At 26.9% G+C, this 91,107-nt stretch carries 81 protein-coding genes, 1 pseudogene and 1 other annotated feature; of the genes and pseudogenes, 67 read left to right on the top strand and 15 right to left on the bottom strand.

All coding sequences use genetic code 11. The features are described from left to right. Positions 1-100 precede the first annotated feature (100 nt). The 7 genes from I2A75_RS18000 to I2A75_RS12870 all read left to right on the top strand — a co-directional run bounded on the left by I2A75_RS18000 (position 101) and on the right by I2A75_RS12870 (position 9,221). Entirely contained in the window at positions 101-280 is a 180-nt protein-coding gene (locus I2A75_RS18000) for an HAD hydrolase family protein (RefSeq protein ID WP_243242166.1), read from the top strand. A gap of 572 nt (positions 281-852) precedes the next feature. After that, the gene (locus I2A75_RS12895; RefSeq protein ID WP_195265119.1) at positions 853-1,926 is read left to right on the top strand and encodes a sugar diacid recognition domain-containing protein; all 1,074 of its coding nucleotides are present in this window, start codon (positions 853-855) and stop codon (positions 1,924-1,926) included. 96 nt (positions 1,927-2,022) lie between these two features. Beyond that, the gene (locus tag I2A75_RS12890; RefSeq protein WP_195265117.1) at positions 2,023-3,279 is read left to right on the top strand and encodes a GntP family permease; all 1,257 of its coding nucleotides are present in this window, start codon (positions 2,023-2,025) and stop codon (positions 3,277-3,279) included. A gap of 25 nt (positions 3,280-3,304) precedes the next feature. Beyond that, on the top strand, positions 3,305-4,435 hold the full coding sequence (locus I2A75_RS12885) for a glycerate kinase (RefSeq protein ID WP_195265115.1): 1,131 nt from the start codon (positions 3,305-3,307) through the stop codon (positions 4,433-4,435). A gap of 477 nt (positions 4,436-4,912) precedes the next feature. Then, the gene (locus I2A75_RS12880) at positions 4,913-6,640 is read left to right on the top strand and encodes an ABC transporter ATP-binding protein (RefSeq protein WP_195265113.1); all 1,728 of its coding nucleotides are present in this window, start codon (positions 4,913-4,915) and stop codon (positions 6,638-6,640) included. Continuing rightward, positions 6,640-8,424, top strand: a complete 1,785-nt coding sequence (locus I2A75_RS12875; protein WP_195265111.1) for an ABC transporter ATP-binding protein — start codon at positions 6,640-6,642, stop codon at positions 8,422-8,424. The genes I2A75_RS12880 and I2A75_RS12875 overlap by 1 nt, the downstream gene beginning before the upstream one ends. Positions 8,425-8,504: 80 nt before the next feature. Then, entirely contained in the window at positions 8,505-9,221 is a 717-nt protein-coding gene (locus tag I2A75_RS12870; RefSeq protein ID WP_195265109.1) for a hypothetical protein, read from the top strand. A 135-nt stretch (positions 9,222-9,356) separates the two neighbouring features. Here I2A75_RS12870 and I2A75_RS12865 read toward each other — a convergent pair whose 3' ends face one another. Further along, positions 9,357-11,381 (bottom strand): methyl-accepting chemotaxis protein, encoded by a 2,025-nt coding sequence (locus I2A75_RS12865; RefSeq protein WP_195265107.1) that lies wholly within the window; start codon positions 11,379-11,381, stop codon positions 9,357-9,359. A 230-nt stretch (positions 11,382-11,611) separates the two neighbouring features. Here I2A75_RS12865 and I2A75_RS12860 point away from each other — a divergent pair, with 230 nt between their 5' ends. From I2A75_RS12860 to hisC, 3 genes are all read left to right on the top strand, one after another. Beyond that, complete coding sequence (locus I2A75_RS12860; protein WP_195265105.1) at positions 11,612-12,667, top strand: PTS sugar transporter subunit IIC; 1,056 nt, start codon at positions 11,612-11,614, stop codon at positions 12,665-12,667. A gap of 79 nt (positions 12,668-12,746) precedes the next feature. Beyond that, positions 12,747-13,733, top strand: a complete 987-nt coding sequence (locus I2A75_RS12855) for a D-isomer specific 2-hydroxyacid dehydrogenase family protein (protein WP_195265103.1) — start codon at positions 12,747-12,749, stop codon at positions 13,731-13,733. A 9-nt stretch (positions 13,734-13,742) separates the two neighbouring features. Beyond that, positions 13,743-14,747 (top strand): histidinol-phosphate transaminase, encoded by a 1,005-nt coding sequence (gene hisC, locus I2A75_RS12850; RefSeq protein WP_195265101.1) that lies wholly within the window; start codon positions 13,743-13,745, stop codon positions 14,745-14,747. A 58-nt stretch (positions 14,748-14,805) separates the two neighbouring features. Here the strand turns inward: hisC and I2A75_RS12845 are convergent, their stop codons facing one another. After that, the gene (locus tag I2A75_RS12845) at positions 14,806-15,039 is read right to left on the bottom strand and encodes a hypothetical protein (protein WP_195265099.1); all 234 of its coding nucleotides are present in this window, start codon (positions 15,037-15,039) and stop codon (positions 14,806-14,808) included. A 510-nt stretch (positions 15,040-15,549) separates the two neighbouring features. On the opposite strand from I2A75_RS12845, the gene I2A75_RS12840 reads away from it, so the two are divergent. Together I2A75_RS12840 and I2A75_RS12835 are read left to right on the top strand one after the other, a co-directional pair. Then, positions 15,550-16,065, top strand: a complete 516-nt coding sequence (locus I2A75_RS12840; RefSeq protein WP_195265097.1) for an RNA polymerase sigma factor — start codon at positions 15,550-15,552, stop codon at positions 16,063-16,065. Further along, positions 16,049-17,032: an anti sigma factor C-terminal domain-containing protein gene (locus tag I2A75_RS12835; protein WP_195265096.1), complete on the top strand. Its 984-nt coding sequence runs from the start codon at positions 16,049-16,051 to the stop codon at positions 17,030-17,032. The genes I2A75_RS12840 and I2A75_RS12835 overlap by 17 nt, the downstream gene beginning before the upstream one ends. Before the next feature lie 173 nt (positions 17,033-17,205). Here the strand turns inward: I2A75_RS12835 and I2A75_RS12830 are convergent, their stop codons facing one another. After that, a complete protein-coding gene (locus tag I2A75_RS12830) occupies positions 17,206-17,526 on the bottom strand; it encodes a hypothetical protein (protein WP_195265094.1) in 321 nt (106 codons plus the stop codon). Positions 17,527-17,818: 292 nt separating this feature from the next. Here I2A75_RS12830 and cplR point away from each other — a divergent pair, with 292 nt between their 5' ends. Together cplR and I2A75_RS12820 are read left to right on the top strand one after the other, a co-directional pair. Beyond that, the gene (gene cplR, locus I2A75_RS12825) at positions 17,819-19,465 is read left to right on the top strand and encodes an ABC-F type ribosomal protection protein CplR (RefSeq protein WP_195265092.1); all 1,647 of its coding nucleotides are present in this window, start codon (positions 17,819-17,821) and stop codon (positions 19,463-19,465) included. 77 nt (positions 19,466-19,542) lie between these two features. Continuing rightward, complete coding sequence (locus I2A75_RS12820; protein ID WP_195265090.1) at positions 19,543-20,103, top strand: carbonic anhydrase; 561 nt, start codon at positions 19,543-19,545, stop codon at positions 20,101-20,103. A gap of 153 nt (positions 20,104-20,256) precedes the next feature. Here I2A75_RS12820 and I2A75_RS12815 read toward each other — a convergent pair whose 3' ends face one another. After that, positions 20,257-21,213 carry an alpha/beta hydrolase gene (locus tag I2A75_RS12815; RefSeq protein ID WP_195265088.1) on the bottom strand — a complete coding sequence of 319 codons (957 nt, stop codon included), beginning with the start codon at positions 21,211-21,213 and terminating at the stop codon, positions 20,257-20,259. 314 nt (positions 21,214-21,527) lie between these two features. On the opposite strand from I2A75_RS12815, the gene I2A75_RS12810 reads away from it, so the two are divergent. Further along, a complete protein-coding gene (locus I2A75_RS12810; protein WP_195265086.1) occupies positions 21,528-22,196 on the top strand; it encodes a GntR family transcriptional regulator in 669 nt (222 codons plus the stop codon). A 90-nt stretch (positions 22,197-22,286) separates the two neighbouring features. Here the strand turns inward: I2A75_RS12810 and I2A75_RS12805 are convergent, their stop codons facing one another. After that, positions 22,287-24,179 carry a fructose-specific PTS transporter subunit EIIC gene (locus I2A75_RS12805; RefSeq protein WP_195265083.1) on the bottom strand — a complete coding sequence of 631 codons (1,893 nt, stop codon included), beginning with the start codon at positions 24,177-24,179 and terminating at the stop codon, positions 22,287-22,289. 190 nt (positions 24,180-24,369) lie between these two features. Between I2A75_RS12805 and I2A75_RS12800 the strand changes: the two genes are divergently transcribed. The 15 genes from I2A75_RS12800 to I2A75_RS12730 all read left to right on the top strand — a co-directional run bounded on the left by I2A75_RS12800 (position 24,370) and on the right by I2A75_RS12730 (position 42,984). Further along, the gene (locus tag I2A75_RS12800; RefSeq protein ID WP_195265081.1) at positions 24,370-25,050 is read left to right on the top strand and encodes a GntR family transcriptional regulator; all 681 of its coding nucleotides are present in this window, start codon (positions 24,370-24,372) and stop codon (positions 25,048-25,050) included. A gap of 146 nt (positions 25,051-25,196) precedes the next feature. Next, positions 25,197-27,485 carry a pyruvate formate lyase family protein gene (locus I2A75_RS12795; protein ID WP_195265079.1) on the top strand — a complete coding sequence of 763 codons (2,289 nt, stop codon included), beginning with the start codon at positions 25,197-25,199 and terminating at the stop codon, positions 27,483-27,485. After that, positions 27,478-28,389 (top strand): glycyl-radical enzyme activating protein, encoded by a 912-nt coding sequence (locus I2A75_RS12790; RefSeq protein ID WP_195265077.1) that lies wholly within the window; start codon positions 27,478-27,480, stop codon positions 28,387-28,389. Before I2A75_RS12795 ends, I2A75_RS12790 begins: the two co-directional genes overlap by 8 nt. A gap of 139 nt (positions 28,390-28,528) precedes the next feature. Next, positions 28,529-29,173: an HAD-IA family hydrolase gene (locus tag I2A75_RS12785; RefSeq protein WP_207733823.1), complete on the top strand. Its 645-nt coding sequence runs from the start codon at positions 28,529-28,531 to the stop codon at positions 29,171-29,173. Next, positions 29,173-30,195 (top strand): ROK family protein, encoded by a 1,023-nt coding sequence (locus I2A75_RS12780; protein WP_195265075.1) that lies wholly within the window; start codon positions 29,173-29,175, stop codon positions 30,193-30,195. The genes I2A75_RS12785 and I2A75_RS12780 overlap by 1 nt, the downstream gene beginning before the upstream one ends. Positions 30,196-30,369: 174 nt before the next feature. Then, positions 30,370-31,041: a response regulator transcription factor gene (locus I2A75_RS12775; protein ID WP_195265073.1), complete on the top strand. Its 672-nt coding sequence runs from the start codon at positions 30,370-30,372 to the stop codon at positions 31,039-31,041. 8 nt (positions 31,042-31,049) lie between these two features. Continuing rightward, positions 31,050-32,066 (top strand): ATP-binding protein, encoded by a 1,017-nt coding sequence (locus I2A75_RS12770; RefSeq protein ID WP_243242164.1) that lies wholly within the window; start codon positions 31,050-31,052, stop codon positions 32,064-32,066. Between the two features lie 96 nt (positions 32,067-32,162). Next, positions 32,163-32,915, top strand: a complete 753-nt coding sequence (locus I2A75_RS12765) for an ABC transporter ATP-binding protein (RefSeq protein WP_195265069.1) — start codon at positions 32,163-32,165, stop codon at positions 32,913-32,915. Further along, positions 32,915-34,813 (top strand): ABC transporter permease, encoded by a 1,899-nt coding sequence (locus tag I2A75_RS12760; RefSeq protein ID WP_195265067.1) that lies wholly within the window; start codon positions 32,915-32,917, stop codon positions 34,811-34,813. Before I2A75_RS12765 ends, I2A75_RS12760 begins: the two co-directional genes overlap by 1 nt. A 144-nt stretch (positions 34,814-34,957) precedes the next feature. Then, positions 34,958-36,610 carry a hydroxylamine reductase gene (gene hcp, locus I2A75_RS12755; RefSeq protein WP_195265065.1) on the top strand — a complete coding sequence of 551 codons (1,653 nt, stop codon included), beginning with the start codon at positions 34,958-34,960 and terminating at the stop codon, positions 36,608-36,610. 262 nt (positions 36,611-36,872) lie between these two features. Continuing rightward, positions 36,873-37,574 (top strand): iron-sulfur cluster repair di-iron protein, encoded by a 702-nt coding sequence (gene ric / locus I2A75_RS12750; RefSeq protein ID WP_195265063.1) that lies wholly within the window; start codon positions 36,873-36,875, stop codon positions 37,572-37,574. Between the two features lie 31 nt (positions 37,575-37,605). Further along, entirely contained in the window at positions 37,606-38,412 is an 807-nt protein-coding gene (locus tag I2A75_RS12745) for a DUF438 domain-containing protein (RefSeq protein ID WP_195265061.1), read from the top strand. 166 nt (positions 38,413-38,578) lie between these two features. Next, positions 38,579-39,292 carry a Crp/Fnr family transcriptional regulator gene (locus tag I2A75_RS12740; RefSeq protein WP_195265059.1) on the top strand — a complete coding sequence of 238 codons (714 nt, stop codon included), beginning with the start codon at positions 38,579-38,581 and terminating at the stop codon, positions 39,290-39,292. 291 nt (positions 39,293-39,583) lie between these two features. Next, positions 39,584-40,396 (top strand): nitroreductase family protein, encoded by an 813-nt coding sequence (locus I2A75_RS12735; protein WP_195265057.1) that lies wholly within the window; start codon positions 39,584-39,586, stop codon positions 40,394-40,396. Positions 40,397-40,722: 326 nt separating this feature from the next. Continuing rightward, positions 40,723-42,984, top strand: coding sequence for a glycogen/starch/alpha-glucan phosphorylase (locus tag I2A75_RS12730; RefSeq protein ID WP_195265055.1), 2,262 nt, complete (start codon positions 40,723-40,725; stop codon positions 42,982-42,984). A gap of 411 nt (positions 42,985-43,395) precedes the next feature. Here the strand turns inward: I2A75_RS12730 and I2A75_RS12725 are convergent, their stop codons facing one another. After that, on the bottom strand, positions 43,396-44,508 hold the full coding sequence (locus I2A75_RS12725; RefSeq protein ID WP_195265053.1) for a DEAD/DEAH box helicase: 1,113 nt from the start codon (positions 44,506-44,508) through the stop codon (positions 43,396-43,398). A gap of 439 nt (positions 44,509-44,947) precedes the next feature. On the opposite strand from I2A75_RS12725, the gene I2A75_RS12720 reads away from it, so the two are divergent. From I2A75_RS12720 to I2A75_RS12695, 6 genes are all read left to right on the top strand, one after another. Beyond that, positions 44,948-45,631 carry a VTT domain-containing protein gene (locus tag I2A75_RS12720; RefSeq protein ID WP_195265051.1) on the top strand — a complete coding sequence of 228 codons (684 nt, stop codon included), beginning with the start codon at positions 44,948-44,950 and terminating at the stop codon, positions 45,629-45,631. A 517-nt stretch (positions 45,632-46,148) separates the two neighbouring features. Continuing rightward, positions 46,149-46,853, top strand: coding sequence for a response regulator transcription factor (locus I2A75_RS12715; RefSeq protein ID WP_195265049.1), 705 nt, complete (start codon positions 46,149-46,151; stop codon positions 46,851-46,853). Beyond that, positions 46,828-49,002, top strand: a complete 2,175-nt coding sequence (locus I2A75_RS12710) for a sensor histidine kinase (RefSeq protein WP_195265047.1) — start codon at positions 46,828-46,830, stop codon at positions 49,000-49,002. The genes I2A75_RS12715 and I2A75_RS12710 overlap by 26 nt, the downstream gene beginning before the upstream one ends. 136 nt (positions 49,003-49,138) lie before the next feature. After that, a complete protein-coding gene (locus tag I2A75_RS12705; RefSeq protein ID WP_195265045.1) occupies positions 49,139-50,068 on the top strand; it encodes an ABC transporter substrate-binding protein in 930 nt (309 codons plus the stop codon). A gap of 1 nt (position 50,069) precedes the next feature. Continuing rightward, a complete protein-coding gene (locus tag I2A75_RS12700; RefSeq protein ID WP_195265043.1) occupies positions 50,070-50,768 on the top strand; it encodes an ABC transporter ATP-binding protein in 699 nt (232 codons plus the stop codon). After that, on the top strand, positions 50,761-51,507 hold the full coding sequence (locus I2A75_RS12695; protein WP_195265041.1) for an ABC transporter permease: 747 nt from the start codon (positions 50,761-50,763) through the stop codon (positions 51,505-51,507). The genes I2A75_RS12700 and I2A75_RS12695 overlap by 8 nt, the downstream gene beginning before the upstream one ends. Positions 51,508-51,653: 146 nt before the next feature. On the opposite strand, the gene I2A75_RS12690 is transcribed toward I2A75_RS12695, so the two are convergent. Beyond that, positions 51,654-52,553 (bottom strand): copper oxidase, encoded by a 900-nt coding sequence (locus tag I2A75_RS12690; protein ID WP_195265039.1) that lies wholly within the window; start codon positions 52,551-52,553, stop codon positions 51,654-51,656. Positions 52,554-52,833: 280 nt separating this feature from the next. On the opposite strand from I2A75_RS12690, the gene I2A75_RS12685 reads away from it, so the two are divergent. The 3 genes from I2A75_RS12685 to I2A75_RS12675 are packed head-to-tail and all read left to right on the top strand — an operon-like array spanning position 52,834 to position 54,971. Next, positions 52,834-53,514 carry a response regulator transcription factor gene (locus I2A75_RS12685; RefSeq protein WP_195265037.1) on the top strand — a complete coding sequence of 227 codons (681 nt, stop codon included), beginning with the start codon at positions 52,834-52,836 and terminating at the stop codon, positions 53,512-53,514. Then, entirely contained in the window at positions 53,507-54,733 is a 1,227-nt protein-coding gene (locus tag I2A75_RS12680) for an ATP-binding protein (RefSeq protein ID WP_195265035.1), read from the top strand. Before I2A75_RS12685 ends, I2A75_RS12680 begins: the two co-directional genes overlap by 8 nt. Positions 54,734-54,746: 13 nt before the next feature. Then, positions 54,747-54,971 carry a hypothetical protein gene (locus I2A75_RS12675; RefSeq protein ID WP_195265033.1) on the top strand — a complete coding sequence of 75 codons (225 nt, stop codon included), beginning with the start codon at positions 54,747-54,749 and terminating at the stop codon, positions 54,969-54,971. A 123-nt stretch (positions 54,972-55,094) separates the two neighbouring features. On the opposite strand, the gene I2A75_RS12670 is transcribed toward I2A75_RS12675, so the two are convergent. Continuing rightward, on the bottom strand, positions 55,095-55,508 hold the full coding sequence (locus I2A75_RS12670) for an EamA family transporter (protein ID WP_195265125.1): 414 nt from the start codon (positions 55,506-55,508) through the stop codon (positions 55,095-55,097). A gap of 116 nt (positions 55,509-55,624) precedes the next feature. On the opposite strand from I2A75_RS12670, the gene I2A75_RS12665 reads away from it, so the two are divergent. Together I2A75_RS12665 and I2A75_RS12660 are read left to right on the top strand one after the other, a co-directional pair. After that, the gene (locus tag I2A75_RS12665; RefSeq protein ID WP_195265031.1) at positions 55,625-56,077 is read left to right on the top strand and encodes a metallophosphoesterase family protein; all 453 of its coding nucleotides are present in this window, start codon (positions 55,625-55,627) and stop codon (positions 56,075-56,077) included. 177 nt (positions 56,078-56,254) lie between these two features. Further along, positions 56,255-57,019, top strand: a complete 765-nt coding sequence (locus I2A75_RS12660; RefSeq protein WP_195265029.1) for a hypothetical protein — start codon at positions 56,255-56,257, stop codon at positions 57,017-57,019. A 90-nt stretch (positions 57,020-57,109) separates the two neighbouring features. On the opposite strand, the gene I2A75_RS18110 is transcribed toward I2A75_RS12660, so the two are convergent. Continuing rightward, on the bottom strand, positions 57,110-57,241 hold the full coding sequence (locus tag I2A75_RS18110) for a hypothetical protein (RefSeq protein ID WP_257443303.1): 132 nt from the start codon (positions 57,239-57,241) through the stop codon (positions 57,110-57,112). Positions 57,242-57,561: 320 nt separating this feature from the next. Between I2A75_RS18110 and I2A75_RS12655 the strand changes: the two genes are divergently transcribed. The 7 genes from I2A75_RS12655 (at position 57,562) to I2A75_RS12625 (ending at position 65,766) form a co-directional block, all read left to right on the top strand. Further along, positions 57,562-58,242, top strand: coding sequence for a response regulator transcription factor (locus I2A75_RS12655; RefSeq protein WP_195265027.1), 681 nt, complete (start codon positions 57,562-57,564; stop codon positions 58,240-58,242). Then, the gene (locus I2A75_RS12650) at positions 58,233-59,249 is read left to right on the top strand and encodes a sensor histidine kinase (RefSeq protein ID WP_195265025.1); all 1,017 of its coding nucleotides are present in this window, start codon (positions 58,233-58,235) and stop codon (positions 59,247-59,249) included. Before I2A75_RS12655 ends, I2A75_RS12650 begins: the two co-directional genes overlap by 10 nt. A gap of 114 nt (positions 59,250-59,363) precedes the next feature. Beyond that, positions 59,364-60,134, top strand: coding sequence for an ABC transporter ATP-binding protein (locus I2A75_RS12645; RefSeq protein ID WP_195265023.1), 771 nt, complete (start codon positions 59,364-59,366; stop codon positions 60,132-60,134). Continuing rightward, positions 60,124-62,115: an ABC transporter permease gene (locus tag I2A75_RS12640; RefSeq protein WP_195265022.1), complete on the top strand. Its 1,992-nt coding sequence runs from the start codon at positions 60,124-60,126 to the stop codon at positions 62,113-62,115. The genes I2A75_RS12645 and I2A75_RS12640 overlap by 11 nt, the downstream gene beginning before the upstream one ends. A 131-nt stretch (positions 62,116-62,246) precedes the next feature. Then, positions 62,247-63,245: an LLM class flavin-dependent oxidoreductase gene (locus I2A75_RS12635; protein ID WP_195265020.1), complete on the top strand. Its 999-nt coding sequence runs from the start codon at positions 62,247-62,249 to the stop codon at positions 63,243-63,245. 191 nt (positions 63,246-63,436) lie between these two features. Next, the gene (gene surE, locus I2A75_RS12630) at positions 63,437-64,201 is read left to right on the top strand and encodes a 5'/3'-nucleotidase SurE (RefSeq protein ID WP_195265018.1); all 765 of its coding nucleotides are present in this window, start codon (positions 63,437-63,439) and stop codon (positions 64,199-64,201) included. Between the two features lie 47 nt (positions 64,202-64,248). After that, positions 64,249-65,766 carry a ClC family H(+)/Cl(-) exchange transporter gene (locus tag I2A75_RS12625; protein ID WP_195265123.1) on the top strand — a complete coding sequence of 506 codons (1,518 nt, stop codon included), beginning with the start codon at positions 64,249-64,251 and terminating at the stop codon, positions 65,764-65,766. A gap of 176 nt (positions 65,767-65,942) precedes the next feature. On the opposite strand, the gene I2A75_RS12620 is transcribed toward I2A75_RS12625, so the two are convergent. Beyond that, positions 65,943-66,764, bottom strand: coding sequence for an N-acetylmuramoyl-L-alanine amidase (locus I2A75_RS12620; RefSeq protein ID WP_195265006.1), 822 nt, complete (start codon positions 66,762-66,764; stop codon positions 65,943-65,945). 234 nt (positions 66,765-66,998) lie between these two features. Between I2A75_RS12620 and I2A75_RS12615 the strand changes: the two genes are divergently transcribed. From I2A75_RS12615 to I2A75_RS12585, 7 genes are all read left to right on the top strand, one after another. Next, the gene (locus I2A75_RS12615) at positions 66,999-67,559 is read left to right on the top strand and encodes a helix-turn-helix domain-containing protein (protein ID WP_195265004.1); all 561 of its coding nucleotides are present in this window, start codon (positions 66,999-67,001) and stop codon (positions 67,557-67,559) included. Positions 67,560-67,578: 19 nt separating this feature from the next. Further along, positions 67,579-68,373: a rhomboid family intramembrane serine protease gene (locus I2A75_RS12610; protein ID WP_195265001.1), complete on the top strand. Its 795-nt coding sequence runs from the start codon at positions 67,579-67,581 to the stop codon at positions 68,371-68,373. Between the two features lie 223 nt (positions 68,374-68,596). Then, positions 68,597-69,370, top strand: coding sequence for a DUF4116 domain-containing protein (locus I2A75_RS12605; RefSeq protein WP_195264989.1), 774 nt, complete (start codon positions 68,597-68,599; stop codon positions 69,368-69,370). Positions 69,371-69,389: 19 nt separating this feature from the next. Then, on the top strand, positions 69,390-70,475 hold the full coding sequence (locus I2A75_RS12600) for an AAA family ATPase (RefSeq protein ID WP_195264987.1): 1,086 nt from the start codon (positions 69,390-69,392) through the stop codon (positions 70,473-70,475). A gap of 13 nt (positions 70,476-70,488) precedes the next feature. Further along, complete coding sequence (locus tag I2A75_RS12595) at positions 70,489-71,832, top strand: VWA-like domain-containing protein (protein ID WP_195264985.1); 1,344 nt, start codon at positions 70,489-70,491, stop codon at positions 71,830-71,832. A 146-nt stretch (positions 71,833-71,978) separates the two neighbouring features. Then, positions 71,979-72,635 carry a hypothetical protein gene (locus I2A75_RS12590; RefSeq protein WP_195264983.1) on the top strand — a complete coding sequence of 219 codons (657 nt, stop codon included), beginning with the start codon at positions 71,979-71,981 and terminating at the stop codon, positions 72,633-72,635. 342 nt (positions 72,636-72,977) lie between these two features. After that, complete coding sequence (locus tag I2A75_RS12585; protein ID WP_195264981.1) at positions 72,978-73,847, top strand: methionyl aminopeptidase; 870 nt, start codon at positions 72,978-72,980, stop codon at positions 73,845-73,847. Positions 73,848-73,918: 71 nt separating this feature from the next. On the opposite strand, the gene I2A75_RS12580 is transcribed toward I2A75_RS12585, so the two are convergent. Further along, positions 73,919-74,248 carry a HesB-like protein gene (locus I2A75_RS12580; RefSeq protein WP_195264979.1) on the bottom strand — a complete coding sequence of 110 codons (330 nt, stop codon included), beginning with the start codon at positions 74,246-74,248 and terminating at the stop codon, positions 73,919-73,921. A 381-nt stretch (positions 74,249-74,629) separates the two neighbouring features. Here I2A75_RS12580 and I2A75_RS12575 point away from each other — a divergent pair, with 381 nt between their 5' ends. After that, the gene (locus tag I2A75_RS12575; protein WP_195264977.1) at positions 74,630-75,370 is read left to right on the top strand and encodes a hypothetical protein; all 741 of its coding nucleotides are present in this window, start codon (positions 74,630-74,632) and stop codon (positions 75,368-75,370) included. A 111-nt stretch (positions 75,371-75,481) separates the two neighbouring features. Continuing rightward, positions 75,482-76,051 carry a VTT domain-containing protein gene (locus I2A75_RS12570; RefSeq protein WP_195264974.1) on the top strand — a complete coding sequence of 190 codons (570 nt, stop codon included), beginning with the start codon at positions 75,482-75,484 and terminating at the stop codon, positions 76,049-76,051. A gap of 49 nt (positions 76,052-76,100) precedes the next feature. On the opposite strand, the gene leuS is transcribed toward I2A75_RS12570, so the two are convergent. Next, positions 76,101-78,551 (bottom strand): leucine--tRNA ligase, encoded by a 2,451-nt coding sequence (gene leuS / locus I2A75_RS12565; RefSeq protein ID WP_195264972.1) that lies wholly within the window; start codon positions 78,549-78,551, stop codon positions 76,101-76,103. A 51-nt stretch (positions 78,552-78,602) separates the two neighbouring features. Next, positions 78,603-78,805, bottom strand: a binding site (T-box leader). A gap of 160 nt (positions 78,806-78,965) precedes the next feature. Between leuS and I2A75_RS12560 the strand changes: the two genes are divergently transcribed. The 4 genes from I2A75_RS12560 (at position 78,966) to I2A75_RS12545 (ending at position 81,574) form a co-directional block, all read left to right on the top strand. Then, the gene (locus tag I2A75_RS12560) at positions 78,966-79,334 is read left to right on the top strand and encodes a CoA-binding protein (protein ID WP_195264970.1); all 369 of its coding nucleotides are present in this window, start codon (positions 78,966-78,968) and stop codon (positions 79,332-79,334) included. 25 nt (positions 79,335-79,359) lie between these two features. Further along, the gene (locus I2A75_RS12555) at positions 79,360-79,722 is read left to right on the top strand and encodes a YccF domain-containing protein (protein WP_195264968.1); all 363 of its coding nucleotides are present in this window, start codon (positions 79,360-79,362) and stop codon (positions 79,720-79,722) included. 197 nt (positions 79,723-79,919) lie between these two features. After that, positions 79,920-81,278, top strand: a complete 1,359-nt coding sequence (locus I2A75_RS12550; RefSeq protein WP_195264966.1) for an MATE family efflux transporter — start codon at positions 79,920-79,922, stop codon at positions 81,276-81,278. 80 nt (positions 81,279-81,358) lie between these two features. Next, a complete protein-coding gene (locus I2A75_RS12545; RefSeq protein ID WP_195264964.1) occupies positions 81,359-81,574 on the top strand; it encodes a hypothetical protein in 216 nt (71 codons plus the stop codon). A gap of 66 nt (positions 81,575-81,640) precedes the next feature. Here I2A75_RS12545 and I2A75_RS12540 read toward each other — a convergent pair whose 3' ends face one another. Genes I2A75_RS12540 through I2A75_RS12530 form a run of 3 tightly spaced genes read right to left on the bottom strand, consistent with a single transcriptional unit; the run spans position 81,641 to position 83,689 of the window. Next, complete coding sequence (locus tag I2A75_RS12540) at positions 81,641-82,135, bottom strand: hypothetical protein (protein WP_195264962.1); 495 nt, start codon at positions 82,133-82,135, stop codon at positions 81,641-81,643. 32 nt (positions 82,136-82,167) lie between these two features. Beyond that, positions 82,168-82,791, bottom strand: coding sequence for a J domain-containing protein (locus I2A75_RS12535; RefSeq protein ID WP_195264960.1), 624 nt, complete (start codon positions 82,789-82,791; stop codon positions 82,168-82,170). 1 nt (position 82,792) lies between these two features. Further along, positions 82,793-83,689: a DUF5685 family protein gene (locus I2A75_RS12530; RefSeq protein WP_195264958.1), complete on the bottom strand. Its 897-nt coding sequence runs from the start codon at positions 83,687-83,689 to the stop codon at positions 82,793-82,795. Between the two features lie 176 nt (positions 83,690-83,865). Between I2A75_RS12530 and I2A75_RS12525 the strand changes: the two genes are divergently transcribed. The 6 genes and pseudogenes from I2A75_RS12525 to I2A75_RS12500 form a co-directional block, all read left to right on the top strand. Next, positions 83,866-84,756 carry a polysaccharide deacetylase family protein gene (locus tag I2A75_RS12525; RefSeq protein ID WP_195264955.1) on the top strand — a complete coding sequence of 297 codons (891 nt, stop codon included), beginning with the start codon at positions 83,866-83,868 and terminating at the stop codon, positions 84,754-84,756. 691 nt (positions 84,757-85,447) lie between these two features. Continuing rightward, on the top strand, positions 85,448-86,524 hold the full coding sequence (locus I2A75_RS12520; protein WP_195264953.1) for a BMP family ABC transporter substrate-binding protein: 1,077 nt from the start codon (positions 85,448-85,450) through the stop codon (positions 86,522-86,524). A 121-nt stretch (positions 86,525-86,645) separates the two neighbouring features. After that, positions 86,646-87,323: a DUF554 domain-containing protein gene (locus I2A75_RS12515; protein ID WP_195265121.1), complete on the top strand. Its 678-nt coding sequence runs from the start codon at positions 86,646-86,648 to the stop codon at positions 87,321-87,323. Between the two features lie 456 nt (positions 87,324-87,779). Further along, on the top strand, positions 87,780-88,868 hold the full coding sequence (locus I2A75_RS12510; protein WP_195264951.1) for a BMP family ABC transporter substrate-binding protein: 1,089 nt from the start codon (positions 87,780-87,782) through the stop codon (positions 88,866-88,868). 180 nt (positions 88,869-89,048) lie between these two features. Further along, positions 89,049-90,569, top strand: a complete 1,521-nt coding sequence (locus tag I2A75_RS12505) for an ABC transporter ATP-binding protein (RefSeq protein WP_195264949.1) — start codon at positions 89,049-89,051, stop codon at positions 90,567-90,569. Beyond that, positions 90,569-91,107 (top strand): annotated as a pseudogene (locus I2A75_RS12500) (ABC transporter permease); the annotation flags it as partial. The gene I2A75_RS12505 and the pseudogene I2A75_RS12500, both read left to right, overlap by 1 nt.

Genomic DNA, 91,107 nt, shown 5'->3' with positions numbered 1-91,107 from the left:
TTTATACAAAAAACTTGCGAAACCTTGATATATAAAGATTTTAAAAGAGAAGTAGTGTAAAAAAACTTTACACTAACGAAAAAATAAGGGGGAGATAGGAATGAAGAAAAGTGATTATAAGTTGGTATGCATAGACTTAGATGGAACTCTATTAACAGATGACAAGAAAATTACAGATGAAAATATAGAAGCAATAAAGAAAGCTATTAATAGTGGAGTAAATATATGTATAGCTACAGGGAGAATTTGTAGATCATATAAAAGATGCTTTAGGGGTTAGCGCTAAGGTAATAGCTTCAAATGGAGGAGTAATTTTAACAGAGGATGGAAATTTAAAATTAAATACATTAAGCTGTGATAAAATTTTAAAATTGAAGGAATTATTAAAGACTATGATGTAGATACATATTTAAATACTGAAAATGAAATAATTTCGGGAAAACACATTCCAAATGAATATAGTTATGAAAAAATAAATGAAGGTTTAGGAAATAAGCATAAAGTAAATATAATTGAAAACTATCCATTTGAAAATCTAGCTATAGATAATAAATATAAAATAGCTAAGGCAATTTGTATAAATAAGAATAATTTAAAAATTATTTTTCTATTTTTAATTATTTTATTATGATATATAAATATTGCCGATATATCTATAAAAAAATAAGTATTTATATGATTATAAGGTAATTTATATATTGTTATACCTATTTGAGTATATATATGTGTGTATTGAGTAATATCATCATTTTATATATAATTTATTATTGTATATAAGATGATGATATTACTCTTATTTAAGAAAAAACTAGTATAATTGAGTACTTGCTATATTTATAGAGGTGAAAGAATATGATAAGTAAAAATTTAGCACAAAAAATTGTTGATAAAATGATGGATATTATTCCTTATAATGTGAATATTATGGATAAAAACGGAGTTATAATAGGGAGTGGAGATGAGTCAAGAATAGGACAACTTCATTTAGGAGCTATAGAGTCTTTGAAGTTAAAGAAGGCTACAGAAGTCAATAAAGAAAACAATGGGGTTAAACCAGGAGTAAATATTCCAATAACTTTGAATAATAGAATAATTGGTGTTATAGGAATTACAGGTAATCCAAGAACAGTAAGGCCTTTTGGAGAAATAGTAAGAGTCACATCCGAACTTCTTATAAATCAAGAATACAGTATTCAAAAATATATAGTAAAAAATAAAATAAAAGAAGAATACTTATATGAATGGCTGTATAGAAAGGAAGTTTATGATAAAGAATTTATTGAAAGAGGAATAGAAGTAGAAATAGATATTCAATTAAATAGAACAATTGTATTAATAGAATATAGAAGGAGTAATAATGACATTCTAAGGAAAACTATAGATTCTTTTATTAAAAAAAATGAGTTTATAATACATATAAATTCAAATAGATTAGTATTAATATTAAAATCTAAAATAGATAGTATGGAAAAACGTATAGAAGAGTTAATTGGTGATAATAAAGAGGAAATAGTAAGAGTTATATATAATAAGGCAGAAGAAGTATTAGCTAAATCATTTTATAAACTTTTGAATGCTTTAAATATAGCAAATAAATTAAATTTAGAAGCAACAATTATTTCATTAAAAGATATAAATTTCTTATCGGAAGTTGATAAGATGACTAAGAATAAAGATAATAAGGAAATAATTGAAAAATTAATAAAACATGGAGGTGACCTTTTAGAAACCTTTATTGTTTTTGTTGAGTCTAATTACGAAAAACAAATTACATATAAAAATTTACATATACATAGGAATACTTTAGCATATAGAATAGCTAAAATAGAGGAATTAACTGAATTATGCTTTAATAATGCAATAGATTGTTATAGGCTTACCAGTGCTTATATTTATTATAAAGTTATTTATTCAAGTGCACAATAAAAAAGCTTGTAAGTTTGTGTCTCTGAACAATGTAATCATTTACTATTAGGGGTATTATATGAATATATTCATGAGAAGTAGGAAGGGGAGATATTAATGGATATAACTGTTACAGCCTTAGGGGCAATAGTTGCTTTAATTATAGCAATTACATTAATAATAAAAAAGGTTCATCCAGCTTACAGTTTAATAATTGGAGCAATAATAGGAGGGTTAGTTGGAGGTGCATCTCTTGTTGAAACAGTAACATTGATGATTAATGGTGCTAAGGGGATGATGCCAGCAATTTTAAGAATCTTAACAGCTGGTATTTTGGCTGGTGTATTAATTAAATCTGGAGCAGCAGCTAAAATAGCCGAAACAATAGTAGAAAAAATAGGGGAATCAAAAGCTTTAATAGCTTTAGCTATTGCAACAATGGTATTAACTATGGTTGGAGTTTTTATAGATGTAGCTGTAATAACAGTATCACCTATAGCACTTGCCATAGCAAGAAAGATTGGATTAAGCAAAACATCGATTTTATTAGCAATGATTGGGGGAGGTAAGGCAGGTAATATTATGTCACCTAATCCTAATTCAATAGCAGCGGCTGATAATTTAGGAGTTTCTCTTACAAACGTTATGATGGCGGGAATAATTCCTGCAATCTTTGGATTAATTGTTACTTGTATAATTGCACAAAAAATCAAGAATAAAGGCTCAAGAGTAGAATTAGAGAATAGCTCTGAGAAATTTGAAAATAGTCCAAGCTTCTTTAAAGCATTGGTTGGACCATTAGTAACTATTATTCTACTAATGTTAAGACCAATTGCTAAGATAGAAATTGATCCATTAATAGCTCTTCCAGTAGGGGGATTAGTAGGAGCTATAGCAATGGGAAAAATTAAAAACATTAATGAATATGCAACCTTTGGTTTAGGAAAAATGAGTGGAGTAGCAATATTATTAATAGGTACAGGAACTTTAGCAGGAATTATATCTAATTCAGGATTAAAAGATGTAATTATAGAAGGAATAAATATATTAGGTTTACCTAGCTTTGCATTAGCACCAGTTTCAGGGATACTAATGTCTGCTGCAACAGCATCAACAACATCAGGAACAGCAGTAGCAACTTCAGTTTTTGGAAGCACTATATTAGAATTAGGGGTACCAGCACTAGGAACAGCTGCTATGATTCATGCAGGAGCAACAGTATTAGACCATTTACCACATGGAAGCTTCTTTCATGCAACAGGTGGCAGCGTTAATATGAGTATGGGAGAAAGACTAAAACTTATACCATATGAATCAATGATCGGATTAACAATGACTTTAGTTTCTACAATAATATTTGGTATAATATTATAATTATAGTTGGATGGAGATGAATTACATGAAGTTTATATTAGCACCAGATTCATTTAAAGAAAGTATGACATCAAAAGAGGCTTGTAATGCTATGGAAAGAGGGATAAAAAAGGTAATTAAAGACGCGATATGTATAAAGGTTCCTATGGCAGATGGTGGAGAAGGAACTGTAGAAGCCTTAGTTGAGGCAACTGGAGGAAAAATTGTAAATACAGTAGTCACAGATCCTCTTGGAGATAAAAAGATAAATGCTATGTATGGAATATTAGGAAACGGTGAAAAAGCAATTATTGAAATGGCAAGTGCAAGTGGAATTCACCTTGTTGAAAGAGAAAAGAGAAATCCTTTAATTACAACTACATATGGTACAGGTGAGTTAGTATTAGATGCCATAAATAGAGGTGTAAAGCATATAATAATTGGAATCGGAGGGAGCGCTACTAATGATGGTGGGGCTGGAATGATTCAAGCATTAGGTGGCCATTTATTAGATAAAGAAGGTAATGAGTTAAATTTTGGTGGTAGTGAATTAATTAAATTAAATGCTATAGATTTAACTAATTTTGACAGTAGATTAAAAAACGTTACATTTGAGGTTGCCTGCGATGTAAACAATCCTCTTATAGGAGAAAATGGTGCTTCAAGAATATTTGGGCCACAAAAAGGTGCAACAGAAGAAATGATTATACAACTAGATATGGCATTAAATAATTATGCAGAAGTAATTAAAAGGGAACTTGGAATTGATGTAGCTAATGTTGAAGGTGCTGGAGCAGCTGGAGGACTTGGAGCAGCTTTACTTGCCTTTTTTAATGGAGAACTTAAAAGAGGGGTAGATTTAATTATAAAACATACTGACTTAGAAAATAAAATCAAAGGAGCAGATATTGTATTTACTGGAGAAGGTGCAATAGATAGTCAAACTATATTTGGGAAAACACCTATGGGAGTAGCTTCTGTAGCTAAAAAAAATGGAGTAAAAACAATTGCCTTTGCAGGTAAGGTTGGAGATGGTGTAGAAAATCTTTATAATGTAGGAATAAACTCAATATTTGGAATCATGAGAGGTGTATGTTCTTTAGAGGAAGCTCTTAAGAATGGAGAAATTAATCTTGAGAAAACAGTTGAGAATTTAGTTAGAACATTAACCTTATAATGCTAAAAGTTAAAAAAGGTCTACATCAAAATAAATTTTCATATTAGCCGATAAAAAGGGAAGTTCTAATTCAAATTTCTCTTTTTTCGCATACACAAATAATAGATAAAAATTTCTATTTAAGTTTAAAAAGTTTTCAATTAAGTGAAATCAATGGTTTAAAAGGGGCTCGCGTTTCGTGAGGCCCTTTATAAAAATAAAAGATTAAACTTTTTAAGGAAATAAAGCCTATTTGAAATTGAATAAATTTTATATTAAATAGATTTCTGAGGTTTTACCTTTTTTATTTAAGATAAATATAATGAAGGGGAAAGTAAGGTGTATTGGAAAACTTTGTGGATTTTTCCTTTAAGCTATGCTACAATGTAATGAAAATTGCATATGTGGTTTAAAGAGATGAAATAATAGTAATAGTCTAATTATTTCATTTTTATTTATATTGAAAAGAATTGAAAGAAGAGGAGTGATTACGCAGCAATGAAATTATTATTAAAGTATTTAAAAAATTATAAGGCGCTTCTTATACTAAATATTATATCAGTCTTTGGTTTTGCTTTAGTTGAATTAGGAATACCTACTATCATGGCAAAAGTTATAGATAAAGGAATAGTAAATAGCGATATTAATTATGTAAAAAGAATGGGGATAATTATTTCAATTATTTCAGTTATTGGAGTTCTTGGAACAATACTTTTAGGATTTTGTTCATCAAGAATTTCTACAGGGATAACAAGAGATATGAGAAATGATATTTTTAAAAAGTCACAAGAATTTTCACATACGGAGTATGATAAGTTTGGGGTATCATCAATGATAACAAGAACTACAAATGATGCATTTGTCCTTTTACAATTCACCAATACACTTTTAAGAACAGCATTATTAACACCTGTAATGTTTACAGTGAGTTTAATAATGATACTTAGAACAAGTCCTTCATTATCTGTAGTTCTAGCTATAACAATTCCATTCATAATACTAGGAGTTGTAATTATAGCAAAGGTATCTGAGCCACTATCAGAAACTCAACAAAAGAGACTAGATAAGCTAAATAGAATATCAAGAGAAAACTTAACAGGAATAAGAGTTATAAGAGCCTTTGGTAACGATAATTATGAAGGTAAGAGATTTGATGAAACGAATGAGTTATATGCACAAGTTTCTAAAAAGCTTCATAAGCTTATGGCTATATCTCAGCCAATGTTCTTCTTCCTTTTAAATTTAGCAATCATAGCAATATTTTGGATATCAAGTAAAATGATAAATGTAGGAACTCTTCAAGTAGGACAATTAGTAGCATTTATTGAGTATTTATTTCATGCTATGTTTTCAATTATGTTATTCTCAATGGTGTTTATAATGTATCCAAAAGCCCAAGTTTCAGCTCATAGAATTAAAGAAATATTAGATGAAGAACCTATAATAAAGAGTCCAGAAAATGGAGTTAAAGATACAGAAATTAAAGGGTTAGTAGAATTTGATAATGTATCATTTATATATCCAAATGGAGAAGAAGCAGTGCTTAAGGATATTTCTTTTACTGCTAAAAAGGGTGAAACAATTGCTTTTATAGGAAGTACAGGTAGTGGGAAAAGTACATTAATAAACCTTATTCCAAGATTTTATGATGTTACAAAAGGTAGCATCAAAATAGATGGAGTAGATGTAAGAGACTATGACTTAAATGCATTACGTAAAAAGATTGGATTTATACCTCAAAAGACGCTTTTATTTACAGGTAGCATATCAAGCAATATTAAATTTGGCAAGAAAAATGCAGATACAGGAGAAGTAGAATACTCTGCAAAAGTTGCTCAAGCTTATGACTTCATTTCGCGTAAACCTAAAAAATTTGATGAGGTAATAAGTGAAGGTGGATCAAATGTATCAGGAGGACAAAAGCAAAGGCTTTCAATAGCTAGGGCGATAGTTAGGAAGCCAGAAATATATATATTTGATGATAGTTTTTCAGCTTTGGACTTTAAGACAGATGCTATTTTAAGAAAGAGACTCAAATCAGAAACTAAGGATTCGGTAGTGTTAATAGTGGCACAAAGAATAGGTTCAATAATGGATGCTGATAAAATAGTGGTCTTAAATGAAGGAGAAGTAGTGGGGATTGGAACTCATAAAGAATTACTTAAGAATTGTGAGATTTATCATGAAATAGCATCATCACAACTTACAGAGGAGGAACTTGCATAATGAATAAATTTAAAGCAGTAGTAAAGAAAATTACTCCTTTTGTAAATAAATATAAATGGTCATTTCTTGGAGCAATACTATTTATAGTATCAGCAGCAATATTTACAGCATTAGCTCCAAGAACAGAAGGTTTAATTATTACACAATTAACTAAAGATTTTGAAGCTATTATAAAAGGAATTCAAGGAGCTTCAGTGAATTTTGATTATATTATTAAAATTTTAATTTTATTATTCTTTGTTTATATAGGTAGCGCAGGATCTACATTTATAGCAAGCTTCTTATTAACTAATGCAATTCAAAATACAATGAAAGATATAAGAAATGCAGTACAAAAAAAGATAAGTAAGCTTCCTATAAGATATTTTGATAGTAATAGCTATGGAGATGTATTAAGCCGTATTACAAATGATGTAGATACTATTTCTAATGCTTTACAACAAAGTTTTGTTCAAGTAGTTAATGCATTCTTATCATTAAGCTTAGCACTTATAATGATGTATTCAATAAATGTAAAACTAGCACTTTTAGCAACTCTTATAATTCCCTTAAGCATTTTAATTACAAAAGTAATAGTAAGTAAATCTCAAAATTTATTTAACAAGCAACAAGCAGCATTAGGTAAGCTTAATGGGAAAGTACAGGAGCTTTATACAGGTTTTAATGAAATTAAGTTATATGGAAAGCAAGATGATGCTATAAAAGAGTTTATGGAAGCAAATGAAGAGCTTAGAGCAACAGGATTTAAAGCACAATTTATATCAAGTATAATGTCGCCTTTAGTTGGACTTGTGAGCTATTTAGGAATTGCAGCAGTTGGAGTTGTTGGAGCTATAACAGCAATAGCAGGCAGAATAACAGTAGGTAACCTTCAAGCATTTATACGTTATATATGGCAAATAAATCAACCCTTATCGCAAGTAACTCAATTATCATCAGCAATACAATCAGCAGTAGCAGCAGCTCATAGAGTATTTGAATTTTTAGATGAAGAAGAAGAAATAAAGGATATAGAAAAACCTATAGAACTTGAAAATCCAAAAGGAAATGTAACTTTTGAACATGTAAGATTTGGATATAGTGATGATAAGATTTTAATAGAAGATTTAAGTGCAGAAGTTAAAAGTGGCCAAATGGTAGCAATAGTTGGTCCAACAGGTGCTGGAAAAACTACATTAATTAATCTTTTAATGAGATTTTATGAAATTAAAGGTGGATCAATAAAAATAGATGGTGTAGATATAAGAGATATGAAACGCGAAGATTTACGCTCAATATTTGGAATGGTACTTCAAGATACTTGGCTATTTAATGGTACTATATATGATAACATTGAATATGGAAGATTTGGGGCGACAAAAGAAGAGATAGTAGAAGCAGCTAAAATAGCTAATGTTCATCATTTTATAAAAACTCTTCCTGATGGATATAACATGTTTTTAAATGAAGAGGCATCTAATATTTCACAAGGGGAAAAGCAACTTTTAACAATAGCTAGAGCAATCCTTAAAGATCCAGCTATATTAATTTTAGATGAAGCAACAAGTTCTGTAGATACAAGGCTAGAATTATTACTTCAAAAAGCTATGAGAAATATAATGAAGGGAAGAACTAGCTTTGTAATTGCTCACAGACTATCTACAATAAAAAGTGCTGATTTAATATTAGTAATAAATGAAGGGAATATAATTGAACAAGGAACACATGATGAATTAATGAAAAAAGGTGGCTTCTACGAAAATTTATATAACAGTCAATTCGCAGATAAAGAAGCATCTAATTAATAGATATAAATTATTAGTATCCTATAAAGAATAAGTGCATATTTTATATTATAAATAATTATGCCTTTAGGAGTGGGATATTGAAATCTAAAAATACTTACAATAGTAAAAAGAATAAAGATCATTGTTCCTCTTCAAAAGAGATAAGGAGTTATGAAAAAAATAATTCTTCTAAGTCGCAAAATAATGATGAAGTAGGAAATAGAAAAAATAACATAAATAGAAATAAACAATATAGTACTAATGAGAATAATATTAAAGATAAATTAGATAATGGAAAAATATACTTTGAACATATAGATGAAAGAGCAGAAGAAATAAAAAATGATAATGAAGCAGAAATAAATAATGATAATGAAGCAGAAATAAATAATGATAATGAAGCAGAAAATAATAATTCTCAGAATAATGCAAGTGTTCCTAATAGAGATGAGTTATTTTCTCAATTGAAGACATTAAATTTATCTATAGATACATTATATATTATAATATTAGCTACATTTTTAAATCTTTATTATTTATATAGTCTAAAAGCACAAGTTTCAGATCAATTATTTAATACAAATGAATCAGATCAATTTATTGATACTAAGAATTTTCCTAAAATAACTAATGCAATGTTTTTGTATTCTACAGGAATATTTTTAGATATTAACTATAAAGGTTTAGAAGAGGCAAAGATTGCAAGTAGACAAAGTAATGATAAAAGAGGCATAATTAAAGCTTGGAAATCATTTTTATCTAGTTTACTAGTTTTCCTTGCAACTGCTATAAGTAGAGATAATTTAGAGTTGTAATATAAAAAAGAGCCGTAATATTGAAGTTCACCTTAGATATATTTATTTAATATCTAAGGTGTAAATCATATTTACGACTCTTATTGTTTATATATAAATTATAAATTTATTGATTAACATAAAGAAAAGTTTTTGTTAATCTATTTTAAATTTACTAAGTTTATCTAATATTGATTTAGTTAATGCACTTAAATGTTCAGCAGAATCAGCAACTTTTTCACTTGAAGTAGATAATTCACTTGATGAAGCATATATTTCTTCTGTAGCAGCACTTAGTTCTTCAGAAATAGCAGAAGAATTAGTTATATTTTCTATTATATTTTGCTTTCGTTTAGATATGCTTTCAGAATTTTTATCTAAGGAATTTATTTCTTTAGATACTTCAAGGACCAAAGAAATAATCTCATCAAAGCTAAACATAACTTTTGAGGTTTCATTTATTTGGTTTATAAATAATGAACTAATAGAGTCATTTTCTTTTACAATAACAGAGGTTTGAGTAAGTACATTTTGTACTATTGAAGTAATTTCTCTTGATGAAGTTTTACTTTCTTCTGCTAGTTTTCGTATTTCATCAGCAACAACAGCAAATCCTTTTCCTGCCTCTCCAGCTCTAGAAGCTTCAATAGCAGCATTTAAAGCAAGTAGATTAGTTTGTTCAGAAAGAGAGTTTATTACATCAGTTATAGATGTTATATTATTTATATTTTCTTTCATACTTAAAATAGTATCACTAAATGTTTTAAAATTATTTTCTAAAGATTTCATAGTTAATACCAATTCACCTATATCTTCATTAGATGAAGTAGATTTATTATTAATATTTGCTACCATAGTATTAATATTAGAAATAGATGTAATTATAGAAGTTAAATTAGTATCAAATGTATCCATATCAGCCGTAATACTAGAAAGTTGGTTAGCTTGACTATATGTACCTTGAGAGCTTTCCTTTGTAGCAGCAATAATATTTTTACATGAAGTTAAATAATCCTCGGACATAGTATTTAGATTTAGGGATTCTTCCTCTAAGGTATTTGATGAATCTTTTATGGAAGAAATCATATCTTTTAATGAATCTTGAGATTTATCTATTGAATGAAGTATTTCTCCTATTTCATCTGATTTCTTTAATTCCTTATTAGGTAGTACTTGTGAAAAGTTACCTTTTGCAAAATTTGAAACTATATTAGAAACTAACTTTAATCTTATACTAAGTTTATTAGAAAATCTGTAAGCTAGTATCATTGAAATAATTAAAGATATAATACCAACAGTAATTACTATTTTAAGAATTGTATCAACTACCATAAATAGATCAGAACTATCAACCATAAGACCTACTGACCAATTAAGTCCTGGAATATTTTGATACGAAATTACTCTTCTAGTTCCATTAAAACCATATTCATCAAAGCCATTTTCTCCAGATTTCATTTTTTCAACACTTTTAGCAAGCTCAGCTAATGAAGTATTTGTTTTAGCTATTTCAATAATGTTTTCTTCTTCTTGAACTCTTTTATATTCATAATGAGCTATAGTTGTACCATTATTATCTATTAGACATGTTTTTCCTGTGTTCCTAAATGTTATTGTACTTATCTTATCTGATACTTCTTTAGCATCTCTAGCAAAAGCTAATACCCCTACTATTTGACCATTATTTTTTATTGGAGCAGAATAAACCATTAAAGTTTTTCCAGTAGTTTTATCAGTTAATGGGCTACTAACTGTTGGAGTACCAGACATAGCTGTTTTAAAATAATCTCTATCTGAAATATTAACAGTTTGTCCACCACTATTTAAGCCATTTCCAGATTTATCTGCAATTAATATTCTATCAAGACTATACTGTGAAATGTATCCATTAAGAGATACTAAATTTTTTTGAATATCTGAATATGAAGACATTGATACAGTGGAAGCTAGTGTTTCAGATAACATAATATATTTATTTACATATTCATTTAATTCGCTAGCACTTCTTTTTGTTAATTCTGACATCATATTTAGAGAGTCATCTTTTATTTGTTTATTTACTGCTACTGTTGTTATAGCGGTTAGAACCAAAAGTGAAGATATCAATAATATTGAAAAGAGTAATATTATTTGTGTTTTTATTGATTTGTTCTTTTTTAATGATTTGTTTAAATTTTTCATTTTTACCCTCCTATTTATTCTTATTTATATATCGAAATATGGAATGGAAAACTTTATAAAAAAAACATCTAAAATACAAATTTCTCTTAAAAGTTTACATTTAATTCTATATTATGGAAATAAAAGTGAAAAATATAAAATATAGCTAAAATTTGACAAAGAAAACAATATAATGTATATTTAAAATGAATTTTTTAAATACATAATAAAATCAGAAGGAGAGTAAAATTATGAGTAACGAAAAGATGACAGCTAAGCAGTTTATGGACAAGCTGTTAGCAGGGTTAAGCGTTGGTATAGTAGTGGCTCTTATACCAAATGCTTTATTAGGTGAATTATTAAAGGTAATAATTCCTCATTTTGCCCCAGCACAAACAATTTTTGATATAACTTTACTTGCAATGAGACTTTCACCAGTGGTAATAGGTGTTTGTATTGCAATGCAATTTAAGTTAACTCCAATTCAAATTACAGCAGTTGGAATGGCAGCAGTAGTTGGATCTGGCGTAGCAAGTGTTGGAGAAAATGGTGCATTTATATTTGCAGGAACAGGGGATGTAATTAACGTTGCAATTACTGCAGCTATAGCAGTTGGAATTGTAATGCTTTTAGGTAATAAGCTAAAGGCGTATACAATATTGCTAGTGCCAGCAATAGTAGTAATTGTTGCAGGAGGAATTGGTATTTTTATATTACCGTATGTTAAAGGAATAACATTATTAATTGGTGATATAATCAATAAATTTACAACGTTACAACCGATATTAATGGGAATATTAATATCTTTATGTTTCGCATTCTTAATAATATCACCTTTTTCAACAGTTGCAGTTGCAACAGCAATTGCTCTTGGGGGAATAGGATCAGGAGCAGCAAATTTAGGAGTTGTAGCAACTGGTTTTGGACTAGCTATTTGTGGATGGAAAGTAAATTCTTTTGGAACTTCAATAGCACATTTCTTAGGATCTCCTAAGATGCAAATGGTGAATTTCGTAAAGAAGCCTATAATGATGGTGCCAATTTTTTGTAATGCAGCTATATTAGGAGCATTAGCTGGAATATTTAATATTCAAGGAACTCCTATGAGTGCTGGATTTGGTATTTCTGGATTAATAGGACCAATTAATGCTTTAAATTTAATGGGTGGATATACAACAATGAATGTAATAATTGTTACTATAATATTTGTGGTTGCTCCAATAGCATTAGGAATATTATTTAATTACATATTTACTAAAACTGTAAAAATAGTTTCAGAAGAAGATTATAAATTAACATTTGAATAGAAATGGATATATGTAGGAGGAGACTCCTACTATATTTATCTAATAAATTTACAAAAAGATAAATAAAAGGAGTAGAGTTATGAAAGTATTAGCGTATTGTGTAAGACCAGATGAAATGAGTAGTTTTGAAAAGTTTTCAAGCAAGTATAACCATGAGGTTACAATTGTAAAGGAATCTTTTGGACCTTCAAATGCAAATTTAGCTGAAGGATATGATGCTATAAGCATATTGGGAAATTGTAATGCAAATAAAGAGGCAATAGAAATAATTTCAAAATTAGGTGTTAAATATTTAGCAACACGTTCAGCTGGATATAACAATATTGATTTAGAAGCTGCAAAAGAATTTGGAGTAAATGTTGCAAATGTACCAGCATATTCACCAAACTCAGTAGGAGAATTTGCAGTAGGGGTTACTTTATGTTTAGCAAGAAACTTTAAGAAAGCATTTAAAAGAGTAGAAGCTCAAGATTTTTCATTAGATGGATTAATTGGATTTGAATTAAGAAATAAAACAATAGGTTTTATTGGAACAGGAAGAATTGGACAAATTGCTATTAAAGCATTTTCAGGATTTGGCAGTAAGATGATAGGATATGATTTATATCCTAATGAAAATGCAGCAAAATATATTGAATATAAAACATTAGATGAAGTATTTGAACAAGCTGATATAATATCACTTCATTGTCCATTAACAGCTGATAATTATCACTTAATAAATGATGAGTCAATTGCTAAAATGAAGGATGGTGTAATTTTAATAAATACATCTAGAGGTCAATTAATGGATGCTAAAGCACTAATTGAAGGTGTAAAGAGTGGTAAAATTGGTGGTGTTGCAACAGATGTTTATGAATATGAGTATGGAATTTTCCATAGCAACCATCAAAATAATGTAATTAGTGATGAAACATTATTAACTTTAAAATCATTCCCAAATGTTATAGTAACTCCTCACTATGGATTCTATACAGATGAAGCTGTAGCTAATATGGTTGAATATACATTAGAAAATCTATATGATTTTGAAACAAAAAATGATTGTAAAAACAAATTAGCATAGGTGATAAAATTGAACTATGACATAATTAAACTGGATTCAAATGAAAATCAAATAAAACATTCATTTGATATAGTAGATTGCATAAAAAAAATAGATCCTAAATTATATCCAGATGTAACAAATTCTGTAGTGAGAGAAGAAATTGCTAAATATTTTGGAATAACAAAAGAAGAAGTATTCTGTTCGCATGGTTCAGACTATTTAATTAAAGTTTTGACTTTTGGGTTAGTAAGGGGAAATCATGAAGTAATAATGCCAGAGGTAGCATTCCCTACATATGAAGTTGCTGCTAAAATAAAAGAGTGTAAATATATTAAAGTTCCATTAAACAACTATGGTATTGATTTAAATGCTACTTTAGAAAAAATAAATGAAAATACAAGATTGATTTGGATATCAAATCCTCATAATCCAACAGGAACATTTTTAAATGATGAAGATATAATATCATTTTTACAAAAGGTTCCTTCATATGTTAAAGTAGTTTTAGATGAAGCATATATAGAGTTTGTAGAAAAAAGTCCATTAGATTCTGTAAATATATACAAAGAATTTTCTAATGTAATAATATTAAGAACTTTCTCAAAAGCTTATGGGTTAGCAGGAGTGAGAGTGGGATATGGAGTTGCTAGGAAAAACATAATTGATGAATTTAAATTTGTTATTGGTCCCTTTGATTTAAATTCATATGCTCAAGGTTTAGCTGTTAGAGTCATAAAAGAGAAAGAGTACATAGAAAAAGTAAGAATTAGAAATAAGGAAGCACTTAATATGTACGAATCTACTCTTGAAGAACTTAACATAGAATATATAAAATCATATGCCTCTTTTATTATGTTCAAATTAGGAGATAAAGCAACTAAGCTAGTAGATTTCCTAAAAGAGAAAGGGATAATAGTAAAGGATGGTAGATTAATTGGAATGGATGGGTTCGTAAGAATTTCCATGGGGACAAAAGAACAAAATAGGATAGTTATAGAGAATATAAAAAAATTTTTAATTCTTAATGCTTAAAATTTAGATTAAAGATAAAAGGAAAGCTATAAAACAAATAGCTTTCCTTTTTTTATAATTAATATGGAAACCCTTGATTTTCATTATATGGAGACAAATCACCATCTTTTTGTAAAATAATATCTAGTGTTAATTGAGTAGAAGGATCTTCACTTGGTAATGATAAAATTTGAGATAATGAATATCCATCTTTTGAATACTTATTAATTAAGTCAATGTAGGAATCAATTTCTTTTCCCTCATAGTAAAGTTTATAGTTTATCATATTCGCCTTTAATATTTTATATTTCATATAGCCCCAGCCCCTTTTTATAAATTTATAATAATTATACATTAGATTAAATGTTATTTATATAAACATTTAAAATTATGGTAATTTAATAAAATATTAGCTGGAAAAATAAAAATGTATAAATATTATTTTTTTATATATCTTTTTCTTTCTTACATTAATTTACTACTATAGGTAGTTAGTCAAAAATTTAAACTTCTTAATTTATCAATTCAACGCCTCCTAGTTTATAGAACACTTCAAATTTTCTTTAATTATAAATCAACAATATCTTTAACTCATGTGAAAAAATATTAACTATATAACATGAGAAAGTTTTAAAGGGAATAGAGGATATAATGCTTTATTTTAGAATTAATTATATTGTGCATATATAAGTATCAATAAACTGTTTAGATATTAAGTTTAAAAAATATTTTTGAAACTTAATAAAAAAATGTTTATTTTGTACACATCTTATTATTTCAATTGTTTTATTTATGAAAGGTTTAGAACACGAAAGGAGGAAATATGGACAAAAATCTAATTATAAATTTATATAAAAAGCAATTTAATATTATATGTCTATATTTAGTAAAGTGTGGATGTCCAATTAATGATGCAGAAGACATTGTCCATGATAGCTTTATAAAGGCTATTGAGTATGTGACTGAAATAGATATTAAGAATATTTCCTCTTGGTTATTTAAGGTTGCTATAAATAATTATAAAAACAAGTTAAAGAGAGGGAAGATAATTAAATCAATATCCATATATGAAGAAAAGTTTTATGAAGAACTAGTAGATAACGTAAATATAGAAGAAAGTGTTTTAAGTAAAGAAAAATCAAAAGAAATATTAGAAGTATTATATTTATTAAAAGAAGAATATAGAACTTTAATTATATTTAAGTATGAAATGAATTTAAGCTATAAAGAAATAAGCTTATTATTAGGATTAGATGAAAATACTATTAAGGTTTATTTATATAGAGCAAGAAATAAATTTAAAGAGGAGTGGAATAAATTAAATGAAAAATATAGATGATTTTTTAGATGAAAATAAAATAAAGAAGGCTGTTAGAATAGCTAAAATAAAATTAACTTTAAAAATAATAGTACTATCAATTATAGTTTTTATAATAGGAAGCTTTATTAATAGCAAATTATGTTTAAAGTATAGCTTAATGGCATATGAAAGAGATGAGGCAGTAGTTAAATTGAGTACACCAAATGGATATATAAGTGAGTCTAGTGACTTTTTTGGAATACTAGGTGGGACAAGATTTATGAAAATATCAAAAAGTATTGGAGGAAAAAATGTAATTATAAATGACTCAGTTACTAAATTTGGATTAAATGGTGAAGAAGAAAGTGAACATACAGATAGATATGATAGAATAAATGGTGGCGGTCCTAATGAATCAGAAAGTGAATGGCCTATATCCACATGGAAGTATGGATATAAAAGTTTAAGATTTTTTCACCCAGCACTTCAATATAAAGAGTATCAAAATGATTTAAATATTATAGAAAAAGTTCCTGATGGTAAAGTTATTGAAATGGCAATTTCTTTTGATAAACCTTATAAGGTAAATGATATGTTTTTTATTCAGGAAAAGTTAAAACCAGCTAAAATAACATGGCTATGGTTAGATGCTTTTACAAAGGAAAAAATGAATGAGTATAAATATAAAATTGAAAATTATGATAGTAAAGCTAATGGAATTGAAGAAAATTATGTTATTGGAATAGAATGTTATAATGCTGTTCATTTTAATTTTAGAGATTATAATGAAAAATATGATGAATTGATAGAAAGATTAAGTAAAAGTCCTATGATAGATCATAAAATTTTATATGATGAAATAATGGAAAGAGGAAAAACTTCATCAGATGATGCAAAAGTTTTAGGTGTAGTAGTTCACGGAACAAAGGAAGAATTGATGGAACTTATAAATAATCCTTTAATAAAAGCAACATCCTTTGGAATAATTACTGATCCAATCTATTAATTGTATTTTAATAGATATTATTTAAAAAATTATTTTTATTAAATCTTAATAGGGTATTCTATAAAAGTTTAAAGAGTTATGATTAATTAAAAATTTATTTAAGAAGTAAAAAAGGAGCTGTGCATAAGGTTAGACAATTTTAATTATGCAACAGCTCATTTAACTTTTTATAATTACGCTTTTAGCCAATCTACTAAACCTGGAGTTAATGATGCAACATCATCTGTATCAACTTTAGTTACAAAAAGTAAATCATTAGGTTGTAAGAATGCGTTAATCTTTTCTGAAATTTCTTTAGCTGAAGCATCGGTTTTAACTAAGTAGCTATCAGGCATGAAGTTAGCCCAAGCTCCAAATGTCTTTATAGTACCAACTATATCATAGTCATCACGGTGATGGTGATGATGTTCATGATCATGGTTATGATCGTGAGAATCACAACCACATGAATGTGAATCTTCATTTAAATAAAATGTTATTGCGTAAACTTTCATAAGTACACCACCTTAAATTTGTATTTTTAATAATCATAATATATATCTTGTCCAAAAGCTAGTAATATTATTAAATATATATGTTTTAATTAATTATCTTAATAATTATAGTGTTATGTTATTAAAAATTAACAGGCTTATCTAGGTAAAATAGCAAAATTAAAAATTATAATAGAATACATTTAAGTAATAAATCAAATAATATTATAAAAGATTAATTTAAGAGGGATAGTTGTAAAGTAGAATTTTTGCAATATCCTTCTTTTATATTTTCATTTATGGAGGCCTTAATATGCAACTTGGAAGTATTAATAATTTGAAGAAATATTATGGTGATAGATTATTACTTGATATAGATAAATTTGAAGTAATGGACGGAGATAGAATTGGAATAGTAGGGGAAAATGGAGTAGGAAAAACCACTTTAATAAAAATATTAATAGGGGAAATAAAGTCTGATGAGGGGACCACTTATATTACAGATAGTTATTCTTATATTAGTCAAAGAGAAGAATGGTGTGAAATTGAAGGCAACGGAAAAGTAAAAGGTATGTTTCATGTTCCAGATGAATATGATAATTATTTATCTGGAGGAGAAAAGGTCAAGATGAGGATAGTCAAGGCGTTTGAAGAAAATAGTAGTCTTATAATAGCAGATGAACCTACTTCTAATTTAGATGTCGAAAGTGTTAAGCTTTTAAATAAACTGTTTAAGAAATATAAAGGAGCATTGCTTATAATTTCTCATGATAGAAATTTCTTAGATGATTTATGTAATAAGATTGTTGAAATTGAAGATGGAAAGCTTACTATATATAATGGAAATTATAGTGATTATCTGAATCAAAAAGAAGAAAATAGAAAGGTTAATGAAAGAGAGTATAATAAATATATTCATGAAAAATCTAGGTTGGAAAAAGCTATATCAGAAAAGGAAGTATTGAGAGATAGAATTAAAAAGGCACCTAAGGGAATGGGGCCATCAGAAGCTAAAACTATAAAAATGGGGGATCAAAGAGGAAAGAAGAATATAGATAATAATATAAAATCAATTAAAAGCAGAATAGATCATTTAGAGGTTAAAGAAAAACCAAAGGATACAAAAAAAATTATAATTAATATTGTACCAAGCATGAAATTAAATTCTAAAACCCCTATTGAAATAGAAGACTCAAAAATTTATGTGAAAGATAAAGTATTAATAGATAATGTTAACTTAAAAATAAAGCAAGGAAGAAAAATTGCTTTATTAGGTGAAAATGGTTGTGGGAAAACAACTTTATTAAAATATATAATTAATGAAAATAGCGATAAAATTAAAATTTCAAGTAATGTAAAAATAGGATACTTTGACCAAGGGCAAAGCATTTTAGATGATTATAAAAGTATTTTGGAAAATATAAAAGAGGATTCATCTTACGATGAAACTTTTATAAGAATTAATTTAAGTGAATTTGGATTTAAAGATAAAAGTGTATATAAAAGAGTAGGAGATTTAAGTGGAGGAGAAAGAGTTAAGGTAGGTTTATGCAAGGTGATTTTATCAGACAATAACATATTAATACTTGATGAACCAACCAATTATTTGGATATTAAATCTATAGAAGCATTAGAAAATGCTTTAGTAAATACTGATAAGACAATTGTCTTAGTATCCCATGATATAAGATTTATTTCAAATATATGCGATTATATTATTGAAATTAAAGAAAATAAATTACATGAGTTCGATGGAGGTTATAGTTTTTATTTAGAGCATAAAAATAGTGAAAAAATTGATACTAATAAAAAGAAATGTGAAGAGGAATTGCTAATTTTAAATAATAGATTAACAGAAGTTATTTCACTATTATCTTTAGAAATAGATGAAACAAAAAAAGCAGAATTAGATGTTGAATATAAAGAGTTATTAAATAAAATAAAAAATACACAAAAATAATACATAAAAAAACATATGAAAAATTGTATGCTTATTATAAAATGAGTAAAAGACTAAAAAACATAAAGGGGGACTCTATGAGTAAATTAGATGAAATGTTAAAATTTAACAAAGGATTTGTTGAAAATAAAGATTATGAAGAATATATAACTTCAAAAAATCCAAAAAAGAAAATACTTATTTTATCTTGTATGGATACAAGGCTTACAGATTTATTACCTAAAGCACTAAACTTAAAAAATGGTGATGCTAAGATTGTAAAAAATGCTGGAGCAGCAATTATGCATCCTTTTGGAAGTGTAATTAGAAGTATAATTGTTGGAATTTATGAATTTAATATAGATGAAATTTTTGTGATTGGACATCATGGCTGTGGAATGTGTAATTTGGACACAGATAATTTATTACAAAAGGCTATTGATAGAGGAATTTCAAAAGAATCTTTAGATACACTTTGTAATGCAGGAATAGATATTAAGAAATGGTTACATGGATTTGATTCAGTTGAAGAATCTATAAAAGATAGTGTTAATTTAATAAAAAAACATCCATTAATACCAGAAGGAATATCAGTTCATGGACTTGCAATAGATCCCGAAACAGGAAAATTAGACTTGATAGTTAATGGATATAGTTAATATTTTGCTGAGCAAAATAGTGAAGAGTTAATAGTGAAAGAGTGAAAAGTTAAGCAAGTTTTGCTCTGCAAAACTTTTAATCGATTAAAAAATTTTATTCAAAAATTCCTTAAGGATTTTTTCATGAACTCTTTCACTCTTTAATTTTCACTTTTAATTTTTAGCCAAGTATTTATTTATAAATTTTTCAATTGTAGACCAGTAAAGTTCAGGATTTACTGTAGAGGATTTTGCATGTCCAGCACCTTCTATAGTTAATTTTTCTTTTTCTGAACTTGTAGCATTATAAAGTTCATCCATCATTGAATAGGGTACAAAATCATCTTCATCTCCATGAATAAATAATATTGGAGTTTTAGATTTTGCTACTTGTTTTAGTGTGGAAGCTTCTCTTAAAGTATAGCCTGCCTTAACTTTTGTAACTACTGATGAAGCATTCATTACTGGAAAGCTTGGTAATGAGTATAAAACATCTAGTTGATGAGAAAATTGCTCCCAAACAGATGTATATCCACAATCTGCTATAATAGCTTTTACGTTACTTGGAAGATCTTCACCAGAAGTCATTGAAACTGTAGCTGCCCCCATCGATACTCCATGAAGGATTATTTCTGAAGTTTTATCAGTATTAAGAATTAAATTTATCCACTCAATAATATCTAATCGATCATCCCAACCCATTCCAATATAATCGCCTTCACTTTCGCCATGAGCCCTTAAGTCAGGAATTAAAATATTATATCCCATTTCATAAAATTTTCTAGCATAACCACTCATATCGGTGCCATTACTTGTATATCCATGTACAGTTATAACCCATTTATTAGTAGGGATTTCGTTCAATATTTTGTAACTATGAAGCTTTAAATTATCAAATGATTCTATATATTCATTAGAAAATTTAGATTTATTAAGCAGCCAATCTACATTTTCATCAATTACTTCACCACTTGTTTCCTTTGCTTCTTCTGGGGTACCAAATATAGCATCTTTTGATACTGTTGGATTAAGAGCTAAATTATAAAAGTAATTGCCTATAAATCCTAAAGCACTGATAGATAGAGCACCTAATATACTAGTTGAAATTATTGCTGTTTTTTTCTTATTCATTGCAGTCTCCTTAGTTTATTAATTATTATTAAGCGTTATTTTATCATTTTTGAATAAGTATAACAATAATTGTATAACTAATATTAGTAAAAAAGTGTTAAATTTATATTAATAATAGATAAAAATAGATTAAATAATTATTTTTTATAGTTTAAGATCAATTTAAATACATATTAATTTAAATACATATTAATTTATATTAGTTTAAATTCAAGGATTAATTTATTATGATATAATAGATAGTATTGATTATATGGAAAATTAGGGCGTCAAAATAACTTTGAAAGTTTATTAGGAATAAGGGAGATGAGTAAATGACTACAAAGAAGGATTACATATATGGAGAAATAAAAAAACTGATTTTAAATGGAGAATTTAAAGAAGGAGAGTTATTAATTTCTGAGAATGAAATATGTAAAAGGTATGATGTTTCAAGAGAGCCTGTAAGAAGAGCATTGAAAAAATTAAAAGAAAATGGATATATAAATTCTAAGCAAGGTAAGGGATATTATATTAATCCAAGGGAGTTCTATCTAAATACAACGATTGCATCATTAAGTATTGAAAGTAATAGATTAAACTCTACAATGGTTATAGATTTTAGTATAATTCCTAATAATTTTAAAAAGTACTTTAGTTCAGAAACTCTTTATAAATATAAAAGAATAATTGAAACTGATGATAATGTAATATATGAAGAAGGCTATTTACCTACAGATATTTTTAAAGATTTTAATGAAGAAAAGTGTGAAGGCAGTATATTGAATTATTTTGAAAAAGATAAGAATCTTACTTTGACTCATGATAGAAAAGAACTTAAAAGTGTATTAGTTGATAAAGATCATATAATAAATAAATATGCACCAGAAAAAATAAGTAATTCAATTGAGACAACTCATAATGTTTATTGCAATAATTTATTGATACAAATAAGTAAGCAAATTAAATATAATTCTGATATAACTATAGTTTCAATGAATTAGGGATAGGTATCATTACCTATCCCTAAAATTATTTTTATTTGAAGTATTAATGTAGTTAATGTAGTTAATTAATACTAGGTTATAATAACCTTACTTAGCTTTTGTAGTTTTTTTATTTAATCTAAATTTCTTTATAGTTAAAGTTAAAAGTGCAGTTACTATAGTACCTATAACCATAGCTAATAGTCCCATAAAAGGTTTATTTACAACTCCTAATAAAAGAACAATTGGACCACCATGTGCGACTGTATTAGTAATTCCAAATAAAAATCCAAGAATACAAGCAACTGCACTACCAATCATGTTGGCTGGGATTATAGCTAGTGGATCGCTAGCTGCAAAAGGTATCGCACCTTCAGATATACCAACTAAGCCCATAGCAAGAGCAGCTTTACCATTTGCTCTTTCTTCTTCTTTAAAGAACATTTTCTTTCTATCAAGGAATGTAGCTAATGCCATTCCGAGTGGAGCAACAGGAATAGCAACTGCTTGAGCGCCCATAAATTGATATTGACCTTCTGCAATTAATCCAACAGAGAACATAAATGCAACTTTACCAAAAGGTCCACCCATGTCAAAGCCTTGCATTAATCCAATAACTAATCCAAGAATTATCATGCTTCCTGATGACATATTCTTTAATGTGTCAAATAACCAGCTCATAAGAGATGATATAGGAGCACCGATTATAAAAATAAATATAAATCCAATAAATAAAGAACCTAAAATTGGAATGATCATTATAGGAACTAGAGCTTCAATTGCTTTAGGAAATTTGATTTTCTTAAAATATAAAACAAAATAGCCAACTAATAAACCAGCAGCAATAGCGCCTATAAAGCCTGCTCCAGCATCAGCTCCATAAAAAGAACCGTTATTTGCGATCCATCCTCCTATCATACCAGGAGCAAGTGCAGGTCTATCACCAATTGCATATGCAATATATCCTGCCAAAATTGGAATCATTAATTTAAATCCAATATCACCGATGCTTAGAACTTTATTCCATATACTTCCCTCAGGAATAACTAATCCGCCTGGAGTAGGTTCACCACCTAGAGCAAGTGAAACAGCAATCATAAGTCCACCTATAACTACAAAAGGTATCATGAATGATACACCATTCATTAGGGCTTTATAAAAAGTGCCCTTTCCTTTATCTTCTTCATTAGATCTTTTCTTAGAAGTATTTTTAGAAGTATATAAAGGAGTTGAAGGGTCTAATGCCTTATTTATAAGTTCTTTTGGCTTGTCTATAGCTGATTTTACACCAGTTACAACAACTCTTTTACCATTGAATCTATCCATATATACTTCCTTATCACAAGAAACTATTATTCCATCCGCTCTGTCTATTTCATAATTCGTAGGAGAATTTTCAACACCTATAGATCCATTAGTTTCTACTTTTATTGAATATCCCATTTCGTTAGCAGCTTTAGTTAAAGACTTTGCAGCTAAATATGTATGTGCAACTCCAACTGGGCAACCAGTAACACCTATAAGAAATTTATTATTTGTAACTGATACTTCCTCATTAGCGTCATCTTCTAGAAGATAAATTAACTCATCAATAGATTTAGAATTAATCATTTTAGTAACATCATTCTCATCAAGTAGTTTACTAGTTATAGTTGATAAGGTATGAATATGAGTATTATCTGAGTTTTCTGGCATTGCTATAAGAAAAATTAAATGAGTTTTTTTAGTTTCATCGTTACCAAAAGTAATCCCCTTTTTACTTATACCGATAGCAACAGATGGTGATTTTACATGAATAGATTTGGCATGAGGTATAGCAGCTCCATTTTCTAATTCTGTAGAAAATTCCTCCTCTCTCTTATGAACATCTGCTACATATTTTTTTACATCAGTTATTTTCCCCTGTTGATATAGAAGTGATGATAATTCTTCTATACACTCATTTTTTGTACTAGACTTAATGTTAAGTTGGATTAAGTCCTTTGAAAAAATTTTATTCATAGATTATTCCCCCTGTTTTCGTTTTCAATAAAATAATAAGATAAAAAAACAAATTTGTAAATACTAATTTGTAAATATTAATTTGTAAAATAAAAAATTCGCGTTTTTAAGTATGTGTGGTATACTTAGTATAAATGTTTAGAAAAGTTTTATGTCTAAAATAATATTATTATTTATATTTGGAGGCAATATGAAATACGTAGAGGTATATGAAGAGATAAAAAATAAGATTATAAAAAAAGAATATTCTTCATGGTCTTCCTTAGAGGGAGAAGAAATACTTTGTCATAAGTATGGGGTAAGTAGACCAACGTTAAGAAAAGCGATACTTAAATTGAAAAATGAGGGATATGTTCATTCAAGACAAGGTTCAGGGATATTTGTTAATCCTCCGGAATTTTATGAACAAAGTAAATTAACAACATTATCAGAAAAACAAGATGAAGGAGCTAAGATAGAAAATAAAATATTTTTTTGTAAAGAAATTGAGGGCGATGAGAACTTATGCAATATTTTCAATGTTGATAAAAAGGAAAAATTTATTTATTTTAAAAGACTAAGGGTTATTTCAGGAGAACCAAAAATACTAGAATATACATATATGCCATGCTATTTATTTAAAGATTTCAATGAGGAAGTTTTAAAGAAATCTGTATTCAAGTACATGGAAGAACACTATAATGTCAGTCACGATATTAAGACTATAAAAGCTATAAAATCAAATGAAGACGTTTCTAAAGTGTTGGAAATAGATTTAGATTCTGCTATTTTAGAGATTGAACATAAAGTTTATTTAACAAAATCAATACTTGCTCAATATACTAGAGAAATTTCTACTGATAATTCAATTACAATAGCTTCTGTTAGATAAAATAAGCAAACTATTCGAATGTGATTTTAAATATTGCATTAGGGTAGTTTTTTATTTTGGAGACTATTTAAAACAATTAACTTGACTGGGTAAATTTAATGATATAGAATTAACTTGTAATTACAAGTTGGTAGGGGGAATAAGTAATGATTAAAAGAGAGTTAAAAAGAAATGATACTAATGTAGCTGTTGCACCAAAGGAACCTCTATATATGAGCGAGTTAGAACAGTTAGAAACAATGTTAGAGTATACAGAAATCCATAAAAAATATGATGATAGTGAAAAATTAAAAAGAGAAATTGAGTGTTTAAAAGTCCTTTTTCCTAAAGTTTTTAGGCCAATGTATGAAGACGATTTGATAGTAGGAAGATATGATGCATTAGCAATAGGATTTGGAAGCGTAACATCAGTTGGTGGGCCAGGACATTATTGTAAGTTAGAAAAGTTAGATTATTACGTAAATAAACTTGGGGAAAAATATGAAGATGATATAGAATATTTAAAAAGTTATTGGAAAAAAAATGATACTAGGGAAGTATTTTATAAGGATAAATTACAAGAAAATGTTTTAGGAAAGTTTGTAGATGTATTATTTCCAGCGATTATAACAGCACGCTTTAGTGGAATGTATTTAAACTATAATCTTTTATTAGATAATGGAATCAATGGACTAAAGAATATAATAAATTCAAAAAGAGCAATTAATATTGATTCACAAAAAGAATATGATTCTATGATTGAAGCACTAGAGCTTTTAAAAGTTGTAGTTAGATATCATATAGAAGAAGTTGAGAAAGAGTTAAAAAAAGATACACTTTCAAAAAAGAGAAGAATGCAAATGGAAAAGTTATTAGTTGCATTAAATACAATTGAAAATGATAAACCAAATTCATTTATATCAGCAATGCAACTTGCATGGTTATATTCATCGGTATCAGGTGTTGTAAACTATGGTAGAATGGATGATTATTTAGGAGATTATTTAGTTCATGATTTAGAAAATAATATAATTACTGAAGAAGAAGCTATAGAATACATTAAATCACAGTGGAGACTTATTGAAGTAAAAAGAACAAATGTTAATGGACGTGTTATTGTTGGTGGAAAAGGTAGAAGAAATGAAAAGAATGCAGATGTATTTTGTAAGTTAGCAATTAGAGCAACTAAAGAAGCAAAGCTAGTTGAGCCGCAATTTACTCTTAGAATTTACGAAGGAATGAATCAAGAGATATATGATTTAGCTCTAGACTGTATTGGAGAAGGAACAACCTATCCTATTTTGTATAATGATGATGTGAATATTCCAGCAGTTTCTAAAACCATGCATGTAGATATGAAAGCAGCAGAGCAATATGTTCCATTTGGATGTGGAGAATTTGTTCTTTCTGGGCAAAGTGTAGGTACACCCAATACTTGTATTAACTTGTTAAAATTATTAACAATTATGATTCATGATGGAATTGATCAATGGGATTATAAATATAAGTATGGAACACTTCAAGTAAAAAAGATGAATGAAATAGAAAGTTTTGATGAATTCTTTGATGAATATAAGAAGTTATTAAGTTATTATATAGAATTAACAGCTGATGCTCATGCTTACTCATATAAAGTAATGAATGAAAAAGTAGGATTCATTTTTACGAGTATATTAACTGATGACTGTATTGGAAGAGGAAAAATGACTTTAGATGGTGGAGTTAAGTATCTAGGTGGAACAAATGAGATGTATGGAAATATAAATGCTGCAGATTCCTTAGGTGCAATCAAAAAATTAGTATTTGATGAAAAAAAATATACTTTAACAGATATTCAAAAAGTGCTAGAAGTTGATTTTGATGGGTATAATGATGTAAAGCAAGAAATGATTAATGCTCCTAAATTTGGAAATGATGATGACTATATTGATTCTATAGCAGTTGAACTTCATGAATTTACTTGCAATGAAGTGGCTAAGCAAGCTAATAAAGTTGGGCTAGATAGTTGGTTAGTAGTTGTTATAAATAATCAAGTTAATACAGAATGGGGACGAGCAACAGCATCATCACCAGATGGAAGAATAGCAGGATTATATATGAGTAATGCTAATAACCCTCAAAGTGGAGCAGATACTAATGGACCAACAGCAATGTTAAATTCTCTTGCTAAAATACGAGCAGATATACATGCAGGTAGCGTTCAGAACATTAAATTTTCTAAGACTATGTTTAATAAGGAAAGAATGAAAATAAAAGCATTATTTTCTACTTATTTTAAAAAGGGTGGGCCACAGCTTATGGTGAATATAGTAAATCAAGAAGATTTAGTTGCAGCATATAATAATCCGGAAGCATATAAGAACTTAACAGTAAGGGTTGGAGGATTTAGTGCAAGATTTGTAAATTTAGATGATGATGTTCAAAGAGAAATAATGGAGAGGACATGTAATGAGTAGGAAAGGAATAGTGTTTGATATACAAAGATTTTCTGTTAATGATGGTCCAGGAATAAGAACAACAGTTTTTATGAAAGGATGCTATCTAAGATGCCCATGGTGTCATAATCCAGAGTCTATTTCTCCTAAAATTCAATTAAAGTATAATCCGAGAAAGTGTGTTGTTTGCGGAAAATGTGTTCAACATGTGAATGGAGATGGAATAAAAATTATTAATGATAAGTTGAGTATAGACTTTAATAAGCACGATCAAAACTTCGAATTAATAAATGTATGTCCTAATAATGCTTATGAAGCATATGGAAAGGAATATACTTCAGATGAATTAATTGAAATTATAATGAAAGATATTGATTACTATAATGTTTCGAATGGTGGAGTGACTTTTAGCGGCGGAGAAGCTATAAATCAATTTGAATTTATCAAAGAAGTATCAATTAAATTAAAGGAAATAGGAATACATATATGTCTAGATATAAGTGGATATGATCCCGAAAATCAAATAGAAAAGTCAGTTGAGTTTATAGACGAATATTTGTTAGACTATAAATTAACTGAGAAAGAAAGTTATAAAAAGTATATAAAGAGAGAATTTGATTTTTATAAAGTAATAGAAGTACTAAATAATAATAACAAGAGTATCATTCTAAGATGCCCTATAATTCCTAGTGTTAATGACGATGAAGATCACTTTAAGGCTATATGTAAAATAGCTAATGATTATAAAAATATAAGATATGTTGATATACTTCCTTATCATAGTTTAACAAAAATGTATAAATTCAAATATATAAATAAGCATAAGAAATATGAAGTTCCGTCTAGGGAGATGATGGAACTATGGAAAAATATATTAAGAGAAAACTCATTAAGAAATGGATATTTGGAAAATGAAATAATATGATTAAAGGAACATCATTATGATGTTCCTTTATATATAAAGTAAGAAATAATTAGATGCTATTATTATAATTATTGATTAAATTATTAATTAATGTTATTATACTTTTGAAGGAAACTTTCAAAAGTATAATGTAAAGGGTATGGATATAAATATGAGAGAGTATAAATGCATAATTTTTGATTTAGATGGAACAGTTTTAAATACTGAGAGAATGAATTTAGTTCCACTTCAAAGATTAATAAAAGAAGAGCTTGGTAAAGATATTATGTATTCAGATTTACTTAAATATAAAGCATATGCAGGAAAGAAAACTCTAGAAGAGTTAGGCTTTGATGATATAGAAAAATCATATGAAAAGTGGGTAAGATATGTAAATGATTTTGAAGAAGGCGCTACATTGTTTGAAGGGTTTGATGAAGTAATAAAAACATTAAATTCAAAAGGAATTATATGTGCTATAGCAAGTTCTAAAATGAAAGACCAATATGAAATAGATTTTGAACCTACTGGATTAAAAAAATATATTAAATGTGAAGTTTTAGCAGAGGATACAGAAAGGCATAAGCCATATCCTGACCCTTTGTTAAAGGTAACTGAAATATTAGATCTAGAACCAAAGAATTGTATGTATATTGGAGATACAATATTTGATTATAAAGCAACTAAAGCTGCAGGGATGGATTTTGGACTAGCTATATGGGGTGCTGATAACTTAGAAGGAATAGAGGCTGATTTTGAATTTAAAAAACCAATAGATATTTTAAAGGAGTTAAATCTTATATAATGAAAAAAATTGCAGGAAAGCCAAAGGAACTTAAAAATGTAAATACTTCATTAATAATGAATTCAATAAGGACTAGAGGTAATGCAACTAGAGCTGAGATTTCTAAGGATACAGGTTTAAGTCATACAACTGTAAGAGTCATTTTAAATGAGCTTATAGAAATGAATGAAATACTATCTGTAGGATTAGATGAATCTAGTGGTGGAAGACGAGCTGAAAGATATAAGATGAACTCTAATAAAAGATATATAATAGCAATATCAATAGAAGAGGATAAAACAGTATATAGAATAGTAAATTCTTTAGGAGAAGTTTTAGAAGAAAAGATTAAAGAAATAAGTAGCCTGGAAGATATTAAAACTATTGCAAATACAATAGAAACGTTATATGAAGTTTATCATAATATAGAAGGTATTGGGATTAGTGTTCCAGGAGTTGTTACTAATGATGGATATTTATCTGGAATTAGAATGGAAGATTGGAAAGAAATAAAAATAAAAAAACATCTTAAGGAAAGATTTAATGTTCCTATATTATTAGAAAATGATATAAATTCTGCTTCTTTAGCATTTTATAATGATTATACAGGAAAGAATAAAGGTGAATTTATTAGTCTTGTATATGTAAGTTTTACTTCATTAGGGGTAGGAGCTGGAATAATAATAAATGGAAGAGTTCTAAAAGGTGATAATGGATATGCAGGAGAAATTGGATTTATTCCTATGGATAATACCTTTTTAAATGCTATGATGATGAGCAATTTAAATGACGATGAGTATATACATGTAATTATAAATACTATAAAAACACTATCAGCAATAATTAACCCTAGTGTGGTTGTTTTAGGTGGAAGTAATTTTAAATATCATATTAAAAATAGAATAATAGATAGATATAATAAAGAATTCAACATAAAAACGAAAATAATAATACAAGACAAGCGTTGTAATTATTCCTTAGAAGGAATAAAAGAAGAAGCATTGAGGTTAATAAATAAAGAAGTTAAGTTAATTAGAAATTAAATATAAGATTATTAGTATCGAGGGCGTTATAGTTTTTACTAGCGTAACCAAAGTACTTTTAAATAAAAATAAGGCTATGACTATATTGGTTATAGCTTTTTTATGTCTTATAATGTTTTATATAAATTTACATAATGTTATAATTTACATAAAAATAATTTGGAGGGTGCTATTATGAGAGAAATATTATTAGTAGAAGATGATTTAGATTTATCAAAACAACTTTCTTTATCTTTAGAGAAATGGGGATTTAGTGTAGAGCTTATAGATAATTTTAGTGATATAGTAAAAGAATTTATTGAAAAGAAACCAAGTTTAATAATAATGGATGTTAATTTACCATACTATGATGGGTTTTATTGGTGCGAAAAAATTAGAGAAATATCTAAGGTGCCAATAATATTTTTATCTTCAAGAGATTCAAATATGGATTTAATTATGGGAATAAATAATGGTGGCGATGATTATATAACAAAGCCTTTTTCTATAGAAGTTTTAATAACTAAGATTAATGCATTACTAAGGAGAAGCTATGATTATACTTTTTCAGATTCTGTTATTTATTATAAAGATACTATTTTAGATATGGAAAAATGTACATTTAAATATGAAGATAATATTATTGAGTTAACAAAAAATGAAATGAAGATATTATCAATACTTATTAAAAATAAAGGAAAAGTAGTATCAAGAGATAAAATCATGATGAGTTTATGGAATGATGATGAGTTTGTAAGTGATAATACATTAACTGTAAATGTAACAAGGCTTAGGGGAAGACTTAAGGATGAGTTAGGATTAAATGATTTTATAAAGACCAAGAAAGGTATAGGGTATATGATTTAATGAGCTTAATGAGGTTTATAAAAGAAAATAATATAAATATTATATTTTCAATAGCTTTATTACTAGTAATAAACATATATTTAATTTCAATAAATTCATTCAATGGTAGATCTAGTGATTTAATTTATTTAGATTTCATTATAATTACTATATATTTAATATGGATATACACTGCTTATTTTAATTGGAAAAAGAAATATTACGATTTATATAAATCTGTTTTAAATGAAAATGATATTTCTATAGAAGATGTTAAAGAAAATTCTTTAGAAGAGGAAATTATTTTTAAGCTTATAGACAATAAAGATAAAAAGTATGATTTCAAAACTAAAGAATGTGAAGAAAAATTAAGAGATATGGAAGAATATATTTCTAAATGGGTTCATGAAATAAAATTACCAATAACAGCATTAAATATAATTTCAGAAGATATAGAAGATTATGCTTTAGCAAGTAGTATAAAAAATGAAACAGAAAAAATTAATTTTTTAGTTAATTCAGTTATTTATGGAAGTAGAGCAACAGTAGCTTCAGAGGATATTTTTATTAAAGAAGAAAATTTAGGGGATATAGTTAAAAAATCTATAAGAAACAATTCATTTTTTTTAATAAAAAATAAGATAGAAATTGCTACAAGTAATTTAAATTATAATATTTATAGTGATGGAAAATGGATTATTTATGTTATAGATCAATTAATTAATAATGCTATTAAATATTCAAAAGAAAATGGTAAGATAGAATTTTATGCAGAGGATAATAGAGAATATATAAAACTATGTATTAAAGATAATGGCATTGGCATAGAAAAAGAAGATATAGATAGGATATTTAATAAAGGTTTTACAGGAAGTAATGGTAGAAATAAAGTATATAAATCTACTGGCATGGGACTTTATTTTACTAAGAAGGTATTAAATAAATTAGAACATGAAATTTCTGTGGAATCAATTAAGGGTGAATATACTTTATTTAATATATACTTCTATAAAATCTCCGATTATTTAAAGGTTACTAAAATGTAACATTAGAATAAAAAAGGTAAGGTTAAGTGAAGGAATCCAAATTAAAAAACTATTAAAATAAAATTAAAGTTAAAGTTAATTTTGGAGGAATTAGTTATGAAAGAAATTTTAAAGTTAAAAGATGTATCTAAAGAGTATGGAGTTAGAGGGTTTAGAACAAGAGTTTTAAACAATATTAATTTTACTGTTAATGAAGGTGATTTTATTTCGATAATGGGCCCATCAGGAGCAGGAAAAACTACTTTGCTTAATTTAATTTCAAGCTTAGATAAACCAACAAAAGGTGAAATAATTCTTGATGGAAGAGATATAACAAAGGTTAAAAATAAAGAATTATCTAATTTAAGAAGAGATAAAATAGGATTTATATTTCAAGATTATAATTTATTAGATAATATGAATTTAATGGATAACATAGCATTACCATTAGCATTAGGAAAAAAGAAAACTAAAGATATAGAAAACAAAGTAATTAATATTGCAGAGATATTCGGTCTTAAGGAACATTTAAAGAAATATCCATATGAATTATCTGGGGGACAAAAGCAAAGAGGGGCAGCAGCTAGAGCCTTAATAACTGATCCAAAAGTAATTTTTGCAGATGAGCCTACTGGAGCATTAGATTCAAGATCATCATCAGATTTGCTAGAATCTTTAAGTAGAGCAAATAAGGAAGAAAATGCGACTATTGTTATGGTTACTCACGATGCTCTTACTGCAAGTTATTCTAATAAAGTTTATATATTAAGTGATGGAGAAATAAAGTGTCAATTAAATAAAGGAGATAATAGAAAAGAGTTCTATGGTAAGATAATTGATATGTTAGCATCTTTAGGAGGTGCTAAATAATGAGCGTATTTAATATAGCTTATAATAATTTTAAGAATAATATAAAAGTCTATACTATGTTCTTTATCTCAATGATTTTTTCTGTGGTTGTTTTAAGTAATTTCTTAATTATGATGGATGGAGAGGCAATGAAAGTCCTTGGTGATATGAATGAAGAATATAGCAAGCTTATTTTGCAAGTTATAACTGTCATTTTAGTTATATTTATGTTTTTCTTTATTTGGTATGCATCTAATATCTTCTTAAGAAATAGAAAAAAGGAAATTGGTATTTATGCATTTATGGGTCTTGATTCATCAGTAATAGGAAAGATATATTTTATTGAAATGATGTTAATTGGAGTAAGTGCATCAATAATTGGAACAACTATAGGAGTTGTCTTATCAAAGTTTTTTCAAATAGTAGTTTTTAAAATTGCAGACTTTAATATAGATGTGACGTTTAATGTAAGCTTAAATTCAATAATTTATACTATAGCAATTTTTATGTGTATCTTTTTATTTATGAGTATAAAAGGATTTATAAGTATAGTTAGAAGCAAAATTGTAGATCTTTTAAATGCAAATAAAAAACAAGAAAAGATGCCTAAAGTTAATTTTATTATATATATAATTGCTATAATTGCATTATTTCTAATTGGATATGGATATTACTTAGTAAGTAAACAAGCAATGAATGCTCTTAAGACTTTAGTATTAGTTTGTATAGGAACATATGGATTATTTGGAGCTGTTTTTCCAATAGTGTTTAATTTCTTAATTAATAGAAAATCTATATTATACAAAGGATCAAATATTGTAACTATAAATAATTTAGCTTATAGATTTAAGAAAAACTATACTATTTATGCTACTATAGCTATACTAACAGCAACAACTACTACAGTTCTTGGAACAGCCTTTTCAATGAAGACAACATATGAAAATAGCCAAAGAAATATTACTTTATATTCTTTAGCAATTTCATCTACAGATGAGTTTAATTCAGAAGAAATAGCGCATAAATTAAAAGAAGTTGGAGAAGAAAAATATTCCTTAAATACTAAAGTACTAAAGGTTAATAGTACATTAAAAGATGTTCCGGAATATCAAAATGATGAATATATAGTAGTATCTTATGATAATTTATCTAATATATTAAAAGCAAATGGTGATGAGAAAGACTTAGATAAGTTTAATGAGGAAATGGTAGAAGGTAATAATGTTATATACATTGAAAGACCAGGTACTCTTATGAGCTTTTTAGCTAATACCAATGATATTACATTAAATGATGTTAAGTTTAATGTAAGCGAAAGTACTAGAATCAGAGTTTTTGGTGAAGCATTAAATTATTCTACTATAGTTGTTAATAATGATGAATATGAAAAGCTTAAAGAAATAGCAACTGAAATAAATTTCTATGGCATTAAAATAGAAAATGAAGAAAATATAATTAATGTAATAGATGAAATAGGAAAAAATCTTAATTTAGAAACCACTCATGGATTTTATGGGCAATTTGAGTTAAAAACAATAGAATGGGTAAAATTTGTTTATGCAATTGGAGGATTCTTATTTTTAGTAATGGCATTAGCAGAAGCTAGTATTATTTATATAAAAATTTATAGTGATGCAAATGAAGATAAGCAAAAGTATAAAACACTTTTAAGTATAGGAGCTTCAAAGAAAGATATAAGTAAATCTATAAGTAGAGAAGTTGCATTATTTTATTTCATTCCATTAGTAGTTGGTGCAATTCATAGTTATTTTGCAATTAATGCATTAGCTGATTTTATGAAAGAAAATTTAAATTTTGTATATTTACTTAGCTTAGTAATTTGCATAGCTATATTTATAGTTAATTGCATTATTTCAATCATAGGATTTAAAAAAATAATAGGAATAAAGAAAAATTAAAAAGCAAAAAATTCACGATTGTTTAAAGCAATTGTGAATTTTTTGCTTTTTAAAAGAGTATTATATATGAATAAAAATAGTTTATATAACTGATAATAGGGTTATATAACTAAGAATAGGTTTATATAGAAAGGAGATAAAAATATGGATAATGCAATGTTCTGTTATCAATGTGAGCAAACTATGGGGGGCAAGGGGTGTACTAAGATGGGGGTCTGTGGTAAAACACCAGAAGTTGCAAATCTTCAAGATTTATTGATTTATCAGTTAAAGGGAATATCATGTTATGCTAAACCATTAATAGATAAAGGCGAGCTTATAGACAAAACAATAGTTGAGTTTGTAGAAAATGGACTTTTTACAACGTTAACTAATGTTAACTTTGATGTAGAAGTACATATACAAATGCTTAAAGATTCTCAAAAAATAAAAGAGTCATTACGAAGCAAAGCACCAAAGGGGGATTATCCTGATCCTGCTACATATAACTTAAGCGCTACTAAACAGGAAATGCTAAAGGATGCAGTTAAAGCTGGAATAATGTATGATCAAGAATTAGATGCAGATATAAGATCATTAAGATCAACTATTCTTTATGGGTTAAAGGGAATATCTGCTTATGGTCATCAAGCTAGATTTATTGATTTTTATAGCGATCAAGTGGATCAATTTTATTTTAGAGCATTAGAAATTATAACAAATGATAATGTTGAAGTAGAAGAATTAATACGTTGGGTAATGAGAACTGGAGAAATAGCTATAGAAGTTATGAGAGTTTTAGATGATGCTAATACAACTAGATATAAAAATCCAACACCTCATAAAGTAAATGTAAATATTAAAAAAGGACCATTTATAGTTGTTTCAGGGCATGACTTAAGAGATTTAGAAATGCTATTAGAGCAAAGTGAAGGAAAAGGTATAAATATATATACACATGGAGAAATGTTACCATCCCATGGTTATGATGGACTAAAAAAATATAAGCATTTAGTAGGAAACTTTGGATCTGCATGGCAAAATCAACAAAAGGAATTTGATAATTTACCAGGTTGTATTCTTATGACAACTAATTGCTTAATGAAACCAAGAGAAAGCTATAAAGATAGAATTTATAGTACTGGAGTAGTTGGATGGGATGGAATAGTGCATATAGGAAGAGATGAAAATGGATATAAGGATTTTTCAGAAATAATTGATAAAGCTCTTGAGTTAGGTGGATTTGAAGAAGATGAAGAAGAACACGAAATATTAGTAGGTTTTGCTCATAAATCAACTTTAAGTCATGCAGATAAGATAGTAGAGTCAGTTAAGGAAGGTAAGCTAAGACATTTCTTTGTAATTGGAGGATGTGATGGAGCAAGACCAGGAAGAAATTATTATACAGAGTTTGCTGAGCAAGTTCCAATGGATTGTATTATTTTAACTCTTGCTTGTGGAAAATATAGATTTAACAAGTTAGAATTTGGAGAAGTAAATGGATTGCCTAGACTTTTAGATGTAGGTCAATGTAATGATGTTTATTCTGCTGTGAAAATTGCAACAAGTTTAGCAGATGCTTTTGATACAGATGTAAATTCATTACCATTATCTATAATTTTATCTTGGTATGAGCAAAAAGCAGTTGCAGATTTATTAGCATTATTGTCTCTTGGAATAAAAGGAATGTTCTTAGGACCATCATTGCCAGCATTTATATCACCAAATGTACTTCAATATCTAGTAGATACATTTGATCTTAAACCTATTAGTACACCAGAAGATGATTTGAAAACATGTCTTCAACAGTTAGTATAATATAAATATTTTAGGAGATATAGTTATGCTATATCTTCTTATTTTTTTGATTCTTATTATACTTTGAAGTTTTAGAAAAGGTTATGATATAAAGTTTTTATTATTTTAATTATTAAAGATTAAACTGATTTTATGATGTTATATATGCAATTTTTAATGTAAGATTATAATTTTTCAAAATTTGATTTGAATCACATTTTTATTTTAAAAATTTTCTTATAATTTACTCATAGATAAGAAAAACAATATTGGAGTGATTGATATGGAAAAGAGTATAAATAAAAATTTAAGCTTAGGGGAATGTGTTATTATTTATCCTGAAATTGTAGAAAAGTTTAATGATATGGGATTAGATTATTGCTGTGGTGGAAGTGAAAATTTAGAGCTTGCATTAAAAGAAAAAAATATTGATGTAGATAAATTTATTGAAGATATAAATAAAGAACTTGAAGAATTTGTATTTGATAATTCTTCATATATAAATTGGAATGAAAGAAATTCAGAAGAATTAATTCAGCATATAATAAATACTCATCATGCAAAGACATTTGAATTACTAAGAGATATAGACCCATTACTAGTTAAGGTATTTAAAGTTCATTATAATCATTTACCAGAAGTTTTAACAAGAGTTCATAAACTTTTTGGAACATTAAAATCTGAGTTAGAAGAACATTTAATCAAAGAGGAAAAAATATTATTTAAAAAGATAATTGAATTTGAAGCTACTAGTGATGAGGCAAAGAAGGATATTTTAAAAGAAGAAATAGAAAGCTTTATAGGAGAACATGAAGCAGCAGGAGATATACTTAAAGAATTAGCACATATTACTGATGATTATAATGCTCCAGAATGGGCGTGTACAAGCTTTAAATTATTATATATGAAGATGCATGATCTTGAAAAAGACTTATTTGTTCATATTCATAAAGAAAACAATATTTTATTTAAGAGATATCAATAGAAGGTTTAATAAAAATATAGAGGTGATTAATTTGGAAAAGAAAAGATTTATTTTAGATAATGGTGTAAATAGAGCAGTTAATGAAGGAAAAATAAAGGAGTTAACAGTACTTTTAAGAAATTTAAATGAAAAAGGATTAACAGAAGATTTAAAGGAAAAGGGATTAAAACTTGTTAAATCAATAAGTCCGTTAGAACTTTCTATGGCAGAACAAAGTTTAGTAGAAGAAGGAATGGACCCAAGCGAATTAAGACATTTATGTGAAATTCATATGATGATTTTACAAGGTGAGCTTGAAAAATTACAAAGTAATATATCTAAGGGACACGTTTTATATACACTTATTGAAGAACATGCATTACTTTTAAGTTTTTTAAAGGAATTAGAAGAAGTAACAAATGCAATACTAGAAATGGAAAGCTATGATAAGAATAGAAAAGAATTTACAAGAGTAACTGAACTTATCATTAGTATTTTAGATGCTGAACCTCACCATAAAAGAGAAGAAGATGTTTTATTCCCAGAACTTGAAACAAGGGGGATAACAGGGCCAACTAGAATAATGAGACTTGAGCATGAAGATTTAAGAAAAAAGAAAAGAGCATTAAAGAAGTTAAGTGAGTCAGTTGCAGATTTAGATTTTAATGAATATAAAATTGAATTAAAGAAACTTTCAAATGCAATTTGTTTTGAATTAAAAGATCATATATTTAAGGAAAACTATATATTATATCCTACAGCATTAGAAAGTATAGAAAGTGATACTAAGTGGGTTGATATGAAAAAAGAATGTGATAGTATAGGATATTGCACATTTACACCTGATGATTGCAAGTAACATGTTAATAGTAGCAAGTAAATAAATGTTAAATAAAATAGAATTCTTTTATTTAATATTTAAATTAATTCAAACCTCCTTCTAAATTATATAATTTAATTATAAATGTGAATTTTATAGTATAATTAAACTAAGTTATATGATTTAGGTTAGGAGGTATTTTATTTTGAATTGTGATTGTTGTTGTGAAAAGTGTGCAAGTAGATTATATGCACAAGAAGTACCTATATTTGAATCACTTTCCGAAGAGGAATTAGATAGAATAATATCAGTAAGAAAACATATGGTTTTAAAAAAAGGAGAAAGTTTATTTTTAGAAGGAGATAAAGTTTCGAAACTCTTTATAATAAGTGATGGCATGATAAAAATAAGTAAAACTACTGCAACTGGAAAGGAGCAAATTATTAATATACTAACTGTTGGGGATTTCCTTGGAGAAAGTAATATATTAGGAGATACTAAGGAAAGTAATGTATCTGCAATAGCAGTTAAAAACACTGAATTATGCACTATTTCAAGAGAAGACTTAAAAGATATATTATATTCGAATCCGTCTATTTGCTTAAAACTTCTTTCTGAGTTAAATAAAAGATTAATAGAAGTAGAAAACCTTTCAAAGAATTTATCTAATAATAATCCAGAAGCAAGAATATGCTGTATGCTTTTAGAGTTTTCTGAGAAATATGGCAAAATTGTAAATGGAAAGATAGAAGTGGATTTACCATTAAACAGAGAAGGAATGGCTAATTATTGTGGCATTGCAAGAGAAACATTAAGCAGAAAGCTAAGTTTATTAGAAAGTGAGAATATTATTAAAGCTGTAGGGACAAAGAAAATAGTAATTAATAATTTAAGTTTATTAGAAGAATCTATTTTTTAGAGTGTTATATCATTAATTGTTCATATTATCTTTAAAAGAATAAATTATATAGTTTATGTAAAAGGAGATAAGTATTATTTATCTTCTTTTTTATTTCGTATATATCTAAAAGAAGATTATATTAGGAGATATTACTTAGCATTTGCTATAAATTAGTTAGAATAAATTTTGTTGTTCTTACAATAGATATAAAAACAATTTAATGATATAATTTATTGTAAATAATTACAAAGATATTATAAAATAATAATGTTTATTTAATATGCTATAAAAGAGGGGTAGATAATTTATATGGAGATGATATTTAATAAGCCTTTAGAAGAGGTAATAAGAGCTAGATATTCAGTTAGAAATTATGAAGACAAGCATTTATCTCAAGAGCTAATAGAAAAAATCGAGAATTATATAAGTGAATTGGATAATCCTTTTAATATAAAGGTAAGAATACATTTAATCAAAAAGGAAACTTATAAGGATGTAATTAGACTTGGTACTTATGGAGTTATAAAAGGAGCAAATTATTATTTAGTAGCTGCATGCGAAAATAAAGATTTTGCATTAGAAGCATTAGGATATACATTTGAAAAATTGATTTTATATTGTACTTCACTAGGATTAGGTACAGTTTGGCTTGGAGGGACATTTAGTAAAGGTGATTTTGGAAAAACTATTAATTTAAAAAGTAATGAAATATTACCAGCAGTATCGCCTGTTGGATATGAAGGCGGAAAAAAATCCTTTCTTGCTTCTTTTATGAAGGACCATAAAAATAAAAGGAAAGATTATTCAGAAGTATTCTTTAATGTAAGTTTTGACACTCCTCTTTCAAAGGAAGAAGCAAAGGAGTATGGAGAAGCATTTGAAATGGTAAGATTAGCACCATCATCAATGAATAAGCAACCATGGAGAATAGTTAAGGTACAGAATGATATTCATATATATAATAGTGGTAATAATGATATGAATAAAATAGATATGGGTATAGCACTTTGTCATCTTGATTTATATATGAAGGAAAAAGGAATTAGTGGAGATTTTAAGTTTGTAAATCCATTTATAGAATGTAAATATGCATATGTTATTTCATGGTTAAGAAGTGAATAGAATGAGATATCTTAGGATATCTCATTTTTATTTGTATTAAAACTATGAAAAATTGGGTTAATATTAAGGTGACTAATGAATAATAAAATTGGTAAGTGTCTATAATTTTATTGTAATGAAGTACAAAAATAGGAAAAAAATATAGAATTTTTGAATTTTATATAAGAAATATACAAATAAAAGAATGAATATACAAATTAATAGATATAAAATTGATATTATAATACTTGTAAAGGGTTTATAACTTTACTAAATTTAATTTGTATAAATTATATAAATAAGATTATTAAGAAAATAAATTAATTATTTGAGGGTGGGATAGAATAATGGTACAAGAAAACTTAACAAAAATTCTAGAAAATAGATTTGGAAAGACAATAAAAGAAGCAAGCAACGAAGAAATCTATTTAGCTTTATTAGAATTAACAAAAGGGGAAATTAAGACAAAGGGAAGAAATAAAGGAAATAAGAAGCTGTACTATATTTCAGCTGAATTTTTAATTGGAAAGTTATTATCAAATAACTTAATCAATTTAGGACTTTATGAAGAGGTTAAAGAAGTATTATTTGATAATGAGAAAGATTTAACTGAAATAGAAGAAATCGAATTAGAACCATCATTGGGTAATGGTGGACTTGGAAGATTAGCTGCATGTTTCTTAGATTCAATTGCAACTCTAGGATTAAATGGAGATGGAGTAGGTTTAAATTACCATTTTGGATTATTCCAGCAAGTATTTGAAAATAATAAACAAAAGGCAGTTAAAAATCCATGGATAACTAGCGAAGGCTGGTTAAATAAATCAGATATAAAATTTGAAGTTTCATTTGGAGGATTTAAAGTTACATCAAGCCTTTATGATATAGATGTTACAGGTTATGATAAGTCATGTAATAAGCTTCGTTTATTTGATATAGATACAATAGATGAATCACTAGTAAAGGATGGTATAAACTTTGATAAGGAAGAAATAAAGAAAAACTTAACTTTATTCTTATATCCTGATGACAGTGATAAAGCTGGGCACTTATTAAGGATCTATCAACAATACTTTATGGTAAGTAATGCAGCTCAATTAATTTTATTAGAAGCTGAAGAAAATGGATATGATTTGCACAAATTATATGATCATGTAGTTATTCAAATAAATGATACACATCCATCAATGGTTATTCCTGAATTAATTCGTCTTTTAGGAGAGAGAGGAATAGGTATGGATGAGGCTATTGAAATAGTTACAAAGACTTGTGCATATACAAATCATACAATATTAGCAGAAGCATTAGAAAAGTGGCCAATAGAATATTTAGATAAGGTTGTTCCACAATTAATGCCAATAATAAGAGAGCTAGATAACAAAGTAAAAGCTAAATATGATGATGAAAAAGTATATATAATAGATAAGGATAACAGAGTTCATATGGCACATATGGATATTCACTATGGATTTAGCGTAAATGGAGTTGCTGCACTTCATACAGATATATTAAAAGAAGAAGAATTAAAGCATTTTTATAATATTTATCCAGAGAAGTTTAATAATAAGACAAATGGGATAACATTTAGAAGATGGTTAATTCATTGCAATAACGAGCTTGCAAAGTATATAAGTGAGCTAATTGGAGATAATTATAAAAAGGATGCTACTAAATTAGAAGACTTATTAAAATATGTAGATAATAAAGAAGTTCTAAAAAAATTAGGAGAAATTAAGAAGCATAATAAAGTTGCTCTTAAGGATTACCTAAAAGAAACTCAAGGTGTTGAAATAGATGAAAATTCTATATTTGATATTCAAATTAAGAGACTTCATGAATATAAGAGACAACAAATGAATGTTCTTTATATAATTCATAAGTATTTAGAAATCAAAAAGGGGAATATCCCAACAACTCCAATAACAATGATATTTGGAGCTAAGGCAGCACCAGCTTATATAATAGCTCAAGATATAATTCATACTATTTTATGTCTTCAAGAAATCATAAATAATGATCCTGAAGTCAATAAGTATTTAAAAGTTGTTATGGTAGAAAACTACAATGTAACAAAAGCATCTAAGTTAATTCCAGCTTGTGATGTTTCAGAACAAATTTCTCTAGCATCCAAAGAAGCATCTGGAACAGGTAATATGAAGTTTATGTTAAATGGAGCATTAACTTTAGGTACAGAAGATGGAGCTAATGTAGAAATACATGAATTAGTCGGAGATGACAATATTTATATATTTGGTGAATGCAGTGAAGCTGTTATTGAACACTATAAAAAAGCAGATTATGTTTCAAAGAAATACTATGAAAAGCCTGCAATAAAGGAATTAGTTGACTTTATAGTTAGCGATAAAATGATAGCAGTTGGAGATGAAGAAAACCTAACAAGACTTCATAAGGAATTAATCAACAAGGATTGGTTTATGACATTGCTAGATCTTGAAGAGTATATTAAAACTAAAGAAATAGTATTTAAAGATTATGAAGATAGAGAAACTTGGAATAGAAAAGTTTTAGTTAATATTAGTAAAGCCGGATTCTTCTCATCAGATAGAACTATTGAGCAATACAATAATGAAATCTGGAAATTAAAGTAGAAGATCAGTATAAATTACAACTACAAAGAGGCAGTAGATATGTTTTGGTAAAACAAATATATCTACTGTCTTTTTTGTGATTAATTATAAAAAGAGTTATTAATAATTAAATTTCAAGGGCGTCGCGAAACGCGACGTCCTTGAAATTTTTCTATTAACTTTTTTTTATTAAAATAATATGTTTATTTATTATATATTTTTATATAAGCAAAGGATATAATGTTTCGTTATATCCTTTGCTTATACTGAAATTTCTATAGATTTTATAGCTATAATATGTTCAGAGTTACGATATATACATATGCATATTTATAATTTTTTTAACTATAATATCAGTTTTCAAATGTATATCTGTAAGTTTATGTTAACTTGTAAAGAGCGCTGCAATAATCAGATTTATATTTCTATCTTTTATCTGAAGTTAACTTCACGCTCAGGAATTGTATACTGTAAGTAATTTTCTATTTCCTCTAATATATTGTAGTTTTTAGGATCTGTAATAAGACAGGTATAACCACTGTCTCCAGCACGAGCTGTTCTTCCTATTCTATGAATATAGATTTCAACACTTTCTGGTGCATCATAATTATATATATGAGTAACTCCAGTAACATCTATTCCTCTTGAAGCAACATCGGTTGCTATTAAATATTGAATCTCACAATCTCTAAAAGATTTCATAATTTTTTCCCTTTTATTTTGAGGAACATCACTATGTATTTTAGCGGCCTTTATACCTTTAGCAGCTAGCTTTACTTCTAATTCATCAGCTCTTCTTTTAGTTCTACAAAAAATAATAGACATAAATGGATTATCTTCTTCTAAAACTTTAACTAAAGCATCAACTTTCCATCTATCTGTAGTTTTAACGACTTCTTGCTTAATATTAGGAAGTTCAGCTTCTTCATTTTCTGTAATATCAATAATAGCTGGATTATTCATATATCTATAAGCAAGTTTTTTTACTTTAGAATCTATAGTTGCAGAAAAGCAAAGAGTTTGAAGTTTTTTTGGAGCATAAGACATTATTTTTTCAATTTCATTTCTAAATCCCATTAAAAGCATTTGATCAGCTTCATCTATAACAACTGTATTTAGTTTACTTAAATTTATACTTTTTCTTTCTAAATGATCAAGTAATCTTCCTGGAGTTGCAATTATTAAATTAATACCTTTATTAAGCTTTTTTAATTGAGAACCAACGTCTTTTCCACCGTAAGCAGCTAAAATTCCGATATCATTTATATTAAATTTATTTGCTTCCTCAGTTATTTGTATTGCAAGTTCCCTAGTTGGAGATAAAATTAGTACTTCAGTATTTTTAGAATTACTATCTATTCTTTGAAGTATAGGTAATAAAAAGGCTAGGGTTTTTCCAGAGCCAGTTTTTGATTTTCCTATTACATCATTTTTATTAATTATTTCAGGTATAACATTAATTTGAACTTTGGTAGGCGCTACTATGCCATTTTTCTTCAATGAGTCAATTAATTTTTCATTTATCTTTAAACTTTTAAAATTCATAATTTTATCCTTTCTTTGAAAGTTATATAAAATAAATTAGAGCTTGGTATCTGGTGAAAGACAACCAAGCTCACTTTATAGTACTCATATACTAATGGCTTAATAATAACACTTAAAATATCAATAATCAATATAAAGTTATAAATCATATTAAATAGAATAAGCTATCTAACTAAATTTTAATAAAAAGAATCATAAAGTAAAAATTGAATTTAAATTATAAATATGATTTTCTTTATTTTATATTTAGGAAATCTTAAGCTTTATATGAAAATATATTAAGATTTTAAACTTATACTGAAATTAACAAAAAATGAGATTAAATAAAAGTGGTAGTAAATAAAAAGTGAGATTACAAAAATCACTAAGTATTTTAAGGTTAGTATTTTCGAAGAAGTTCATTCAATTTAGAAAATTAATTTGTAAAAGGAGAGAATTAATGAGTAAAAGAAAGATACAAGCAAAACAATTTATATATTTGTTGATAGTAATAGTATCATTTATATCTATAATAATTTACTTAAAATCAAGTGGGATTTTAGGCTATATGGCATCATTAGAAGATTTTAAAGTATATATTGAGGGATTTGGAAACAAAGCTTTTATTATATTTTTTTTATTACAATTAGCTTCTATCATTATTGCTCCTATACCTAGCAATGTAAGTGCTGTGGCAGGGGCAATGGTATTTGGAATGTGGGAGTCTTTTATAATAACTACTTTAGCTATAATTAGTGGATCGGCAATAATATTTTACTTATCAAGAATATGTGGGAAAGCATTTGTAGAAAGATTTGTAAGTGATAAGATTTTGAATAAATACGAAGAAATAATAAACTCACCAAAGGGAGAAATAATAATATTTTTAATGCTGTTACTTCCGTTTTTCCCTGATGATATTATAAATTTTTTAGTTGGACTTAGTAGTATGAGTTTTAAAAGATATTTTATTATACTAATACTTACAAGACCATGGGAAATCTTAATAGCATGTGCATTAGGATCAGCTAAATTATCAATTCCATTATGGGGATGGGGACTAGTACTATTAGTATCTATAATTATAGTAATAAATAGTAGTAAAATAGAAGACAAATTAACAAAATTAATAAAAGCCATATAAATATAGGAGTTGTCATAAGACAACTCCTATTATAGTTTATTATTAATTGCAAAAATTCGAATTTTATATTCTATATTCTTAGATATAGCAGATTATTATTTTGTCTTAATAATTTTAGATACATAAAAATAAAGAGGAGCTTGGTATCCGGCGAAAGACAACCCAAGCTCCTCGAGTAATTAGCACTTACGTACCAACTGCTCAATTAGAATAACATTAAATAGATAAATAGTCAACAAAAAGTTTTATTTTCTTTATAAATTAATAAATTTTCATATTAGTAAGCTAATATAAAGAATGAATAAAAATAAATGTTTGTGAATTTAAAGCTATTATATTAGATGGTATCAACAAATTAAAAGATTATAGTGAGAAAATTAAAGAATCTCTTTAGAAATTTTTTAGAATTAACTAAAGTTTATCTTTAGGATTTCAAGATATACTTTAGTTAATGAGATTAATTTAATACTTTTATTGTATAATATTTATATTATTACAGAAAAAGCGGGGTTGAAATATGAAGTCATATAATGTTTTAGTTGTAGAAGATGAAAAGGAAATAGCTGATGCTATAGAAATATACTTAAAAAACCAAGGATATAATGTTTTTAAAGGATACAATGGAATAGAGGGGTTAGAAATTATAAATAAAGAAGAAATTCACTTGGCTATAGTAGATATAATGATGCCAAGGATGGATGGAATAGCTATGACTATGAAACTTAGAGAAAAATATGATTTTCCAGTTATAATGCTTTCAGCAAAATCAGAAGAAGTTGATAAAATAATGGGATTAAACATAGGTGCAGACGATTATGTGACTAAGCCTTTTACACCTTTAGAATTACTAGCTAGAGTAAACTCTCAATTAAGAAGATATTCAAAATATCTAAGTTTAGTAGGTGTAGAAAAGGAAAAATCTAATAGCTTTATAATTGGAGGACTTGAATTAAATATTGATACAGTTGAGTTAACTGTTGATGGGAATTTAGTAAAAATAACTCCAATTGAATTTAAAATACTTCATTTGCTTATGCAAAATCCAGGAAGAGTTTTTTCAGCAGAAGAAATATACGAAAGAGTATGGAATGAGCAAGCAATTAATACTGATACAATAATGGTTCACGTAAGAAATATAAGAGAAAAAATTGAAATTAATCCTAAAAATCCAAAATATTTAAAGGTGGTGTGGGGAGTTGGATACAAAATTGAAAAGCAGTAAAAATAATTATTTTTTAAGTGCAATAGTATATATATTAGTGATTATGACATCAATAGGTTTAGTGGCATCTTACCCTAGAATAGCAAAACTTGCAAATGAAAAAGAAAAGCCTTCATATTTTGAAGATTATAATTTTCAAATGGATCTATATAAAGGAAGTTTTGTATTGTATAAAGATATTTTAGAAAAGGAGCAAAATAAAGATATTCCTGCTGATGAAATCTTTTTTAAAGAATATAAAGGCTATAGTGAAAATGATAGAGTTGATTATAGCTTTATAAAGAGAAATATTAATTATGAAATAGGTAATTGGAATAAAGTATTAAAAAGAGAATTAAAGAATTTAGATTATTATATAGTTGATAAAAAAACTAATACGTTTTCTTCAAATACGGAAAAAAAATTAAGTGATTTAATTTTAAATAAAGATAATAAAGAAGCATTAAATGATTTAGATAATTATTATGGCTATTACATGGTTATTGATTATAATGACTATGGAGAAATTAGTGTAAATAACATAAAAGGTGCTGATGAAAATGTAATAAGCACTTTCTTAGATTTTCAGTGGAGAAATTTAATTAATGGAGATAGTGATTTTGTTTTATCAAATCCTAAAAATATAACTATTGTTTATGGTGTACCAAATGATCTTAAATATGTTGATAGAATAAGCAATTATATTGATAGAGCAGATAGCTATGCATATGGGGATATAATACTAGTTTATATATTAATAGCTTATATAGCTATAATGTTTATATCGTTAATTATTCCATTTAGAAAATCAAAGGATATTATAGGAGTTAAAAGAATTATTAAGATTCCTTTTGAAATAAGTGTAATTTTAATTACGTTAATAACAGCTTTAGTTGCGTTTTCACCTAATATATCCTATTGGACCGTAAACAATGAATGGGTTAAGGAATCACTAGTAAGAGTTGGAATACCATTTGAGTTTACAAATTCAATATTAATGATAGGTAATATTGCTTATTGGTTTGTACTATTAATAACAGCTTTTACAGCAGTAGTGTTAATTAAATATATATTTAATAAAGGGTTAAAAAACTATATAAAAGATAATACAATAATATATAAAATATTTAGGCTAATAAAAAGAATATGGACAAAAATATATGATGAAGTTACAAATGTAGATTTAAATGATAAATCTAATAAAATAATAATAAAGATATTAGCAGTTAACTTTATAGCTCTTGCTTTTATGAGTATCATATGGTTTTTAGGAGTAGGTGCAGCTATAATATATACAGTATTTTTATATTTTGTTTTAAGAAAGTATTTTAATGATATAAGGAATAAGTATCAAATATTATTAGAAGCTACAAATAAAATTGCAGAAGGTAATTTAGATGTTACTATAGAAGAAGAACTTGGAGTTTTTGAACCATTAAAAGATGAACTTCAAAAAATACAAAAAGGATTTAAAAACGCAGTTAATGAAGAAGTAAAAAGTCAAAGAATGAAAACGGAACTTATTTCTAATGTTTCTCATGATTTAAAAACACCATTAACATCAATAATCACTTATATAGATTTATTAAAAGATGAAAATATAAGTGAAGAAAATAGAAAGCAATATTTAGATACATTAGATAGAAAATCTCAAAGGCTTAAAAATTTAATAGAAGATTTATTTGAAGTTAGCAAGGCAACAAGTAAAAACATTCAATTAAATATAGTTAATGTAGATATAGTTTCACTTATGAAGCAAACTCAATTTGAATTAAGTGATAAAATTGAAGAATCATCACTAAAATTCAAGTGGAATTTCCCAGAAAATAAAGTTATAGTTCCTTTAGATAGTCAAAAAACTTTTAGAGTGTTTGAAAATTTATTAATAAATATAGTGAAATACTCAATGCCAAACTCAAGAGTATATATAGATATAATAGATGGAAATGAAGAAGTTTATGTAATGTTAAAAAATATGTCAGCAAATGAAATAGATTTTACAGCTGAAGAAATAGTAGAAAGATTTGCTCGTGGAGATAAGTCTAGAAATACAGAAGGATCAGGACTTGGATTAGCAATAGCTAAAAGTTTTGTTGAATTACAAGGTGGAACATTAGATATAGAAATAGATGGAGATTTATTTAAAGTAGTATTAAAATTTAAAAAATAGTTAAAAAAATCACTAATATACCATATATATTAGTGATTTTTTATAATTTATACAATAAATTTACTGTTAATATTGAAATAGATTGTCTAGTTAACTATAATTAAATTGAATTAAAAGTTTGTAGGAGGATTAACAAATGAGAAATTTAAAAAAATTGTTATCACTTATTTTGATATCAATGTTCTCAGTTATTTTAATTGGATGTGGATCGAATGAAAAAAATAAAGAAGTTTCTGTGGAAGATGCTACATTAAAAATTGGTTTAATGCCAGCTGTTGATACAGCACCAATACTTATTGCAGAAAAAAATGGATATTTTAAAGAGGCAGGTATAGATGTAGAAATAGAAATTTATAATAATGCTCAAAATAGACAAAGTGCTCTTCAAAGTAATGCTATAGATGGAGCAATGACTGACTTTATAGCTGTTGCTACTAATGTAGATGGTGGATTTGATATAAAAGCAACAACAATGACAGATGGAATGTTTCCTGTATTAGCTACTGAAGGAGCTACAGATAAAAAGGACATAAAAGTAGGAATGATGGAAGTAAGTGTTTCTAATTACTTAATCGATAAGTGGCTTGGAGATAAATATAATGTAGAAAAGGTATTTATAAATGAAATACCAGCAAGACTTGCTGCTTTAAAAAGTGGTGAAGTTGATATGAGTTTATTCCCAGAACCAGTAGCTTCAAATGGAGAATTACAAGGATTAAAGAAAAATATTTATGGAATGGATGATGAGTTTTCAGCAGATTGTTTAGTGTTTACTGGAAAAGCTATATCTGAAAAACCAAATACTATTAAGGCCTTCCATGAAGCATATAATAAAGCTGTAGAAGAAATAAATAAAAATCCTGAAATGGCAAAAGATATATTAATTGAAAAAATACCAAATACAAATCCTGCTGTAAAAGATATTATGGTATTACCTACATATAAAAAAGCAGCCCTTCCAAGTGATGAGTATTTACAAAGTATAATAGACTGGACTGAAAAGACTTTAAATAAAGATTTATCAGTAAAGCCAGCTGATTTACTAGAAGGAAAATTTGTAAAGTAGAATGATAAAAATAAGTGATTTAACCGTTAAGTATAAGGATGAAAAAGCTATAGATAATTTAAGTTTATCTATAGAAAAAGGAAAGACTTATGCAATTATAGGAAAATCAGGATGTGGAAAGACAACCCTGCTATATACTATAGCAGGGCTTATTTCTAATTATGAAGGGAAATTAGAAATAGAAGGAGAAACATCTTTAATACTACAAAATTTAGGATTATTTAATTGGTTCACAGTATATAAAAATATAGAACTTGGATTAAATAAATATAAATTTACAAAAAAAGAAAAAGAAAAATTAGTTAATGATGTATTAAAAGAATTAGATTTATTAAGTTTTAAAAATAAATATCCAAAGGAACTAAGTGGAGGCCAAAAGCAAAGGGTAGCTATTGCAAGAACTATTATAAGCAATCCAGAAACTTTATTATTAGATGAAGCAACTTCTGCACTAGATTCAATAAATAAGGAAAAAATCCAGGATTTACTTTTAGAAATAAAAGATAAGAGAAATAATACTATGATTTTAGTAACACATAGCATTGAAGAAGCTGTTTTTTTAGGTGAGTATATAGTTGTTATGAAAGAAGGTAAAATACATAGCATAATTAATAATAAGTATTTTGGAGATAAAGATATAAGAAGAAAACAAGAGTATATAGAAATATGTAATGAAGTAAGAGGTAAACTATATGATTAAAGAGCTACTATTAAAAATTATAAAAGGCCTCTATGGAGTTATAATTATATTTGTTTTATGGTATTTATTAAGCATATTAATAGGTACTAATATGGTACCAACCCCTAAAACTACTATATATGAGTTAATAAGATTATTACAAAATGATTTTATATATCATATTTTATATAGTATGTATAGAATATTGGGAGCTATATTAATATCATTAATTATAGGTATTCCAATTGGGATTGCTCTTGGACTTAGTAGTTTAGTAGATAAAATAATATCACCAGTAGTATATTTACTATATCCTATACCAAAGATAGCATTTTTACCTATATTTATGGTTATGTTTGGGATAGGTGATAAATCTAAAATAATACTTATGGTAACTATAATTGTTTTTCAAATTTTAATAGTTACAAGAGATGCAGTTAAAGAAATTGACAAAGATGTTTTAATATCTGCAAAAGTTATGAAATTTAGTAAAAGCGACACTATATTAAAAGTAGTAATGCCTGCAATAGCGCCTAAAGTATTTTCTGCTTTAAGAGTAAGTATAGGAATTGCAATTTCAGCTTTGTTTTTTAGTGAAAATTATGCAACTAAATATGGAATAGGATATTATATAATGAATTCATGGTCAATGGTTGATTATAAAGGAATGTTTGCTGGAGTATTAGCTCTTAGTATTATGTCTCTTATTATATTTAAAATTATAGATTTATTAGAAAAGAAAATATGTCCATGGAATTAATAAAAGCCTAATTAGTATATAGAACATACTTTCTTAAGTATATTTATAACTAATTAGGTTTTTATTTTAAATGATAATTGTATAAATTGTTTGATGTAGCAAATTAATAGATATAAAAATAATTATTTAAGCAAAATTCTATTATATTATTTATCTATATAATTTACTGTAGTAAACATTCCGCCAACTCCTGGGGCAGCATTATTAGTTACATGATGAGGCATATGACAATGCATTGGCCAAATACCAGGATTTTTAGCTATAAATTCAATATCCCATGTTTCTCCTGAGGCAACTAAAATTGTATTTTTATATATTTGAGTTTCTTTTCTTATTGGGAATCCATCGGCACCAACAACTTTAAATTCATGACCATGAATATGAATTGGATGATGATGCATTTGGATATTACAGAATCTTACCTTTACAGTATCGCCATAGCAAACTTCAAGTGGATCAGTAGAAGGATAACATTTACCATTCATGGTGAAGAAATTAAATTCAGGCATTTTAAATGTTAGGTTATAGGTGCCTTTAGTTATATCTCCCCAAGGTAATTCATTAACTGCAAATTCTTGAAGAACTACAAAATAATCTTTATAATTTTTTCTTTTTTTATCTTTTGGATCCTCTATGATAAAGCCTCCAAGAAGTCCTGCATTATCTTGAACTAGAACATTAACATGGGAATGATACATATATGTTCCAGGTGGATTATTAATTTTAAAATGATAATCAAAGTATTCACCAGGTTCTATGAAGGGTGATGGTTCAATTGGAGGAACACCATCCATATCATTAGGTACTTCTAAACCATGCCAATGAACGCTTGTTTTTTCAGGTAAGTTATTTATAACTCTAATGCATACTTTATCGGATGGGTTAACTTTAATAGTTGGGCCTGGTACTGAGCCATTATAGCCCCAGGCTCGTATAAAAAGTCCAGGTATAAGTTCCAAGTTAACTTCTTCTGCAATTAAAGTAAAATGCTTAACTCCATCTTTATAAATATAATCTAAATCCTTTATTCCAGGTGTTATAACCATAATAAATCTCCTATTAAATGACTATGGTAATAATATATTTATTTAAAAAGAAACTGTGATAATTTGTAATACTTAAATTAACTCTAAAAACAGTAAATAATGTAGTTAAGTAGAATTTAATTTAATTTAATTTTAAGGTTTCTGTGATAAAATCTTATTAAAACTAACAATACTTATATAAAGAATTAAAAATCGGATATAATCTAGAAAGAGTAAAGTAGGAAAAGTTATGAATGAGAATAAATAAGTTACAATTTTATAAAATTGAGGGGGAATGAATATGAAGCTATTATTGGTAGAAGATGAAAAAGAACTTTCAGAAGCGTTATTTCAAATATTAACAAATAATAAATACTTAGTTGATGCCGTCTATGATGGGGAAGATGGGCTAGATTATGCTTTAACAGGAATATATGATGTTATAGTTTTAGATATCATGCTACCTAAATTAAATGGATTAAGCTTATTGAAGCAGTTAAGAAAATCAGGGGTTTCTACACCAGTTATTATGCTGACAGCTAAAAGTCAAATTGAGGATAGAGTTTTAGGGCTAGACTTAGGTGCAGATGATTATTTAACAAAGCCTTTTGCTACAGAAGAGTTACTAGCGAGACTAAGGTCTATAACTAGAAGAAAAGGAACGGTTGTAAATGACAATATATTAACTTATGGAGATATAAGTTTAAATATAGATACTTATGATTTAGATGTAAATAATGAAAGTATAAGATTAACTTTAAAGGAATTTGAAATAATTAAATATTTTATGGAAAGACCCAAATGTGTTGTTAGTAAAGATGATTTAATAACGAAACTTTGGGGGTTTGATTCAGAGGTTGAATATAACAATATAGAAGTATATATTTCATTTATAAGGAAAAAATTATCTTATTTAAAATCAAATGTAAGTATTGTAACTATAAGAGGTGTAGGATACAGAATGGAGGATAGTGGTGTTTGATAAATTAAAGAAGAAGTTTATATTAATAAATATGTCACTATTAACCTTAGTTTTCATACTGATTTTTGGAACTGTATATGCTAATACTGCTATTAATATGGAAAAGGATTTAGAACATCAATTAAAGAGTGCAATGTTTAATCCTCATAAGGGGCCAGGGCCAGATTCACCAATGATGACTAGTAGTATAATCATTGATTTGGATACTGAAAATAATATAGCTAATGTAGTAACCTTTATGGAAGTTAAAAAGGAAATTTTAGAGGATATTGTATATAAAATAATAAAAAGTGATAAAAAATTTGATAAAGTTAAATTAGATGGAAATAGTTATGGTTATATGAAAGAAACTACTAATAAGGGAATGAAGATAGTGCTTATGAGTAGAGAGCCTCAAATAAACGCTTTATCAAGTCTTTTAAGTTCATTTTTAACTATTGGTAGTATAAGCTTAATAGTATTACTTTTTATAAGTATTTATTTAACTAATAAAACTATAAAACCTATAAAAGATAGTTTTGAAAAGCAAAAACAATTCATTGCAGATGCTTCACATGAGCTTAAAACACCACTTGCAATTATAAGAACAAACACATCTGTAATCTTATCTAATAAAGAAGATACTATAATTAATCAAATTAAATGGGTAAATTATATAAATAATCAAACAGAGAGAATGGCAAAATTAATTGATGAAATGTTATCTTTAGCTAAGCTTGATACAGGTAAGGAGCTTATAGAATTTACAATATTTGATTTAAGTAAATTGTTAAATAATATATTATTAACATTTGAAGCTGTTATATTTGAAAATAAAATTGAACTAGAAACCAATATTTTAAATGATGTGCTTTTAAAAGGAGATAAAGAAAGCATAAAAAAAGTATGTATAATCCTATTAGACAATGCAATAAAGTACACTAATAAAGATGGTAAAATATATGTTGAACTTAAATTAGATAAAAATAAAGTAAGATTAAAAGTTAGAAATACAGGTAAAGGGATAAAAAGAGAAGATTTAGATAAAATCTTCGAAAGATTCTATAGAGTAGATACATCTAGATCTAGAGAAACTGGTGGATATGGATTAGGATTATCAATAGCTAAATCTATAGTTGAAAGTCATAATGGGAAAATATATGCAGAAAGTAATATTGGGAAAGATACCACGTTTATTATAGAATTTAATAGTGAAAAATCAAATTTAGAATTAAAATAGGAGAAATGTTATTATGAATGATAGAGATTATATAGAAAAAGAAACAAAATTAATTTATGGGTATATATTGCAAGATAATGAGCAATTTGATAATAAAAAGCAATTATACGCAAGGATATTTAATAATATAAAGACTACAGCAAGGTGTGATATTGGAGGTCTTGAAACACTGGATTTATCGTTAAGTGAAATTAAAGAAATTATAAAAGATGTAGTTGAAAATTATAAGGAGGATTAAATTTTAATTAATAATTGAAAATAGATAATGGACAATTAATGAAAAAACTCAGCTTTGGCTGAGTTTTCTTGTTAATTTTAAGTTTTTACAGTTAGTTTTTTAGTTAATAGTGAATAATAATCTCTATAAGATCATTATAAAAGTTCCAATTGCAATGAATATTCCACCTAGAACTGTTTTCACTGTAAGTGCTTCTTTTAAAATGACAAAAGCTAATACCATGGTTATTACAACACTAAATTTATCTATAGGAACTACTTTTGAAGCTTCTCCAATTTGAAGGGCTTTGTAGTAGAATAGCCATGATAGGCCAGTAGCTATACCAGATAAAATTAAAAAAATCCAGCTTTTTTGACTTATGTTATTAATTTGATTTATGCTACCATTAATAAAAACTATTCCCCAAGCCATTACTAAGACAACAACAGTACGTATTGCAGTAGCTAAGTTTGAATTTATGTTTTCTATTCCTATTTTAGCTAAAATAGATGTAAGTGCAGCAAAAAAAGCTGATAGCAATGCATAAATAACCCACATATTAGCAACTCCTTTAATATTAAATTTTTTTATCAATACAACATCCTCCATAAAATGTATAATTTAAATTTAATTATATAATACCATTAAATATACAAAAAGGTGATGATAAATATATGAAAATAGGGATTATTTCAGATACACACAATTTGTTACGAGAAGAGGTAATATGCTATTTAAATAAGTGTGACTTAATAATACATGCAGGAGATATTTGTAATAAGGAAATATTATTAAAACTTAATAGTATTACAAAAACAGTTGCAGTAAAAGGTAATAATGATAATGAAAATTTCGAAGGCATATTAAATAAAGAAGAACTATTAGAAGTAGAGGGAAAGAAGATATATGTTGTTCATGAAAAAAATAATATAAATGTTAATTTAGAAGAAGTTGATATTATTATATATGGACATTCACATAAGCATAGTTTAGAAACATTGGATAATGTTATATATCTTAATCCTGGAAGTTGTGGTAAAAGAAGATTTTCATTGCCTTTAACCATGGCTATTATGAATATTAAAAATGGAAAAGTGCAAATAGAAAAAATAGATATAAATAATTAAAAAACATACATATAATATACACTTAAAGCATTATATATAGTAAAGGAAAAATTAAATATTAATTATAATTTAATAATACTTAATACTTAAAAAACTATTAAGATTAAAGAAAAAAAGAGGAGAACAGTAGTAGGGTATAGAAATAGTAACTGTATCAAATTTTATGGAGGGGGTAGTATGGTATTATCAACTAATCCGGCAGTTAGGCTATACGAGATCTTAAGTAAATCAAAAGAGTTTTGTAGTAATAATGCTAACAAACAAAATAGATTTAGAACGGTAGAATCAGTTCTTGCTCAGGTTTTCGATTTAGATATAAACGATGACGAGAAAATATTTAAATCTATCATACAAATTATTGAAATGATAGAAAATATAAAAAAACTTACTAATAAGATTGAAAGTAATTCAAAAGAGGAATTGGTAAAATCACTAACTAATTTTGAAAAGAAAATTATGGCTATAGGATTAGAAGATGATATACACAAGCTAGATATTATAATTACAAAGGAAATATTGATATCTATAAATGGGTTAGCATTAGCTTTAGATGTATGTAATCAATATAGAAATATTGAAGAAGAGAATTTAATGAAATTTAAAGAAAAGATAGAAGTATTAATGGAAGACCTTGAGGATTTAGAAGTAAATGAGGAACTGAAATTATTTTTAAATAATGTACTCGGCGATTTATATCATAAAATTGAAGAATACAAGATATATGGAATAGATGGATTAAAAACATCTATAGAGCAAGGGCTTGGAAGTATAATGCTAAATAAAAATATTTGCGAAGAAGCTTCTAAAAATCAAAAGTTTAAAGAAAATATAAAAAAGGTTTTAAGTTTGCTTACAAGTATTAATACTACTATTTCTTTTGTCAAAAATATAATACCAATAGCACAGGATGCAAATGATATAGTAAATCGATTATTAGGATAGAAAAATAATAAATGTTAGAAACATGTATATAGTTAATTAATAAAAAATACCGTTTATTTTATAAACGGTATTTTTTATGGATATTAAGTTTTATTTATATGTTGTATGAGTAGATGGTTCATTTTCACCATATGGAGTTTTTTCATTAGCTTTATTTTTAATTCTCTTATCATAATTAGGTGATGATGGGTTAGTAACATCGTTAGAATTTTTGTTTTTCATTTTAAGTCCTCCTAAATTATTATTATCAATAATAGAATTCCCTTATAAATAGAAAATATTATTTTATAATTTAGAATAATAAAATGTCTTTCTTGAATTATTTAAATTTAATATTATTTATAGATAACTAAATTTTTATACAAACTAAGATAGTTTGTACAAATTTAAGTGTGTATTTTAATAAAATAAATTTATTGACTATTTAACATAAAATCAATAAAAATTATGTAAATAATTAATTGCATTAAATATATAAGTTTGATATATAATTGAGTATAGTACAAAATAAGAAAAAAATGGATTTATAATTTGGAGGAAATATGGATACGAAGAAAATTTTTATAATAGAAGATGAAGAAAAAATAAGAAATGAATTATGTACATTTTTAAATAGATATGGATATGAAACTAGTTATTCTTTAAATTTTGAAAATATAGTAGAAGAGTTCATGAAGGAGAAATATCATTTAGTTTTATTAGATATTAATTTGCCATATTACGATGGGTATTATATATGTAGAGAAATTAGAAGAAGGAGTTCTGTACCAATAATAGTAGTTACTAGCAGAGATAGTGAAGTAGATGAGCTGATGAGTATGAACTTAGGTGCAGATGATTTTATAACAAAGCCATATAATACTCAAATACTTTTAGCTAGGATATCTTCAATAATAAGAAGAACTTATAATAATTCCGATTCAGAAGTATTAGAATATAGAGGTCTTTTACATAATCTATCTACAAGTGAAGCTGAATATGACAATAAAAGAATAGAATTAAGTAAAAATGAAAGTAGAATACTATATGTTTTAATAAAAAATAAAGAAAAGATAGTATCAAGAAATGAAATAATTGAATCTTTATGGCAATCTGATGAGTTTGTTGATGATAATACATTAACAGTAAATATAAATCGTTTAAGAAAAAAACTAGAAGAAATAGGTGCAATAGATTATTTAAAAACTAAGAGAGGGCAAGGATATATATTAATATGCGATTAATAGATTTTATTAAAGAAAGAATATTATTTGTTGTAATAAGTATAGGTATATTAATTTTTACTTCAATATTACTTAATGCTTTAAATGTAGATTTATATGCAATTATATTTATATTTATCTTTAATTGTATTGGAATATTAATATTTCATATTTATGATTATTTTAATAAGAAAAAGTATTATAATGAGTTAATTTCTAATTTAGATGTGTTAGATAAAAAATATTTAATTTCAGAAATTTTAGAAGAAGGAAGCTTTTTAGATAGTAAAATTTTATATTATGTACTTAAAGAAACTTCTAAATCAATGAATGATGAAATAGCTTCTTTAAAAATAAATAATAATGAATATAGAGAATACATAGAGTTATGGGTTCATGAAATAAAAACTCCAATATCAAGTTGTAAATTACTTATAGAAAATAATAAATCTGAATTAACTAAGAGTATAGATGAAGAAATAGATAAAGTTGAAAATTATATAGAGCAAGCACTTTTTTATACAAGAAGTAATGCTTTAGAAAAGGACTATATTATAAAAGAGTTAAACTTAAAAAATTCTGTAAACAAGGTTATAAAAAGAAATGCTAATGTTTTAATAGAAAGAAAAATAAAAATCGAAACTAATGATTTAGATGTAACTGTGTATTCAGATAGTAAGTGGATTGAGTTTATTATTAATCAAATATTATCTAACTCTATAAAATATATGAGAAGGTATGAATGTAAGATTAAATTTTATACTAAAAAATCAGGTGATAACATTGTATTACATATTGAGGATAGTGGTATTGGAATGAGTGAAAGCGATGCAATTAAAGCTTTTGAAAAGGGATATACAGGAGAAAATGGACGTAAATTTGGAAAGTCAACGGGGATAGGTCTATATTTATGCAAAAAGCTAGCAATTAAACTTGGGCTTGGAATAAGTTTAAATTCAGAACTCAATAATGGGACTAAAGTATCAATAACATTTCCTATAAATAGAATGATGATTTTTGAAAACTAATTTTAAATATTATTATATTACAAAAGTGTAAGTTTTCTGTTATGTTCTTCAATGGATTAAATAGCTGCTAAACATTAGAATTATCCTATAGTATCAAATAGGAGGAATAATAATATGGGAAAAGAAGTATTAAGAGTAAGTAATATAGAAAAATATTATGGAAGAAAAGGTAATATAACTAAAGCAATTAATAACATTAGTTTTTCAGTAGAAGAAGGGGAATTTATTGGTGTAATGGGGTCATCTGGAAGCGGTAAGACTACACTGTTAAATTGTATATCAACTATAGATAAAGTGACTAGTGGTCATATTCATATATCAGGAAATGATATTACAAAGTTAAATTCAAAAAAAATAGCAAAGTTTAGAAGAGAAGAACTAGGGTTTATATTTCAAGACTTTAATCTCCTAGATACTTTAACAGCCTATGAAAATATAGCATTAGCTTTGACTATATTAAAGACAAATCATAAGGAAATAGATGAAAAAGTTAAAGATATAGCAAGAAAATTAAATATTGAAGAAATTTTAAATAAATATCCATACGAAATGTCAGGAGGACAAAAACAAAGAGTTGCATCTGCTAGAGCAATAATAACAAGCCCTTCATTAATATTAGCAGATGAGCCTACAGGAGCATTAGATTCCAAATCAGCTAAAATGCTATTAGAGAGTATGGAAGATTTAAATGAAAATCTAAATGCAACTATTATGATGGTTACACATGATGCTTTTTCTGCAAGCTATGCAAGAAGAATTTTGTTTATCAAAGATGGTAAGATATTTAATGAATTAGTTCGTGGAAATGACTCTAGAAAAGAATTCTTTGAAAAGATAATTGAAGTTATAACACTTCTTGGAGGTGACCAAAATAATGTATTCTAAGTTAGCGTTTAGAAATTTAAAAAGAAGCTTTAAAGACTATACTATTTATTTTCTAACATTAGTATTTGGAGTATGTATATTTTACACTTTTAATTCAATACAATCTCAAAGTATTATGATGGAGTTAAATGATATGCAAGCATCTGCATTTGAACAAGTAGAAAATATAATGGGATATGCTTCGATATTTGTATCTTTCATATTAGCATTCTTAATAATATATGCAAACAATTATTTAATAAAAAGAAGAAAAAAAGAGTTTGGAATATATATGACTTTGGGAATGGAAAAGGGAAGTTTATCAAAAATAATTTTTATAGAAACTTTACTAGTAGGAATAATATCTTTAGCTATTGGACTAGGTTTAGGAATACTATTATCACAAGGACTGTCAGTATTAACTGCAAAAATGTTTAAAGTTAATCTTATTAAATTTAAGTTTATCTTTTCATATAATGCGATGATAAAAACTATAGTTTGCTTTGGTGCCATTTATTTATTAGTATTAATGTTTAATTCTATATCAATAAGAAAAATTACTCTTATAGATTTATTAACATCATCAAGAAAAAATGAAAATATAAAAGTAAGAAATATCTGGGTTTCAGTAATAATCTTTTTTATAAGTTGTATTATACTAGGATATGCTTATTATACTGTCCTTAAGGGTGGAGTAGCAACTTTAGAAATAGGTATTAGTGGATTAAGTATATTATTAGGTTCTATAGGAACATTCTTATTTTTCTTTTCATTATCTGGTTTTTTATTAAAGATTGTTCAAGCTAATAAAAAATACTATTTAAAAGATTTAAATATGTTTGTATTAAGACAAATAAATAGTAAGATAAACACAGTTTTTATATCAATGTCCTTTATATGTTTGATGTTGTTTGTAGGGATTTGTATGCTTTCAGGTGGACTTGGAATTAGCAGTGCAATAAATGAAGACATAAAAGATTTAACACAATATGATTTAACATTCTGGAATTTAAAAGGGATGGATATAGAAAAGGCGTTGGAAGAAAGTGAAGTAGATTTAAGTGAATATTCCGATAAGTACGTTAGTTATATAAATTATACTGGTGACCTTAAATATAATGATATTTTATCAGAAGATGGAAGAGAAAAGCTTAAAAATTTCTATCCTGTTTCAGTAAATCAACCAGTTCAAATCATAGGGTTATCAAAATTTAATGAAATTATGAAGATGTTAGATAGAGAAAATATAAGCTTAGAAGATAATGAATATGCAATATTCACAGATATAAATGATTCAGTAAAAGTATTAGATAAAGTCTTAAGTGATAATAAGGAAATAAATATAAATGGAACTATTCTTAAACCAGGTATAGATAAAGCAATAGAAGTTGTAGCTTATAATCAAATGATGAAAAGTAATATATGTACTATTGTAGTTAATGATAAATTTATAAATGGATTGACAGCCAAAAGTTCATTTTTAAATTTAAATTATAAAGAAGGAAATAGTGATATTGAAAATCTAATTAGTTCAGAGGTAGATTCTATAATAGAAAGCAAATATCAAAATTTATATTATATGTCTAAAGAAGAATTAGTGACTGATACATCAAGTGCAGGAGCGTTAATATCTTATTTAGGAATTTATATTGGTGGAATATTCCTAATAACATCAGCAGCAGTATTAGCTCTTCAACAATTATCAGAATCAACAGATAATATTGAAAGATATAATTTACTTAGAAAAATAGGTGTAGATGATAATATTATTAATAGATCTTTATTAAGTCAAATAGGAATTTACTTTATGATGCCTTTATCATTAGCTTTAATACATTCAATAGTAGGATTAGAGTTTTCTAAAAATGTCATAAAGTTATTTGGTAGTATAAGCATAATGAATAATATATTAATATCTTTATGTGTATTGCTGGTGATATATGGTGGATATTTTATTGCAACTTATATTGGAGCAAAGAAAAATATAAATCAAAATATATAATAATTATTATTAGTTAATAGTTTCTTAAAAGTGCCTACTTGTAAATTTTTAAAAAGTATTTATAGTAAAGCTATAGGAAAAGATAAATATAGTTTAAAAAATATAGTTTAAAATAATAGGAGGCAAATTAAGTGAAAATAAAGTTAAGTGCATTAGATCAATCTCCTATTGGAGAAAATTCAAATGCAAGTGAAGCATTAAAAAATACAATAATCTTAGCTAAGGAATTAGAAAAGCTAGGATATCATAGATTTTGGGTATCAGAACATCATGATACAAAGAGCTTAGCAGGATCTAGTCCAGAAATACTTATATCTAGTATTGCTGCCCAAACTGAAAAAATTAGAGTTGGCTCAGGTGGAGTTATGTTACCACATTATAGTCCATATAAAGTTGCAGAAAACTTCAAGCTTTTAGAAGCATTATATCCAAATAGAATAGACTTAGGTTTAGGTAGAGCACCAGGAGGAATGCCTTTAGCTACTAGAGCTTTGCAACAAGGAAAAAATATTTATTCTGATGATTATGCAGATAAGGTATTAGATTTAGTAGGATATATTTATGATATGATGCCTGAAAATCATGCATTTAAAGATTTAAAAGCTACTCCACTTATAAATACAGTTCCTGAAATTCATATTTTAGGTTCAAGCGGAGGAAGTGCTGGGCTTGCTGCTCAAATAGGAGCTTCATATGCTTATGCTCAATTTATTACAGGTGGAATGGGAGTTAGTTCTGTTAATTGGTATAGAGATAACTTTAAAAATTCAATAATTTCATCTTCACCTAATACAATAATATGTAGTTTTGCAATTTGTGCTGAAAATGAAGAAGAGGTAAGTAAACAAGCAGCTATTATGGATTTATCATTAGTTCTTGTGGAAACTGGTAGATCTCAAGGAATACCTTCTTTAGATACAGCCTTATCTTATAAATATTCTGATGCAGAAATGCAAATTGTAAAAAGAAATAGAAGAAGGATGTTAATAGGGACTCCTGATAAGATAAAAGAGCAAATATTAAATATGAGTGAAATATATAAAACAGATGAATTTATGCTTATAAATCTAAATACAGATTTAAATTCTAAGATAAATTCATATAAGTTAATAGCAGAAGCTTTCAAATAAAATATTGCAAGAAGTAATGTAGTTAAAATATTGCAAGAAGTAATGTAGTTTGATTTATTTAAACTGTATTACTTCTTTTTATCTTATTTAGTTTTATGCTAGTATATAATATATAAGGAAAAAATAATAATATAAATAATAAGTATTATTAAATTTAGAACAAAAATAATAATATTTGGAGGAGGACTTATATGAGAATATTAATTACTAATGATGATGGAATTAATGCTAGAGGAATATTTGATTTAGCAAAAGAAATATCTAAAAAGCACGAAATTATAGTTGTTGCTCCTAGAGAACAAAAGAGTGCTTCAAGTCATTCTATATCCATTCATAATCCTATTAAAATAAGAGAAGAGAAATTAGATGATAATTTTAAATCATATAGCTTAGTAGGAACACCAGCTGATTGTACTCAAGCAGGGTTATCTCTACTTGGAGAAAATATAGATTTAGTTATTTCAGGAATTAATAGAGGTCTTAACTGTGGGACAGATATTTTATATTCAGGTACAGTATCAGCAGCAGTAGAAGGAGCGATATATAGTGTACCTTCAATTGCTATTTCTATGGATGTAGATTGGAGCAGAGAAGATGAGGATTATTCTAAAGCTGCTAAATGGATAAGTAAAATAGTAGATATAGCAGAAAAGGATTACTTAAAAGATAATATTGTTTTAAATGTTAATATCCCAAATATAAATGAAGAGGAAATTAAGGGTTTAAAGGTTTGTAAGCTAGGAAAATCCACGTATAAAACAAATTATATTTTAGTAGAAGAAAATGAAGATAAAGTTTATATGACTAAAGGAATTAGAAATGAGATTTTAGAAGATGATTCTGATTTATATTTTTTATCTCAAGGCTATGTAACATTAACACCATTACATTTTGATTTTACAAACTTTAAAATATTAGATGAAGTAAAAGATATATTTGAAGACAAGGTGATGTAACGTTGGAAGGAGAAAAAATAAAAGATATATTACTTCAAAGAAAAAATATGAAGTTTAGGTTAATTATTCAAGGAATTATCATAGGATTAATTACAGGTGGAGTAATAGTATTAAATAGATTAGGAATAAATAAACTATATTCAGTTTTTGTCAAATTTTATAAATGGGGAAATAAAGGAGTAGTAAATTCTATTTTAGTAATAATAGTTTTAGCTCTTATAGGATTACTAGTAGGCCTTATGGTTAAGAGAGAAGGCATGATTTCAGGTAGTGGTATTCCACAGGTAAAGGGTAGAGTGATAAATAAGCTTAAAATGAACTGGTTGAGAATACTGTTTTATAAGTTTATAGGTGGAGTATTAGCACTATCAGCTGGTTTATCTCTTGGTAGAGAAGGTCCATCGGTACAGATTGGAGCTTCTATAGGAGAAGGAGTTGCAGAGAAAACATGTAAAAAAATGCCGGTTAAAAAAGAGTTTTTAATAACAGCAGGGGCATCTGCAGGTCTTTCAGCTGCATTCAATTCACCTCTATCGGGGATAATATTTGCATTAGAAGAAATTCATAGAAGTTTTTCCCCATTAGTTTTATTATCAGCTATGGCTGCTGCAATAAGTGCAGATTTTATATCAAAAAACTTTTTAGGAATGGAGCCAGCATTAAATTTTAGTGAAATGAATGCAATACCTTTAAAATATTATTGGATGTTAATAATATTAGGAGCTTTTACAGGTATATTGGGGGTTTTATTTTCAAAAGGAATATATTTATTTCAAGATATATATTCTAAACTAAAAAAGATACCACAGGAAATAAAAGTTATGATACCTTTTGTAATAACAGCTATTGTAGGATTAATAGCACCTATGTTATTAGGTGGGGGGCATGAACTTATATTAGAGTTAACATCAGGAGAGCAGTCAATTTTATTTTTAATTATAATATATATTTTGAAATTTCTTTTGTTATTAGTTTGTTTTGGCTCAGGAGTACCAGGAGGTATATTTCTTCCTATGCTACTTCTTGGGGCAATAATAGGAGATATTTTTGGAGTTATATCAATAGAATTATTAGATGTTAATAGTTCATTCATAATTAATTTTATAGCATTAGGAATGGCTGGATATTTTGTATCAGTAGTAAAAGCTCCGATAACCGGAATTGTTCTTATAATGGAAATGACAGGTTCATTTAGCCATTTACTATCATTATCAGTTGTTGTAATAATTTCATTCATTACTTCTGAATTTTTAAGGAATGAGCCGATATATGAAGTATTATTAGAAAGGTTACTTAAGAAGATTGGAGTAAGCAAAGAAGAAAATGATAATAAGAAAGCTATATTAGAATTTGTAGTTGAAATGGAAAGCATAGTAGAAGGAAAATTTATAAATGAAGTTGACTGGCCTAAGGATTGTCTACTTGTTTCTATAAAAAGAGGAGAGAAAGAAATAATTCCAAGAGGATCCGTAAAATTAATGAGTGGTGACTATATAGTAGTTTTAGTAAATATAGATAAACGGGCTATGGTAATAGAGGAGATTAATAGTTTGACCTTAGTATAGTAAGAAAAGTGAAAAGGGAATAGTGAAAAAGTGAAAGAGTTGAGGAAAAAAATCCTTTAGGGATTTTTTAATAGAAAGTGATTGACACTTATGTATTTTAATTTGCGTAGCAAAACAACCTCAATTCTTTCATTTCTTAATTTTTTCATTCTTTCTCTAATGAATTGTTTTAAAATTTATTTCTTTTCCTTAGATTCTCGAGCTTTTAATAATTCTTCTTTATTATTTTCAATATAACTTAAAATAGCTTCATTTATAGCTTTTGCACAAGCTTCTTGACCTCTATTTGATTTAAGATATCTTTCATCTGAGTAATTACTTAAAAATCCAAGTTCTATTAATACTGGAATACTTGGATTTAATTCTAAGACAGCAAGAGCATCATCTCTATCTTTATAAGTTTTTAATCCTCTATCCTCTGTATACCTTAATTTTAATAAAGCATTTTGTATAGTCATCGCTAGATTTTCACTAGATTCACTAGATGGCTTATACCAGGACTCCAATCCTTTAGCATCTGTATCATCATAATTGCTGTTACAGTGTAGCGATATAAACAAATCTGCATTAAATACATCAGATATCTTAATTCTTTCTTTTAAACTATCATTAGCTGTTTCAAGCCAAGGAAGCGAATCATTAGTTCGTGTATAAACAACTTTTACTTTGTTAGATTCTAATAGTTGTCCAAGTTTTAGAGACATATTTAATACTATGTCCTTTTCAAGAACTCCAGTACTACCTTTTGTACCAGCATCCCAATCGCCATGCCCTGGATCAATACAAACTATAAATTCAGTTTCACTAGAAGATCCAGTAGTAACTTTTTTATTTATAGAGTTGCTATTATTGCTAATTTTATTATTTAATAATAAAATTAATGATAGTACACAAAAAGCACTTAATAAAAGAGAAATGCGTAATATTAATTTTCTTTTTCTTTTTCGTTTATAGAGAAGTTTTCTTTTGTATGCGATATTGAATTTTTGATTTTCCATAATACATACCTCTTATTTAATTATAGTAGTTTGTTTTAATAAGTTAATTTAGGGGGAAATTTTCTTAGCTATAAAAGGTTTTTTCATAGGCATTTTTCATGCAGAAATTTATATAATATTATTATACTTAACATAATGCTAATTGTAAATAAATGGAAAAGAATAAGCGAGATTTACTTGGTTGATAATATAAGAATATTAATATAAACTATACTATAAGAGGGGGGAAGTTTTATGCCGAAAATATTACAAAATCCAAGAGAAACAATATTAAAAGAGGCTTATACACTTTTAAAAGAGCAGGGATATAGCAACTTTAGTATGAGGGAGTTAGCTAGTAAAAGTGGAATAGCTTTAGGAACAGTTTATAATTATTTTGATAGCAAAATGGCATTAGTTAGTGAAATATTTAATAATAAATGGATAGAGATATTAGAAGAATTAAAAGAGGTTAAGGAAAAAGAGATAGCATTTGAAGAAAAGTTAAAATTAATATATCTAGGATTAGAAAAGTTTTTAATATATCATAAAGAAGTATTTTTTGAATTGACTAAAAGTGAAAAACAAGAAGAAAGTAAAAAATCTCATGGTTGTAAAAGATATAATGTACTAGATCCTTTATATATAATTGTAGATGAAATAATAGAATTACATAAAGAAAATAAAGACATAAATATTGATATAGAAACTAGAAAATTAACTTCATTTTTAATAAGTAATATGATTACAATAACTATGAAAAATAAAGAATTTTCAATTGATGATTTAATTTATATAGTTACAAATAAATTATAAAAGGAGTACATCTTAAGTTATGAGTTTATTGAATAAATTAGAAAAAAAGTTTGGAAAATTTTATATAAGAAACTTAATGCTAATAATTGTAATAGGAAATGCTTTTGTATTTGCACTTACAATGATGAATGGAGGAGATTCAACATTAATAAATAATATAAGTTTGAATCCTCAAAGAGTGATGCAAGGAGAAGTTTGGAGACTTGTAACATTTATATTTGTACCAGAGGCAAGTAGTATAATTTCTTTATTATTTTCACTATATTTTTATTATTTAGCAGGAACAGGTCTTGAACATGAATGGGGTGGATTTAAACTAAATATATATTATTTAGTAGGGATGATAGCAACTATAGTTGTCTCACTTTTAACAGGACTTCAAGCAACTGGAACATTGATTAATTTATCTTTATTTTTAGCATTTGCTAGAATTTATCCTGATTTTCAAATATTATTATTTTATATAATACCAATAAAGGTCAAATATTTAGCAATATTTAATTGGATTATAATAGGTTTTGATTTTATTACTGCAGGATCTTTAAAAGGTATGATATTAGTATTGATTCCTGTAATTAATTATTTGATATTCTTTGGAAAAGATATAGTAACAGGAACAAAGAGTGGAGCAGTAAACTATCATAGAAAACAAAAATTTCAATCTCAAGTGAAACAAAAAGAAATTCTTCATAAATGTGTAGTATGTGGAGTAACGGAAAAAGACGATCCAAGTATGGAGTTTAGATATTGTTCAAAATGTTCAGGAAAGCAATGTTATTGTATAAATCATATTAGAGATCATGAGCATAAGTAATATAGATTAAAGGTAAAGGTATTTTGAGATACTTTTACCTTTTTTATTTATAAATTGAGATGTAATTGTTTTATTACCATTTAGTTAACAATAATTATCAAATAATAGTAATAGTAATTATCATTTAAATATAGTATAATGTAAGTAACATAGAGAGTACATATTAACTGGAAAAAGTTGATTTTTAACTAAATTGATTTTAAGTGATGAGGAAGGAAAAGACATGGAAAATAATGATTTAAAAAAGATATATGATAACCCTTTATATATAAGATATATAGAAAATCCGAGTGCAGAATTAATACTTGAAGCTGTTAAAAAGAATGGGTTAGCAATAAGATATATAAAAAATCCAACAAATGAAATGATAGAAACGGCAATTAGAAATAATCCACTTGCAGTTGAGTATATAGAAGAATTAAGTGAAGAAAATGCAATACTTTCAGTTAGATTATTATGGAATTCACTTAAATATATAAATAATCCTAGTGAAAAAGTAAAGCTTGAAGCAATTAATGCAAAGGGATGGGCAATTCAATTTATAAATGATCCAAGTGAAGAAGTACAAATAAAAGCTGTATCTAAAGATTATGATGCAATAAAATATATAAAAAATCCTTCTGAGAAGGTTCAAATTAAAGCAATTAAAAAATATTGGGCAGCAATAAAATTTATAGATAATCCTACTTTAGAAGCTAGAAGAGAAGCTGTTAAAGGAAATGAAGAGGCTATTAACTATATTGATTTTAATTTAGATGAATTAAGAATATTAATTGGAGATAACATAAAAATAGTAAAATATGTTTATGATTCTATAGATGTAGATTTTGTAGTTAATGTAGTAATAGATAAAGTAAAGGAAGATCTTATAGATGAAAAGTATATAAAAGACTTTTTAGAACTTGAAATTTTAGAAATGGACAAAGTTAATTTCATAAGAGAGTATGGAAGCAAAAAGGCTAAAATTTTATTAGTAGATTATAAACTTTCAAGATAAGGCAAATAGAGGTGATAATATGAAATTTTCAGAAGCTATAAGTACTATAGAATTAGTTTTAGAATCAGGAAGTGTACCATTAATAATAGGAGAAGCTGGGATAGGTAAAACTTCATTAGTAAAAAGAATATGTAAAAGTGATAATTATTATTTAGTTAACATAGATGCTAACCTTTTAAAGGAAGGTGAGATTGGCGGATTACCAGTAGTTGAAAATGGAAGAACAAAATATGCAACTCACTATAAACTTATTGAAATGGAAGAAGCAATAGAAAATAGTAATTATGATGGAGTATTACTATTCATAGATGAGTTAAACAGATGTGAGCATGCAGTTCAACAAGAACTTATGAATTTAATTTTAAATAGAGAAATAAATGGATATAAGTTAGCAGATAAAGTGAAAATAGTTGCTGCTATGAATCCTTCTAATAAATATGATGGCTTTGAAGATAGTGATTATCAAGTTGTTGATATGGATAAAGCTCAAGAAGATAGATTTGTATGGATAGAATTAGACTCCGATATAAAAGAATGGATTAAATGGGCAATGAGTGATGATGGCAATATTCATGATCATATAATTGAATTTTTATCAACATTCCCAGAGTATTTAAGTACTCCAAATTCAAAAGAAACTATAAAGGCAACTCCAAGAAGTTGGGAAAGAGTTGCTAAGGCATATAATATTTATGTAAAAAACATTAATAATTACTCAGTAAATATATTCTATAATGTTGTAAAAGGTAATTTAGGAGTAAGTATTGCAACAGATTTTATCAATTACATTAAGAATATAAAAAATCCATTAATTAAACCAGAAGACTTATTCTCATATATTATTATACCTATAGAATTAAAGGATGAAATAAGAAAAGAAAGTCATTCAAGGTTATATATTTTAGCTAAGAATTCCTTAAGATACTTAGAAGAAAATAATACAGAAAATAATAGAAAACTATTTGGAGATCTATTAACTTGTTATCCAAGAGATTTAAGACTTGGTATAATGAAGGAAGTTAAGAGTGATTCAAGTGAAGTTTTATATAATGATTTATTAAATGAAGATACATTCTTAGATGCATTCTTTAATATTTTTGAATAAGGAATGATTATATATGTTATTTGAAGATAAGCGTAACAGTTTGTTAAAGCAAGCTTTAGATATAAAGGAAAATGCTAAAATAGATAGTAATTTTGAAAGAGAGTTTTTTTCTTTGGTAGAATCAGTAGTTATAGGAATGTTAGAAGGTGAAGATAGCTTTTTTGGGCAATTCTTAGTAAAAATAGAAAGAAGTATAAGATTTAATATCACATGGCCATTAGCTACTATCCCCAAAATGCAAGGTTTTAAAATGTATTTTAACCCAGTATTATTTTTAATGTGTGATAAAAAAGAAATGCAAGCTCTTTTTAAACATGAAATATATCATATAATGTATGGTCATCATCAAAGAGAAAGAGAGCTTAAAAATAAATATACTACTACAGCTGTTAATTTAGCATTGGATATTTCTATAAATCAGTTTATAAAAAATTTACCAACAGATAGCTTTAAAATTGAAACAGTAAATAGAGAATATAGTTTAAGCCTAAAAGAAGATAATGCCATTGAAGTATATGCAGAGAAAATTGAAGAGGCAATAAAGTTAAAATTATCTAAGAGTACAAAAGCTGATAAAAGTGATGCTATTGGAGATATAATAGATATTTCAAAAGCACATGATGTTTGGGAAGAAAGTACTTTAAATTATGATTCAATAAAGGATATGACTAAAAAAGTAGCAATAAGTTCTTTTAGAGGCAAAGCTCCAAAGGATATAGAAGCAATTATAAAATCATATACAGAAAAAGCAGAGATATCATGGCAACAATTATTAAAAAAGCTGATACCATCTCTTAGAGCTGGTGAAAAGAAGACTATAACAAGACGGAATAGAAGACAGCCTGAAAGGTTAGATATAAGAGGAACACTTCCTAATAGTATTCCAGAGGTTATAGTTGCAATAGATATTAGTGCATCTATGAGCGAAGAAGAAGTCTATAAGATAATGATTGAAATATTAGAGATAACTAGAACTAGAACTAATAAAATTACTGTTATAGAATGCGATAATGAAATTAGACATGTTTATGAAATGAGATCTAAGAATGATATTAAAAAAAGAGTTTCTAATATTGGATCAACTAGATTTTCACCAGTATTCAAATATATAAGAGAAAATAAGCTACGAAATCATGTTCTTATATATTTTACAGATGGGGTAGGTGAAAAGGAATTAGAAGTTAAGCCTTTGAATCCAAATACAATTTGGGTATTAACAGGATATGAAGAATTATCTTTATCAAATCCTTATGGACAAATAAAAAGAATAGAAGGTAGATTAGAAAAAGGTGAAGGTGGTACTGCTGGATTAGAGATGATTAAGGAGTATCAACAAGAACACGGAAGATATTTTTAAATAAAAAAATAAGAATGAAAATTTGATGGAATTGCATAGCAAACTCCATTAAGTTTTCATTCTACATTATTTAACTTGGTAAAGTATTCCCAATACTGGTATTAGCCAATAATTTATGGTATAATACAAAATTGTGGGGGTGCATTATGAAATCTTATAAAATAAGTAAAAATAATAGTATTCTTTTAATAGTATTTGTATTGATTGTAAGTCTTTTGATAAACGTTTACACATCGGTAATGAATTCACGCTACAAAATATTAATAGGAAAAGAAACTTATAAAAGTGTTGAAGAGATAAGAAGTAGAAATGAAGGTGTATTAAATACATTAAATCAATGTATTAAAGCAGGAAGTATTAGTAATGAGGAATTATTAACATTATATAAAAGCTATAGTTCAATATCTGAAGAGTTTACAAGTTTATGGGCAAACTATAGAGATTATGGAAAAGAAGAAATTGTATCTATAAAGAAAAAATCAAAGATATCAAAAGAGATACCTAATGAAGTTTATTCTAGAATTGAAAGTTTACTATTTGAATACTTAAGTTTTGAAATGAAAAACCATAATGAGAAGATTATCTTAGATGGTGAAACATTAGATAATTTTGAAGCTATGAGTAATATGGCTACTCAATTAGATGCGTTTTACAAAGAATTTAACGAGGACAAATTTAAAAATGTAGATGAAGAAGATAAAGAATTACTTACAATTAAGAAGGATTACTGGATAGATGTTCTAGAAGGAATGAATTCTATAATGGATCCATATTTAAATTATGAATTTACTATAAAGAATTAATTTGAAATACTCTAAAAATAGAGTATTTTTTCTTTTAATAAATATAATGGTGGATATAATAATTAATAAATAAATTTATGAATGTAAGGAATATTTTTATTTATTTTATTAAAGTTATTAATAAATATAATAAATTTAATAAGATTTCTTATTTCAACTAAATTTTAAGTTTATAATAAAAAATATGTGATATATTTATAGTATAAGAAATAATAAGTAGTATTAGTTAATATAAGTTCCTAATATTTAAGCCACATTTAGTTATAGTAGAAATATAATATAAAATGACTATTTAAGATGGAATACATATATTATAACTATACGATTTTTAGGAGGTTTAATATGAATTTAAATAGAAATGATCAATGTTGGTGTGGAAGTGGCAAAAAGTACAAGAAGTGCCATATTGAATTTGATGAAAAATTAGAAAGCTTAAAATTGAGAGGTTATGAAGTTCCAACTAGAGATTTAATAAAGAATAAAGAGCAAATAGAAGGGATTAAAGAAAGTGCTAAAATAAATAACGCAGTATTAGATTTAGTGCAAGAAAAAATTAAAGTTGGAATGACTACAGAAGAAATAAATAAAATAGTTCATGACCTTACTGTTAATAGTGGAGCAATACCAGCACCATTAAACTATGGAGGATTTCCAAAGAGTGTTTGTGTGTCTATTAATGATGTTGTATGTCATGGTATTCCAAGTGAAGATACTGTTTTAGAAGATGGTGATATAGTCAATGTAGATGTATCAACTATTTATAATGGATACTATTCTGATGCATCAAGAATGTATATGATAGGTAATGTAAGTGAAGAGGATGCAAAGCTTGTTAGAGTTGCTAAGGAATGCTTAGATAAGGGATTTGAAGCAGTTAAGCCTTGGGGATTCTTAGGTGATATAGGAGCTGTGATACAAGAACATGCAGAAGCAAATGGTTTTTCAGTTGTAAGAGCTTTTGGAGGACATGGAGTAGGCTTGAAGTTTCATGAAGATCCTTTTGTAGCTCACTATGGCAAAAGAGGAGAAGGAATGGTTCTAGTTCCAGGAATGATATTTACAATTGAACCTATGCTAAATGAAGGTACTTATGAGGTATTTGTAGATGAAGATGATGAATGGACTGTTTTCACAGAGGATGGTGGATATTCTGCACAATGGGAATATACTGTTTTAGTAACAGAAGATGGAGCTGAAATAATAGCTTGGTAAAATATAATAGAAAAAGCTGTATCAAATTAATGATACAGCTTTCTTTATGTTAAAGCATAACAATTTTTAAATTAGTGACATCCGCCACCGCAAGATCCACATCCACCTTCAACTTCGATAACTGGTTTAAGAGATAATCCTCTTCCTTCATTTTCGTCAGTTGAAAGTAATTTGAATCCACCGAATTCATCAACTAGTTTTTCTTCTACTACGAAAGTAATGTCGTTAACTTTTTGAGTAACGTCTCCTTCTTTTGCTTCATCAACAGATATATTGAAAGCAGGACCACTACATCCAAATCCAGCTAAGTTAATTCTTATACTGTAGTTATCAACTTCATTTTCATCTAAAAATGATTTAAATTCGTTGTATGCTTCTTCACTTATTATTATTTTATCCATATTATTCACCTTCTATTATTAAATGATAATTTATATCACTAGTATAACACAGTATATTTAAATATCAAGAGTTTTTTAATGCAATATATAGTAAATTTTAATAAATAGTTATTGTCATTACTATATATTGTAAATATAATAATTAATATAAATAATAAAATTATATAAATTATTATAAAGGATTAATATTTTATTAAATGAATATATCAATCATAGAATATGCTAATATTTTTAATTACATAGGTTATTAATTGAAATATATGAGTATATTAAAGAAGAAACAATTTTATTGAGGAGAAAATGTTTATTATAGAAAATAAAATTTTACATAAATTATTATATGTAATTTAATTATTATTCATTCAGAAGGGAAGTATTATTTTGAAGCCATATGACAGAACTTATTTAGTAGACAAAATAAATGAATATAATAACTTAATAACTTTGGGGAAAGTTGGAAGTTTTGAAATAAAGAAAGTAAATGAAAAAAAAGATTTCATTAATGGATATATGTATAGTAAGAAAGAAAATATAGATTTAAATATTTTAGAGTTACACGGACCTAATAATATATGGATGAAAATTTCTCCACTAGAAATAGAAAGCTCTTATATGTTTATAAAATATGCAAAAGGAAGAGTTGGGGTAGTTGGCCTAGGATTAGGGTATGTAGTTCAAGAATTAGCGAAAAAAGAAGATGTAACTGAAATTGTAGTTTATGAAATAGAAAAAGATATAATAGATTTATATTGTTCAAATTTTGAAAATAACCTTAAAATAAAAATAATAAATGAAGATGCTTATAAGGTTACTGGTGAAAGCTTTGATTTCTTTTATGTAGATATATATGAGTATAAACTTACAGAACAAGTAGTGGATGATTATGTTAAATTTAATAAATTGCATAATATAGAGGAATATTTATTTTGGGGAATGGAGCATTTTTTATTAAGTTGTAAATATGAAGAAATAGTATGGGTCTATATACCAGAGCTGTGGATGGAAATAAGCAAAAATATATTTATTGCGCTTCAAGATTCAAATCTTTTAGAGTATTATAAGCAATTAGACGAGAAATTAGTAAGCGATGTATTAAAAAGTTTTAAAGTAGCATTAGATTAATAAAGATGTTATAATTTGCTTTTAAAGAGACAACTAAATTTATTGTAAAATCTATCAGTATGGTATTTATAATAGATAAATTTATTAAGGACGGAAATTAAGGTTTAAAATATGTTTAATTTAGATAACATAATTATATTATTTCAAAAATATAGTATGTATGCTATTCCTATATCAATATTGATAAGTACAATAATTGCAATATTAGGAGTAGTGCCATCGATAGTTGTAACAGGAGCAAATATTATATTTTTTGGAGCTTTTGAAGGTTTTATAATTTCAGTACTTGGAGAAACTATAGGAGGTTATATAAGTTTTATAATATATAGACTAGGATTTAAAAAAGGAGCAGAAAATATTAAAAATAAACATAGATTACTAAAAGCAATAGTTGATGGTGAAGGAAAGAATGTAGGGTTTCTTATATTTGAAGGTAGATTGGTACCATTTATACCTTCAGGCTTTGTTACTCTTGCAGCAGCTATTAGTAATGTGAAAGGATTTATATTTATAACGGCTACTTTTTTAGGAAAAATACCATCTATAGCTCTTGAAGCATTAATAAGTTATGATTTAATTAATATTGAAGAAAATTTTCTTAGACTAATTATAACTTTATTAGCAATATTGTTATTATATATAACTTTAAAGAATATAAAAAGGAATAAAATTAAAGGGTAAAGTAGATTTAGTACTTTACCCTTTTTAAGATATGATATATTAATTAAATTTATTTAACAACTATATTTACAAGTCTTCCTTTTATAACTATTACTTTAACTATATTCTTGCCTTCAGTTGCAGCAACTATACTTTCATTAGCTAAAGAAGCAGCTTTAATTCCTTCTTCATCTAAATCAGTTGAAACATTTATTTTTGCTTTAATTTTACCATTAACTTGAATAGCTATTTCAACTTCATCTTTAACTAAAGCCTTTGGATCATATGTTGGCCAAGTTTCGTTGAATATTGAGAAATCTAATCCAAATAAACTCCATTGCTCTTCAGTAAAATGAGGTGCAAAAGGTGCTAGAATTTTTAAGAAGTCTATGCAAGTTTTCTTTAAGAAATCTAAATTCTTAATATCTTCTTGCAAGTATTTAGAAAAAGCATTAACAAATTCCATCATTCTTGCAATTGCAGTGTTAAATTGGAATTTATCAGCATCTTCAGTTACACCTTTAATTGCATTATGTAACCAGAAGTTTAATTCTTTTTCAGCTTTATCTAAAGTAGTTTTATTGTTTTTGTTAGATTCAATGGCTTCTCTAGCTATATCAAGATATCTTTCTATTCTATCTACAAATCTTGCAACAGACTTAAGTCCATCATCGCTCCAAGCTCCACCTTCAATGTAAGCAAATCCAAACATTAGGTACATTCTAAATACGTCTGAACCATATTCTGAAATATAGTCATTTGGAGAAATAGTATTTCCTTTTGATTTACTCATTTTTAATCCATCAGGTCCAAGAATTAATCCTTGGTGAGTTAATGATTTAAATGGTTCATCAAAATCTAAATATCCCATATCTCTTAAAGCTTTAGTTATGAATCTAGCATATAATAAATGCATACAAGCATGTTCAGGTCCACCTACGTATTTATCTACTGGAAGCATTTTATTTACTATATCTTTATCAAAAGCTTTTTCGCTATTTTTGCTATCAGGATATCTTAATTGATACCAAGATGAGCATACAAATGTATCTAAAGTATCAGCTTCTCTTTTAGCTGGTTTTCCACACTTTGGACAAGTTGTATTTATAAAATCTTCACATTTTGCAAGTGGAGATTTTCCATCTGGAGCAAATTCAACATTGTATGGAAGTTCTACTGGCAATTGATCTTCAGGTACAGGTACAGTTCCACAATGCTCACAGTGAATCATAGGAATAGGAGCTCCCCAATATCTTTGTCTAGATACTAACCAGTCTCTTAATCTATAATTAACTTTTGAAGAACCAAGATTCATAGATGATAATTTTTCAACTATCTTTTCTTTAGCTTCTTCAGTAGTTAATCCATCGAATTCTCCAGAGTTAACTAACACTCCATATTCGCAATAAGGTAATTCAGTACTATCACCATTTTTGCTAGTTATAACTTTTTCTATTGGTAAATTAAACTTTGTGGCAAAAGCATAATCTCTTTCATCATGTGCAGGAACAGCCATAACAGCACCAGTTCCGTAAGTTGATAAAACATAGTCTCCAATCCAAATTGGAACTTCTTTATTGTTTATAGGATTTATAGCATAAGAACCTGTAAATACACCAGTTTTTTCTCTTGATAAAGATTGTCTTTCTATATCAGATTGCTTTTTAGCTTCTTCTTTGTAGTTTTCAACATCTTCTTTATATTCTGAAGTTGTAAGTTCATCAACAAGTGGATTTTCAGGTGCTAAAACAACATAAGTTACACCATTTAATGTATCAACTCTAGTAGTAAATACATCAAATTTTATATCGGAATCTTTAACCTTAAACGTAACTTCTGCACCAGTAGATTTACCAATCCAGTGTTTTTGCATAGCAACAGTTTTTTCTGGCCAATCTAAAGTATCTAGTTTTTCTAATAGTTCATCAGCGTAATCAGTTATTTTTAAGAACCATTGAGTTAAATCTTTTTTTGTAACCTCAGTTGAACATCTTTCACAAGCACCTTCATGAACTTGCTCATTAGCTAAAACTGTATTACAAGATGGACACCAATTTACAGGGGCTTTTTTTCTATAAGCTAATCCTTTTTCATATAATTTTAAGAATACCCATTGAGTCCATTTATAATAGTCTGGGTTACATGTGATAACTTCATTATCCCAGTTAAACATAGCTCCCATAGCTTTTAATTGTTTTTCCATAGTGTCTATATTTTTATCAGTTGAATCCTTTGGATGAATTCCTGTTTTTATTGCAAAGTTTTCTGCAGGAAGTCCGAATGCATCAAATCCCATTGGTTGAAATACATTATATCCTTGCATTCTTTTCATTCTAGCCCATGAATCAACAGGTCCATAGTTAAACCAATGTCCTGCATGTAGTTGGCTACCTGAAGGATAAGAGAACATTTCTAAAACATAAAGTTTTTCTCCTTCCTTATTTGGGTCAAATTTATAAAGATTTGTTTCTTCCCATTTATCTTGCCATTTTTTATCTATGGAAGTTCCATAATTAGCCACAATAATTCCTCCTTAAAAGTAAAAATAATATAAAAAAACCCTTCATCTCAATTAAGAGACGAAGGATATATTCGCGGTACCACTCTTATTAGAAAAATAATATTTTTCTCACTCAAATATATAACGGTTTCCCGTACTTGCTTTTAACAAGTAAGCTCATAGGCAAGTTCTTATAAGTTAAACACTGTTTTTCAGCAACCAACAGCTCTCTAAAGAATAACATTTATAATACTACTCCTAATCAATGCAATAAATATATAATTTTAATATACTCAATTATATATTTTATTACAATATAAGTCAACAACCTCAAAATAGTAAATTATATGAACTAAAATATATTTAGAAATTTGTTGATGAAAAAGAGACAATTGGATATATTAATCATATAAAACTTAAAGGGAGGTAAAGGAAATGAATATAGAAGAGTTAATGAAACTTAAAAATTGGGTTGTTATAGGTGATGTTTCTAATGAAACAAAATATGCAAATAAGATTTTAAATAAGTTTAAATTAAAAGGATACAAAGTAAGTGGAGTTCATCCTAAAGGTGGGGAAGATATTTACACTAATTTAAAAGAGGTTCCATATAATATAGAGGCTATTGATTTATGTATAAATGCAAAATATGGGATAGAGTTTTTAAAAGAAGCAAGAGAATTAGGAATAAAAAATGTACTAATACAACCAGGTGCTGAAAGTGATGAAATATTAAAATATTGCAATGAGAACTCTATAAATACTATAGAAAACTGTGCATTAATTCAGTTGAATCATATATAGGATTAAAATAAAGGGGGATGCAAGCATGTCTTGTTTAGGAAATTTAATTTGGATTATATTTGGAGGCCTTTTTAATGCATTAGCATGGCTAGGATTTGGATTATTATGGTGCATTACTATAGTAGGAATTCCAATAGGACTTCAATGTTTTAAAATGGCTAGTCTACAATTTGCTCCATTTGGAAAAGAAGTTGTTACTAAAAATGATAGTGGTTTAAATTTATTGCTTAATATATTATGGATTATATTTGGTGGATTTGAAATGTGTATAGCAAATTTAATTAGTGCTTTCTTTTTATGTATTACTATAATTGGAATACCTTTTGCAAAGCAATCATTAAAGTTAGCTAAGTTATCATTAATGCCATTTGGTAAAGAAATAATATAAAGTTTATGGTTAAACTGTAAATTTTATATGTATTAAGTAAAATTAGGTTTAATGTTTCTCTTTTTAGTAGTATCATATTGTATAAGTTATAACGAAAAGTAATCTTAATTATAACTTAATTAAGTATTATATAAGTTTAATTTTTGAAAATTAACTTATAGAAAGGATAAATATAGGTACGATAAGGAGAGAAGTATATGTCTAGAGTTAGAACTAATTTGGGGGAAGGATCTGTAGGAAAACTATTAGTAAGTTTAGCGCTCCCTGCTATTGTAGCACAATTAGTGAATGTGTTATACAACATAGTTGATAGAATATTTATAGGAAGAATGGCAAATGGAGAAGTTGCTATGGCTGGAGTAGGGGTAGCTTTCCCTATTATAATGATAATATCAGCATTTTCAGCTCTTATAGGTATGGGTGGAGCTCCTCTTGCAGCAATAAAAATGGGTGGAAAAGATGATGATGGTGCTGAAAGGATTATTAGTAATAGTTTTTCTACTTTAATAATTATTGGATTAATATGTACAATTGGATTTTTAATTTTTAGAGAAGATTTATTATGGGCTTTTGGAGCTAGTGAATCAACTATAGGCTATGCTGTTGATTATTTAACTATATATTTAATAGGAACAGTATTTGTTCAAATAGCTCTTGGAATGAATCCATTCATAAATACACAAGGTTTTGCTAAAATTGGTATGATTACAGTAGTAATAGGAGCTGTAATAAACATAGTTTTAGATCCTATATTTATTTTTGGACTTAACTTGGGCGTAAGTGGAGCTGCTTTAGCAACTATACTTTCACAGTTTGTTTCTGCAATTTGGGTGTTAACCTTCTTGTTTGGTAAAAAGAGCATACTAAAAATAAGAATAAACTATTTAGTTCCTAAATTAAAGGTATTACTACCAATAGTAGCTTTAGGGGTTTCGCCATTTATAATGCAATCAACTGAGAGCTTAGTATTGATAAGTATGAATAATAAACTACAACTTTATGGTGGAGATTTAGCAGTTGGGGCTATGACTATAATGAGCAGTATAATGCAAATTGTTACTTTACCATTACTAGGACTATCACAAGGAGCGCAGCCTATAATAAGTTATAACTTTGGAGCTAAAAATATAGAGAGAGTAAAAAGAACCTTCAAATTATTATTAACAAGTTGTCTCATATATACATTTGTTATGTGGGCTTCTTTAATGATATTCCCAGAAATTTTCGTTGGTATATTTAATAATAAAAAAGAGCTTGTAGAAATAACTTCATGGAGTATGAGAATATTTTTTGGAGGAATTTTTATGTTTGGAGCACAAATAGCATGTCAGCAAACATTTTTAGCGTTAGGGCAAGCTAAAATATCTCTTATTATGGCATTACTTAGAAAGATAGTTTTACTTGTGCCACTTATATTTATACTCCCAATGTTATTTGAAAATAAACTGAAAGCTGTATTATTTGCTGAACCAATTTCAGATATAATTGCAGCATTAACAACAATTACTGTATTTATAATATTTTATAAAAAGACTTTTGTTAAAACAGTAGAATAAAAATATAAATATGATATACTTTAAGTTACATATATTGTATTTTGTTTTTAAATATTATAAAGCTTTGGGGGGATAACGTTTTGAGTGGTAGTGAAAATAAAATTTTATTTAAAGAAATAAAATCCTATGAGGAAGCTTATTTTTATAATTCTTCACCAGAAGAAAGAAATAAAGCAACTATAAAAAATAGTATTGAAGATAAAAAGAAAAGTAGTAAAGTGAAAAGATTTTTTGAATCCCCTGTAGGAGAGATAATTGAAAGTGCTATCGAAATATTTTTTGATATATTAAATTAGTGAAATTATAATATTTATAAATATAATAATGGTCTAGATTTTAATATAAAATCTAGACCATTTACTTTAAATTTTATTGTGTATTCTTTGCATATAAAATGAAATTAATAAAGTTAATGCATAATCAAAAATTAAGAATATAGGTTGTGCTACAATCCATAATAACCAAAGAGGAAGCTTGGTTATTTCTATTGCTGTAAATGACTTAAATACAAAAAGAGATATAAATAAAGAAATATTAAAAAATATCATCTTAAGAAATATTTCTAAATATAATTTATTTAACTTTTCAATATAGTATTTAACTATTCCATATATTCCAAAGAATAAAACATATAGTAAAATTATATTTATGGGCAATATAAAGAAACCAATAATAGATGAAGCAATATATACAAAGAAAGCACTTTTAATAGATCCTTTAATTAGCGCAATTGGAATTAATAATGATGCTAACGTAAGTATACTAATTGTACTTATAGGTAACAACAAATTTAAGTATAAAATTATGTTAGTAAGTGCTACTAAAATAGCGCTTAAAGTAATTTCTTTAGCTTTCATAACTTAAAACACCACCCATTAAGAAGTTAGGGCTAACAACAACCTATAAGGTCACCACCCATACATTCGCATATTGAATCTAAGCACCATAGATTTATACAACAATCACAAGCATTAGCATTATTTGATCCAGTTGTTCTATAATAATTATTGCTATATGATTGAGTTCTTTGATGAAGAGAGTTTAGAGTTTGTCTATATTCAAAATTATTAGGATCCATATTTACAGCTGTTTGAATATGCTTTAGACCTGCATCAAACCAACCTTTATTTGTTAACAATATTCCATATAAGAAATTCCATTCTGCATTTCTGTTATTAGACATACTGTTAAGTCTATTTTCAGCTTCAGCAAAGTTTCCATTTTGAATAAGCCTTCTTATTTCTGAAAACATATAGCTATTATCGTTTGATGAACTATTTGAGCTGTTATATGATGAATTACTAGTGCTTGAACTGCTATATGAGTTTCCAGCATTTTTAGTAAGTGCATCATAAGCAGCATTAATATCTCTCATTTTTTCTTCAGCTAAGTCTTTTAATGGATTATCACCATATTGATCAGGATGATATTGTTTTATTAAATTTCTATAGGCCTTTTTTATTTCTTCTTGAGTTGCTCCAGGCTTTAAACCTAGTACTTCATATGGATTCATTTTATTTGTCACTCCTTTTATCTTCTCTAGTATTATTTAATATTCCAACATATTTATCCATCATACCTAATTCTAAAATGTTTTTAAGGATATCTTCATTTCTTTTTAAAGGTAATTTTGAAAGTATATCTTTACAATTATATGAACAATTTAAAATTGTAAAATCTAACCTTCCTTGAATTAAAGGAATTAATTCTTCATATGGTTTATTTTCTTCATTAAATAAATAATTTATTGGATTGAATTTTTTCTTTTCTATATCATCCTTTAAATCATCAAAAGCATCTATAAGATATATCCATTTTCCTAAAGTATATCCAAGTTTATATAATTCATTTCTTAGGGCTTCGCTATCATTAATAAATTCATTAGGATAATATCTTAGTATATTTCCAACTATATCACTAAATGGATGGCATATTTCATCTATAGATGAGAAATTCTTATTTTTTTCTAATTCAGTTAATGTTCTAAGATTAACTCTTATAATATCGTTAATATCATCTATAGATTTATTAATTTTCTTTTGGTATGGATAAAGTATTTTTTCAAATACTTTACTTTTAAGATTATTATCATCTTGAATATCATCTTTCAATTTATGATAATAAAGTGCTAAGTTCATTGCAGCGGCATAATGTAATGCATCATTATTAACAATTACTGGCTTTTTATCTGTTGGGTGAGCAATACAACGCTTAATTTCAATATTAGGTTCTTTAATTGATATAGAATCTAAAAGTATTGCTAAAAATGTCATATCATAATTTAATACCATTCTTGGTATATTACCAGCACTATTTTTTAATTGAAAACATAAGCCGCAATAATAACTTCTGAATTTTGTAAAGTCCTTCACTTTAAGCTCTGCTTTTAGAGGAGTTACGTATCCAAACAATAAAAACACTCCTTAATATTAGTTTAGATTAATTATACAAAAATAAAGTATCATTAACAATAATTTAAAGAAAAATAAGGAAATATTAAAAAAATAGAAACAATTACAAATGGAGTTGACAAAATATTCCTAAAAATGTATAGTCGAAATATACAAAGAAAAGGGGATATATGGTAATGAAAAAATCGATAAAGGTTATAACTATCTTATTTATAATTTTAATTATAGGCTTTGGAGGAAAACTTATATTAGATAGTAAAACACAGCCTGCAAATACTGATATTCAGAACAAAGAAAGTGATGTAGATATATCAAATGGAGAAGATGAATCTCAAAAGGAAGAAATTAAAGAAGAGGAGAATAAGGATGACGAAATTAATTATTTAACTTTAGATGTAAATGAAGTTAAAATTCCTATATTAATGTATCATTCCATATCAGATAGTGATCCTAATAATACTTTACTTGTTCCAACCTCTCAATTTGATGAGCAAATTAAGTGGCTTAAGGAGTCAGGATTCACTCCGATGTTACTTGACGATGTTATAGAGGCGTTTAATACTGGTAAAGTTCCAGAGAAACCAGTTGCAATAACATTTGATGATGGATATGCAGATAATTATACTGATGCATATAGAATATTAAAACAGCATGATATGAAAGCTACATTTTTTATAATAACAGATAAAACTGATGTTGATGGATGGTATATGAATTCGAATATGCTAAAAGAAATGAGTTCGAGTGGCATGGGAATAGAAAATCATACTTCTAGACATATAGAATTTACTCAAATATCAAGGGAAGATAAGATTGCAATAATTAAAGAAGGTATTGAAAAATTAAAAGAAAAAGTCGGAGTAGATAGTAAATATATTTGTTATCCAGTTGGTAGATATGATGATGAAACAATAGAAATAGAAAAGAAATTAGGTATAAAAGCAGCTGTTACAACAGAAGGAGGAATTTCAAGTCTTTCTGATGGGGTATACTCATTAAAAAGAGTTAGAATATCTCCTATGAATATTGAGGCTTTTAAGAATATATTTAGTGATTTTATAGAATAATAGAAATAGGATGTGATTATTTCATATCCTATTTCTATTATTTTTTATATATCACTATTTATATATAAATATAAAGATATTAAATATGTAGTTATTCCTAAAAATATTTCAGCTGTAGAGGTTTACTAAGTTATATGATTAAGCTTCGATATTTAGCAATTGCTAAATTGAAATTTAAAATTTATTGTAGGGAATATCATTTATTATAATATTATGCCTAATAAAACTTTTGATTTGCTTATAAACTACACTATAATGTTTAGATAATGATAATAGCATACGTTATTTTTCTAATATGCGTACGTTAATTGTGAAAGATTAATTATTGTAAGTGATAAATAATTTGAATTTTATATTGAAAAAATACTGTAAAGGCTTAAGAAATAAGTACTTATAGAAAATTTTATTTTAAATTCCGAAATAGAACTTGAAAATGGTTTGTGCAGTAATATTCGTATCAATTGAATGATATTTAAAAAAATATAAATTAAATGTTTTAAAATATGTCTGAAAAGGTTTGTTTATAATGTTATATGTCGCAATGATGAAAATAATGTTACGAAATTATTGTAATACCGAATTATATATTGTATAATTTTTTTAAAGTTCGAATAAACAACTTTTGAATAATTAAACTACAAATGTTAAATTACAAATATTAAATTACAAAAGTCTAAGGAGGATTTTTAGAATGAAGAAAAGAGCAATAGCTTTGGCTTTATCAGCACTTATGGTAACTGGTTTAGTTGGATGTGGAAACAAATCAGAAGGAGCAGAAAACGGTGTTAAAGTAGGGATGGTTACTGATGCAGGGACTATTGATGACAAGTCGTTTAATCAAGGTACTTGGGAAGGAATTAAAAAGGCTGAAGCTGAATTGAAAATTAATAGTAACTATTTAAAGCCGGCTGGAACAACAGAATCTGATTATATGAAAGAAATTGTAAATCTTTATGATACAGGATATAAATTTATAGTAGCTGTTGGATTTAAGCTTGAAACATCTATTTTCCAAGCTCAAGATAAGTATCCAGATGCTAAGTTTGTACTAATTGATGGAGCACCAAACAATGGAAAAAATGGAGAAGACAGAGTAGAAAAAATTGGAGAAAATTCAGTTGCAGTTAATTTTGCTGAACAAGAAGGTGGATTTTTAGTTGGAGTTGCAGCAGCACTTCAATTAAAAGAAGGTGATTTAGGATTTATAGGTGGTATGGAAATACCTTCAGTTCAAAGATTTAGCTGGGGATTCCAACAAGGTGTTAAATATGCAAATGATAACTTTGGAACAAATATGAGTATTAAAGAAGAAAATATAGTTTATCAAGGGACATTTGATAATGTAGCGGCAGGACAACAATTAGCAGCAACTATGTATGATAAAGGTGTTAAAGCTATATTTACAGCAGCTGGTGGAGTTGGTGTTGGAGCAATAAATGAGGCAAAATCTAGAGCTATTGCTGGTAAAGAAGCATGGATAATAGGTGTTGATGCTGACCAATATGAAGATGGTATATATAAAGATGATAAATCTATAATCTTAACTTCAGCTATGAAGAAAGTAGATGTAGCAACTTTCGATATAATTAAAGATGAATTAGATGGAAAATTCCCAGGTGGTCAAAATTTAACATTTGATGTTAAAAATGACGGAATTGGTCTTCCAAATGAAAATCCTAACTTATCTGAAGATACTATTAAGCAAGTAAATGAAGTTTATAACAAAATTAAAAATGGCGAGATAACAGTAAAAAGTGATTCTATATAGCAATTAAAAAATAGGATGTGAATTATTTCATATCCTATTTTTATTATTTTAAATGGTTGGTGAAATTATTTTTATATAGTAAAATTATTGAGAATTTAGTAAGAGGAAGAGGATGATAAAAATGATAGGGACAATAATTAATAGTTTAGCTATAGTAGTTGGCTCAATAGTAGGACTTTTTGTAAAAGAAAAAATTAATGAAAAAATAAGCAGTACTATAATGAGTGGACTAGCGTTATGTGTTATTTATATAGGGATATCGGGAGCATTAAAAGGAGAAAATACAATTGTGATGATTATTTCTATAGCTTTAGGTGGTTTTATAGGTGAGGCAATAGATATAGATTTAAAACTAGAGAAGTTAGGCAAAAGAATAGAAAGAAAAGTAAATAAAAATGGAAGTACTATATCTATTTCAGAAGGGTTTGTTACATCTACATTACTATTTTGTGTAGGAGCAATGGCGATTGTAGGAGCTTTGGAAAGTGGATTGAATAATGATTATAGTACACTTTTAGCAAAGTCTATATTAGATGGAATTAGTGCTATTATATTTTCATCAACATTAGGTATAGGGGTAATACTTTCAGCAATTAGTGTCTTTATATATCAAGGAAGTATAACCATAGCTGCTGGCATGTTAACAAATGTACTTAACAATATAGCTATAACTAATATAACGACAGTAGGAAGTTTACTAATTATAGGTTTGGGTTTTAATATGATAGGTATAACTAAAATTAAAGTATCAAATTTATTGCCTGCAATAATAGTTGCAATAATATTAAGCTTTATATAATTTAATTTTTTTATAGAGTAGATTAATATTTATAAATAGTGATAATAGTATACACTATTTATGGATATGCGTATATTAATTATTTGAAATTAATTAATGTAAGTGGTAAATAAATTGAATTTTATATTGAGAGGATGTAATGAAAGCTTGAAAAATAAGTGGTTACAGGAGTTCGAGTGCTGGAAATAAGATCTGATCTACAATATGAATTCTATACTAATATTCGTATTTTGTAATGAATATATAAAAAATAATAAATAAAATATCGAAAAAGTATATTTGAAAAGGTTTCTTTATAGGGTTATATGTCGTAATAAGAAAAATAATGTTATAAAAATTATTGTAATAACGAATTATATATTGTATAATCTTTTTGAAAATTCGAATGAAGAAACTTTTAAAATAATTAAGTAACAAATTATATTAAATTACAAAAATCTAAGGAGGATTTCTAGAATGAGAAAAAGAGCAATAGCTTTAGCTTTATCAGCACTTATGATAACAGGTTTAGTTGGATGTGGAAACAAATCAGAGAAAGCAGTAAATGATGTTAAGGTAGGTATGGTTACTAATGCAGGTACTATTGATGATAAGTCCTTTAATCAAGGTACTTGGGAAGGAATTAAAAAGGCAGAATCTGAATTGAAAATTAGCAGTAACTATTTAAAGCCAGCTGGAACAACAGAAGCAGATTATATGAAAGAAATTGGAAATCTTTATGATACAGGATATAAATTTATAGTTACTCCTGGATTTAAATTTGAAACATCTATTTTCCAAGCACAAGAAAAATATAGTGATGCTAAATTTGTGCTAATTGATGGATCTCCTAACAATGGAAAAAGTGGAGCGGATAGGATAGAAAAAGTTGGGGAAAATTCAGTTGCAGTTTATTTTGCTGAACAAGAAGCTGGATTTTTAGTAGGAGTTGCAGCAGCAGTTCAATTAAAAGAAGGTGACTTAGGATACATAGGCGGAATGGAGATACCTTCAGTTCAAAAGTTTAACTGGGGATTCCAACAAGGTGTTAAGTATGCTAATGAAAATCTTGGAACAAAGATGAGTATTAAAGAAGAAAATGTAGTTTATCAAGGTTCATTTGATAACGTAGCAGCAGGACAACAATTAGCAGCAACTATGTATGATAATGGTGTTAAAGCTATATTCGTGGCAGCTGGAGACGTTGGAGTTGGAGTAATAAATGAAGCAAAAGTTAGAGCTACAGCTGGTAAAGAAGCATGGGTAATTGGTGCTGACGTTGATCAATATGTTGATGGTATATATAAAGATGATAAATCTGTAGTTTTAACTTCAGCAATGAAGAAATTAGATACAGCTACTTTTGATATAATAAGGGATGAATTAGAAGGAAAATTCCCAGGTGGTCAAACTTTAACATTTGATGTTAAAAATGATGGAGTGGGTCTTCCAAATGAAAACCCTAACCTTTCTGAAGACACTATTAAGCAAGTAGGTGAAGTTTATAACAAAATTAAAAATGGTGAAATAACAGTAAAAGTTGAAAAGGGTGATTTAATAAAGTAATTTAATAAATTTTAGTGTATTTTATTGCATTGCCTATGATATGGAAAAAGACGGAGGTGCCGTCTTTTTCTTGTATAAAGCTTTAATTGGATTTATTTAACAACTGATGAGAATAAATAAATTGGCTTGTATAGATATAGAGAAGTATTTTAAATATTAGATATATAGGGAGGGTAATTCATGAGTTATGTAGTGGAGATGCTTAATATTCGCAAAGAGTTTCCAGGGATTGTAGCAAATGATAATGTAACATTACAACTAAAAAAAGGCGAAGTACATGCTCTTTTAGGTGAAAATGGTGCAGGTAAATCTACATTGATGGGAATGCTTTTTGGAATGTATCAACCAGAAGCTGGTGTAATAAAAATAAAAGGAAAAGAAGTTAAAATTTCTAGTCCAAATGTGGCAAATGATTTAGGAATAGGAATGGTTCATCAACATTTTAAATTAGTTGAAAACTTTACTGTAACAGAAAATATAATTTTAGGTTGTGAACCTAAAAAATTCTTAACAGTAGATATAAAAAGTGCTGCTAAAAGAATTGATGAATTATCAAAAACTTATGGCTTAAATGTTGATCCATATGCAAAGATAGAAGATATATCAGTTGGTATGCAACAACGTGTTGAGATTTTGAAAATGTTATACAGAAACGCTGAAGTTCTTATATTTGACGAACCAACAGCCGTTTTAACACCTCAAGAAATTGATGATTTAATTAAAATAATGCAAAATCTTATAAAAGAAGGAAAGTCAATAATTTTAATTACACATAAGCTGAAAGAAATAAAGGCAGTAGCAGATAAATGTACAGTTATAAGAAGAGGTAAATGTATAGGAACAGTTGATGTTAAAACAACTACTGAAGCTGATATGGCTAAGATGATGGTTGGAAGACAAGTTTCATTTAAAGTAGATAAGAAAGAAGCAACTCCAAGTGAAGAAGTATTAAGGATAGAAAATTTATCTGTTAAAAATAATAAAAAAGTTCTAGGGTTAAAAGATTTTTCTTTAAATGTAAGAAAAGGTGAAATAGTTGGTATAGCTGGGGTTGAAGGAAATGGGCAAGTTGAGCTAGTTGAGGCTATAACAGGTATGAGGAATGTGGATTCTGGTAAGATATTCTTCAATGGAAAGGATATTACAAAAACGTCAATAAGAAGTAGAATTGATGCAGGAATTGCACATATTCCAGAAGATAGACATAAAAGAGGACTTATTCTTGATTATACTATGGAAGATAATATGGTTCTTAAGGTTTACAAAAATAAGCCATTTTCTCAAAATGGACTTATAAATAAAGCAAAAATTACTGAATATGCTGATCACATTATAGAAACTTTTGATGTGCGATCTGGAGAAGGTGGGAAATCAATAGCTAGATCTTTATCTGGTGGTAATCAGCAAAAAGGTGTAATTGGACGTGAAATTCAATCAAATCCAGATTTACTAATAGCTGTTCAACCAACTAGAGGATTAGACGTAGGGTCTATAGAATACATACACAAAAGACTTGTTGAACAAAGAGATAGTGGAAAAGCTGTGCTTTTAGTATCTCTAGAATTAGATGAAGTGTTAAATGTTTCAGATAGAATTGCGATTGTTAATAATGGTGAACTTATAGGAATAGTAAATGCCTCAGAAACAGATGAAAATGAAGTTGGACTAATGATGGCAGGAATAAAGAGAGGTGAAAGCTAATGGAAAAAAATCAAGGCTTAAAATCTATTATGGCTGTTATTTTAGGAATTATAGCAGGCGCGATATTAATGGCGGTTATGGGATTTAATCCTCTTGAAGGATACGAATTCTTATTTAAGGGTGGATTAATGAACCTAGAAAGAATAGGTAACACTATAGCTACTGCAACTCCATTAATGCTAACAGGACTTTCAGTTGCCTTTGCATTTAAAACAGGATTATTTAATATTGGAGCACCGGGCCAAATGTTATTTGGAGGATTTTGCTCAATTGCAGTAGGTCTATCTTTAGATTTACCTAAAATAATCCTTGTTCCTATTGTTGTATTAGCAGGGATTTTAGGAGGAGCAATATGGGCTACAGTTCCTGGAATTTTAAAAGCTAAATTCAACGTTCACGAAGTTGTATCATCAATAATGATGAACTGGATAGCTTATTGGATAGTGTATTATAATATTCCCAAATATTTCAAAGGTGAATTCTTAGAAACTGAATCAAAGATGTTAGCAGATTCAGCAACTTTAAGAGCATCTTGGTT

It is taken from the genome of Clostridium sp. 1001275B_160808_H3 (assembly GCF_015550425.1).
GTDB lineage: Bacteria > Bacillota > Clostridia > Clostridiales > Clostridiaceae > Clostridium.
The sequence above is the reverse complement of the archived record's forward strand: the minus strand, read 5'-3'. Positions and strand labels throughout refer to the sequence as shown.

Excerpts from the sequence above, each read along its gene's own strand:
- I2A75_RS12770 (WP_243242164.1), top strand. The coding sequence starts at position 31,050 with ATGAGGTTTATAAAAGAAAATAATATAAATATTATATTTTCAATAGCT.
- I2A75_RS12845 (WP_195265099.1), bottom strand. The coding sequence starts at position 15,039 with ATGAAATATAAAATATTAAAGGCGAATATGATAAACTATAAACTTTAC.
- I2A75_RS12820 (WP_195265090.1), top strand. The coding sequence starts at position 19,543 with ATGAGTAAATTAGATGAAATGTTAAAATTTAACAAAGGATTTGTTGAA.
- I2A75_RS12700 (WP_195265043.1), top strand. The coding sequence starts at position 50,070 with ATGATAAAAATAAGTGATTTAACCGTTAAGTATAAGGATGAAAAAGCT.
- I2A75_RS12865 (WP_195265107.1), bottom strand. The coding sequence starts at position 11,381 with ATGAAAAATTTAAACAAATCATTAAAAAAGAACAAATCAATAAAAACA.
- I2A75_RS12835 (WP_195265096.1), top strand. The coding sequence starts at position 16,049 with ATGAAAAATATAGATGATTTTTTAGATGAAAATAAAATAAAGAAGGCT.
- I2A75_RS12795 (WP_195265079.1), top strand. The coding sequence starts at position 25,197 with ATGATTAAAAGAGAGTTAAAAAGAAATGATACTAATGTAGCTGTTGCA.
- I2A75_RS12515 (WP_195265121.1), top strand. The coding sequence starts at position 86,646 with ATGATAGGGACAATAATTAATAGTTTAGCTATAGTAGTTGGCTCAATA.
- I2A75_RS12655 (WP_195265027.1), top strand. The coding sequence starts at position 57,562 with ATGGATACGAAGAAAATTTTTATAATAGAAGATGAAGAAAAAATAAGA.
- I2A75_RS12550 (WP_195264966.1), top strand. The coding sequence starts at position 79,920 with ATGTCTAGAGTTAGAACTAATTTGGGGGAAGGATCTGTAGGAAAACTA.
- I2A75_RS12810 (WP_195265086.1), top strand. The coding sequence starts at position 21,528 with ATGACTACAAAGAAGGATTACATATATGGAGAAATAAAAAAACTGATT.
- I2A75_RS12590 (WP_195264983.1), top strand. The coding sequence starts at position 71,979 with ATGAAATCTTATAAAATAAGTAAAAATAATAGTATTCTTTTAATAGTA.
- I2A75_RS12785 (WP_207733823.1), top strand. The coding sequence starts at position 28,529 with ATGGATATAAATATGAGAGAGTATAAATGCATAATTTTTGATTTAGAT.
- I2A75_RS12600 (WP_195264987.1), top strand. The coding sequence starts at position 69,390 with ATGAAATTTTCAGAAGCTATAAGTACTATAGAATTAGTTTTAGAATCA.
- I2A75_RS12645 (WP_195265023.1), top strand. The coding sequence starts at position 59,364 with ATGGGAAAAGAAGTATTAAGAGTAAGTAATATAGAAAAATATTATGGA.
- I2A75_RS18000 (WP_243242166.1), top strand. The coding sequence starts at position 101 with ATGAAGAAAAGTGATTATAAGTTGGTATGCATAGACTTAGATGGAACT.
- I2A75_RS12640 (WP_195265022.1), top strand. The coding sequence starts at position 60,124 with ATGTATTCTAAGTTAGCGTTTAGAAATTTAAAAAGAAGCTTTAAAGAC.
- I2A75_RS12895 (WP_195265119.1), top strand. The coding sequence starts at position 853 with ATGATAAGTAAAAATTTAGCACAAAAAATTGTTGATAAAATGATGGAT.
- I2A75_RS12720 (WP_195265051.1), top strand. The coding sequence starts at position 44,948 with ATGAGTAAAAGAAAGATACAAGCAAAACAATTTATATATTTGTTGATA.
- I2A75_RS12665 (WP_195265031.1), top strand. The coding sequence starts at position 55,625 with ATGAAAATAGGGATTATTTCAGATACACACAATTTGTTACGAGAAGAG.
- I2A75_RS12580 (WP_195264979.1), bottom strand. The coding sequence starts at position 74,248 with ATGGATAAAATAATAATAAGTGAAGAAGCATACAACGAATTTAAATCA.
- I2A75_RS12875 (WP_195265111.1), top strand. The coding sequence starts at position 6,640 with ATGAATAAATTTAAAGCAGTAGTAAAGAAAATTACTCCTTTTGTAAAT.
- I2A75_RS12605 (WP_195264989.1), top strand. The coding sequence starts at position 68,597 with ATGGAAAATAATGATTTAAAAAAGATATATGATAACCCTTTATATATA.
- I2A75_RS12730 (WP_195265055.1), top strand. The coding sequence starts at position 40,723 with ATGGTACAAGAAAACTTAACAAAAATTCTAGAAAATAGATTTGGAAAG.
- I2A75_RS12780 (WP_195265075.1), top strand. The coding sequence starts at position 29,173 with ATGAAAAAAATTGCAGGAAAGCCAAAGGAACTTAAAAATGTAAATACT.
- I2A75_RS12815 (WP_195265088.1), bottom strand. The coding sequence starts at position 21,213 with ATGAATAAGAAAAAAACAGCAATAATTTCAACTAGTATATTAGGTGCT.
- I2A75_RS12805 (WP_195265083.1), bottom strand. The coding sequence starts at position 24,179 with ATGAATAAAATTTTTTCAAAGGACTTAATCCAACTTAACATTAAGTCT.
- I2A75_RS12535 (WP_195264960.1), bottom strand. The coding sequence starts at position 82,791 with ATGAATCCATATGAAGTACTAGGTTTAAAGCCTGGAGCAACTCAAGAA.
- I2A75_RS12735 (WP_195265057.1), top strand. The coding sequence starts at position 39,584 with ATGGAGATGATATTTAATAAGCCTTTAGAAGAGGTAATAAGAGCTAGA.
- I2A75_RS12840 (WP_195265097.1), top strand. The coding sequence starts at position 15,550 with ATGGACAAAAATCTAATTATAAATTTATATAAAAAGCAATTTAATATT.
- I2A75_RS12505 (WP_195264949.1), top strand. The coding sequence starts at position 89,049 with ATGAGTTATGTAGTGGAGATGCTTAATATTCGCAAAGAGTTTCCAGGG.
- I2A75_RS12540 (WP_195264962.1), bottom strand. The coding sequence starts at position 82,135 with ATGAAAGCTAAAGAAATTACTTTAAGCGCTATTTTAGTAGCACTTACT.
- I2A75_RS12660 (WP_195265029.1), top strand. The coding sequence starts at position 56,255 with ATGGTATTATCAACTAATCCGGCAGTTAGGCTATACGAGATCTTAAGT.
- I2A75_RS12610 (WP_195265001.1), top strand. The coding sequence starts at position 67,579 with ATGAGTTTATTGAATAAATTAGAAAAAAAGTTTGGAAAATTTTATATA.
- I2A75_RS12685 (WP_195265037.1), top strand. The coding sequence starts at position 52,834 with ATGAAGCTATTATTGGTAGAAGATGAAAAAGAACTTTCAGAAGCGTTA.
- surE (WP_195265018.1), top strand. The coding sequence starts at position 63,437 with ATGAGAATATTAATTACTAATGATGATGGAATTAATGCTAGAGGAATA.
- I2A75_RS12885 (WP_195265115.1), top strand. The coding sequence starts at position 3,305 with ATGAAGTTTATATTAGCACCAGATTCATTTAAAGAAAGTATGACATCA.
- I2A75_RS12855 (WP_195265103.1), top strand. The coding sequence starts at position 12,747 with ATGAAAGTATTAGCGTATTGTGTAAGACCAGATGAAATGAGTAGTTTT.
- I2A75_RS12525 (WP_195264955.1), top strand. The coding sequence starts at position 83,866 with ATGAAAAAATCGATAAAGGTTATAACTATCTTATTTATAATTTTAATT.
- I2A75_RS12650 (WP_195265025.1), top strand. The coding sequence starts at position 58,233 with ATGCGATTAATAGATTTTATTAAAGAAAGAATATTATTTGTTGTAATA.
- I2A75_RS12620 (WP_195265006.1), bottom strand. The coding sequence starts at position 66,764 with ATGGAAAATCAAAAATTCAATATCGCATACAAAAGAAAACTTCTCTAT.
- hcp (WP_195265065.1), top strand. The coding sequence starts at position 34,958 with ATGGATAATGCAATGTTCTGTTATCAATGTGAGCAAACTATGGGGGGC.
- I2A75_RS12670 (WP_195265125.1), bottom strand. The coding sequence starts at position 55,508 with ATGTGGGTTATTTATGCATTGCTATCAGCTTTTTTTGCTGCACTTACA.
- I2A75_RS12570 (WP_195264974.1), top strand. The coding sequence starts at position 75,482 with ATGTTTAATTTAGATAACATAATTATATTATTTCAAAAATATAGTATG.
- I2A75_RS12715 (WP_195265049.1), top strand. The coding sequence starts at position 46,149 with ATGAAGTCATATAATGTTTTAGTTGTAGAAGATGAAAAGGAAATAGCT.
- I2A75_RS12705 (WP_195265045.1), top strand. The coding sequence starts at position 49,139 with ATGAGAAATTTAAAAAAATTGTTATCACTTATTTTGATATCAATGTTC.
- I2A75_RS12595 (WP_195264985.1), top strand. The coding sequence starts at position 70,489 with ATGTTATTTGAAGATAAGCGTAACAGTTTGTTAAAGCAAGCTTTAGAT.
- I2A75_RS12585 (WP_195264981.1), top strand. The coding sequence starts at position 72,978 with ATGAATTTAAATAGAAATGATCAATGTTGGTGTGGAAGTGGCAAAAAG.
- I2A75_RS12880 (WP_195265113.1), top strand. The coding sequence starts at position 4,913 with ATGAAATTATTATTAAAGTATTTAAAAAATTATAAGGCGCTTCTTATA.
- I2A75_RS12765 (WP_195265069.1), top strand. The coding sequence starts at position 32,163 with ATGAAAGAAATTTTAAAGTTAAAAGATGTATCTAAAGAGTATGGAGTT.
- I2A75_RS12860 (WP_195265105.1), top strand. The coding sequence starts at position 11,612 with ATGAGTAACGAAAAGATGACAGCTAAGCAGTTTATGGACAAGCTGTTA.
- I2A75_RS12725 (WP_195265053.1), bottom strand. The coding sequence starts at position 44,508 with ATGAATTTTAAAAGTTTAAAGATAAATGAAAAATTAATTGACTCATTG.
- I2A75_RS12560 (WP_195264970.1), top strand. The coding sequence starts at position 78,966 with ATGAATATAGAAGAGTTAATGAAACTTAAAAATTGGGTTGTTATAGGT.
- I2A75_RS12615 (WP_195265004.1), top strand. The coding sequence starts at position 66,999 with ATGCCGAAAATATTACAAAATCCAAGAGAAACAATATTAAAAGAGGCT.
- I2A75_RS12760 (WP_195265067.1), top strand. The coding sequence starts at position 32,915 with ATGAGCGTATTTAATATAGCTTATAATAATTTTAAGAATAATATAAAA.
- I2A75_RS12890 (WP_195265117.1), top strand. The coding sequence starts at position 2,023 with ATGGATATAACTGTTACAGCCTTAGGGGCAATAGTTGCTTTAATTATA.
- I2A75_RS12775 (WP_195265073.1), top strand. The coding sequence starts at position 30,370 with ATGAGAGAAATATTATTAGTAGAAGATGATTTAGATTTATCAAAACAA.
- cplR (WP_195265092.1), top strand. The coding sequence starts at position 17,819 with ATGCAACTTGGAAGTATTAATAATTTGAAGAAATATTATGGTGATAGA.
- I2A75_RS12830 (WP_195265094.1), bottom strand. The coding sequence starts at position 17,526 with ATGAAAGTTTACGCAATAACATTTTATTTAAATGAAGATTCACATTCA.
- I2A75_RS12790 (WP_195265077.1), top strand. The coding sequence starts at position 27,478 with ATGAGTAGGAAAGGAATAGTGTTTGATATACAAAGATTTTCTGTTAAT.
- I2A75_RS12555 (WP_195264968.1), top strand. The coding sequence starts at position 79,360 with ATGTCTTGTTTAGGAAATTTAATTTGGATTATATTTGGAGGCCTTTTT.
- I2A75_RS12800 (WP_195265081.1), top strand. The coding sequence starts at position 24,370 with ATGAAATACGTAGAGGTATATGAAGAGATAAAAAATAAGATTATAAAA.
- I2A75_RS18110 (WP_257443303.1), bottom strand. The coding sequence starts at position 57,241 with ATGAAAAACAAAAATTCTAACGATGTTACTAACCCATCATCACCTAAT.
- I2A75_RS12520 (WP_195264953.1), top strand. The coding sequence starts at position 85,448 with ATGAAGAAAAGAGCAATAGCTTTGGCTTTATCAGCACTTATGGTAACT.
- I2A75_RS12690 (WP_195265039.1), bottom strand. The coding sequence starts at position 52,553 with ATGGTTATAACACCTGGAATAAAGGATTTAGATTATATTTATAAAGAT.
- ric (WP_195265063.1), top strand. The coding sequence starts at position 36,873 with ATGGAAAAGAGTATAAATAAAAATTTAAGCTTAGGGGAATGTGTTATT.
- I2A75_RS12675 (WP_195265033.1), top strand. The coding sequence starts at position 54,747 with ATGAATGATAGAGATTATATAGAAAAAGAAACAAAATTAATTTATGGG.
- I2A75_RS12625 (WP_195265123.1), top strand. The coding sequence starts at position 64,249 with ATGAAGTTTAGGTTAATTATTCAAGGAATTATCATAGGATTAATTACA.
- I2A75_RS12695 (WP_195265041.1), top strand. The coding sequence starts at position 50,761 with ATGATTAAAGAGCTACTATTAAAAATTATAAAAGGCCTCTATGGAGTT.
- I2A75_RS12510 (WP_195264951.1), top strand. The coding sequence starts at position 87,780 with ATGAGAAAAAGAGCAATAGCTTTAGCTTTATCAGCACTTATGATAACA.